The following is a 111664-nucleotide window of genomic DNA, read 5'->3' as shown; positions in this document are numbered from 1 at the left end:
CTTGTTGTCGAGGTTGACGTCGATGTGCTCCCAGATCAGCGCCGGCTTGTAGATGACGTCGTACTTGTCCTTGTGGCGCTTCTCGAAGGCGATGGCCTGGTCGAGCGACAAGCCGAGTTCACCCAGCACATAGTCGACACTGCCCGACTGCAGATTGGCCTCCAGCGCCGCGGTGTTCTCGATGATTCGGACGGTGATGCGCTTGAAATAGGGCTTCTGGCCGGTCCAGGTCGGGTTCTGTTCGAGGACCACCCGGCTGCCCGGCACGATCTCGGTGAGACGGTAGGGGCCGAAGCCGAGCCCAGGGTTGGTCGATTGCGTGTCGTAGGCGGTCTTGTTGCGATACTCGGCCGGGTTGGCGTCGAAGATCGGCTTCTCGATATGAGCCGGGAGGAGCTGCAGGGCGATGCTGTTGTAATCGAAGGTGACGCGGTCGATCGTCATGGTGAAACGACGGTCGTCCTTCACGTCGAGCTTGATGATCCGCTTGTAACCCTCTGAGGAAGCAACCCCTGACAGCGGGTGCTGCCCGACCTCCAGAGTGAAGGCCACGTCCTTGGCCGAGACGGGGGTGCCGTCGCCCCAGCGCATGTCGCGGAGTTCGACGTCGATCTCCATCCCTTTCTTGCCATCGGCAAGATCGATCACCCGGGCCTTGCCGTTCTCGATCGTGGGCAATTCAGTGCAGACTAGGCACACCAGCTTCCAGTCGGCGTCGTAGGCCGTCACCGGCCGCGCCGTCATGTTGGCGATCAGCGACTTGGCCAGCATGGAGCTGATGATCGGGTTCCAGGTCCCCGGCATCTGCGTCATGGCGACGACGAGCTCGTCCTTGGCCTGCGCCATGACGGCGGCAGGAGAGGCGAGGGCGCCAAGCGCCAGGAGGGTCGAGAGGAGGCGGCGGATCATGTCCGCCGCACCGTAGCAAAGTGCCGGCTAGCGGCCCAGCGCGCGCGAGGGCGGGCGGCCGCCATGGCTGGCCGACCACTTCTCCGGCGCCTCGAGGAAGGCGCGGGTCTCGGTCAGGCCCATCTCGTCGAAGTATTTGTGCTTTTCGGCGGCTTCCAGCGCGTCCCACCAGGTGGCTAGCGCATGCAGCTTCACGCCGGCCGCGGCCAGCATCTCGATGCTCTGCGGGAAGATCCCGTAGTGGAAGACCACGAAACAGTCGGTGACCTTGGCCTCGGCCTTCTTCAGCGCCTCGATGAAGACCAGCTTGCTGCCGCCATCGGTCGCGAGGTCCTCGACCAGCAGGACGCGTTTGCCGGGCTTCAGTTCACCCTCGATCTGCGCCATGCGGCCGAAGCCCTTGGGCTGCTTGCGAACGTAGATCATCGGCTTCTTGGAGAGGGCCGCCAGGAAGGCAGCGAACGGGATGCCCGCGGTCTCGCCGCCGGCCACGACGTCGATCTTGTTCCAGCCGATCGCCTTCTCGATCGCCTTGTGGGCGTGGGCCATGATCTTGGCCCGCGCTTCCGGGAAGGAAATGATCTTGCGGCAGTCGATGTAGACCGGGCTCGCGCGGCCCGAGGTGAAGATATACGGGTTCTCCGGCCGGCAATGGATGGCCTCGATCTCCAGCAGGAGACGGGCGGTGTCCCGCGCTTCGGGTGTGCCGCTGGCGCGCGGGTCTGTCGTGCCGCTGGTACGCGCTTCCTTCGGACCGCTGGTACGGCCGGAATTCGCTTTTGTGGTCAACTTCTTAGCGGCCTTGGTTGCAGGCGCGGTTGCAGTCGACTTGACCTTCTTCTTCGTCGCCATGCTGCTCTTTCCCCCACGCCGCTTGCGACAAAATGACGGCCGTGTGTTTAGCGTCCATGCACCCGACCGGCAAGGGCGGCGCGGGCATTCTGGCGACAAGAAGGCGAAAATTTAGTCAGTTTCGGGGTGAAACTTGTGCTTGGTGACTGCAACGGGCAGGCGCCAGCCCCGGTAGATCGACATCAGTCGGAGGAAAAGGCAGATGCCGGCACCCGCCAGCGCGGTCGGGAACATGGGCCAGCCGGCCCAGAACCCCACGGAGATCGTGCCCGCACCCGCCAGGGCGGCCACGGCGTAGAGTTCGGAACGCAGGACCGTCGGAACCTGAAGGGTGAGGAGGTCTCGCGCCACGCCGCCGCCGATGCAGGTCACCGTGCCAAGCATGGCCGCCATCAGGGGGCTGAGCCCGTAGAGCAAGGCCTTCTCGGTGCCGGTGACGGCAAACAGGCAGAGGCCGGCGGCGTCGAACAGGAGAACCGGCGTGCGCAGCCGGTCGATTACGTCCGATGCGAAGAACCCCAGCACCCCGGCCGCGGCCGTCGCCGCGAGATAGCGCCAGTCCACGATGGCCGCGGGCGGTACGGCCCCGATCAGGAGGTCGCGCGCCAGGCCGCCGGCGACCCCGGCCAGCCAGGCGAGGACCAGTACCCCGAACAGATCCAGCTGCTTGCGCACCCCGCGTGTGGCGCCGCTGATGGCGAACACGAAGGTAGCGACCAGGTCCATTGCGTCGAAGAGCATGCCGGGACTCTACAGCGATTGCTGTCCGCCGCCGAGATGCCACAGTGGTACATGGAACCAGCATGACCGAATCGACCGTCCCACCGCGCGGCTTTCGCCGCTTCGTCCACGCCCGCACGCGGCTGCTGATCGCGCTGGCTGCGGGCCTCGCGTTGTTCCTGCTTCTGCCGCAGGACATGAGAATTGAGACGAGGGGGCTGCTGGGCTGGGATCTCATGGCCCTGTCCTACATCGTCATGACGCTCAGCATGATCGCCAGGTCCACGGTGGAAACCTGCTACGCGCGGGCGGCCTACTATGACGAAGGTGACTGGGTAATCCTTCTGGTGGTGATCGTGAGCGCCAGCGCGAGCTTCGCCACGATCTTCTCGGAACTCGCGGTGCTCAAGACGCCGCACGGCACGCTGTGGCATGCGCTCGTGCTCACCGGTGTAACCGTGGCCCTTTCCTGGACGTTCACGCATCTCGTGTTCACCCTGCACTACGCCAATATTTACTACCGTCCCGACAACGATGGCCCGGGGGGGCTTGAGTTTCCGGGCGATCGCCCACCCGATTATGGCGACTTTCTCTACTATTCGTTCGTGATCGGCTGCGCGGCGCAGACCGGCGATGTCGGCACGGTATCGCCTGCGATGCGGCGTATCACGCTGGTCCACGGCATCGTTTCCTTCGTATTCAATACGGCGATCCTCGCCCTCACCATCAACGTCGGAGCGAGCCTTGTGTCATGAGCACGAAACGATCTGATATCGGCACCGGGAGGGACCTGCTGGCCTTGGCCCTGCTGGTGGGCATCTGCCTCGCCATTGGCGGGCTCGGTGGCGCCGTGACGGCCTCCAGCGTGACGGAGTGGTATCCCACGCTCACCAAGCCGTCGTTCAATCCACCGAACTGGATCTTCGGTCCGGTCTGGACGACGCTCTACGTGATGATGGGCATTGCGGCCTGGCGAGTCTGGCGCGCGGCCGATCGGGACACCGCCCGGGGCCCGCTGGCCCTGTTCGCGCTCCAGCTCGCGGTCAACCTGGGCTGGAGCATCGCCTTCTTCGGGCTTCGCGACCCCGGGCTCGCCGTTGTGGTGATCCTCGTGCTCGACCTGCTGGTGGTCGCGACGGCGCTCATGTTCCGGCGAATCGACGGTCTCGCGGCGTTGCTCCTGGTGCCCTACCTGGCCTGGATCGCCTTCGCGACGGTGCTGAACGTGGCAGTCTGGCGCCTGAACTAGTGCTCGGGCGGATGATCGGCGGGCTTGTCGTGCTTGCTGATGTCGCCCCCGTCGTCGGACTTCAGCTCCATGAACACGAGCGATGAGGCGATCGTCATGACGCCCAGGATCAGGAAGGCCCGCTGGACGCCGTAGATCATCGCGCCGGCATGGGAGTGCATCTCCGCCGGCACGAACATCGCGGCGATCAGGGACGCGCCGGCGACGCCGAAGCTGATGGAGAGCTGCTGGCCGGTGGCGGCAATCGTGCTGGCGCCGCTGGTCTGCGGTCCGGAAACGTCGGCATAAACCAGCGTGTTCATGCTGGTGTATTGCATCGAGGTGAACAGGCCGAGGACGAAGGCCTGCAGGACGATGCGCCAGATCGGGGTTTCGGCGCTCACGGTCGCGAAGGACATGATGAGCATGCCGACGACGATCGTGTTGAAGACCAGCACGTTGCGATAGCCGAAGCGTGCCAGGATCGCCGGCATGAAGCTCTTGAGCCCGATCGAGGCAATGGCCTGCGGCAGCACAAGCAGGCCCGACTGGATCGGTGAGAAGCCGAGTCCGATCTGGTAAAGCAGCGGGAACAGGAAGGGGATGCCGCCGAGGCCCAGTCGGGTGAAGAAGCCGCCGTTCACGGCCGCGCGGAAGGTGCGGATCCTGAACAGGCCGAGATTGAGCAGCGGGAATTCCGTCAGCATCGCGCGGATACCGTAGCCCGCCAGCATCGTGGCCGAGACGGCCAGAAGGACGACGATCTCCCTGCCAGAGAGCGTGTTGTCGCCGAACACCTCGAGCACATAGGAGAGAAGGGCGATGCCCCCGCCGAACAGGACCAGCCCCAGCACGTCGAGCGAATGGGTCTTCTGCTCGCGATAGTCGGGCAGGTAGCGGCCGACGAAGTAGAGGCCGACCAGTCCCACCGGGATGTTGACGAAGAAGACGACGCTCCAGTGAAGCCAGTGGACGATTGCGCCACCCGCCACGGGACCGATCATGGGGCCGATCAGGCTGGGAATGGCGACGAAACTCATGGCCCTGACCAGATCGGCCTTGCCGTAGGTACGGGCGAGGGTCATGCGTCCGACCGGCATCATCATGGCGCCGCCCACACCCTGGAGCACGCGGCAGGCCACCAGCATCTCGATGCTCGTCGCCAGGCCGCAGAGCAGCGATCCGATGCAGAAGACCGCAATCGCCGCCACGAAGACGCGCCGCGTTCCGAACCGGTCGGCCATCCAGCCGCTCACCGGAATGAAGACCGCGAGGCTCAGCGTATAACTCGCCAGTACCGATTTCACATTGAGCGGCGTCACATCCATCGCGTGGGCGATGGCTGGCACGGCGGTGTTCAGGATCGTCGTGTCGAGCGACTGCATGAAGAACGCCACGGCGACCAGCCAAGGCAGCAGCCGCTTGATGTTGACGTCGGGCGAGGGGGATGCGGGCGTGCTCATGCTCAATTCGTCCGCAGTCTGGCCCCGGACCGGCTGAGGACGCAATGCACCGATTCGTATAGGGTTCGGCAGGAGGCGTATATGTACCGGATCATCGTTTCAGGAATCGTTCTGCTGTGGGCGACGGGCGTCGGCGCGCAGCCTCAAACGGCGAACCCCGCATCGGTGAACTGCACGCAGCAGGGCGGTACGCTGACGATCGAGCGCCGGCCCGACGGCGGCGAGTTCGGGGTTTGCGTCTTCACCGACAACTACCAGTGCGAGGAATGGGCGCTGCTCAGGGGCGAGTGCCCGAAGACAGGCCTGCGGGTGACCGGCTTCGCCACACCCGCGGGACGGTACTGTGCCATTACGGGTGGGCGCTATTCGGTCACGTCTCCTCCCAGCATGATGCCGGAACGCGGAACCTGTGCTCTTGTGAACGGCAGGGTCTGTGAGGCCGAGGCCTACTACGGCGGCACCTGTCCCGGGCGGTAGAGCGGCCGGCAGGCGCAACGCGGGCGCTGCAGCGACAGTTGGGGTTCGTGATGCGCATTCAGGTCATTCACTGCCATCCGCTCGAAGACAGCTTCAACCACGCGCTTTTCGAGGCGATCGTCGAGACGCTGAAGCAGAACGGCCATGACGTCATCGCAACCGACCTTTATCGCGAGGGCTTTCAACCGGCGATGACGGAAGCGGAGCGCCGGACTTACATGGGGAACGGGTATGACGACTCAGCCGTCGCCCGGTATGTCGAGACCCTGACCAGCGTCGAAGGCGTGGTCTTCTGCTTTCCGCACTGGTGGTACTCGATGCCCGCCATGCTGAAGGGCTATGTCGATCGTGTCTGGGGACCTGGCACCGCCTTCGTCTACGATCCCAAGGACAACCACCTCGAACCGAATCTCCGAAACGTCAGGTTGCTGGGCGTCGTCACGACTTTCGGTTCGCCCTGGTGGATGGTCCGGCTGTTTGCCGGAGATCCGGGGCGAAAGGTGTTCATGCGTGGGCTGAAACAAATGTGCGCCAGGCGCGTGGCGACGTTCTGGCTGGCTCACTACGACATGGATCATTCGACCCAGGAATCGCGCAGGTCCTATCTCGACAAAGTAAAGGCGCGGCTCACGCGAATCCGGTGAGGCCGCGCCCTTTCACGCCTGTCGCGAAGGCTAGCGGGTCGGGGTCGAGTAGGTGGTGGTGGTGGTCGTCGGGGTATAGGGGTCGGACGAGACAGTCGTTGTGCGCTGGGTCGTCGTCTGGGCCGGAACCTCGACGACGCGTTCGCTGCGGACCGAGCATCCCGCGACGACCGCGCCGACCAGCGTAACGAGAACGATTGACTTGATCATGGGGCGCTCCTTTTCCTGCAATTGATGCAGCGCAACGGGAGCGTCGCCAGCGGGTTGCGTCCGCCCGAAATGGATCGCTGTGCGGTGGTGCTGCGTTGCAGATGGGCCACACTCGCCGCTAGGGTGTGGCATGGCTTCCGATCCCAGTCCCGATTACGACGCAATCATCGTCGGCGCCGGCATGTCCGGCCTTTTCCAGCTTTACCGCCTTCGCGAGCTCGGCCTGAAAGTCCGAGTATTCGAGTCTGGAACGGGGGTGGGCGGTACCTGGTACTGGAACCGGTATCCCGGCGCGCGCTTCGATTCGGAGAGCTACTCCTACGGCTATTCCTTCTCGAAGGAATTGCTGGAGGAGTGGGACTGGACCGAGCATTTTTCGCCCCAGCCCGAGACGCTGCGCTACCTGAACCATGTCGCCGACAAGTTCGACCTGCGGCGCGACATCCAGTTCCGCAGCAAGGTGATGGCGGCCCACTGGCACGAGGGAACGCGGAACTGGCAGGTCACGCTCGAGGATGGCAGCCGCCATACCGCCCGTTTCCTGATCACGGCCATTGGTCCCCTGTCGGCCTTCACGATGCCGCGCATCGAGGGCATCGACAGCTTCGCGGGCCAGAGCTGCCACACCGCGCGCTGGCCGCATGAGCCGGTGAGCTTCGAGGGCAAGCGCGTGGCCGTGATCGGCACCGGCGCGACCGGCGTTCAGACCATCCAGGAAGTCGCCAAGACGGCGAAGTCCCTCACCGTGTTCCAGCGCACACCGAACTGGTGTGCGCCACTCCACAACAGCAAGATCGACGCCGCCGAGATGGCGCGCATCCGGGCCGACTATCCGGAGATCTTCCGGCGGTGCCAGGAGACCTTCGCTTGCTTCCTGCACACCGCCGATCCGCGCGGTACCTTTGAGGTGACGCCCGAGGAGCGCGAGGCCTTCTTCGAGAAGCTCTACGGCGAGCCCGGATTCGGCATCTGGGTGGGCAACTTCAACGACATCCTGACGAACAAGGAGGCCAATGCGCTGATCTCCGACTTCGTCGCCCGCAAGATCAGGAGCCGGGTGAAGGACCCCAAGGTCGCCGAGAAGCTCATTCCCAGGAACCACGGATTCGGCACTCGCCGCGTGCCGCTCGAGACCCGTTACTATGAGGTCTACAACCAGCCCAACGTCGAACTGGTCGATCTCACCGAGACGCTGATCGAACGCGTGATTCCTGCCGGCATTCGCACCAGCGCGCGCGACTACGAGTTCGACATGATCATCTATGCCACCGGCTTCGACGCGCTGACCGGTGCCTTCGACCGCATCGACATCCGCGGAGTCGGCGGCCGGAAGCTCAAGGACAAGTGGGCGGAGGGAGCGGAGACCTTCGTCGGTATGTCGGTCGAGGGCTTTCCCAACATGCTGATGCTGCTGGGGCCGCACACGGCGCTGGGCAATATTCCGCGCAGCATCGAATACAACGTCGAATGGGTGACCGACCTGCTGCGCTTCATGCGCGACCGCGGCCTGACCCGCATCGACGCCCGGACCGAAGGGGTGAAGGCCTGGATGAAAACGGTGCACGAGGCGTCGGTCGGCCTGTTGTCGAACGACGTCAATTCGTGGTTCACCGGCGTCAACACCAACGTCGAGGGCAAGCAGACGAGGCGCATCTCCCGCTACAGCGGCAGCGCCCCGGCCTATCGCGCCCGCTGCGACGAGGTGGCCGCACAGGGCTACCGCGAGATGGATCTGGGATAGTCAGCGCCCGAACCAGCCGGCGACGGTGCCTCTCACCCTCGGAGAGGTGAAGGGCAGTGCCAGCCAGGCCAAAAGCAGGAACTCCATGTGCATGTCCGGACGGAAGAACGGGATCATGCCAAGGCCGATGAGCGCCATGACGAGATGACGGTGGATTCGGCGCGCCGGCATCCAGGGCGCAAGCGCCCGATTCACGCGTTCAAGTTGTTCCTTGTCCATGGCCGCACGAGACTCAAACGTTCCTCGAAGCGATCGGAAATGTGACGAGCCGATCGCCTGATGGCAAGGCCGCACCACGGTGCAGATGCGTCGGCTTGCCCCTCCTTCACTGGGACACTGAGTTCACGGTTCGAAAACATACATAAGTAGTGTAAAAGGTAGCGAATACGGGCTGAATGGAACGTGAGCTAAAGAAGGATTGAGATCGTGAACGCTGTTCGCACACTCGCATTGGCGTTGACGCTTGCCCTTGGGCTGGGCGTTGCGGCACAGGCTCAGACAGCAGCCCCGCCGCCCGCTGGCCTCTCGCAGGAGCAATTCAATTCGCTGGTCGATGCGATCAGCAATTCCGTTTCGGAAAAGCTGAAGGCTGAAGGCGCGCATACGCCGGCTCCCGCCGCGGCGCCCGCAGCGACCCCAGCCAAGTCGAAGGCGCCGCCGCCGCCCAAGATCGTTCGCGTCGAACCCACGACGGGGCCCGATCCGTTTGCCGCCTTCATCGAGGGTGCGGGCAAGGTGGTCAACGCGCTGCCCACGCTGGGCGCGGAACTCGCGCGCATCACAAGCCTTCTCGACCAGCAGACGGCCGGCGGGCGAGGGGCATCGACCTTCCTGCTGCTTCTCTGCGCGGTGGGCGTAGCCGCCGTTGCGGCCGAGGCCATCCTGCGGCTCCTGCTTCACCGGTTCAGGGCACGGCTGGCGGCAAACGCCGGGCCCGAATACGGCGTGCGGTCGATCGCTCACCTGCTGGGTCTCGCCCTACTGGACGGGTTGGGCGTGCTGGCCGTCTGGCTGATCTGCAATGCGGCAACCGGCGCCTGGTTCACCGGGACCACGGGACAGGACAGGCTTGCCGCCGCCGTGCTGGCAGGCATCTTCTCCTGGAGGCTTTACCTACTGCTGTTCCGCGTCATCCTGCAGCCCGAGCTGCCGACCGCGCGCCTGTGCGCGGCCGACGATCACGAGGCGAAGACCATGTACCTGCGGATCTCCGTGGTGATGCTGGTCATCGTGCTGATGCGCATCCTGGGCCAGATCCTGGTCGCCATGCGCACCCCGGCAGAGGCCATCGCCGCTTTCCAGGTCATCGGTGGTTTCCTCTATCTGGCGACGTTCCTGTGGCTCGCATACCGGTCCCGAGTCGCCGCGCGGCAGTGGTTCGGCGGCCTGGGAGAGCTTGCGCCGGTGATCGGCGGGCTGGGCCGCAGGTGGATTCCCATCGCTCCGCTGTTCTTCATCGCCCTCGGTGTGACGCTCATTTACGGCGCCGTGTCCGGGTCGCTGCATGTCGGCTCGGCGATGGTCCTGACGCTGAACCTGGTCGTCGGCGTTCTGATCTTCGAAACGCTGATGCAGGCCTTCGTCCGTCGTCTCGATTCCCAGCTGGCCGGCAGCACGCCGGCCAGTACCACGCCCAAGCTGCCGGACGTCGTGGCGCGCTGCATCCGCGTGGCGGTACTGATCGCTGTGTTTGTGATGATCGCCGAGAGCTGGGTCGTGCAGGTGCTGCACCTCGTGAACGACAGCGAGTGGGAGCAGCTCACCAAGTCCTCCCGCACCGCCGGGGTCACACTGTTCGTGGCCTTCGTCGCCTGGGAACTCTTCAAGTACATGACGGAACCCTACATGGGCACGAGGACCAAGGATCCCGCGCAGGCCATCGCGGACGGCGATGCGGCGGCGGGCCCGGCCTCGCGGCTCAGCACAATGATGCCGCTGATACGGCGCACGGCGGCCGTGCTGATCATCCTGATCGCCGTGATGGTCGCGCTGCAGGATTTCGGCATCAACATCACGCCGCTGATCGCCGGCGCGTCGGTGTTCGGCATCGCCATCTCCTTCGGCAGCCAGACGCTGGTGAAGGACATCGTGTCGGGCCTGTTCTACCTCTCGGACGATGCCTTCCGGGTGGGCGAATACATCGATTGCGGCAAGGCCAAGGGCACGGTCGAGGGCTTCACCCTGCGGTCGATCAAGCTGCGTCACCAGAACGGCCAGGTGCACACGATCCCGTTCGGTCAGCTCGGCCAGATCACGAACTTCAGTCGTGACTGGATCACCACGAAGTTCAATCTGCGCTTTGCCCGCGACACCGACATCGAGAAGCTGCGCAAGGCCTCGAAGAAGATCGGCGCCGAGATGATGGAAATGCCGGCCATCGCCGACCAGGTCCTGGCGCCGTTCAAGATGCAGGGTGTTGCCGACATCGTCGACAACGCCATCGTGGTGCGGTTCAAATTCACGGCCAAGCCGGGCAATCCGGCGGCCATCCAGCGCGAGGCCATGAAGCGCATGTTCAGCACCTTCCCGGCGCTCGGTTTCGAGTTCGCGACCGGGGGGGCCGCCGTCGTCGTCCATACTGGCCCGGCGTCCAACGATCCGGGAGCGGAGGGGCTGCCCCCGGTGGCGGCGAATCTGCCGGCTGCGGCCGCAGGCTGACCGGGCGATAAATCCGGCACCGGTCCTGATAATCGCGAGCCGTCGCCCCATATGAGAAGGGGCGGCTGCGCAGCGTCCGCGAAGTCGTGCGCCAAGGGGTATGATGTCCACGCGCACGACGCTCACGTCCGTCACGTTCAACCGTCCGTTCAGGCTCTCGGCCGTGGATGAGCTGCAGCCGGCTGGCACCTATCGCCTCGTGACCGAGGAGGAGCCGATCGAGGGGCTGAGCTTCGGGGCCTATCTGCGCACGGCGACCATGCTCCACCTTCCGGCGGCGCCGGCTCCCGGCCAGACCCGTCAGGTCGTCCCCGTCGACCCCGACGAACTCGCGGCGTTGCTGGCGGCCGACAAGGATGAGGTTGCCTTGGGAGTGTAACTGCACAGCGGTTGCAATGGGCCGTCTGATCGGGCAAATGCCCGCTCCCGACATTCTGAAGAGGGCTCCTATGGCGACTGAAGCAGCGCGTTCCGAATCCGTGCGTGACCCCCGCAGCCTGCGGCCGATTCCCCGGTTCATCTTCGCGTCGAGATGGCTTCAGCTCCCGCTCTATCTCGGCCTGATCGTGGCGCAGGTCGTCTACGTCTTCCTGTTCCTGAAGGAGCTCCTGCACCTCGTCGTCGAGAGTCCCAGCGTGTCCGAACTGCAGGCCATGCTGATCGTGCTGGGCCTGATCGATGTGGTCATGATCTCCAACCTGCTGATCATGGTGATCGTGGGCGGTTACGAGACTTTCGTGTCGCGCATGGAATTGAACCGCCATCCCGACCAGCCGGAATGGCTGAGCCACGTCAATGCGAGCGTCCTCAAGATCAAGCTGGCGATGGCGATCATCGGCATCTCGTCGATCCACCTGCTCAGGACCTTCATCGAGGCCGGCAGCCTCGGAAAGCCCAACGCCACCTACACCGAGGCCGCCATCATGTGGCAGGCGATCATCCACGCCCTATTCATCCTGTCGGCCGTGGGCATTGCCATCGTCGACCGCATCTCCCAGCCACCTGCCCGCCATCACTGACGGCCGGCGGTGGTGAGCCGGATATCCTCCCGCCGACTGGGCGGCGGCGGGAGGAGCTCCCCGACTACTGCGCCGCGCCGCCCGCCCAGGGCGACATGATCTCGTTCATGCCGGTGAGTTCTCCCGTCTTGGGATCGCGAACGATGCAGGACGGATTGGCGAAGCCCAGCGGCGAGACCGGATTGTCGACTTCGACCATCGGCAGCTTGGCGGCGATCGCCTTCTTCACCTCGTCCGGCAGGTCGCGGTTCACCCGGATCGGGCCGACGCCCGAAATGTCGACCCGCGGCTGATGAAAGGCCGCCTCGACGTCCATCCCGCGGTCGATCATCATCAGGGAGAGCTGGGAAACGGCCGGTACAATGCGCCGGCCGCCCGATGCGCCGATGCAGAACCACGGCTGGCCGTCCTTGACCACGACGACCGGGCAGATGTTGCAAAGCGGCTTCTTGCCCGGAGCGATCGAGTTGGGGCGGTTGGGCTCGGGATCGAACCACAGCATGCCGTTGTTCATGGTGATGCCGGTCTTGGGCAGCATCACGCAGGAGCCGAACAGGCTCATCAGCGTCTGGGTCAACGCCACCATGTTGCCTTCGGAATCGGCGGCACAGAAATGCGTGGTGCAGGTATCGGTCGGCTTGTCGCCGAGCGTCTTCAGCCGCTCGTCGTAGGCCTTGTGCATGCCCTCGGCGATGGCGGCGAAGAACTCGGCGCCGGGTGCGCCCTTACCCCTGGTCGCGGCGCCCGCGAGTTCGATGGCGCGGCGCAGCGTCGGACCGGCCGTGAGGCCGCCCGCGACGTTGATGGTGACGCCATTGTGCTCGAAGGCGAGGGGATCGACGATCTTCGCCTCGTAGCTCGCGAGATCGTCATAGGAAATGGCCGAGCCGCCGGCCTGCAGATCGGCGGCGATGTCGCGCGCCAGGCTGCCTTCGTAGTATTCACGCGGGCCGCCCTCCGCGAGGCGCCGCATCGTCTCGCCGAGATTGCCGAGCTTGATGTAGCGGCGGGTACCGGCCCAGTCGCTGGCCGGCACGCGGCCGTCGTCGCACAGGTAATTGGCCTTGGAGGCGGGGAACTTCTCGAGATGCTTGGCGCCGTTGGCGATCATCACCTGCATGTACCAGTCGAGTTCCATGCCGCGCTGGGCGATCTCGACGCCGGGCTGCAGGACGTCCTTCCAGGCAACCGTGCCGAAGCGCTCCAGCGCCTTGGCCAGACCCGCGACCATGCCGGGCACGGCGATCGAGTGGTAGCCGACTTCATTCCGCTGCTCGAGGATGTCGGGCCAGGCGAACGGATTGGCGGGACCCGGGCCCACGATCTTGTAGACGGACGGATCGAGCTTCTTCGCCGAGACGGGACCGTAGTCGACCGTCCACGCCCGCTGCTCCTTGGCGCTCCAGATCGTCATGAAGCCGACGCCGCCGATGCCGCTCATCCAGGGCTCGAGGGCGCCGATGGCCATGCCGGTGGCGACCGCTGCATCGATGGCGTTACCGCCCTTGCGCAAGATCGAAGCGCCGACCTCGGCAGCCTTGGCGTTCTGGGCGACGACGACGCCCTTGCCGCGAACCGCATGCTTTGTGAATTTCAGTTGCCGTGTCAGCGACTCGCTCATCAATGCTCCTCAAATGAAGGAAGGACTGTAGCGGGGCCCCTTTTCGCCACAAAGCCCGTTAAATTGCAGGGCGGACAAGCAGAAAGATCGTGGGCGTGGCTGAACTGAACCAGATTGATCTGCAGGCGCTCACCAGAGGCGACAAGCGTACGTGGGATGCGTTCGTCCTTGCCGCCGCCCCGCTGATCAATGCCGTCGTGCGCCGGACCCTGAACTCTCACCGGGTGGGGGAGGACGACGTCATGGACGCCGCCCAGGATGTCTTCGTGCGATTGTGCGCACAGGATTTCAGGCTGTTGAAAACCTACGATCCAAGCCGGGCCGGCCTGCCGACCTGGCTGTCGGTAGTCTCCCGGTCGTGCGCCATCGATCACCTGCGGCGGCGCCGGCAGGCCACCGAGCCGATCGACGAGGTGCCGGAGGCTTTTCTCGGCGTCGAGGATCGCCATGTCGAGAAGCTGAAGATACCCGAGGGCCTGCTGACCGCCCGGCAAGTCCTGATCCTGAAGTACCTCTATGACGAGGAGCGGGACGTCGTGGAGGTCGCACAATTACTGTCCGTCGATGCCCAGACCATTCGCAGCACCCACCACAAGGCCCTTCAGAGGCTGCGTGCGCATTTCCGGGAGGAAGATCCCGGCAATGGGGGATGAAGGGCGATGTTTGGGCGTAGTATGAGCAGGAGCGAACGATGAGTACCCAGCAAACCCCGATGAGCGACAAGGAGCTGTGGCGGAGCCTCGCCAGCCAGCCGGCCGTCGTGCCTGCGGCGGTGAGCGAGATGGACATCGCCGCCTGGCTGGAAGGGCGCCTTTCCGAAGCGGCGGCTGCCCCGATCGAGATGGCTGTCGCGGCTGAACCGGCGCTGCGTCGCGCCGCGCTCGACCTTGCCGATATCCTGGGCAAGCCGCTGCCGGCCGCCCCGGAGCGGATGGTCGTGCGGGCGCGCGCACTGGTCGATTTCGAGGCGGAGCGGAGCGCGTCGGGCGGCGGCCTCTTCGGGAGATGGTTCTCGGGGCAGGGGCTCTTTCCCGGCCCGCGTCATGCGCTCCAGCAGGGCGTGATGGCCGCGGCTGCGCTGGTCATCGCGACCGGCGGCTTCATGGTCGGCGGTGGCCTGGGCGAATCGCTCGCGCAGCAGCGCGATGGCTCTTCCGCGACCGACTCGGCTTACGCGAAGACGATGGCCTCGAACGAGGTCAGCGAGTTCTTCGCGGGCGACGGCATCTGACATGAATTCGCGTCTGATTCAGGCCCTGCTGGCGCTTTCGCTGCTGCTGAACACCTTCGTCCTGGTGGGCTTCGTCTACCGGAGCTGGATCGCACCGCCTCTCGAGATGCACCCGCCGCTACCGCCGCGCGGCGGACCTGGGCAGCCCGGACAGCCCGGTGGTCCCCGCTTCAATCCGGTCGAAACAGTCGTGCGCGACCTCGGTCTCGACGGCGAACAGCGCCAGAGGATGAAGGATCTTTTCGATCGCTACGCCAGCGAGCGCCGCGAGCGGCTGCAGGAGATCCAGCGCGTCCGCGAGCAGACCGGCGTCGAATTGGGACGTACTCCCGTGAACATGTCCAGGATCGATGGTCTCATCGATCAGGTCAGCCATTTGCGCGCCGAGCAGCAGAAGGAAACGCTGCGCACGCTGTTGGAGCTTCAGCCGTCCCTGCGGCCCGAGCAACGCGAACGCCTGCAGGCCCTTCTGGTCGATCGGGTCGTTCCGCCACCGCTGCCCCCCCGTCCACCGGCGGAAGGCCCGCCGAGACCGCCGCAATAGGAGGGCTGTGATGAGTGCACGCCTGGGCCGTCGCAGCTTCGTGGGAGGCGGCGTCGCACTGTCGGCCGGACTTGCGTCGGGCCTATGGTCTGCCGGTCGGGCGCGCGCAGCTTCGGCCATGGGGTTCGACGAGGCGCGGCACCTCCTGTGCCGCACCTCGTTTGGAGTCACGCCGGCAGAGATCCATGCGCTCGAAGCGCTCGATTACACGGCCGCGGTCGATCGGCTGCTCGCCAGTGCCCGCCGCGAGGCGGTGACGCCCGCCCCCGAGTGGATCGGCATGGGCCCGGCGGAACTCCAGCGCCGTCAGCGCGCGGCCGAGGCTGAGCGAAAACAGCGCGTCGACGGCAAGAAACCGGAAGAAGTGGTGTTGCCGGTTCGAGAGCAGGGCCGCCAGCTGAAGAACTGGTGGGTCGAGGAGATGATCGTGACCGATCAGCCCCTCGTCGAGCGCATGACCCTTTTCTGGCACGGCCACTTCACTTCCTCGCTGGCGAAGGTGCGCTATCCATCGGCCCTGTTCCGCCAGAACGCACTGTTTCGGCGGGAAGCGCTCGGCAACTATGCGACCCTGCTCAAGGCCGTGGCACGCGATCCGGCGATGCTGATCTATCTCGACGGCAGGGGATCGGTGGCGCGCCAGCCGAACGAAAATTTCGCCCGCGAGCTGCTCGAGCTGTTCACCCTGGGCGAGGGGCACTACGGCGAAGCCGACATCAAGGCGGCGGCGCACGCCTTCACCGGCTGGAGCGTCGACCGTGAGTCGGGGCGGTTCGTCGAGCATCCCGGCCAGCACGACGACGGACAGAAGATGTTTCTCGGCAAGACCGGAAGGTTCGGCGGCGACGATATCCTGACGATCCTGCTCGCCCATCCGCGCACCGCCGAAATGATCGTCGACAAGCTGTGGCGCGAGTTCGTCTCCCTGAAGCCGGATCCCGCCGAGGTCGCCCGACTCGCGGTGGCGTTCCGCCAGAGTGGCTACGAGATCCGGCCGCTGATGCGGGCGATCTTCCTCTCGGCCGCCTTCCGCGATCCCGTCAATCGAGGCGCGCTCATCAAGTCTCCGGTCGATCTGATCGTCGGCACGGTCCACGTGCTCGGTCTGCCGGTGCCGGAGAAGACCGGTCTCGTGCGCATGCTGCAGGGGCTGGGACAGGTTCCGTTCGATCCGCCGAACGTCAAGGGCTGGGCCGGCGGCGAGAATTGGATCTCGACCTATACGCTGCTGCTGCGCCAGCAATTTCTGCGGCGCATGATCGAGGCGACGACGGTGGCGTTGATGGATGGCGGCATGAGGGTGGCCGACCGTCCCAATCGCCGGGCCGACCGCCGCGAACAGCTTCCGGCCAACGACGCGACGATGCGGGTGATGGAACCGACCCGTCCGGTCGAAGGTCGCAGCCTGCGCAATGCCGGCAACGAGGTGCGGCTCGGGGCCACCCTTGCCGGCGCGGACGGGGCTCTGCTGCTGCGTACGCTGCTGCCGCGCCAACCCGTCGATGGTGTCGATGCCGGCGGGACGGCGGGCGCGATCGCGTCGGCGGCGCTGCTCGACACGGCCTACCAGCTGAAGTGAGGAGGGGCGATGGGCCGTGTTCTCCTGCTGGTCGAACTGAAGGGCGGCAATGACGGGCTGAACACGCTCGTGCCCTATGCCGATCCGAAATACCGCGATCTACGAGCGGGCATCGGTGTGCCTCGCGAGAGGGTCGTGCAGCTCGACGAAAGGGTCGGCTTGCATGAAAAGCTCACGCCCCTGATCGAGTCGTGGAAGGCGGGCGACCTCGCGATCCTGCAGGGCGTCGGCTATCCCTATCCCAACCGTTCGCACTTTCGCTCGATCGAGATCTGGGACACTGCCTCGGCCTCGTCGCAGACGCTGAGCGAAGGCTGGGTCGCCCAGGCCTTCAACGGCGCGCGACTGGCCAGGGGCGTCGGCGTCGACTGCATCGTGGCCGACACCAATGCGCTCCCCGGCACGGGCCCGTCCTTGCGTACCATCGTGATGCAGGACGCCGAGAACTTCCTGCGCCAGGCCAACGCCATCGGGGCCGCATCTGCGAAGGCCGATGGCGGCAACCCCGCGCTCCATCACCTGCTGGCGGTACGGCAGGAGATCAATGCCGCGGCGGCCGGCCTGCGCGACCGGTTGCGCGACGCGCCGGCGCCAGCCCAAGCCTATGGGCAGGAGTATCAGCTGGGCCACCAGCTCGACCTCGCGACGAGGATCCTCGCCGCCAGGGTGCCGGTGGTGGCCATCAAGGTCGCGCTGGGTGGCTTCGATACGCATGCCAACCAGGTCCCGACACACGAACGCCTGTTGGCCTTCCTTGCCGCTAACCTCGCGGTCCTGCGCAGGAACCTGATTGCGGCCGACATCTGGAAGGACGTGGTCGTGATGACCTATTCGGAGTTCGGCCGTCGTGCCCGGCAGAACGCCAGCGGCGGCACCGATCATGGCACGGCGGCGCCGCAGTTCGTCATGGGCGGTGCCGTGAAGGGAGGCCTGCACGGTGTCTATCCCTCGCTGTCCGATCTCCAGGATGGCGATCTCAGGCACACGGTCGACTTCCGCAACGTCTTCGCCACGCTGGCCCAGGGGTGCTGGGGCCAGCCATGCGATTTCGGACTCCGCCAGCCGCAGAGGCTGGGCTTCCTCGGCTAGTGCAGCGTCGCGGTTCTCCGCCCCAGGAGTTCGTCACGCACCGAGCCGCGGTCGGCCTCGATCCGGATGTACCAGATCAGCAGGGCGGCGATGATCTTGATGACGACCGGAACGGCGATATAGACGACGATCAATGCCGTCCCGCTGTACAGTCCCTCGGACGGATTGAACCCCAGAAGCGCTGCCACCGGCAGCGAGCCGGCCGCGCCGATGGCCGTCGCAAGCTTGGTCGAGAGCGCCCACAGCCCGAAATAGGCGCCGGTGTCGCCCTTGGTATCCTTGCCCTCGTCGGAGTTGATAATGTCGGCCAGGACCGACGGCGGCAGGCCGTAGTCGGCTCCGATGCCCAGTCCGGTGATGATGGCGATGGGCATGAACCAGACGAAGTCGCCGGCCCCGAGGAAGACGCCGAACGACATTGCCACCGCCGTCAGGACCATGGCGATGAACCAGGCGGCCGTCTTGCTGAAGCGGCGTGACAACAGCATCCAGAGCGGCACGCTGGCGGCTGCGGCGCCGAAATAGACCAGCAGGATGATGCCCGCCTGCAGCTTGTTCCCCTTCAGCACATGCTCGACGTAGAAGAGCATCACGGAGACCGCGACGCCCAGCGCCGCGCCATTGACGATGAAGACCAGCAGCAGGCGGCGGAAGAGCCTGTTCTTCAGCGGCGCGAAGAACGGGATCAATGTCTTGATGGTAGAGCTTCGCTCCATGTTTCGGGTCGGTCGGGCCAGCGACGGCATCAGGCCGATCAACCAGTCGCGGAAATATCGGACATGGATCTCCGGATTCTCACGCACGACCGGCGGATGGACCGAAGGGGGTGACCAGAGCAGGGTCGGCAGGGAGAACAGCACGGCGATGGGGATGAAGATCAGCCCCATGTAGACGTAGCCCGCGTGCTCGCCCATCTGGGCGGTGAAGTAGGTGGGGAGCACGACCGCGAGGGTCATGCCGATCAGGCCGAAGACCTCGCGGCCGACCGTGACCCTGGTTCGCTCATTGTAGTCGTCGGTCAACTCCGCCCCGTGCGCGTGATAGCTGATCGACACGCCGGCATAGCCGAGATGGACCACGAGGAGCGCGACGAACAGCCAGGTCGCCAGCCACACGGGCTGAGTGAACAGGGACTGCGGCGGATGGAACAGCATGTAGAAGCCACCGACCAGCAGCGGCAGCATCAGGCCGACGAAGGTGAGGCGCCCGCGCGGGCCGCGATGGGTGAACTTGTCGCTGATCAGGCCGATCACCGGATCCTGGATGGCGTCGATCACGCGCGTCGTGATGAAGATCAGGCCCATGATGCCAAGCGGCACCTTGAGCACCTCGCCATAGAAATGGCTGACGTTCAGAACTACCGGCAGGGCCGCCATGTTGAGCGGGAGCTGATTGGTCGAGTATGCGACGAGGCGGTCGAAACGCAGCCTTATGGACGTCGTCGAGCCGAGGCCGGACTTGGGCACATGCACGCTGATTTTGCCTTCCTGTTCGGCTCACCTTTGACCGGCGGCCTTTTGATTGCCGACAGTTATATATGCCTGAAGTGTGCCTGCAAAACGTCCGTGCGGCGCGTGGAGAAGCCTGCGGCACAATAGGCAAGGTAATACCGCCACATGCGGCGGAAACGCTCGTCGAAGCCCATGCGGCCGACCTGGTCGGCCACCCCGTCGAAGCGGCCCAGCCAGGTTTCCAGGGTTCGCGCATAGTCCAGTCCGAAACTGTAGAGTTCGGCGACCTTGAGGCCGGCCTGTCGGCACTGCTCGCGCAGGCTGGCGGGTGACAGGAGCATGCCGCCCGGGAAGACGTAGGTCTGGATGAAATCCGGGTGCTTGCGGTAGCGTTCGAAGAAATCGTCGGCGATGACGATCGCCTGCACGATCGCCGAGCCGCCCGGCACCACGTGCCGCTTGAGCGTGGCAAAGTAGTCCGGCCAGAAGCGTTCGCCCACGGCCTCGATCATCTCGATCGACACGATATGGTCGTAGCGGCCCTGGATATCGCGATAGTCGCGGAATTGCAGGTCGACCCTGTCGGCAAGCCCGGCCCGCTCCAGGCGCGCGCGCGCATAGTCGAGCTGCTCCTTCGAGATTGTTATGCCCGTGACCCGCATGCCGCGCCGGGCGGCGACTTCGGCAAAGCCGCCCCAACCGCATCCGATCTCCAGGATGCTGTCGCCCTGGCGAGCGCCGAGCTGGGTCAGGATACGTTCGTACTTGGCGATCTGGGCGGCCTCGAGCGGCTTCTCCGCTTCGCCCTCGTACAGGGCGGAGGAGTAGGTCATCGAGGGGTCGAGCCACAGGCCGTAGAACTCGTTGCCCAGATCGTAATGGGCGTGGATGTTCTTCTTCGATCCCTCGCGCGTGTTCTCATGTCGCCGGTGCAGGAACTTGAGCACCAGCCCATGAAGGAAATTCGTCCGTGTGATCTTGCCCAGCGCCTGCTCATTGGCGAGCAGGAGGGTGATCAGGGCCGGGAGGTCAGGCGACTCGCAGAAGCCCTCCATGTAGGCTTCGGCGAATCCCATGTCGCCGTCGAGCAGGACCCGGCGAAAGAAGCGCCAGTCCCGAACGTCGATCTCGGCATGGGGCGATGCGTCGGGCCTTCCGAAGACGCGCGCCTTGCCGTCGGGCAGTCGCACGGTCAGGCGACCGATGGACAGACGTTCCAGGGATTTGAGGATAAACCGGGCGGCGAGGGGCATGCGGTCCCAAGTGCAAGTCAGCGGGTCACGAGCTCCGACGGCGGTGCGGGCTTAGTGTAAAATCTCGCCCGCTTCCGCCACAGATGCAAGGCCTGCCAGTGGATCCGAACCACGACGCCCAGCGTCATGGTCGGGTTGGCGAGGAAGCGCCGCAGGATGCCGCGGTCGTCCAACGCTTCGCGCCGCCCGCCCACCGACGTGGCGAGCATCAGGCCCTGATCGTCATGGTAGTTCACGTCGACATGCGCGCGCTCGTCGTCCAAGCGAAAGCGGAAGCGATAGCCTCCCTCGATCGGCAGGAACGGGGAGACGTGGAATACCTTGCGGCCATCGAGCCACTGGTGGGGCTCGATGGGCGTCCGGTCGTCGTGATGGACCAGATAACAATGGCTCTCGCCGAAGGTGTTATTGACCTCGCACAGCACGGCCCTGAGGGCGCCCGTCCGGTCGCGGCAGAACCAGAAGCTCACGGGATTGAACACGTAGCCCAGCATGCGGGGCATGGTCATCAGCACGACCTCGCCGTCGCAGATATCCGCCACGCCCTGCTGGCGCAGGATGTCCGTCAACCAGAGCCTGAGGTCCGACCCATCCCGCGCGCCATGATCGGCGCGGCGGAAGGAGACGGCGCCGCGGCGGTCGAGCTTCAGCCAGCGGCCGGCCGCACTCTCCAGCGTGTCGAGGCCGAGGCAGAGATAGCCCACCTTGTAGCGGAACGCGTTCTCGCGCGGCCGGAGCCTCCGATGGACGACGGTGGCGTCGACGATCGAGTGAGCGGAGGTGTGGCTCACTGTGTCTCGGCCGCAGTGCGGGCCGCCACGGGAATTGGCAGCGGCGGGATCGCGGGCCGGTCGGCCACGACGCGCGGCGGGTCGCCGATCCGGCGATGTTCGTCGGGACGCGGCCACGGGCGGTGCACGCCGAGCTGTTCGGCGACATCGAGGCCGGCCGCCAGGGCGTCCTCGTGGAAACCATAGCCGCAGTAGCTGCCGCAGAAATAGGTGTCGCGTACGCCCTGGATGCCATGCAGGTCGCGTTGCGCCCGGATGGCCTTCGCGTCGTACATGGGATGCTCGAACGAGAAGCGGGCGTGCGCCGCGGCCGGTGTGGGCGTGCGGCCGGGATTCACAGAGACGAAGAGTGGCGAACTGTCGGGCAGATTCTGCAGGCGGTTCATCCAGTAGGTCACGCTGACGGTGGTGTCGCGGCTGCGACTGTCGGCAACATAATTCCAGCTTGCCCACGCAGTGCGGCGCTTCGGCATCAGACTCTCGTCGCCATGCAGCCAGACCTCGTTGGTCGAGTAGGCGAAGCGACCCAGCAGATCGCGCTCGCGCTCGTCGGCATCGGTGAGAAGCGAGAGTGCCTGGTCGGCGTGGCAGGCGAGCACGACCCGGTCGAAGCGATCCCAGTGGCCACCTGCGTCACGTACATCGACGCCTTCAGCGGTGCGCCGGACCGCGCTGGCCGGCGTCGCCAGCCGTGCACGGGCGCGCAGCGGCGCCGCGATCCGCTCGACGTAGGAGCGGCTGCCGCCGCTCACGGTACGCCACTGCAGCTGCGGCCCGATCGTCAGGAGGCCATGATTGTTGAAGAAGCGTGCGAACGTCTGTGCGGGATAGTCGAGCATGCGTCCGGGCGGCGTCGACCAGATGCAGGCCGCCATCGGCACGAGATAGCGGTCGCGAAAAGCAGAGCTGAAGCCGGCCTGGTCGATGAAATCGCCAATGGTGAAATCGAGGTCTTCCGCTTTGTCGAGAAGCTGCGGCGCCATGCGGTTGAAGCGCAGGATGTCGTGCGTCATGCGCAGGAACGAAGGGCGGGCGAGATTGCTGCGCTGGGCGAAGTAGCCGGCGAAGGAGCTGGCATACTCGAAGCCGCCATCGTCCAGGCTGACGGCGAACGACATGTCCGACGGTTCGGTCCGCACGCCGAGATGGTCGAACAGAGCGACGAGATTGGGGTAGTTGCGGTCGTTGAAGACGATGAAGCCGACATCCACGGGACGGCGCCCCTGCTTCGTCGGTGCTTCGACCGTGCAGGAGTGGCCGCCGAAACGGTCCTCGCGCTCGTAGACGACCACGTCGTGGCGGCGGCTGAGAAGCCAGGCGGCTCCGAGACCGGACACGCCGGCGCCGATGACGGCGATTTTCATTTTTCGCAAGCTCCCCTGGGTACTTCTACGCTGATTTCTTGAGGATTTGGAAGGCGGCCAGCGCCCGATCCCGGGCGGCGCCATGCTCGACGATCCGCGCCGGATAGACCTCGGCCGGCACGGCCGCCGTCCATGGGCGGTGGATCGCATCGTTGGGCAGGTGCGCGAGCTCGGGCACCCAGCGCCGCACATAGTCTCCCTCGGGATCGAACTTCTCGCCCTGAAGGACCGGGTTGAACACACGGAAGTAGGGAGCCGCATCGGCACCGCAGCCGGCGACCCATTGCCAGCCGGTGGCATTGTTCGCGAGGTCGGCATCGACCAGCGTGTCCCAGAACCAGCGCTCGCCCTGGCGCCAGTCGATCATCAGGTCCTTGGTCAGGAAGGATGCCACGATCATGCGGACGCGGTTGTGCATCCAGCCGGTCGTCCACAGTTCGCGCATCCCGGCATCGACGATGGGATAGCCAGTCCGTCCGCGTTGCCAGAGGCCGAGCGTGGCTTCCGGATCGGCCCACGGGAAGGCGTCGAATTCGCGCCGGAAGTTTCGCTCAGCCAGATCGCCGTTGTGGAAGATCAGGTGGTAGGCGAACTCGCGCCAGCCGACTTCCGACAGGAATTTCTCCGTGGCAGCCGAGGCGCCGCAGGTCATCGCGGCGTGCCAGATCTGGCGCGGTGAAATCTCGCCGAAGGCGAGATGGGGAGACAGGCGGGACGTGCCCTCGACCGCCGGGCGGTCGCGCGCTTCGCGATAGTCCGCGAGCGCCTGGTCGAGGAAATTCGTGAGACGCTTCTGGGCGCCGTTCTCGCCCGGCGTCCAGGCGGCGCGGATTCCGCCGACCCAATCGGGCGCGGTGGGCAGCAGGCGCCATGAAGCGAGCGGTTCGCCGGCCGGCCAGGCCTTGGGCGCCGGGAGGCTCTTCGGGGAGGGCAGCGAGGCCGCGGGTGCCGGCTGCGCGCGGCAGGCGCGCCAGAAGGGCGTGAAAACCTTGAAGTTGGCGCCGCTCTGCGTCGTGACCTCCCATGGCTCGCAGAGCAGGTTGGCCTTGAAGCTTTCGGCTGTGATGCCCCGGTCGGATAGCGATTTTTTCAGGCGCGCATCGCGGTCGCGCGAGGCCTGGTCGTAAACGCGATTCCAGAACACCGCTTCGGCCCCGCATTCGGCTGCGAGTTCGGCGATGACCTTCTCGGCCGGGCCCCGGCACAGGACCAGGCGCGATCCGAGCCCGCGCAGGGACGCGTCGAGGGCGTGGAGGCTGTAGTGGAGCCACCAGCGCGAAGCGCCACCGAGCCGCCGCAGCCCCTTGGTTTCCTCGTCCAGCACGAACACCGGTATGACCGCGCGCCCGGCCCCCAGCGCCTTGATGAGCGCGGGATTATCCGAGAGGCGAAGGTCGCTGCGGAACCAGACGATCGAAACCGACATGTGCAGCATACGCACATGGCGAACGAACGGATGATGGGATGCGTCTAGGTCAGGAGCGGGGGCAGTTGGGCGCCGGCCGCATTTCCAGGCTTTGCAGGTCCGCGGTGACGGTCAGCATGCCAGTATCGACGGTGAGCCGATCGAGCACGCCATTCTCGAAGACCTGCGCCGTCACCGAAAACAGCGGCCGCTGGGCCTGGTCGCGACCGCGTGTGAAGGTCATGGAAACTGGCCAGGACTTGCCCTTCGGCGTGGCGACGGGCTTGTCCGTCAGCCGCGATGCCCGGAGTCGGCCGTCGTCCAGCTGGGTCACGTCGATCAGGAACCCGTCTCCCATCACTTCGGGGTCGAACATCAAGGCGGGAAACGAGGCGGCATTGGCACGGAGCCGCTCGGTGAGGTGGTCGATCGCCGCGACCGGCATCAAGGTGGCGAAGGGCAGGAGGACCAGGGACGGCTGAGATCCTGCTGTCGCGATCTCGGCCCGCAACTCGCCCTTTGCGCGCTCGACGCGACCCTTGGTTTCGCGCGTGTTGCCATTCTGAATTTGCGTGGTCCGGTATCGGAAATTGTTGCCGCTGCGCGGCTCCTCGGCATCGAGCTTCGACGACAGGCTCATTTTCCACGAGGCGGTCAGCGCGATCTCGGTGGCGATGTCGCGCTTGAGGTGCCAGCCCGCACAATCCTGCGAAAGATCATGCACTGCGGTGCCGATGCGAGGCGCATTGGCGGCGGCTCCCAGTCGCAGCACATACTCGGCGCGATGCGGCTGCATCTGCGCGAAGGCCAACTGCGGTCCACACACGACAGCAGCGACGACGAAACACACAAGGCGATGCATCGCGGCACCTTGCGCATGCGCCCGCATCAGGTCAATCGTGCTTCACATGAAATTACGAGAGATCGTGGCAGCATTCTGGCAGCGCTCCACCCCGCCACGCCTATCCGGACTCTCGCTGGCGCTTCCTCGATGACGGGGCTGGAGTTCATCTGCGCGGGCGAGCGCCTGGAGGCGCTGCCGATGGGCGCCCTGCACTGGCCGGCCGAGCGATTGCTCGCCGTCGCCGACCTGCATCTGGAGAAGGGCTCGTCCTACGCCGTCAATGCCCGCAAGCTGCTGCCGCGCTACGACACGAAGCAGACGCTCGCCCTGCTTTCGACGCTGATCGAAGCCGTGCAGCCCCGAACAATCGTCTGCCTGGGCGACTCCTTCCATGACCGTGCGGCCGTCGACCGCCTTCCTGACGCCGAGCGCAGCGAAATCGAGCGGCTGACCGCCGCAACACGCTTCGTGTGGATTGCCGGCAACCACGACCCGGCGCCGCCCCCCGCGGGCTGGGGAGAGATCGCCGAAGAGATAAATGCGGGACCGCTGATTTTCCGGCACGAGGCGCTGTTCGGTCCCGCCGATGGCGAGGTGTCCGGGCACTACCATCCCGTGGCGGCCCTCACCGTGCGCGGCCGTGGCCTGCGTCGGCGTTGCTTCCTGACCGACGGGAGGCGCCTCATCCTGCCGGCGTTCGGTGCCTATGCCGGCGGTCTCAACGCGCTCGACCCCGCCATCGCGCAACTCTTTCCCGACGACTACGATGCGCTGGTGGTTGGCCGGGAGGCGGTGCGCCGCCTGTCGTGGCGGCAGCTCCGACCCGACCCGTCCTTCAGATAGGCGTCCCTACTTGGGCAACTCGTATTTCAGCGTCACTTCGCCCAGTCCCTCGATCCTACCGGTGGCGGTGCTGCCCGGCGGCACGAACTGACAGGCGACCATGCTGCCCGAGGAGACGATCATGCCCTTCCTCAGGCGCTTGCCGTGATCGCCGAGCTTGTTCGCGAGCCACGCCAGCGCGTTGTAGCAGTGACCCAGCACATCGCCCGAATGGCCCTCCCGCACGACCTTGCCGTCGAAGGAGACCGAGCCGTTCAAATTGCCGAGATCGAGCTTCGCCCAATCCTTGTTGGGCTTTGCGAGCAGCGAGCCGCCGTTCCAGCCGGCATCCATGATCAGCGGATTGACCGCGAGGCGGCTGTAGTCGGCGCCCCGATCCTCGATCAGTTCGAACCCGGCGCGCGCTTCGCCGACATACTGAGCGATCGAATCCCGGTCGTAGGGCTTGGCCTTGGGCGCCGGCACGTCGGCGTTGAGGATCAGGATGATCTCGAGTTCGGCGCCCAGTCGCGTCCAGCGATCGGCGCGGACGGTTGCCTTGTGCTCGAACACGCGTTTCTTGCGGATCGGTCCGTAGGCCGGCCCCTTCAGCCCGGTCTGCGCCAGGATCTGCGGCGAGGTCAGCGCGATCTTGTAGCCGACGAGCGGCCCCTGCTTGACGACCTGCTTCTTGAGGAAGGCGTCCTGGACCTTGTAGGCGAGGCGTTCGTCGTCCGTCGCGAACCGTTCCGGCCACCATCCGACCACGGCGCGCGCTCTGTCGACCTGATGCAGCCACGTGGCGGCCTTGGCGATGCTGAACGTCATTGGCGGCTCCCCCTTGCTTGATTTCTTCATCCTCGCATAGTGCCATCATGGCGACGAAAACGTTGCAGAAATTCGGACCCGTTCGCAGTGGCGCCGTCGTGGGCGTGGTGCTGGCTGGTGGCGAGGGGCGGCGCATGGGGCCGGGCGTTCTGAAGCCGCTGCGCGTGCTCGCCGGCCGGCCCATGGTGGCGCATGTCGTGGAACGCCTGCGACCGCAGGTCATGGATCTCGTGATCGTGGCCAACGATCCGGCGCCTGAATTCCGCGGGCTGGGCGTGCAGGTGATCGCCGATCCGCCCGATGTCCAGGAGATGGCGCAGCGCGAGGGACGGCGGCTCGGTCCTCTGGCTGGCATACTCGCGGGCATGGAATGGGCCCGCCAGCACCACCCGCATTCCGGCTGGATCCTGACGGCACCCGCCGACGTGCCGTTCCTGCCGCTCGATCTCACCGTCCGGCTGTGCGGCCTGATGCACGTGCCGGAGCCCGACGTCCTGATGGTGCGTCATGGCAAGCGTCGCGAGCACACGCTCGCCATCTGGTCGGTGAAGCTCGCTGCCGATCTGCGCCGCGCGATCCTCGAGGAGGGGATGCGGCGGGTCGAGACCTTCGCCCAGCGCTATGCCTTCGAAGAACTCGTCTGGCCGGGCAATGCCGCGCCGTTCCTGAACGTCAACACGCCGGTCGAACTCAGCGCGGCGATGCGTCGTCTGGAGCGAGCTCGATGACGTTCCCGTCGATGACGACCTTGCCGGCATTCTCGAAATTGACGGTGATGCGATGGCCGATCATCGACTGGATCTGGCCCACGCCCCAGTCCGGTCGAGCGGGATGACGTACGAAGTCGCCGGGGCTCAGCAGTCCATTGCCGGGCTGTTCGAACAAGTTTTCGTTACTCCGCCTCTGTGGGTACGATGGTGGCTGCCTGACGCCCCGCCGCCTTAATCTGCAGTATAGACTGGGTCGTCATGTCATGGAGGACACAATGAACAGCACTCGCGCAGCCATTGCCTCGGCTCTCGCCGCCGCCCTCGTGCTGCCCGCGGCCACCAGCCAGGCGCAGGGCAACATGGAGAAATGCTACGGCATCGCCAAGGCCGGCAAGAACGACTGCCAGACGGCGAAGTCGTCCTGCGCCGGCACGTCCAAGGCGGACGCGCAGCCCGACGCCTGGGTCTCAGTGCCGAAGGGCGCCTGCGAGAAGATCATCGGCGGCAAGCTGACGCCCAGCTGAGCATGAATCCGGTTGCCGGCATCGGGCTGCGGTCGCCGCATCTGGCGGAGACCGTGCGCGACCGGCCGGCGACCGGCTTTCTCGAGATCCACGCCGAGAACTATCTCGCGAACTCTCCGGCGCTTGGGACCGTCGAGGGGCTGCGCGAGGACTATGAAGTCTCGGTCCATGCGGTCGGCCTGTCGCTCGGTTCGGTCGACGGGCTGGACGAGGCGCATCTCGATCGCGTCGCGGGGCTGGTTCGCCGTCTCGCGCCCGTGCTGGTCTCCGACCATCTGTCCTGGAGCGTCGCGGGCGGCCGCTATTTTAACGATCTGCTGCCGTTGCCCTACACCGAAGAGGCGCTCGACGTCGTCGTGCGCAATGTCGGCCGGCTGCAGGACCGGCTCGGGCGGCAGGTGCTTGTCGAGAACCCGTCCTGCTACCTGGCGTTCGCACACTCGACTTTGTCCGAGCCGGACTTCCTGGCCGAACTGGCGCGCCGCAGCGGTTGCGGGTTGCTGCTGGACGCCAACAACATCGTGGTCACGGCGCACAATCTGCGGCTCGATCCCCGCGCCTGGCTCGACGGACTGCCGGCATCGGCGATCTGTGAATATCATTTGGCCGGTCATGCGGTGAACGATGCGGACGGCGAGCAGATCCTGATCGACGATCATGGCAGCCGGGTCGGCGAGGGCGTTTGGGCCCTGTTCGACGAAATCGTGCGCCGCTACGGCCCGCGCCCCACTCTGGTCGAATGGGACACCGATCTTCCGGCTCTCGACGTGCTGCTCGACGAGGCGCGGCGGGCAGGGCGAGCGCTCGACGGTGCGGTAGAGCCTGATGCTCGGGCTGCGTGATCTGCAGGCGGCGTTCGCGGCCTACCTGAAAGGCGAGGACCGTTCCGACCTCGCCGACGCCGTCATGGGCGATACAATTTCCGCCTCGGCGCGTCTCCGTGTCCATCGCCATCACGTGGGGCAGAGCCTGGCGGAGGCGCTCGCGGCGACGTTCCCGACGGTGCGCGCCCTCGTCGGCGAAGCGTTCTTCCGGACCATGGCGCTGGAATTCGTCATGGAGAACCTGCCGGTGCAACCGGTGCTCGCGGAGTATGGCGAGGGCTTCCCGGCATTCGTTTCGGGCTACGGGCCGGCTGCCGCGCTGGCCTACCTGGCCGACATGGCCCGGCTGGACTGGGCCTTGAACCTGGCGTTCCACGCGCCGCTGGAGGCTCGGCTGGCCGCTCCCGACCTTGCCGGGCGGTCCGCTGAACAGCTGTTCGAACTGAAAGTGTCTCTGGCGGCCGGTTCGACACTGGTCCGCTCGCCTTGGCCGATCGATCGAATCTGGCACGCGGCGCAGCCCGGTGCGACCCTCGGGACCGTTTCGCTCGAGGAGGGGCCGGCCTCGGTCGTGGTCCTGCGTCGGCCGGACGATGCTGCGTTCGCGAGCCTCACCCGGTCGGAAGCGGCGTTCCTGGAGGCGCTCGGTGGAGGCGCCAGCCTGGGCGAAGCGTCGGAAGCTGCGTTAGCCGTCGAACCTGCCTTCGATGCAGCCAAAACCTTAGCGAGACTGCTGGCTTTGCAGGCATTTGCTGCGTTGCAGCATTGACGGTGGCGCGGGGGCTTAAAAGGCTCGAAATTGGGGGATTATTACAACCGCTGTAATTGTTGCGCTGCACGGCTGAATCAGCGCGCGGCGCCGAAACGATCTTGCTCCGGAAGGGCCCATCCCTATACTCCGCGCGCTTCGAAAAGGGTTCACCTTCCCCTGGTGGACTATCGTGGCTTCGAGTGGAGTTGCCGACGATGTCGATTACGTTGCCGCAGAATTATCGGCCGACAGAACGTGAAGCTTTCATGAATCCGATGCAGCAGGAGTACTTCCGGCAGAAGTTGCTGAAGTGGAAGGGCGAGCTGATCGAGGAATCCAACCAGACACTCCAGAACATGCAGGAAGAGAGTCTGGCGCAGCCCGATCTCGCCGATCGCGCGACCGCCGAGACCGACCGCTCGCTGGAGTTGCGGACGCGGGATCGTTTCCGCAAGCTGATCTCCAAGATCGATCAGGCGATGAAGTCGATCGAGGAAGGCACTTATGGATACTGCGAGGAGACCGGCGAGCCGATCTCGCTGAAGCGTCTCGAGGCGCGACCGATCGCGACCCTGTCGGTCGAGGCGCAGGAGCGCCACGAACGCATGGAGCGCACCCGCCGCGACGAAGGCAACGACTAAGCAACTAAAAAGGCCCGCATGAAGCGGGCCTTTTCTTTCTCGCGTGTGTCGACCTGGGGCTCAGGCCCTGGCTTCGTCCTGCATGGCCTGGCGGTTGAGCGCGCGGCCTGCCTGACCGCCGCCGGGCTTGCCGTCGCGCCAGGCGAAGGCGCCGTTGCAGATCACCGTGTCGATGCCCCTGGCCGGCGAGATCGGCTTCTCGAACGTGGCGGTGTCGATCACCGTCGCCGGATCGAAGATGCAGAGATCGGCGTAGAAGCCAGGCTTGACCTCGCCGCGCTTGGCCAGGTGGAAGCGCTGCGCCGAATACGACGTCATGCGACGCACCGCGTCCTCCAGCGGGAACAGCCCGAGGTCGCGCGAGTAGTGGCCGAGCACGCGCGGGAAGGTACCCCACAGGCGCGGATGCGGATGGGCGTCGAACGGGATGCCGTCCGAGCCGATCATGGCGCCGGGATGGGACATCGCGGCCTGCACGTCCTTCTCGTCCATCATGAAGTAGATGGCGCCTGCCGGCTGGATGCGGTCGGCCGCTTCCTTCATCGAGCAGCCCATCTCCTCGGCGATCTCCTTGAGGTCGCGACCGCTGAGACCCGGGACCTTGTCGGACCAGGTGATCAGCACCTTGTCGGCGCGCTCCAGCATATCGCTGCGCAGGATGGTCGAACCCGCGACGTAAGGGTAAACGTCGAAGGCGATCTGCTGCTTCTTCATCGCCTCGTTGAAGTGCGGCAGCGTCTCCTTCATGCGGCCGAAGTTGGAGCGGCCCGAGCACTTGTGGTGAGAGACGATGATCTCGGCGCCGACGCGGCGGCCGATCTCGAACGTCTCGTCCATCGCCTTCAGGATATGATCGCCCTCGTCGCGCATGTGGGCGGTGTAGACACCGTCCCAGCGGCCGAGCGGGGTGGCAACGTCGACCACTTCGTCGGTCGAGGCGTGGCTGGACACGGCATAGAACAGGCCGCTCGACATGCCGATCGCGCCCTGCTCGAGGCTCTGGTCGAGCAGTTCGCGCATCTGCTTGATCTCGGGCGCGGTCGCAACGCGGTTGAGGTCGTCGCCCATCGAGTTGATGCGCAGCGTTCCATGGCCGATCAGGAAGGCGCCGTTGATGGCCGGCTTGGCCGCATCGACCTTGCCCGCGAACTCGGCGAAGTCCTTGGAGAGGTTCTCCTTCTTCTTGATGATCAGCGACATCCAGTGGCCGACATCGGGCCGGACATACGGCGCGGCGGAGACGCCGCAATTGCCGCACACCACGGTCGTGACGCCCTGGCTGGCCTTCATTGCCATGGTGGGATTGTCGATCAGCGCGGTGTCGTCGTGCGTGTGCACGTCGATGAAGCCCGGCGCCACGACCTTGCCCGCGGCGTCGATCTCGTTGTCGCCCCGGAGCGTGCCCGGCGCCTCGACCGCTGCGATGCGGTCGCCCTTTACCGCCACGTCGGCGGCGAACAGCTTCTTGCCTGTACCGTCGGCCACCTGGCCGTTGCGGATGACGATGTCGTAAGTGGCCATCTGAAAAACTCCTGGAGAAAACTCTTCACCTCCCCCGTCTCACGGGGGAGGCCGGGAGGGGGGGGAGAGCAACGCGGGAACCTTGGGCCGAGGAAAGATCACGCGGGTGGCTGTCCCCCGCCGGCCCTCCGGGCCACCTCCCTCGTATAACGGGGGAGGTGGCTGTCGTCGGAGCGGCGTGACTCTACGCTTCGTTGCGGCCGAGCCGCATGTCGAGGTCGAACGGATACAGCGGCCGCTTGACCCGCTCGTACTTGAAGAGCTTGAGGTCGGAGGCGGTGCAGCCGTCGCCGTCGCACATCACGATGTGCTTGGCGATCGGCTCGAAACCGGCGCGGAAATGCTGGCGCGACTTGATCAGCACGTACTTCTTGCGGCGTGGATCGATGCCGCAATGGGTGAAGACGCCGAGGTCGTAGGGCTCGGCACGCTTCTCCGACACGACGATCTGCATCTTGCCGGTGTCGAGCACGGCGGTGCGTCCCATGCGCACCGTGGTGCCGGTCGCCATCGGGCCGGTGACGGTGAACTGGCCGTCGGTGATGGCCTTGACCTTGCCGGTGACCTTGAGCGGCTTGCCCTTCAGTCCCATGGCCGGCATGTCGATCTTGCCGCCCAGCTCGAGAGTCACTTCGGCGCCGACGCCGGCCTTGATCATCTGTTCGACGCAGGCCGGATCGCAGATCGGGCCCGCGACCGCGTCCTCGAGCTCCTGCTTCATCGCCTCTTCGATGACGCTCATCACGTCCTGGGTGCCGCCCGAGGCGGTGTTGTCGCCATGGTCGGCCATGACGACCGGATAGTCGGTGTAGCCCTTGGCGCGCCCGACCTGGACCGAGAGCGGCTCCGGATGGAACAGGAAGCCCTCGCGCTTCTCCCAGGCCGTATCGAGGATGCGGTTGAGCAGGATCTCGCCTTCCGCGGTCCGCTTGTCGCATACGATGACGGAGGAGAGGGCGAGATGGGGGATGTCGGCCTGCGGGAAGCCGCCGAACACCGAGGCGTTCAGGACCTCGCCAGTGTCTTCGGCCTGGTTGGCCATGCCCATCAGGGTCTTCATCGGCTCGCGCGAGGGGGTATGGACGAGCGAGCTGCTCATGATCGGGCGGCTGCCCCAGACCATCCTGGGTTCAATCTCGCCTGCCAGCATCCTCATCAGGGTGCGGCCCGACCGGCGGGCCGTGTCGGCCATGTCGATATGCGGGTAGGTCCGGTAGCCGGTCATGATCGTGGCGCCGTTGACCATGGCGTCGGTCATCTGGGTGTGGAAATCGAGCGCGACGGCGATCGGTACGTCGGGCGCGATCTTGCGGATTCGGTTCAGCAGCTCGCCCTCGCCGTCATCGTAGTGCTCGGCGACCATGGCGCCGTGCAGGGCGAGGAGGACCGCGTCGCAACCCTTCTTGATCTCGTCCACGATGGCCGTGGTCATCTGCTCGTATGCTGCTTTGGTGACCAGGCCCGACGGATGGGCAGAGGCGGCCATCGGGACCGTGAACTCGGCGCCGGCCTTGCGCGCCACCTCGATGAAGCCGCCCAGGGAAGTGTTGGTGCCCTCGGCCTCCCGGATCGCAGCTGGTCCGCTCAGCGAGCCGGCCCGGGCGAAGGACTCGATCGGGGTGGGCAGGGGCGAGAACGTATTGGTCTCGTGCATCATCATGGCGACTACGAACTTCTTGGCCAACAACCCCTCCACTCGAGCTTAAGTATTTGAACACCTTACATAATCCGCATACCTAGCGTGTTTGCCGAAGCAATGCGCCCCGTGCAAAGCTGCATCGCACTATTCTTGTGCGTTGCAAAAACGCCACACCCCTGACCCTACATCAACGGAAGCTAAATATGTGAATTCAGGGCTCTTTTTCGCGCTTGCATTCTCTTCGCAGGTGCACCATTCTTTGTGGGCAGCAAACGCTACCTCGGTAGCCGCATTGTTTGCTGTATGCCCGTCTTGGGCGTTTCCTCCCTAAACTCGGGCCGCGCTAGTCGCGGCCCTTTTTTTTGCCCGGTCGGTTTTTGCGCGTTCGGCTGGAGCGGGTGATTTACTCGGCGGCGAGCGGGCGCGGCGGCGGCAGCGTTTCCCGGGCCTGCTGGGCCATCGTCTCCAGCAGGCCGGTCATCAGCTGGGCGACGACCCCGGCCACCGGAAGCCTCTCGTGCCGCGCCTCATCCATGTAGAGCGACCGGTTGATCTCGATCTGAAGGGTATGCCGGGCGAGGGCAGGCCTTCCATAGCGCTGGGTCGTGAAGCCTCCCGCATAGGGCTGGTTGCGCAGAACGCGCAGGCCTCGTGCGCGGAACCATCGCTCCGCGGCCGCGGTGAATTCAGGCGCGCAGGCCTCGCCGTGATTGTCTCCCAGCACGATGTCGACCCGCTGGTCCCGGTCTCGCGTTCCGAGGCTGGAGGCGGAGGAGGGCATGGAATGGGCATCGATCAACAGGGCGCCGCCGAAACTGCTGTAGGTGTTCTCGACCAGCAGGGAGAGGGTCTGGTGATAGGGGCGCCAGCAGGTCTCGAGCCTGTGCTCGATCGTCTCGGCGGGTACCCGGCCGCGGTAGATGGCTTCGCCGCTGGCGGCAACCCGCGGAATCATCCCGAGGCCGGCGGCAACCCGCGTGGTGCGATGGTTGAGCGGCCGCGGCAGGGGGCCTTCGAACATGCCGGGATCGAGTTCGTAGGGTTCGCGGTTGGCATCGACGTAGGAGCGGGGAAAGCGCGCGGCCAGGAAGGGCATGCCGAGCGAGGGCGCGGCGGCGAACAGCTCGTCCACAAACGCGTCTTCCGCCCGGCGGAGCGCGGACAGCGAAACCGCCGCCTGTTCGAGGAAGGAGGCGGGGTAGATCGATCCGCTATGCGGAGAGGCGACGACCACCGGCACGGTCTGTTGCCCCGGCAGGCGACAATCCAGGGCCTCGTGATCGGTCAGGACCGGGGCGAAATCCATTCTGTGGTCATAGCCCGCGAATTCGGTCGCGTCACGCTTCGCGCTCTTGCCAATCCGTTTGCGGCAATGTAGACGACCGGCCTCCGTGCTCCGGGGCGGTTTCGAAACCCCGGCGGCACAGGCGATGGGCGCGTAGCTCAGCGGTAGAGCACTGTCTTGACATGGCAGTGGCCACAGGTTCGATCCCTGTCGCGCCCACCATCGCCTTTCCACGGGGGCCCTGCGCCCCGCGCGGCGAGTTCTCTCACTGGATAAAGCATCCGCGGTCCCGCCGGGAATTCCGGCGACTCCCGATCTGCCGCGAGCGTAACCCGGCCTGCAGACCTCCGCCCTCTCGCCTCCAACCGGACGACAAGTCGCTGTGGGAGGCGTGGCTCGGCGCACACGCTTCCGCGGAGTGGCGCCGCGCCCTCGCGACGTCGGATCTCCCTGGCCGCCATTCATCTTTGCAAGGCGGCCGCTCGCTGCCCGATCGGTCAGGAACGGGCAGCCGGCAAAGACGCGAAATGCCTACAGCGCCTTGGCGAGGGTGAGCCGGAACGCCAGTGGTTCAACCGGATGGAACTGGCGGTCCGCGACACCGCCGGCCGGTTCGCCGGAGAGACGCGATGGGTAATAATAGTCGATCTGGCTCGCCTGCGTATTGAGCAGGTTGTAGGCGTCGAGGTTGAGCTTGAAGCCAGACTCGAAAATGTATCCGAAGCGCCCGTTGAGCGTGGTGGTGAAGTTCGACCAGACGCTGCCGTCGCTGAGCAGCGGCCGCGGTCCGAGGCTGCGCAGGCGAAGTGCGCCGAACCAGCCTGTGTCGCTGCCGAGGGTCATGCCCGCCGAGCCGACGAAGTCCGGCGCGCCGGGGATCAGGTCGCCTTCGGGGGACCAGTCGGTAAAGCGGGCACGCGTGAAGGCGAGATCGAGGTCGAAGCTCGCCCACGCGGTGGGGCGATAGCTGTTGGTCCACTCGACGCCGATGCGTCGGCTCGGCCGGCTGGCGATCGTCGTTCCCGAGTCGCCGACGAACAGCAACTCGGAGTTGAAGTCGAGCATGAACAGCGCGAGCGAGGTATCGAAGCCCTTGAGCGCCTGGCTGCGCACGCCGATCTCGGCGCCCTTCGACTGGACGAGCAGGGGCAGGGCGCCGATCGGCTGGGTCGGATCCCCGGGATTGACGGTGATGGTGGCGCCGCGCGCGTCGTTGCTGTGGTAGCCGAATCCGCCGTTTAGGTAGAACTCGGTGCGCTCGAAGGGGCCGAACACGATGCCGGCCTTGGGGCTGGCGAGGAATGCCGAGGTGTTGCCGGAGTTCAGCGGCTGCGTCGTGCTGTCGACCGAGGCCATGAACAGGTCGGCGCGGACGCCGAGCGTCAGTTTCAGCCAGTCGGTCCACTGCGTGGTGTTGCGCGCGTAGAGGCCGACGCTGGTCTCGCTCACCTGGTCGTAGCGCACCGTGTTGAAGGCGGTACGCTGGAATGTGTTGAACAGACCGACGCCGATGTCGTCATAGCGTACTTGGGTGCCGACCATCGTCTCCGAGCGGAACCCGGCGAGGTCGTGGCGTAACAAGTGGCTGGCGTTGAAACCGAGGATCTTGCGCTTGTCGGACTGCTGGAACTGGTCGCCGAGGTTCGGGTCGTCGAGGAAGTAGGTGAAATTGTTGTAGAGGTTCAGCGTCGTGTAGATGCCGTAGGCTTCGACGAGGGTGGCGCCGGCGTCGCCGCTGCGGCTCCAGCGCATCGAAAGGGAATAGCGCTGCGTGTCGCCGCCGTCGGTCTGATCGACCGCTCCCCAGCGTGACAGGCTGCCGTCGAAGACCGCTCGGTTGGGGATCTGGTTGGTGGCGTGCCACGAGTTGGTGTAGGCGAGCGCCGTGATGGCGAGGCCGTTGTCGGGCGTGCCCTCGCTGTAGCGGAGGAAGCCGTTGAACTTGCGCAGCGCGTCGGAGGCCTGCCAGGGCCCGTCGTAGAACACCAGTTCGCCAGCCGCGGTGATCGAGCCGGCGCCGACGGCCACCGTCCCGGCGGTCAGCCCGCGCCAGTAGCCAAAGCTGCCACCGGTCACGAGGGCGATGTTGCTTTCGAGCCGGTCGGCGTAGGAGAGCCGCAGCGAGCCGGCGGACGCGAAGTCGCTTTCTTCTGCCCAGTAGGGGCCCTTCTTGACCACCATCTTCTCGAGCAGCTCCGGGATCAGGAAGTTGACGTCGGCATATCCCTGGCCGTGACCGTGCGTGCGCATGTTCAAGGGCATGCCGTCCAGCCAGATCGCGAGATCGGTGCCGTGGTCGAGGTTCATCCCGCGGAGGAAGAACTGGTTGGCCTTTCCCTCGCCGCTGTGCTGCGAAACGATCAGGCCGGGCGCCGCTTCCAGGACCTCGCCCGTTCGCGCGATGGGGCGCGTATTGAGGGTTTCGCCGGAGATTCGCTTTTCGCTCGCGGCGTCCGTCGGCTCGGCCTCGAGCGCGCGGGGCGCAACGACGGTGACCGCGGGCAGGACGGTCGACGCACCGGTCCCCGGGCCGAACGGGTCGGTCTGTGCGACCGAGGGAGCGGGCGTTAGAACGATCAAGGCAACGAACAAGCGACGGCACCGCGTCATAAGACGGTCCTCCAGGGTGACACACACGACTGCGCGTCACCGACCGGTGAACCGTTCCGCCGGAAACTCCCGTCCGCGGAAAAGCGACGCTATCGCCGGCTGGTCTTCTGGCTTGCGGGTCTTTGCTTCTGCCTGCCTTCCCGGACCCAAGGGTCCAGTGGCCATTTAGACAGTCGCTCGCCGCTTACAGCTGCGGGTACAGCCGCCGATTGATCCTTCGCAGGACGTCACGGCGTTCCCAATTAACCTCGGTTAGGAGGACCGGAGATCGGCAAAGAATAGGCAGGCCCCGGCCCGAGTCAACAAAATCACCGGGCGCAGAAGCGCGCCCGTTTGCGATTTCAATCATGCCGCCGTGCGATGGCATGGAAGAAGGAACCCGACACCGAGCCGCGCCGCGCGCCGCCTTCCTTTGCCGTTGCCCCGGCGGCATCGCGGCAGTCCACCAGCGCCGGGTCGGTCGCGGAGAGAACGGTGGCGTAATGGAACTCATGCCCGAGAATCTCCGTGCCGGCTCTTCCGAGGCTGCTGTCGGCCAGCAGGCGGGCCTGGCGGTAGCCGAGATGGAGGCGACGCTTCGAGAAGGACGTCTCGAGCCCGAGCAGCCCCACCATCGCGTGGCGGTGGCCCTCGGCATCCTCGAGTCCCTGACCCAACACCATGTAGCCGCCGCATTCGCCATGGATCGACACGGCGCGGGCGGCGGCACGACGTAGCCCCTCCCCGAAATGCGCCGCGTGCGACAACCGGGCGGCATGCAGTTCGGGGTAGCCGCCCGGCAGCCAGATCGCATCCGCATCGGCCGGCGGCGCTTCGTCGGCGAGCGGCGAGAACGGAATGATCTCGGCGCCGCGCGTGCGCCAGTTCGCCAGCATATGAGGGTAGGTGAACGAAAACGCGCTGTCGCGTGCGAGCCCGATCCGCTGGCCCGGCGGATCGATCAGTCCGACCGCCGTGCCGCTGGCGCGCGACGGTCGGGCGGCCTGCAGGACGGCGTCGAGGTCGATGGTGTCGCCGATCACCGCGGCGAAGTCGTCGAGGCGCGCGTCGAGGTCCGTCGTCTCCGACGCCTGCACCAGGCCGAGATGGCGTTCGGGCAGAGTCAGCCGGGCGTCGCGCGGTATCGCCCCGAGCAGCGGGAGGCCAATACGAGCCAGGGCAGGGCGGATCAGCGACAGGTGCCGCGGGCTCGATACGCGATTGAGGATCACGCCGGCGACCTGCACGTCCTCGCGGTAGCGTGCGCATCCCGCGGCGATGGCGGCGGCGGTCTCGGTCTGGCCGGTGACGTCGAGCACCAGGATCACCGGCCAGCCGACGGCAGCGGCGACGTCGGCGGTGGCGCCCCGCCCGCCTGTGCCGTCGAACAGGCCCATGACGCCCTCTGCCACGGCGATGTCCGCCGGGTGGCCGGCGGCCAGCGCCGCCAGCGTCGGCGGGCTCATGGCCCAATGGTCGAGATTGTAGGAGGGGCGACCGGCGGCGACGCCATGGAAGGCGGGATCTATGTAGTCCGGTCCGCACTTGTAGGGTTGGACGGCATGGCCGCGCCGGACCAGGGCCCGCATGAGCCCGAGCGCGATCGTCGTCTTGCCGGCGCCCGAGCGCGTTGCTGCGACGACGACGCCCGGCGTCACGGCCAGTCCACCAGATAGGTGCGCAGGCGGCTGCGCAGGCCGGCGATGGTGCCGATCACCACGATGGTCGGGGACGCCACGCCGTTGAGGGTCGCGTCCTCGACCAAGCGCGCAAGCGTCGTCTCGACGACCCTCGCGTCGGGTTTGCTGGCCGACTGGATGAAGGCAGCCGGCGTGTCGGCCGCCAGGCCGCCGCGCTGGAGGGCGATCGCCACGTCGGGAAGCTGCAACAGCGGCATGTAGAGCAGGATCGGCTGGCCCAGTCGGCCGAGCGCTTCCCAGTCCGCCCTGGAGCTGCCGTCCTCGGCACGATGGCCGGCCGCCAGCACGACTGCCGGGTTGGTTTCCCGTGTGGTCGCGGGAATTCCCGCCAGGGCGGTGGCGGTGAGGCCGGAGGTCAGGCCGGGGATGATGCGGAAGTACACGCCGGCGTCGGCCAGCGCGATCGCTTCGTCCCAGCCGCGGCCGAACACGAACGGGTCGCCGCCCTTCAGCCGCAGGACACGGTGACCGAGACTCGCCTGTTCGACCAGGATCGCGTTGATGTCGCGCTGGCGGGGGGATGGCTGGCCGCCGCGCTTGCCGACCGGTATCAGGCTGGCGCGCGACGAGGCCAGAGCCAAAACCCGCTTGTCGACCAGCGCGTCGTGTACGATGACCTCGGCCTGCGACAGGGCATGCAGGGCCAGCAGCGTCAGCAGGCGCGGGTCGCCGGGGCCCGCGCCGGCGAGCCAGACTTCCCCGCGTGGAAACTCGGGAAACTCGGGAAAGGTATTAGGCAGCGAAAACATGGGCGGCACGGTCGACATGGGCGATCAGGAGCGGGAACGTCCTCTGCGACGCGGCTGGACGACGGGCGCGTGTGCCACGGCGGCGACGCGCGCGGCGTACGAGGCCTTGGTGACGGGCCGCTTCCCGGACCCCGTGGAAATTGCGCTTCCCTCCGGGAGCAGGGTGGCGTTCACCCTCGCCAACAGCGAACTTCTGCCGGAAGGCGTCGCCCGCGCCGGGGTCGTGAAGGATGCAGGCGACGACCCGGACGTGACGCATGGCGCGCTGGTGCGCTCGACGGTGTCGCGCGGTCCCGCAGGGTCGGGCGTCGTCTTCCGGGCGGGAGAGGGCGTCGGCACGGTCACCAAGCCCGGCCTGCCGATCCCGCCGGGCGAGCCCGCCATCAATCCGGTGCCGCGCGAGATGATGCGGCAGGCGATCCGCGAGGTCGTCGAACGCTTCGGCGGCAGCGGCGATGTTGTGGTCGAGATCTCGATTCCGGGTGGACAGGACCTGGCCGCGAAGACGATGAACGGCCGCCTCGGCATCGTCGGCGGCCTGTCGATCCTGGGGACGACGGGAATCGTCGTGCCGTTTTCCTGCGCGGCCTGGATCCACTCGATCCACCGCGCCATCGACGTCGCGGTCGCGACGGGCGTCGATCACGTCGCCGGGGCGACCGGCTCGACTTCGGAGGGCGCGGTGCAGCGGCTGCATGGGCTGCCGGAAGGCGCCCTGATCGAGATGGGCGACTTCGTCGGCGGCATGCTGAAGTATCTGCGCCGGCACCCCGTGCGGCGCGTCACCATCGCCGGCGGCTTCGCGAAGATGACGAAGCTCGGCCAGGGACTGCTCGATCTCCATTCCGGAAAGGGGCAGGTCGACAGGGCCTGGCTGGCCAACCTGCTGCGCGAGGCGAATGCGCCCGCCGACCTCGTCGAACGGTGTCGGGAGGCCAACTCCGCGCTGCAGGTCCTTCAGGAAGCCGAGCGCCGCGGCGTCGCCGTCGGCGCGCTGGTGGCGCGCGCCGCCCGCAAGACCGCGCAGGACGTGCTCGAGGGCAGCGAGATCGAGATCGACACGGTCGTGTTCGACCGCGAGGGGCGACTGGTCGGCGAAGCTCATGACGATCGCCGGAACCGTCGCTGATAGTCGGCGTCGTAGAGAGCGCTGTTCCTGAAATCGCGCGCGCCCAGCACCCGGCCGACCAGGATCAGCGCGGTGCGCTCGATCGGCCGGGCCGACACCTCGGCGACGATCGTCGCCAGGGTCGCGCGAATCACCTGTTCGTCCGGCCAGGTGGCGCGGTAGACGACCGCGACCGGGCATTCGGCGCCATAGAAGGGCGTCAGGTCGGACACCACGCGGTCCAGCACGTGGATCGACAGGTGGATCGCCAGCGTCGCTCCGGTGGCCGCGTAGGCCTTCAAATCCTCGCCCTCGGGCATGGCCGAGGCGCGCCCCGACGTGCGGGTCAGGATCACGGTCTGCGCCACCTCGGGCAGCGTCAGCTCCTGACGCAACGACGCCGCAGCCGCGGCGAACGCGGGCACGCCGGGCGTTACGGTGAAGGGGATGCCTTCGGCATCGAGCCGGCGGGCCTGCTCGCCCAGCGCGCTCCAGATCGACAGATCGCCGGAGTGCAGCCGCGCCACGTCATCGCCGTTCTCGGTCGCCCGGCGGCACTCGGCGACGATCTCGTCGAGCGACAAGGGCGCGGTATCGACGACGCGCGCGCCCGGTGGGCAGTGGTCGAGCAGGGCTTTCGGCACCAGCGATCCGGCGTAGAGGCACACCGGGCAACGCGCGATCAGGTCGCGCCCGCGCACGGTGATCAGGTCGGCGGCCCCGGGGCCGGCGCCGATGAAATGGACAGTCATTCGGTATCTCCAACCGCAATGGCACAGGTCGCGCGCGCCGTGGCGACGCGGGCGCCCAGGAGGCGCGCATTGGCGCCGGCGGCGCATAAGGCTGCCGCCTCGGCGATCGACGGCACGCCTTTGGCCTCGAGCGCGCGCGCCGAGCGCGTCAGCACCCGGTTGGCAGCATGGCCAAGGTCGCCGGACGACACGCCGATCAGCGTCAGACCAAGGCGCCGCGCTGCCTCGACATAGACGGCCGTGCCCGCCTTTTCGCGTTCTGTCGCCAGGATCTCCAGCGAAGAGGCGGCCACGGAGAAGCAGCAGAGAGCGAGATGCACCGCTTCCTCGATCTCGTCTGCACTGACGGCGCGCCGGCTTCCGACACCTGCCGCGATCATGGCTTCCTCGCCCTCCATTGCACGATGGGCGACATCGGGCGCCAGACGAAAACCTTGCCCATGCCGGCGGCGCCGGCGCGCGCGATGTCGAGCCGGACGATCTCGCCGCCGTGACGGCCGAAAAGGTCGATGAGCCGCGCCTGGCTTGCGAGCGACACGGAATTGGCGACGAGACGGCCGCCGGGCCGGAGCGAGGCCCAGGCCGCCTCGAATGTCGCCGGGTCGGCGACACCGCCGCCCAGGAAGACGGCGTCGGGTACCGCGAGCCCGCGCAGCGCCTCCGGCGCGCGCCCCTGCACGATCTCGAGATCGGGGGTTCCGAGCCGCGCCGCGTTCCGGGCGGCGCGCGCCGCGCGCTCGGGCGCCGCCTCGATGCCGATGGCCTTCATCGACGGATGGCGCAGCAGCCACTCAATGGCGACCGAGCCGGCTCCCAGGCCGACATCCCAGAGAAGTTCGCCCTGGCGTGGCGCGAGCGCAGCCAGCGTCACGGCGCGGACCTCGCGCTTGGTCAACTGGCCGTCGCTCTCGAACTGGTCGTCTTCAAGGCCCGGCGACAGGGCGACGATCTGTGCCTCCGGCGACGCGACGATCTCGAGGGCGATCGTGTTCAGCGCATCGACGCCGTCGAGATCGAAGCCCTCGGCCGTCGCCCGCCGGATGCGCTCCGCTGGGCCGCCGAGCCGTTCCAGCACCGTCAGGGTCGTGCGTCCCAGGCCGCGCTCGGTCAGCAATCGCGCCAGCGCGGCCGGCGTCTCGCCGTCCCATGCCAGCGCCAGCAGGCGGGCGCCGGGCTGGAGATAGCGCACGATGCCGGCGAGCGGCCGGCCGTGCAGGCTGACCGTCGAGACTGCCTGGAGCGACCAGCCCAGCCGCGCGGCGGACAGGCTGAAAGCCGAAGCCGCGGGCAGGCAGAGCATCTCATCGGGCGTAAAGCGCCGCATCAGCATGTCGCCCACGCCGAAATGGAAGGGATCGCCGCTGGCGAGCACGACCACCGGGCGGCCGCGATGCCCCTCGATCTCGATCAGCGCCTCGGCGATCGGGCTGGGCCATGGCACCTGCCGTCCGGTCGACAGGCCCTCGGCCAGCGCGAGGTGACGGCGGCCGCCCAGCACCAGCTCGGCATCCGCGATCAGGCGTCGCGCCACCGGCGACAGGCCGTCGACCCCGTCCTCGCCGACGCCGATGATGGACAGCCAACGGCCGGTCATGCAGTCTGGCCGCTCAGCCATGCGTATTCTCGTTCTCGGCGGCACGACGGAGGCGTCGACCCTGGCGCGGCTCCTCGCGGGAGACGTGCGCTTCAAGGCGACGCTTTCGCTGGCCGGCCGGACGAACTCGCCCCGGCCTCAGCCGATCGCGACCCGCATAGGCGGGTTCGGCGGTGTCCCGGGGCTGGCGGCCTGGCTGGCGGCCGAGCGAGTCGACGCCGTGATCGATGCCACTCATCCTTACGCCGCGCAGATCTCCGCCAACGCGACCGAGGCCTGTCGGCAGGTCGGCATCCCGCTGGTCTCGGTGGTGCGTCCATGCTGGCAGCCGGTGGCGGGGGACGACTGGCATGAGGTGGCGAGCGCGGACGCGGCCGCTCTGGCGATCGGCGTGATGCCACGCCGCGTCTTCCTCGGGGTCGGCCGCCAGGAACTGCATCGCTTTGCCATCGCGCCCCAGCACCACTATGTGGCGCGGGTCATCGATCTTCCGGCCGGCGAGAGGATGCCGCCCGACATGCGCCTCATCCAGGCGCGCGGGCCGTTCGAGCGCGAGGCCGAGCGCGCGCTGCTCGCGGACAGTCGGATCGAGGTGGTCGTGACCAAGAACTCCGGTGGGACGGCAACCTTCGCGAAGGTCGAGGCCGCGCGCGACCTCGGCCTGCCCGTCATCATGGTGAGGCGACCGGGCAAACCGGCGAGTCATGTCGTCAGCAATCCCGAGGAGGCCTTGCGCTGGCTGGCCGAGGTACGCTCGCCTTCGCGGCGCGGCGTGTAGATCCAGCGTCCAACGCGCCGCGTCGTGCTCGCGCCGACGATGACCAGTGTGCGCATGTCGGCCTTGCCCGGGTCCACGTTCCCGAGCGTCGCCTCGATCACGCGGCAGTCCGGCGTGCCGGCAGCCCGAACGAACAGCACCGGGGTGGAGAGGGGCTTGCGCGCGGACAGCACGCGCAGCGCCTCTCCCAGCTGGTGCGGCCGCGCCCGCGAGGCGGGATTGTAGAGAGCGATCACGAAGTCGCCTTCGGCTGCCGCCACCAGCCGCCGCTCGATGGTCGTCCACGACTTGAGATTGTCCGAGAGGGAGATGGCGCAGAAGTCGCCGCCCAGCGGCGCGCCGACCGCCGCCGCCGCCGCGAGCATCGCCGTCACGCCCGGCTCCACGCGGATATCGAGCGAGGCCCAGCACGGGTCGCCTTTCTCGATGGCTTCGAACACCGCTGCGGCCATGGCGAAGACACCGGGGTCGCCTCCCGAGACGACCGCTACGTCGCGGCCCTGCGCGGCAAGGTCGAGCGCGAGCCGGGCGCGATCCAGTTCGACCCTGTTGTCGGAGGCGTGCCGCGTCTGGTCGCCCTGTCCGGGCGGAATGCGGTCCAGGTAGGGGCCGTAGCCGACGAGGTCGGTCGCGCGCGCAATCGCCCTCGTCGTCGCGGGCGTCATGAGGTCGGGCGCGCCGGGTCCGGTCCCGACGATCACCAGGGAGCCGCGCGGGCGGGCCGTCAAATCTGCCTCCCGTTGCCGGGAATAAGGACCATGCCGAAATACGGTCCGCGCTGGTCGGTGCACTGTGAAAGCGGCTGGATGCGTTCGCCCGGCATCGTGCCACGCTCGACATAGACCGCGCGCGACATCACGCCCGCACTTTCAACGGCGCGGCGCACCTTCGCCAGGTTGCGGCCCACCTTCATGATGACGGCCGCGTCGGTGGCCTTGAGCCGCGCCGTGAGATCGGCTTCGGGCAGAGTCCCCGGCAACACGGTGAGCGTGTCGTCTCCCCAGGTGATCGGGGTGCCCGCGCGCGTCCAGCAGCCGGACATGCCGGTGACTCCCGGTACGACCTCCACGGGAAAGAGCGGCGCCAGGCGGCGCCACATGTGCATGAAAGAGCCGTAGAAGAAGGGATCTCCCTCGGCCAGCAGGCCGACCGAGGCACCGGCTTTCAGCAGGCCGGCCAGCCTTTCCTGGCTGTCGCGGTAGAAGGCGCCGATCTGCTGCTGGTAAGGAAGCCCGTCCGCCGGCAGTTCCTCGGTCACCGGGTATTCGAGGCGGAGTTCGGTGCGGTCCGCCGGCACCAGCGGATCGACGATGCGCCGTGCGTTGCCCTGTTGTCCGCGCTTGGCAAAGAAGGCCACGACGTCGACCGACCGAACGAGCCCGACAGCCCGCAGCGTGAGCAGGCGAACGTCGCCCGGGCCGACGCCGATGCCGTAAAGCGTACCGGGGGTTGCAGACCCGGCCAGGGAATCGAGCAGGCTCATTCGACCTCGCTGGCCAGGGCGTTGACCGCGGCGACGGCCATGGCGCTGCCGCCTTTGCGCCCCTTAACGATCAGGAAGGGAACGCGACCGTCAGCGGCCAGCTCGTCCTTCGACTCGGCCGCGCCCACGAAGCCGACCGGCAGGCCGATGATCGCGGCCGGCGCCGGCGCACCCTCGTCGAGCAGCTCGAGCAGGCGAAACAGCGCGGTCGGCGCGTTGCCGATCGCCACCACGGCGCCGGCGAGCCGGTCGCGCCACACCTCGAGCGCGGCCGCCGTGCGCGTGTTGGCCAGCCGCTTCGCGAGGTCGGGCACGCCGGGATCGCCCAGCGTACAAACCACCTCGTTCGCTGCCGGCAGCCGCGCCCGGGTGATGCCATTCGCGACCATGCGCGAATCGCACAGGATCGGAGCCCCGGCCAGCAGCGCCGCCCGCGCCCGCTCCGCGAAGGTCGGCGACATCACGATGTCGCGCGCCACCTCGGTCATGCCGCAGGCATGGATGATGCGCACGGCGACCCGTTCCTCGAGCCGCGAGAAGCGCGACAGCTCCGACTCGGACCGGATGATGGCGAAGGATCGGCGATAGATTTCATCGCCGTCCCGGATGTAGTCGCGGGGGCTCATAATTCGTCGGGAGTCATCGTGTAGAGCACGGGGTCGTGCGGGGTTCCGTTCCTTACCACGCCGTAGCGACCGTCCATGCCGACCAGCACCAGGTCTGCGGCGGTCGATCGGGCGCAGCCCTTGGCGCATCCCGAGAGGTGGACGGTGCCGGCGAATCCCTTGTCCGCGAGACGTCGCGCGTCGCGGCGCGTATCGACCGTGCTGGAGCGGCAGGCGGGCGCCCCCGGGCAGGCGTCGATCCGCAACAGCGGATCGTCCGGATCGACGATCAGCCCCAGTGCGGCCGCGTCGGCCATCGGGCCGTCGATATACAGCGAGCGCCACGGGGCGAGCCTGACTTCGGACGATCCAGCGGTCTCCGCGAGGTCGGCGACGCCGCAGAGCTGGTCCCAGGTCAGCCGGCCGAACGGCACCGCCATGCCGGGCGGTGGGCGCCGACAGTCGGGCGGCACGGTCAGCGGCGCAAGGGCCGGGCGTCGGCCGATGGCGAGCCCGAGGGCGGTCTCGACGGCTTGCGACCGGTCCACGATGCCGAGCCAGGAGCGGCCGGCGCGCACAGCGACGCCGTCAGCCAAAAGGCAGAGGGCGACGTCGCTTCTCTGATCGAGAAGGGTGGGGAACGCGCCGTCGTCGACCAGCCAAGCGAATTTCGGAGGTAGACCCTTCAATCCGGTGTTTGCGACGATGGCCTCGGTGAGCCGAGTGGCCAGCGTTCGCGCGGCAGTCCCCGCGAACGGGCCAACCATCACGTTCCGCAGGGCCTCGGCCTCGGGGTCGCGGTCGAGCAGGCCGGCCCGGTCCAGCGCCTCCTGCAGTGGGGCAAGTGTTGCCGGCGAGACGCCTCGCAGTTGCAGGTTGGCCCGCCGCGTCAGATCGATCAGGCCGTTACCATGGCGCCGTGCGCCATCGGCGATGGCTCTCGCCTGCGCCGGCGTCAGCGCGCTGTTCCAGGGTCTGACCCTGACGATCAGGCCATCGCCGCTTTCCATCGGCCGCAGCGCGCCCGGGCACCATCCCTTGACGGCAAACGTCATAATGCACTCAAGGAGTTACGGCGCGTGACCCAGAGGCCGCGCGCCTGCGCGTCCCGCAGGCGTTCGACGATGGCGTCGGCACCGGCCGGGTTGCAGGTCCTGATGGCCGTAAACACCGCCTCGTCGGCAATCAAGGCGGCGTATGTCGCATCGAACAGCGAGGCCGGCACCGCGTCGGCAGTGGCCGCGAAGGCGTAGAGGGAATCGACGGCCTGGGCCATCTCCGCGACACCGGCGTGGCCGTGGGCGAGCATGCCCGATATCCACCGCGGGTTCGTGAGCCTACCGCGGACGATGCGGGAAATTTCCTCCGACAGGCGTCGGACCGCGGGCGCTTCCGGCTGGCTCGTGTCGAGATGGTAGAGTTCGGGATCGTTCCCGAGTTGCGCGGCAGCGGCGGCGAAGCCGCCCGCGAAATCGGCAACCCCGTCGCCGTCGAGCACGTCGCGCTCGCGGTCATCCTGGGGGTGGACCAGCGCATCGGCCTCCGAAACCAACCGACGAAAGGTTTCGGGTGCGGCACGGCCTGCGTCACTGCCACCGTAGGCGTGGGTGGCACCCGACAGATAGGCGTCGCCGAGATCGGCGCGTGTTTGCCATGCCCCGTCCAGCGCGAGCGCGCTCGCCCGCGCGCCGTAGCTGCCGGGAGCACCGCCGAAGATGCGTGCGAGGTCCTCGCCTTGGCGCGCCGCTTCGGCGATCGGGTTGTCGGCGGCCTCCTCGTCCAGCGCGGCGACGCGGCGAACCGCAAGGTCGAACAGCGTGATCTGGCTCTCGAAGATGTCGCGGAACAGGCCCGAGATGCGGAGCGTCACGTCGATGCGCGGTCGTTGCAGGACGGCCAGCGGCAGGATCTCCAGGCCGGTGACCCGGCTCGAGCCGTCGTTCCAGACCGGGCGTACGCCGAGATAGCTGAAGGCCTGTGCGAGGTCGTCGCCACCGGTGCGCAGGGACGCCGAGGCCCACAGGTCGATGACCAGAGCGCGCGGGTAGTCGCCGTGATCCTGAAGGTAGCGTCGCACCACCTCGTCCGCGGCGCGCTTGCCGATGGCGAGGGCGGTTCGGCTCGGGATGGCGCGGGGATCGATGGAGCTCAGGTTCCGCCCCGTGGGCAGCACGTCGGGACGGCCGCGGGAAGGCGCACCCGCCGGGCCCGGGGCGACCCGCCGGCCATCCAGGGCCGCCATCAAGCCTTGGCGCTCACCGATCGCGCACGCCTCGTAGTCGGGGTCGGATACCCGACCGAAGACGTGCAGCGCGTCGCGCACGAACAGGTTCTTGATGTCGCACAACTGGGCGTCCAGCTTGGCGACGGCTTCACGATTTTGTTCGCCCCTCGTGAGACCGCACTCCTCGGCGAGGCCGGAACTCCAGGCGCGCTCGACGATCTCGGCCTCGAGGTATTGTTGCCGCCGGCGATCGAGCCCGTCGGCGGCAGCGTACTCCTCGATGATGCCCTCCATGGCTGCGAGAGCGCCGTGCAGTCCGGCCGTGCTGAGGGGCGGATTGAGGTGACCTATGGTCACGGCCGACAACCGGCGCTTGGCCTGCATCGCCTCGCCGGGGTTGTTGACGATGAAGGGGTAGATCACGGGCACGGGTCCGAGTACCCGCTCCGGCCAGCACTCCGCCGAGAGAGCGATGGCCTTTCCGGGCAACCACTCCAGCGTGCCGTGCGTGCCCAGATGGACCAGCGCGTGGATCTTCTCGTCCTCGCGCAGCCAGCGATAGGTCTCGACATAGGCGGCCGTCGGTTCCGCGCCGACATCATGGTATCCCGAGCCGCGATCGGGCTGCAGAAGTACGACGATCTTGCCGCAACGAAGGTGAGGCCGGGAGCCGTTCAGCAGCGCGACGACGTCTTCCTCACGGCAGGCCTGTCGGCCGGTGTCGAAGCCGGCATCGCGCAGGAGGGCGAGGATTTCGAGCGTGCTCTGGACGGTATCCAGCCCGACGGCGTAGCCGGCGCGGCCGCCGCGCGCGGGATAATTCGACAGCACCACGGCCACGCGCCGCCCGAAGCGGGGCGTCGTCGCCAGAGCGACCCAGTTGGCCGCCAGCTGCGCGACATAGTCGACGCGGTCGGGCAGCGGGGCATGCCGCACACTGGCGTGCTCCAGGCGCGGGTCCGCGGGCTGCTCCTCCTTGAAGGAAATCGCCCGGGTCAGCAGCCGGCCGTCCAGTTCCGGCAGCACGACGTTCATGGCCATGTCGCCGGGGGAAAGGCCGCGCGGCGAATCGCGCCACGACCTCTCGTCGCTTCCGGCCAGCACCACCTGGAGGACGGGGACGTCGGCCCGGTCGAGGATCGTGGTGTCGTCCTCCCGCATCGCGGAGAACGCCGTCGTATTGAGGATGATCGACGGCTTGTGGCGCTCGATCACGGCGGCCAGCGGCGCCTCGACTTCCGGGTCCTTGAGGCTGCTGACGGCGACCGCCACGGGGGCGAGGCCCCGGGCTTCGAGCGCGGCCGCGAGGGCGTCGATGGGCGCCGTGTCGGCCGCCACGAGGTTGGCCCGGTAGTAGGCGAGGAGGGCACTCGGCCGGCCGTCGGGCGGTTGCGCGGTCACGGTGAGCGGGTCGACCGCGACCGGGGGCAGGCAGGAGACGGACCGGCCAAGCAGGGCGGCGACATGGCGCAAGGCCTGGCGCATGTTGTCGGGTCCGCCGGCCTGGAAGTAGCGGTCGAGCAGGGCGAGCGACGCACGCGGCATCGTCGAGGCCGAGGCGAGACGTGCGTCGGGCCGGCCGTCCCCCGGCAGTGCCGCGAACAGCACGCCGTGATCGCGCGCGACGTCGGCCAGCCGCTCGACCCCGTACCGCCAGTAATCGAGCCCGCCCAGGCAACGCAGGATGACGACGCGGGCGCGGGCGACGACATTGTCGACGTAGAGATCGATCGACAGGGGATGACGCAGCCTTTTCAGGCTGGCGAGACGAAGGTCCGGCAGCAGGTCGGCGTCGAGCGGCCAGGCCGCCGCCAGCGCCGACAGGTCGCTGTCCGAGAAGGAGAGCACCACGACCTCGGCCGGTGAGTGACCGAGGTCGACCGCCTGGTCGGCCTCGTCGAGCCCCGCCAGCTGTGTCGCGAGCACATGCATGGGCTAGCCCAGCAGGTCGGCTCGGACCGCGGTCTGGTCGATTCCCTTCTCGGCGATCACGACGAGTCGGCCGCGCCGATCCTCGCCCGGCTTCCAGGCACGGTCGAAGTGATGCTGGATCCGGCCGCCGACCCCCTGCACGAGCAGGCGCATCGGCTTGCCTCGCACCTCGGCGAAGCCCTTCACGCGCAGCACGTCGTGCCGCTCGGCCGTTCGGGCAATGCGCGCCGCGAGGTCTGCACCGGAGTCAGTGGATGGGATCTCGACCACGAAGGTCTCGAAATCCTCGTGGTCGTGGTCTTCCTCGTCGTCGTGGTGCGACCGCCGGTTTTCGACGTCGGCCTCGGCCCTGGCACCCAGGCCGAGCAGCACGGAGATCGGCACCTTGCCGTTCTCGGCCTCGACGACCTTCACGGCTGGCGACAGCGTCTGGCCGATGCGGTCATTCACCTGCTGGAGCTCGGTGGCCGAGATCAGGTCGGCCTTGTTCAGGATCACGAGGTCGGCGCACAGGATCTGGTCCTCAAAGACTTCCTCGAGCGGGTTGTCGTGATCCAGCGAAGGGTCCTCCGCCCGCTGACGGGCGAGCGCTTCAGGGTCGTCGGCGAACCGGCCGGCGGCGACCGCCGACCCGTCCACGACGGCGACGACGCCGTCTACGGTCACGCGCGAGGCGATCGCCGGCCAGTTGAAGGCCTGGACCAGCGGCTTGGGCAGGGCCAGCCCCGACGTCTCGATCACGATATGCTCCGGCGGTAGCGGCCGATCGAGCAGGCCGGTCAGTGCCGGGATGAAGTCGTCGGCGACGGTGCAGCAGATGCAGCCGTTGGCCAGTTCGACGATCGAGTCCTCCGTACAGCTCTCGATGCCGCAGTTCTTCAGGATCTCCCCATCGATCCCGACGTCGCCGAACTCGTTCACCACGACGGCGAGGCGGCGGCCGTCGGCGTTCTCCAGCACGTGGCGAACCAGCGTCGTCTTCCCCGCGCCGAGGAAGCCGGTGACGATCGTGCAAGGCACCTTGGCGAGGCTGGTCATGGACGCTTTCCTTCGAAGTTCGTGGGCGGGATCCGCGCGACGACGCCCTTGCGGAAGGAGGGGGGCCGGTCGCGCAGCGGGACGATCCCGTTGGGAGCTGTGACGAGTTTCAGCGCGGCATCCAGGGTCTCGTCCACATGGGCGTCTGCATCGATGTTGCCGATCACGTAGCCCCATTTGTCCTCGCCGGAGAGGGCGATGGTGCAAGGCTGATCGCACACGGCGAGGCATTCGACGCGGCACACCGCGACCTTGTCGCCCACCGATTGCGCGGCAACGCGGCTTTCCAGCGCGCTCGCAAGGGATTCGCCGGGACGGACCGGCTCCTGGCCTTCCTCGGCACCCGGCTGGCGGCAGGAAACGCAGACGAAAATCTTCACCATTTCTCGATCCAGTGCACGCCGGTCAGTGGTCGGGGCTTGGCGTTGATCTCGGCCAGAGGTAGCCGATCATCGCGCCAGCGCTGGCCCAGAGAACGGCCTGGACGACCAGCGAGAGGGCTGCGAAGCGGGCCGCGAGTTCGGCTGGCACCTTGCTTTCGAAGACATGTGCGTGCGGCGGACCGATCAGGTGAGGCAGGACGAGCAGGGCGAGCGCGCCGACGAACACGAGCGGCCGATCGAAGCGCGCCAGCAGCCAGAGCGCGAGAGCCGTCGCAACCGCGGTCGCGGCCCACCATGCCTGCCGGCCGACGAGGTCGCCCGCCGCGCTGCCCGGCAGTTCCGGGGCGAGGCCCGCCGCCGGGGCGAGGCCTGCCGCGATGAAGCCCGCCATCGCCCAGACGACGGCGGTGCGGCGATCGATGGCGACGCCACCCATCAGCATGGCGGCCAGCAGCAGGAAGGATACGGCGACCGCGGTGGCGATCGTTGCGATCGCGGTAAAGGCGAAGCGTTCGAGGCCTTCCTTTGGCTTCCAGCCATCGCCATGCTCATGCGGACCGTCATGGCCATCATGAGCATGCCCGTCGTGCCCATGTCCGTCGTTGGTGCGTGCCGTCGCGGCGGCCTGGCCGCTAGTGCCGGCGGCCGCTTCGTAAGTCTCCGCCTTGAGGATCAACGGAGTGGTTACCACCTGCTGTAACAGGGCAACCAACAACCCAGCAAAAAGCCCGGCCAGAAGGCCGACCCTTAGAACCCGCGCAACCATGATCTGCGCTTAGTGGCAGGGAAAGCTCAGGCCGTGGCGAACGTCGTGCGCGGCATTGTGAATGACTTCCGGCTGCGCGAAGCCGGTGAGGAAGAGCAATCCCAAGCCCAGGACCAGGGCCACCATCGCGGCTTTCAGGACTTCGGCGCGCTCCAGATTCCCAGAGCCGATCGCAACTGCTGTCGTCATTCGTCCTCCTAGGCTGCCCCTCCGGCAGCAGACACAATTCGTGGCGGCAGGTATCCTGGCTCACATACGTGGGCCCCGAACCGCCTTCCCAGCACGAGTGCCAGTGGCTTATTGGTTGGGGCTGCATGCTCACAGTTGCGGGGGCAGCTCCGGATTGGCCGACGAGGCGTCACCGGTATTCCCTCTGGGCGCTTGTCACGGCGCACCACCACGGGCATCTGATAGCCCCGGCGTTCCGCCGGTGTCAAACGCGCTGAGGGGACTGAGGCCGTGGCGAACGAAGTGGACGAAATCTCGCGTCACAAGGCGAAGATGGCCAACCGCAAGGCCATCCAGGACGCCGAGGTGGCCGGAAAGACCCTCGAGAAGGGCCTGCTCATCGTGCACACGGGCAAGGGCAAGGGTAAGTCCACGGCGGCCTTTGGGTTGCTGCTCCGGGCGCTTGGCCGCGGTTTCCGGTGTGGCGTCGTGCAGTTCGGCAAGGGAGCCTGGCAGTCCGGCGAACGCAGCGCGGTCGAGCGCTTCGGCGATCAGGTCGAGTGGCACACGCTGGGCGAAGGGTTCACCTGGGAGACGCAGGACAGGGCGCGTGACGTGGCCGCGGCCGAGAAGGCCTGGGCCGCGACGGAACGGCTGATGGCCGACACAGCGATTCGCATGATTGTCCTCGACGAGCTCAACATTGCCTTGCGCTACGACCATCTCGACAAGTCGAAGGTGGTCGCGGCTCTGAGGGCGCGACGTCCCGACCAGCACATCGTCGTTACCGGGCGCAATGCGCCGGCCGAACTCATCGAGGCCGCCGACCTGGTGACCGAGATGACGCTCGTGAAGCATCACTTCTCGGCCGGCGTGAAGGCCCAGGAAGGGATCGAGTTTTGACGCTCGCCCTGATGATCCAGGGCACGGGCTCGGACGTCGGCAAGTCGATGATCGTGGCGGGACTGGCGCGGGTCTTCGCCCGGCGCGGGCTGCGCGTGAATCCCTTCAAACCCCAGAACATGTCCAACAACGCCGCCGTTACGGCGGATGGCGGCGAGATCGGGCGCGCCCAGGCGCTGCAGGCGCGCGCCGCCGGAGTCCCGCTCAGCGTGCACATGAACCCCGTCCTGTTGAAACCCCAGAGCGATATCGGCTCCCAGGTCGTGGTTCAGGGCAAGTCGGTCGGTACATACAAGGCGCGCGAGTATCAGGCCCTGAAGCCCCGGCTGATGAAGGCGGTGCTCAAGAGCTTCTTGGTGCTCGCCGCCCGGTCCGACCTCATCCTGGTGGAAGGGGCGGGTTCGGCGGCGGAGGTGAACCTGCGCGGCAACGACATTGCGAACATGGGCTTCGCGCAGGCGGCGGGCGTGCCGGTCGTCCTGTTGGGCGACATCGATCGTGGCGGCGTGATCGCCAGCCTCGTCGGGACCAAGGTCGTCATCGATGCGGCCGATGCGGCGCGGATCGTCGGCTTCATCGTCAATCGTTTTCGCGGCGACCCGAGCCTCTTCGCGGAGGGGATGGCGACCATCGCCCGACACACCGGCTGGAAGTCGCTCGGCCTCGTTCCGTACTTTCCGCTCGCCGGCCGGCTGCCGGCCGAGGATGCCCTCGGCCTGCCAACGCGCGGCGCCGGCGGACGCGTGAAGATCTTCGTGCTGGCCTACCCGCACCTCTCGAACTTCGACGACTTCGACCCGCTGCAGCAGGAGCCTGGCGTCGACCTTGTCTTCCTCAGGCCGCATGAGGCGATCCCCGGCGACGCCGCCCTGGTGATCCTGCCCGGATCGAAATCGACGATCGCCGATCTCGGCGTGCTCAGGGAGGCCGGCTGGGATATCGACCTGATGGCGCACCTGCGGCGCGGCGGGCACGTGCTCGGCATCTGCGGCGGCTACCAGATGCTGGGACGCAGCATCGGCGATCCCTCGGGCATCGAGGGGCCACCGGCGACCGTCCCGGGTCTGGGCTTGCTGGAGATCGAGACGATACTCGAGGGCGACAAGGTGCTGGTCGAGACCGAGGGTCACAGCCACGACGGCCACGTTCCCTTCAAGGGCTACGAGATGCATGTCGGGCGGACGATCGGTGCGCCTTCGCCGCTGCTGGTCCTGTCATCCGGACAGGTCGACGGTGCCGTCGATCGCACCGGCCGGGTGTCCGGGTGCTACATTCATGGTCTGCTGGCCGACGATCGGATGCGCCGTCACTGGCTGGAGCGCATCGGGGCAGAGGCCTCCGATCTCCGGTACGAACCGGAGGTCGAGTCGACGCTAGATCGGCTGGCCGACCACCTCGAGGCGCACGTCGATTGCGACGGGTTGCTCGCGATGGCGCGGACGCCGGCAATCACTCCAGGGTGAGGACGAAGAGCAGCACGAGTGCTGCCGCCTGGATCGCGCAAGCCATGCGGTAGAGGCGCAGCGCCCGCCTTATGTCGGCCGCGCCCAGTTCGCTGCGACCGTCGCCGATCCAGTGTCCCGGCTCGACATCGCCTTCGTAGGATCGGGGTCCGGCGAGCCGGTATCCCAGGGCGCCGGCCATGGCCGACTCGGGCCAGCCGGCGTTCGGCGACTCATGGAGGCGAGCGTCCCGCCTCACGGTACGCCAGGCACCGGCCGGTGAGGCGGCCGGGAGCAGGGCGGCCGCCAGGACGAGCCACAGGGCGGCCAGACGGGAGGCCGGCAGGTTCACGAGGTCATCGAGCCGCGCGGCAGCCCATCCGAAGGCGTGATGGCGATCGGACTTGTGGCCAATCATGCTGTCGGCCGTGTTGATCGCCTTGTAGGCGATGGCGCCGGGAAGACCGGCAGCGGCCATCCAGAACAGCGGCGCGACCACACCGTCGGAGAAGTTCTCTGCAAGGCTTTCGATCGCGGCGCGACTGACGCCTGCTTCGGACAGGTCACGCGTATCTCGTCCGACGATCATCGACACCGCGTGCCGCCCGGCCTCGATGCCGCTCGTCTCGAGAGCCCGGACGACGGCGACGACATGGCTGTCGAGGCTGCGCTGCGCCAGCAGGCTCGAACCCAGGATGCCGCACACCAAGGCGGGCAGGAACGCCTGCAGCAGGAAGCCGGTCGAGAGCGAGACCGCGAGAAGCAGAAGGACGGTCGCGACGCCGCGAATCCGGCGCGCCTCGAAGTCCTGCCGTTCGTCGTTCCAGTTCGTGTCGCACCAGGCGATCAGGCGCCCCAGCCAGGTGACGGGATGTCCGATCGCGCGGTAGAGGCCGTCGGGATAGGAGACCAGCGCTTCAAGGGCGATGGCGACGAGGGCGATCCCGGGAGACATCGGCCGACCTCGTACTACGTCACCACGAGCTCTGCCACTTCGATCAAGGGGTGCGCAGGGCGTCCTGCAACGGCTGCCACTGTTGCTCTCCGGCGGGAATGCCGAGGCGGACCAGGTGCGGCGACCAAGGAAACGTGCGCGACCAGACATGCCGCGTCGCCAGCTTCTCCTGGGCGGCGCCGGCGGCCGGTGTCTCGAACAGCCGGAACAGTGAGGTGCCTCCCGCCAGCTTCCAGCCGGAGTTGGCGGCGAGTGAGTCCAGTCGCTGCGCATCCCGGGCCAGTCGGGTGCGCGTCGCCTCTGCCCAGCGTACGTCGCGAAGCGCGATCGCTCCGATCGCCATCGCCGGTCCCGACACGGCCCACGGGCCGGCGAGTTCCGCGAGGTCCCGAACCAGGTCGGCGGGGCCAAGGGCGAATCCAAGCCGCACGCCCGCGAGTCCGTAGAACTTTCCGAACGACCGCAGCACGACGAGCCGCCCTTGGCCGGCCCGGGGAGCAAGCGACATCGATGGCGTCGGATCGGCGAAGCTCTCGTCGACGACAAGGAGGCCGACCTCGTTCGACAACGCCGCGAGATCGTCCGGCGAATGGACGCGCCCATCGGGATTGTTGGGATTCACGACGACGGCGAGGTCGGCGCCGCGCAACGCTTCGAGCTGTCGTTCCTCGCGGACCTGCCAACCCTGGGTCCTGAGTGCGGCCGCGTGTTCGTTATAGGTAGGGCCCAGGACCGAGGCCTTGCCGGTCGGACCGAGACGCGGAACGAGTTGGATCGCCGCCTGCGCGCCGGCGAGCGGCACCATGGGGGCATCGCTGCCGTACGCTTCCCGGGCGGCGGCGACGAGTTCGTCCCGTGCCCCGCGGGTAGGAAGGCACTGCCACGCGGACGGGGGCACGTGCGGCACGGGATAGGGCATCTGGTTGATGCCCGTCGAGAGGTCGATCCACTCGTCCTCTTTGCCGCCGAAGCGGGCGGCTGCGGCCCCGATATCGCCGCCGTGATCGCGGGTTGCACTTGCTTGCATTGATGGATTGGTCGCCAGGAGAGGAGGAGAGTTCCTGTAGCACGAGATCGGCCGAAATCCTGAGCCTCCGCCCGAAGTCGGGCGAGGTATTGAAGCCCCTTGATCGGAACCGGTGTCCAAGGCACCAGTAGGGAATGGCTGGAGTTCCGATGTCCGATTTCTTTTCGCTTTATTCCCATGAGTTCGTGCGCGTGGCCTGCTGCGTGCCGCGCACCCGCGTGGCCGATGCGGCCTACAATCTGGCCGAGACGCTGAAACTCGCGGCGCAGGGCGACGCGGCGCGGGCGGCCGTCATGGTCTTTCCCGAACTCGGGCTTTCTTCGTATGCCATCGAGGACCTGCTGCTGCAGGACGCGCTGCTCGACGAGGTCGAGCGGTCGATCGCCAGGGTCGTCGAGGCATCGCGCGATCTCTTCCCCGTCCTGATCGTCGGGGCGCCGCTGCGCGTGACGAACCGGCTCTACAACACGGCGGTCGTGATCCATCGTGGCAAGGTGCTGGGCGTGGTGCCCAAGACCTTCCTGCCGAACTATCGCGAGTTCTACGAGAAGCGCCATTTCATCTCGGGCGCCAACGTCATCTGCCAGGAACTCGAGCTGGCCGGGCAGACCGTGCCCTTCGGCACCGACCTGCTGTTCAAGGCGACCGGCATCGATCTCACCTTCCATGTCGAGATCTGCGAGGACGTATGGGTCCCGATCCCGCCCTCGAGCCACGCGGCGCTGGCCGGGGCGGAGCTCCTGGTCAACCTGTCGGCCAGCAACATCACCATCGGCAAGGCCGAGGCGCGACGGCTTCTGTGCGGCAGCCAGTCGATGCGCGCGGTCGCTGCCTATGCCTACTCGGCGTCGGGACCGGGCGAGTCGACGACCGACCTCGCCTGGGACGGCCACGCGGCGATCTATGAAGTGGGCGACCAGCTGGTCGAGTCGTCGCGCTTCGAGAGGGAGTCGACGATGATCAAGGCCGACGTCGATGTCGGTCGCATCCGCCAGGAGCGGCTGCGCTACAACGGCTTCGCCGACTGCGCGCTGCAGGAGAAGGGAAGGGTCGAGCGCTTCCGGCAGGTCCTGTTCGCCTTCGATCCACCGAAGGAACCGGTCGTCCTCGACCGCGCCATCGAGCGCTTCCCCTATGTGCCGTCCGATCCCGCCAAGCTGCGCGACAATTGCTACGAGGCCTACAACATCCAGGTCCAGGGGCTGGCGCAGCGCCTGCAGTCGAGCCGGACGGAGAATGCCGTGATCGGCGTCTCGGGCGGCCTCGATTCGACGCACGCGCTTATCGTCGCCTGCCGCGCGATGGACCAGCTCGGGCTCAGCCGCAAGAACGTCCTTGCTTATACGATGCCGGGCTTCGGCACCTCCGACAAGACGTACACCAATGCCTGGCGGCTGATGAAGGCGCTCGGCGTTACCGCGTCGGAGATCGACATCAAGCCGGCCGCGACGCAGATGCTGGCCGACATCGGTCATCCCTTCGGCAGGGGCGAGAAGGTCTACGACGTGACCTTCGAGAACGTGCAGGCGGGCCTGCGCACCGACTATCTGTTCCGCCTGGCCAACCAGCAGCGCGGCATGGTGGTCGGCACCGGCGATCTGTCCGAGCTTGGCCTGGGCTGGTGCACCTACGGGGTGGGCGATCACATGTCCCACTACAATCCCAACGGCTCGGTCTCCAAGACGCTGATCCAGCATCTCATCCGCTTCGTCGCCGCCTCGGGCGACGTAAGCAAGGAGACAGCCGAGATTCTGCACGACATCCTCAACACCGAGATCTCGCCCGAGCTGATTCCGGCCGGCGACAAGGGTGTGGTGCAGGCCACCGAGAGCTTCGTCGGACCCTACGCACTGCAGGACTTCAATCTCTTCTACCTCACGCGGCTCGGCTACCGACCGTCGAAGATCGCCTTCCTCGCCTGGAACGCCTGGCACGACATCGAGAAGGGCGCCTGGCCGGCCAATCTGCCGGAAGGAACGCGGCGTGCGTACACGCTGGAGGAGATCCGCAGCTGGCTCGCGCTGTTCCTGCGCCGCTTCTTCACCAACCAGTTCAAGCGCTCCGCCGTGCCCAACGGACCGAAGATCTCTTCCGGCGGATCACTGTCGCCGCGCGGCGACTGGCGGGCGCCGTCCGACGGCAGCCCCGACGTCTGGCTCGAGGAGATGAAGGCGATCCCCGGGACCGGCAAAAAATAGCGGTCGCGATTTCACGCGGCGGGCCGGCTGTCGTTTGCGCGCTGCGGCCAAAATGCTACTGAAACTCGAAGCAAGCGCGTAGGAGGATTCGATGCCGCTCGAGATCAAGAAGACGGTCCAGCAGATGGTCGACGAGGCCAACAGCCAGATCGAGACGCTGTCGCTGGCCGACGCGATGAAAATGCACGGCCAGCCGGACGTGACCTTCATCGACATCCGCGATCCACGCGAACTGTGGCGCGACGGAACTATCCCCGGCGCCATCAACGTAACGCGTGGCATGCTCGAAATGTGGATCGATCCGCACAGCCCCTACGCCAAGGATTACTTCCAGACCGGCAACAAGTTCGTGTTCTTCTGCGCCGGGGCCTGGCGCTCGGCCCTGTCGACCAAGACGGCCCAGGACATGGGCCTCACCCCGGTCGCCCATTTCGAAGGCGGCTTCGGCGCCTGGAAGAAGGCCGGCGGTCCGGTGGAGACGGTCGAGCCCAAGAAGTAGGCCGGCCGTGAGCGCCGACCAGCCTGTCGTTCCGCAGCCGGTCATCGACGACATTCCGGAGTTCACGTCGATCCCGGCCTATGTCGCGCGGCATGCGCGAAGCCATCCGGACAAGCCGGCGGTGAAGTGCGACGGGACGGTGCGAAGCTGGCAGGCGTTCGACGGACGCATCAACCGGATCGCCCGGCGGCTGTCGGAAATGGGACTGGGCCGCGGCGACAAGATCGCGATCCTGGCCGCCAACTCGATCGAGTATCTCGAGACCTTCATGGGCGGCCTGCGGGCCGGGGTCTGCGTCGTGCCGCTCTCGACGATGGCCGCTGCCGATGCGCTCGAGAAGATGCTCGACGATTGCGACGCCAAGGTCCTGTTCCTGTCCGACCAGTACCGCGCTCTGGTCGAACCCTATGAGGGACGCCTGGGCAAGCTGGTGGCCGGCGGCCGCATCGCCTACGATTTCGCGCGGCCGGGCTGGCAGGATTTCGAGGCCTGGGTGGCGCCGGCGAGCGACGCGCCGTTCGAGACCGCGATCGGGCCGCTGGACGACTTCAACATCATCTACAGTTCCGGCACGACCGGCCTGCCCAAGGGCATCCTTCATTCGCACGCGCTGCGCAGCCAGCTTCCGGTGCGCTTCCCGGCGTTCGACTACGGGCCGGACACGATCTCGCTGGTTTCGACGCCGCTCTATTCCAACACCACGCTGGTTGCGCTGCTGGCCACCGTCGGCGTCGGCGGCACGTCGATCCTCATGCGCAAGTCCGACGTGGTGAAGTTCCTCGAACTGGCCCAGGCGGAGCGGGCCACGCATGCCATGCTGGTGCCCGTTCAGTACCAGCGTATCCTGGCCCATCCCGATTTCGGCAGGTACGACCTCGGTTCCTTCAAGGCCAAGCTCTCGACCAGCGCGCCACTGCGCGCCCAGGTGAAGGCCGACTGCCTCGCGCGCTGGCCCGGCCGATTGATCGAGATCTACGGCCTGACCGAGGGCGGCGGGAGCTGCATGCTCGAAGCCAACCTGCATCCCGACAAGCTCCACACGGTCGGCAAGCCGGGCTTTGGCGTCGAGCTCAAGATCCTCGACGAGCAGGGCCGGGAGCTGCCGCAGGGCGAGGTCGGTGAGATCGCCGGTCGCGCCGAGATGATGATGAAGGGCTACTACAAGCAGGACGACAAGACCCGCGAGCTTTTCTGGCACGACGCCGACGGCAGGCTGTTCTTCAGGTCGGGCGACATGGGCAAGCTCGACGAGGACGGGTTCCTGATCCTGCTCGATCGCAAGAAGGACATGATCATCTCGGGCGGCTTCAACGTCTACGCCGCCGACATCGAGGTTCTCCTGCTGAAGCATCCCGACGTCATCGACGTCGCCGTGATCGGGGTGCCGAGCGATCAGTGGGGCGAATCGCCGATGGCCTTGTGCGTGCGCGGCGCCGGTGCGACGGTTGGCGAGGAGGCGGTGCGCGATTGGGCGAACGGGCAGCTCAGCAAGACGCAGCGCCTGGTCGCCGTCGAGTTCCGCGACTCGCTTCCGCGCAGCACCATAGGCAAGATCATGAAGCGCGAACTCCGCGCGCCCTACTGGGAAGGTCGGACGGCCAAGATCTGACGGCCAAGATTCGAGGATTAGCATGAGCGAACCGACACTCCGTTCCACCCATCTCTTCACGCTGACTCTTCAGGTCGATCCCACCGTCGTCGATGTCGGCGAGACCCCCTATGGCCGCCGTCGTATTGCGACCGTGACCGGCGGCACGTTCGAGGGTGAGGAATTGCGCGGCACCGTCCTGCCGGCGCCGGCCGGCGACTGGTTGCTGCAGCGGCGCGACGGGATCCTGCAACTCGACGTGCGGCTCACGCTCAAAACCGACGACGGGCACCTCGTCTATATGAGCTATCGCGGCATGCGGCATGGCCCGGCCTGGGTGATCGAGCAGCTCAACAAGGGCGAGAAGGTCGACCCCAGCCAGTACTATTTCCGTGCCACGCCCTGGTTCGAGACGGCGTCGGAAAAGTATCGCTTCCTCAACCGCATCGTCTGCGTCTCGACCGGACGACGCGACCCCGCCGGGCCGGTCTACGAGGTCTTCCAAATTCTGTGAGGGGCAGCGCCCAGGCACACGGACCGACATCAGCGCTCGCGCTCCAGCCTGTTCGCCCAAGCCGCTGCCGGCCAACGGCCCGACTCTGCCGCTCCGTCCCGACGCGCCCTCAGCAAAGAAAGATGTATCGTAGGACCGGTGTTCTCCAGACCAGGGACCAAAGGCGACCCTTTGCCCTTTCGTAGGCATCGGCTTCTCGATGCGACAGGACATCGACGCCTTGCCGCCGCAGTCTGCGTACGACGGCGCTTTGCCATGCGCGCTGCTCCTGGGTGCCTGCATTCTGCGGCAGCCGGGCGACGCCACGTATATGGCTGTAGGCTTCGAGAGACCAACCATCCGGTTCGCCAGGCTTGGCATAGAAGCTCACCGTATAGCCGCTGGTCTGGGCACTCGGCAGAACGCGGCACTGACAAACGACGGGCAGAGTATCGCGTCGGTCGGACGGTCCTGGCGAGACCACGGCCATCAGCGCGCCCGCCCGAAGCGATACGAGAGGGGTGCTGTCCGTGCGCACTCTGCGTGCTCCGGCTTTCCGGGGGCTGTGAATCGATACATGTGGCTTCCTGAAACTTCGAATCGAGTGATCGACCGGATTGAACGGGCGATGGCACAAGCGACGGATACAGTCGCGAAGAATGGGAGGAAACGCAGCTCCTGCACTGTTTCGATGTGCTGCTGCGGTGCCAGCTGAAAGGTCCAGCAACAACAATCTTCCGTTTCCGGATGCACAATTTGACGGCCAGCCGGCTTCATCGCGTCCCGAGGAAAGACATGGTGTTACTCGTGTGTTTCCAGGTATTTCCGGCGCGACGGAGAAACGAGCCGAAACAATTCCCGGCGCATTCGTCTTAGACAGAGGCAGGGCAGCTTCCGATAGTGGCCGGCAACCTCAAGCGAGGACCCTAATGAGCTGGCGCTCCTACGTTTCCCGTCTCCTCGCGCTCGCGCTCGCCCTCGCCCTTGTGTCTCTTGCTGTCGCGTCGTTTGTTGCAAAGTCAGACCAATATCAGCGGCGTCTCGATCGGCGTGCCGGGCACTTGGTCGATCGGGCCCTCTATCACCCTGCCGATCTTCAATGCCGGCAAGCTGGGCTACCAGAAGGACGCCGCGATCGCTCAAGCCAACCAGGCGGCCGGAGCCTACCGCGCCTCCGTGCTGGCGGCTCTGCAGGACGTGGAGAACGCGTTTGCGAACTATCGGGCCGACCGGCAGAAGGTCGTCACCCTGCACGTACCTGGAGCTGAATGGGCGTGACGCGCGTGGGATTGGAGAGTCGGACCGTCCGGCGATTTTTTTCTCACCGAATTCGGATTTCAGAGAGTACCCCGATCTTTTGTCTCGTGGCGACGTTCGGGTGCTGCATCTCATTCGTGATCCGCGCGACGTTCTGATTTCCGCCATGCACTATCACTCGAAGGCCGCCGAAACGTGGCTACATGAGCCGGTGCCAGGCTACGACAACCGCACGTATCAACAACAGCTCAATGAGCTGAAGACATCATTCGAGCGATATGTCTTCGAAATGGAGAATTCCACAAACAGCACCATAAGGGACATGGTGCAGTGGCAGTACGATCGCCCCAACTGTGTCGAAGTTCGCTATGAAGAGCTGAGGCAGGGCGGGCAGATGCAACGCTGGTCGAGAATAGTAGCCGCTCTGGGATTCGAAGAGTCAGAACAGGCAATTTGCCGTCAAATGTTCTGGAATAACAGCCTCTTTGGCAACTTGATGTTGTACCGCTCAAAACATGTTCGATGTGGGGATGTCGCGCAATGGAGCCGCGAGTTCACGCCCGATTTGGCAAGTGCATTCCTCGAAAGGTTTCCGACCGTCCTGCAGGACTTGCGCTATGAGACCAGCAATGACTGGGTGGATAATTTGCTGCCACGAAGGGCAGGGCGATTGCAGTCGGTCGTGAAACGGGTCTCCACTAGGCTCACACGCTGATAACGGGCTGTTCGGTCATTGCCCCGGACATGCGCCGAGGAACATGCCCGAGGGACCAAAGCCGTCCATACCGCGTTTCGACATCTGGCGAAGATGCCTCGTCTCAAACGCCTGCGCCGGAAACGCAGCCGATCGCGATCTTTTCGAGCACGGGCAGGATGTATTCGCGGAACTTGGCGGGGTTCTCGCTCATCGGGAAGTGGCCGAGTTCTTTCATGACCTGGACCTGCGCGCCGCGAATTTGCGACGCCGTGCGTAGCGTGTCCTGGGTTGTGCAGGAGAAGTCGTACTCGCCGGTTAGCAGGTAGAGGGGGCAGACCTTGGTGTCGATCGACTTCACCTTCTCGCGCAGATCGCCGTCGACCCGATAGAAATAGAGATCGCCCTTGAAGATGCCGGGGCCGCCCTGCATGTACATCCACAGCGTCTCGTGTCGGCTGACCGGCGGGCTTTGCGGCGCGATCAGGCCCGAGATCAGCGCGGCGCAGACTTCGCCGCCATGAACGTCGGGACGGTGCAGCCAGGCGGTGTCGTACCAGGGCTGCTGGAAATCGGCGGCTTCGAGCGCGACGAGGGCACGGAACTCGGCGGCGTGTTCGATCGCGAGGTTGAGCACGATGCGGCCCCCGATCGAGCAGCCCATGACGGCCGGCTTATCGAGCTCCAGGGCCTGACAGAAGGCTCGGATCGCGGCGGTGTAGGAGGCCGTGGTCAGCCGGTATTCTGTCGTTTCCCAGCCGTCGGGCGGCGTCGACTTGCCGTGCCAGGGCATGTCGAACGCGATCACGCGGAAGCGGCGCGTGATCTCGGGATCGGCGAGGAGATGACGGAACTGGCGACCGTCGGCGCCCGCCGTGTGCAGGCAGACGAGGGGGATACCGCTGCCGGCTTCCTCGAAGTAGAGGCGATGCGGCGTGCCCTCGATGTCGAGCCGGACGTAGCGGCCGACCATGGGGTCGAGAACGGGTGGCATGTCAGGGGGCCTCCGCCAGTCGGCGTGGCAGGGCCAGCAGGTCCTTGAAAACCTGCAGGTTCTGCAGCAACGGTCGCAGGTCGCCTTCCAATGAAGCGGCGCCGCGCTTGGTCAGCGCGAACAGATCGTGCCAGCCCGGCTCGGGCATTCGCTGCCAGTGATGCCGCCACGCTTCGTCACTGCCGCGGACGGTGAAGGCGGTGGATCGCATCAGGCGCGGTCCGCGATCGAAGGCGGCGAGGGTGCCGTCCCTGAAGGTCAGGTGGAAGGGCTCGCGGCCGATGTCGATCCTGCACTCGACGTTCAGCCATCGGCCGCGCCGCAGCAGGTCGGCATCTTCAGACAGGAGCTCGGGCAGCTTCGCAAAACAATCTGCAGGGATCATTCCTGCAGTATGTACTCGATCGTAGACCCGTCGGAAGCCTTGAATGAGGCCTTCACCCAGCGGCCGCGATCGTCGAACCACTGATCCATCTCGACATCGCCGGTATAGGAATAGCGAGTCGCCTCGAGGGTGCCGTTGGCCGTCTTGATGGTCTCGCGACCCCTAGGCGTGATCTGGACCTTCGCGAGCGCGCCGTTCTGGCTGTTGAGCATCGCCGACTGTTTGACCTGGTTCAGGTTCCAGTGGGTCGACGGAAGCGTGCCTGCCGGGAGTGTTTCCTGCCGGGCGCCGCCCTGCTGAAAGCCGACATCGTTGGCTGACAATTTCGGTGCGCTGCCGCCGTCGCGCACGACCGCAACGCCAGCGGCATCTTGCTTGGCCTTCACGCCATACTTGGTGCCGTTGTCGTCCGTCTGGGTCGAGATCGATTCGAACGTGTTGCCGTTCCAGACCTCCTGACCGCGGTGCATGTAGCGATACATCGTCAGGCCGAGCGCCTTGACCGAGAAGTCTATCGAAGTCGTCACGACACGCTTGTCGCCGCTCTGCTGGAAGGTGAGCGTGTGCGTGCCGATCCGCTCGCCGTTGCGGAAAGCGGCAAAAACGTGACTTTGGCCATACGGCAGGTCTTGCGCGGCCAGCGCGCCTGCCGAGCTGCAGAAGCCCGCCGTCATCAACACAAGCAGTAGACGTCGCATCATGGGTCAGCTCCTGAGCCATTATACGCCCGGAGAGGCCCTTGGATCAGCCCCCCTCAGACGACCCGGTCGGTCCTCAACTTCGCAATGTCGTCAGCGCCATAGCCGAGTTCCTGCAAAATCTGGTCCGTGTGTTCGCCGAGAGTAGGTGCGCGGCGGCGGATGGTGAGGGGGGTGCGCGAGAGCTTCACGGGCTCCTGCAGGACCGGTACGCCCATCTTGGCTCCCGGATAGTCCATCGAGTGGAAGAAGCCGGCCTCTTTCACGTGCTTGTCGTCGAGCGTCTGCTGCGGCGTGTAGACCGGGCCGGCCGGAATGCGGCTGGCTTCGAGCGCCGCCAGTGTTTCGGCGACCGTGCGGCTGTCGCACCATTTCTGCATGATCGCCGACAGGGCCTCGCCGTTGTCGCCGCGCGCGAGGTCGTCCTTGAAGCGCGGATCGGCCGCCAGGCTCTCGTCGCCCATCAGCTTGCACCAGCGCACGAACAGCGGCTGGCCGATCGTCATGGCGTAGATCCAGCCGTCCTTGCACTTGAAGGTGTCGGACGGGCCCGCCGTGAAGCCGCGATTGAGGGTGGCGATGCGGTTGAGGTCCAGCATCGCCTGCTCGATCAGGTGGCCGTTGGTGATGTTGATGGCGGTGCGCAGCAGGGCCGTCTCGACCTTCTGGCCCTTGCCGCTCTTGGCGCGATCCATCAGGGCCGCCAGAACGCCCACGGTATTGAGCAGCGCGGTGCCGAAATCGACGAAGGGAGCGTTCATGCGGGTCGGTGTCTCGCCGTCGCCCGAGAGGTGCATGGCGCCGGACATCGCCTGGCCGATCGTGTCGAAGCCGACGCGCGTCTTGTAGGGGCCTTCCGAGCCGAAGGTCGATGTCGTGGCGAGGATGATGCGCGGGTTGATGGCCGAGATGGTCTCGTAGTCGATGCCCATCTTCTGCAGGTCTTCGTAGGGCAGGTTGGCGATCACCACGTCGGAAGCCGCGACCAGCTTCTTCACGATCTCGCGGCCCTCGGGCTTCATCGGATTGAGGGTGAGGCCGAGCTTGTTGCGGCCCATCTGGAGGAACATGGCGCCTTCGCCGCCCTCGACGACCGGGGTCACCCAGCGATCCTCGCTGCCCTCAAGCTTCTCGACCCGGATCACTTCGGCGCCGAGATCGGCCAGCATCGTGCCGCAGAACGGACCAGCGATGTAGCGGCCGAAATCGAGTACGCGGATGCCTTCAAGAACGCCTGACATATCCCTCTGCCTCCCTTGCGCCAGCCTCGACAGGGCTGGCTGCGACGGAGCATTAGCAGAGGTCGGGGAGAGGTTCTATTCGAAGACCGCGTCTGTCGCGGCGCCGGCTAGTCGAAGAAGGTGTTGGGCTTCAGGAAGATCGCGAGCATGAGGCAGCCTTCGTCGGTCCAGGCATCGTGGCGGCTGCCGGCGCGTCGCCAGACATAGTTGCCGGCGCGGCACACGCCGGCGTGGTCGGCAAACGATCCCTCGAGCACGTAAGTCTGCTCGATGGCGACATGCTGGTGTGCCGGCAGGCGGGCGCCCGGGGCCCAGCGCATCAGCACGGTCGAGAGTCCGGTTTCCTTCTGCTCCATCAGGATCTTCCATTCGACGCCGGCGAAGCGCGTCGGCTGCCACGGCACGCTGCCGACGTCGACATAGGTTGAATCCGGGACGATGCCGGCCAGTGTCTCGACGTTCATGCGGCGACCTCTCGCTGGGCAGTGACGGGGACGCGGACGCTAACGCTGACACTGACCATCAAAATGCAAAGGGCCCCGAAGCGCAAGCCTGGGGCCCTTTTCAGAGTATTGGAGGAGGGGGTCAGCCCTCTTCTTCGACGAAGGCTTCTTTTCTCGCCTTCTTGAAGCTGGGCAAGGCCATCAGGAGCAGCAGGACCGCCGTCGTGATGAGCAGGCCCAGGCTGATCGGGCGTTCGAGGAAGACCATTGGATCGCCACGCGAAAGAAGCATGGCGCGCCGGAAGTATTCCTCCATCTGCGGCCCCAGCACGAGGCCCAGAAGGAACGGAGCGCCTTCGCAGCCCAGCTTGACGAAGACGTAGCCCAGGATGCCGAAGATCGCGACCTGCATGACGTGGAACGTACTGTTCTGCAGACTGTAGGCGCCGATGCAGCAGAAGAGCAGGATGGCCGGTGCCAGGAAGCGGTACGGCACGGTCAGCAGCTTCACCCAGATGCCGATCATCGGCAGGTTGATGATGACCAGCATCGCGTTGCCGATCCACATCGAGGCGATCATGCCCCAGAACAGGTCGGGCTTCTTGGTCATGACCTCGGGGCCCGGCTGGATGCCCTGGATGATCATGGCGCCCACCATCAGCGCCATGACGGCGTTGGAGGGGATGCCCAGCGTCAGCATCGGGATGAACGAGGTCTGGGCGGCGGCGTTGTTGGCCGCCTCGGGAGAGGCGACACCCTCGACCGCACCCTTGCCGAACTGGCCGGGGTTCTTCGACAGCTTCTTCTCGAGCGTGTAGGCCGAGAAGGCGCCCAGCGTCGGACCGCCGCCGGGCAGAACGCCGAGCGCCGCGCCCAGGAAGGTGCCACGAAGTGCGGCTGGGATGGCGCGCCTGACTTCTTCCATGGTCGGCCACAGCGACGTGACCTTGATGGTGCCGCCGGTTCGGGTGAGGTGTCGTTCGAGGTTCACGACGATCTCGGCGATGCCGAACAGGCCCATGGCGATCGGCGCGAAGTCGATGCCGTCGCTCAGCTCCGGAATGTCGAAGGTGAAGCGCTGGGCGCCGGTGTTCACGTCGGTGCCGACCAGTCCGAACAGCAGGCCCAGGAAGATCATGGCGATCGCCTTGACCACCGAGCCGCTGGCCAGGATGACCGCGGCGACGAGGCCGAGGGCCATCAGGGAGCAGTAGTCGGCCGGGCCGAATTTCTGCGCCATGCGCGTCAGCGGCTCCGCGAACAGCACGATGATGATGGTGCCGACCGTGCCGGCAAAGAACGAGCCGACCGCGGAGATCGACAGCGCTGCACCGGCACGGCCGTTGCGGGCCATTTGGTAGCCGTCGAGGCAGGTCACGACCGAGGAAGCTTCACCCGGCAGGTTCACGAGGATCGACGTCGTCGAACCGCCATAGGCCGCGCCATAGTAGATGCCGGCCAGCATGATCAGCGAGGCCGTGGGCGGGAGGTGGAAGGTGATCGGCAGCAGCATGGCGATGGTCGCCACCGGGCCGATACCGGGCAGAACGCCGATCAGGGTGCCGAGGAGGCAGCCCAGCAGTGCGTAGGTCAGGTTCTGGAAGGAAAGGGCGACGCTGAAACCCAGCGCGAGATTGTCGAGCAGATCCATCTCACCAGACTCCGCGCAGGATGTAGATGTTCATGCCCAGCCCGACCTTGAAGACGAGCGTGCACAGGACGGAGAGGACGACGATATTGCCGATCACCTCGGTGAGCTTGAATTCCTCGCCGGCGAGGGAGGCAATCATGATGAGCACGACCAGGGCGGGGATCAGGCCTGCGCGCTCGAACAGCAGCGCGAAACAGACGATGCCGAGGGTCACCAGCGTGATCGGCTTCCACTTCGGCCGTTCGACCGGCTCACTGCCGCTCACCACGGCGATGATGCAAACCAGCGCGCCCAGTCCGAGAAGCGTCAGTGAGAGCATCCGCGGCACGTAGCCCGGGCCCATGCGAACGGGCGTGCCGATCGCCAGTTTTTGCCCGAAATAGAGGGCCACAAGTCCGAAGCCAATGAACATCAGCCCGGACAAGAAGTCCTTGCTTAGGAATCGATTCAACGATGCCTCCCCAGAACGCGTAGTTTTCGATGTGCTGTTGGGCCCAAACCCCTGGACCGCCAGCAGCTAAACACAATTCGGCCGCTTTGCCCAAGTGCCAAGTGCAATACAAGTGCTAAGTGCACTACCTAAGCAGCAGACGGACTGCGATTATGGCCAGGCAAAGCGCGAACAAGCGCCGCAACAGGGACACGGGGACCCTTGCGGACCATCGCGCGGCGATCGGCGCGACAAAGAGCGCAGGCAGGGAGAGGGCCGCAACGCAAAACATCGCCACATCGCCTAGCGCATCGGCGGGGCGACCCGGCACATTCAGATCCATATGCAGAAAGACGAGCGTCGCGGGCACGGCGATCAGCAGATTGAACAGGGCGCCGGCCCCGATCGCGCGTTTGATGGAAAATGAGAACAGCGTCAGGACCGGTGTGCTCAATGTGCCGCCACCGACACCGACGGCGGCCGCCAGGCCCCCGACGAGGGCGGGGGAGAGGTGAGAGAGGGGACCTCGGGGCTCGCTATGCCCAATAATGAGGCGGTCGCCTGCCGCCATCTTGAGGGCGAGTGCCGCCGCCACCACCGCAAACAGGGTGGTCAGGACCTTCGTGGGTGCGAGGGGGCTCAAGGCAAGACCGACGATGGCGCCGACCATCAAGGCCGGCAGCCAGGTCCGGACCAGTTCGCGGTCGACCGTTCCGGCGCGCCAGTGGGCTGCGGCAGCAGTGATCGAGGCAATGAGAATGCTCGCCTGGGCCGTCCCCACGGCGAGGGGCACCGCTTGCGTTTCCGCGACACCCTGAAATTCGAATATTTCCAGCAGGATCGGGACCGCTACGATGCCGCCGCCGACCCCCAGGAGCCCCGCCAGCAAGCCGATGAGGATGCCCGTCCCCAGGAGCGCCGCCCAGGCGGCCGGCGGGTAGGCCGCAAACAGATATTCCACGCGTCAATGTCCCCGTTGGTCGATATTGCATGCGCACCGGCGGGCGAGCAAACTCCCGGCCAATATGAACGGTCGTTCAGGAGGTTTTCGGGTGTCACGGCGAGGGGACGACTATATCGGCACGATGGCGGTGCAGGAAAAGCATCGGTTCGACGAGCAGTCGCTCGGCCGTTTCATGTCCGCCGATGTGGAGGGATTCACGCCTCCGGTGCGGGTCGAGCAGTTCAAGGGAGGCCAGTCCAACCCGACCTATCGGCTGACCGATGGCGCCGGCCGCCGCTACGTGCTGCGCCGCAAGCCGCCGGGCAAGCTCCTGCCGTCCGCTCACGCGGTCGACCGGGAATTCCGGGTGATTTCGGCCCTCAATCGCACCGACGTGCCGACCCCGCGGGCCTATGCGCTCAGCGACGACGAGAGCGTCGTGGGCACGCCCTTCTATATAATGGAATACTGCGACGGCCGCGTGCTGTGGGACCCGCTGCTGCCGGACGTGCCGAAGGACGGCCGCCGGAACATCTACCGCGCCAAGTTCGAGGCGCTGGCCCGCCTCCACAGGGTCGACTACGCCGCCCTCGGACTCGCCGATTTCGGCCGCCCCGGCAGTTACGTGGCCCGCCAGATCTCGCGCTGGGGAAAACAGTACAAGGCTTCGGAGACCGAGAAGATCGAGTCGATGGACCGGCTGTTCGACTGGCTGCCGGCCAACCTGCCCACGAACGACGAAACGGTGCTGGTCCATGGCGACTATCGCCTCGACAACATGATCTTCCACGCCATCGAGCCGCGCGTGCTGGGCATCATCGACTGGGAGATCTCGACGCTCGGCGACCCGCTGGCCGAGCTTTCCTATCTCTGCATGCTGTGGCGCACGCCCAAGGACTGGGGCGGTCTGCTGGGACACGATCTCGACGAACTCGGCCTTCCGACGGAGGCCGAGATGGTGGACTACTACAGCACCCTGTCGAAGCGCTCCGTCCCGGAGCCCAAGCTCTGGGAGTTCTACATGGCCTACAATCTGTTTCGCGTGTCCTGCATCCGGCAGGGCGTCTATGCCCGGTCGCTCGACGGCACGGCGGCCAACATGCGTGCCGCCGATTCGGGCAAGCTGGTGAAGCCCGCAGCCGATCTCGCCTGGGAGATCGTGAGCAACATGTCTGGAGCCTCACGATGAGCAAGCGCAAGACGATCCTCGCCGACGACGAGCCAGCGGAAGTCATTGCGGAACGCGAAGCGCGGCCGCCGGTCGAGGCGATCCGTGCCGCGGCCTTCGCCCAGTTCGCCGAGCGCGGTTACCCGGTCGTGACGGTGCGCGACATCATGAAGGCCTGCGGCTTGACGCAGGGGGCGCTCTACAATCACTTCAAGTCGAAGGACGAGCTGCTGCACGACATCATCGCCTCGACCCAGGGCGAGCTGGAGCGGCAGTGCCAGCAGGCGGTGGCCGGCGCGGGCGGTGATCCGCGCGCCGAACTTGCGGCCTTCGTGCGGGTCTATGTCATCCGGCATTGCCGGCTGCGCATCGAAGCGCTGGTCGCCAACCGCGAAATCGGCTGGCTGGATTCGGCGCGCGTGGCCGACATCCGGCGCAGCCGGCGCGCAATTCGCGACATCGTGGTGACGGTTCTCAGGCATGGCGTCGAAAAGGGCGTGTTCGATCCCCCGCGCGTCGACGGAAAGCACGATCTCAAGGCGATGGCCATGGCGCTGCTCGACCAGTGCACCCATGTCTCGATGTGGTACGGTCCAGGGGGCGATCTCTCCGAGGAGCAGATGGCGAAACTCTACACCGACATGGCCTTGCGCATGGTCGGCGCCGCACCGCAGACCGCTTAAGAAGATCTGGAGCCGCAGAGTATGGTGATTCGCGTCGCAGCCCTGTTTGCGTTGCTGGCCTCCCTGATCGGCTGCACGCCGGACTCCGACGCGGCGCCGCCGTCCGGCCGCAACACGGCGATGGCGGCGGTGCCCGGCGACGTGCCGGCGGTGCGCTGGCATGCGGTGCTGATTGCCGGCGACAACAACAGCCCGTCCTTCGACAACGGCATCGACGCGCTGCGCGACAAGCTGTCGGCGCGCGGTGTTCGGGACATCCGCCTGCTCACCTCAGATCCCGGGCGCAATCCGTCGGCCGAGGTCGCCAGCGCGGCGAACGTCTCCAACGCGCTGCGCAATGCGGGGGGCGCAGGGGCCTGCCTCGCCTTCATCACCAGCCATGGAAATGAAACAGGCGTCGTGCTGCGGCAGGCCAACGGCGTCATCCGGCCCGCCACGCTCGACAATGCCCTCGACGCGGGCTGCGGCACGCTGCCGACGGTCGTCGTCGTCTCGGCCTGCCACAGCGGGGTCTTCCTGACCTCTTCCATGCGCCAGCCCAACCGGGTGGTGCTGACGGCCGCCGCGGCCGATCGCGTGAGCTTCGGCTGCGGCGCGGGCGACCGCTTCACCTATTACGACCAGTGCCTGCTGGAGCAGTTCGATTCAGCCTCGACCTGGAGCCAGCTCGCCCAGGCCACGCGGAGCTGCGTGCAGAACCTCGAGAAGAGCATGGGCATCCGTACGCCGTCGCAGCCGCAGATCTTCGTCGGATCCGCTGTCGCGAACCTCAGGCTGCCGGGCCGCTAGATTCGCTCCAGCGCCATGTCGCGCAGGCGGGCGCGCTGGATCTTGAAGCCGTTGGGTGAGGGCGTCTTCGGGAAATCGTCGAGCGCGAAGACGCGCATCGGCACCTTGTAATTGGCGAGGCCGTGCTTGCAATGCGCGATGGCGGCGGCCTCGTCGAGCGACGTGCCGGGCGCGAGGATCACAAAGGCGACCGCCCGCACGCCGTCCGCGCGCGGCACCGCGATGGCCTGGCAGCCGGCGATACCGGGCAGCTTCTGCAGATGGGTCTCGATTTCGAGGGGGTTCACGAGGAAGCCCGAGAGGCGCAGCACGTCGCCCATGCGGCTGAGGAAGGTGAAGCCGCCGCTTCCGTCGAGTTCGGCGAGGTCGCCGGTGCGGACATAGCCGTCGGCGGTCACGGTCTCGGCGGTGGCTTTGTCGTTACCGTAATAGCCGACCATCAGCGACGGGCCGGCACATTCGAGGGCGCCGGGTTGGCCAACGCCCAGCAATTCGCCGGTCTCCGGATCGCGGACGCGGACATGGCCGAGCGGCGAAACGGGAACGCCGCCACCCTTCTTGCGGCGCGCGACCTCGGCGTCGATCGGCTGCAGGGAATAGAGCGCCTGCACCTCGCTCATTCCGTAGAGGCCGCAAAGCCGCAGACCGCGCCGTTCTGCGGTTTCCGCGATGTCGTCCAACGACGCGTTGAAGGCGGCATAGCCTGCCCACCTCACCGAGGGGAAGGGATGGTCGCCGGGTACTGCATCGAGCAGGCGGGCAAACATGTCGTCGCTGCCGAACAAAGTCGTGGGACGATGGCGTTCGATCAGGCGGGCGATCTCGTCGATCTCGGAGGAATCGACCAGCACGCACGGCCGGCCGGCCGCAAGCGTCGCCATCGTCTGGTCGAAGCCGTAGACGCCGCACAACGGCAGGATCGACAGGGACAGGGTGTCGGGTGCGGTGAGGCCGAAGGCGCGCGCGACCTGCTGGGCGTGGCTGGCGATCGCACCCTGGCGGTGCAGCACGAACTTGGGCGCGCTCGTGGTCCCCGAGGTCGTGAAGATATTGCAGAGCGCGCTGGCCTTCGCATTGTTCAGGCCGAGTCGCGGTCGCGAGAGCAGTCGCTCGAAAGGCACGCGCCGCAGACGCTCGATGGCGGGCGGGATCGAGGCGGGCTCGTCGCCCACTGTGACGACGGCCGCGAGCCTGTCGAGAGCCGCGGGCTCGACATCAGCCAGGATCGAGAGGAAGTCGATCCGACGGAAGCCCGGCGCGCAGGCCAGCACCTTGGCGCCGGACCGACCGACGATGTCGGTGACTTCGACCGCGCGATAGCGCGTATTGACCGCGACGGCGATGGCGCCCAGCCGGATGCACGCAAGATAGAGGATCGGATAGGCCGGCACGTTGGGCAACCACAGGGCCACCCGATCGCCGGGGCCTATGCCCAGGTCGGCAAGGCCCTGGGCGGCGCGTCGCGCGCTCTCCGCGAGCTCCAGGAAGGAAATCGTGCGATCACCGTGCAGCAAGGCCGGTGCGTCGGGAGTCTGCACTGCGATGTCAGCGACGAGCGTCCAGACATCGGCGGCGGGTTGGGCGAGAGGCATGCGCGCGGAGACTACCCGAAGACCGTTTCATCACAAGCGGGTCACCTTGACCCGGCACGCCGCTTGCCTAACGCTCGCCATTGGGGATTGGGAGTCGTGATGTTCCGTCGAAGCCTTTTTGCCGCGCCGCTCGTGCTGGCTGCCGCGTCGGCGCGCGCCCAGCAATGGGTGCCGAAACAGCCGATCAAGATCGTCGTCGGCTACGCGCCCGGCGGCACCGCCGATATGGCCGCCCGCATCGCGGCGGAGACCATCCAGCGCCAGCATGGCTACACGGTGATCGTCGACAACAAGACCGGCGCCGGCGGCTTCATCGCGTTGAAGGCCGTGGCCCAGGCGCCGGCCGATGGCTACACGGTGGGCATCGGCATCATGGGGCAGCTCGCGGTCGGCCCCGTCGTCCCGGGATCGCAGATTCCGCTCGATCTCGACAAGGAGCTGACGCCGATCTGCAATCTCGTCGGCGTGCCGATGGCCCTGATCGTGCGCGTCGATGCTCCTTTCAAGACCATCCCGGAGTTCGTTGCCTACGCGAAGGCCAATCCCGGCAAGGTGAGCTATGCCTCGACCGGTCTCGGCTCCACCAATCAGCTCGGCGCGGAGTTCCTCGCGGCCGAAGCGGGCGGCCTGAAGCTGATCCATGTTCCGTATCGCGGCGGTGCGCCCGCCATTGCCGACGTGGCCGCGGGAAACGTGGACGTGTTCTTCGGCAATGTTTCGGAACTGATCGGCCAGGCGCGCGGCGGCAAGGTGCGGGTGCTTGCGCTCGCGGCGACGAAGCCCACGCCGCTCGCGCCCGAACTGCCGCTGCTCACCAAGGACATTCCGGCGCTCGACATCAACAACTGGTTTGGCCTGATGGGGCCGGCGGCCCTGCCGGCCGACATCAAGGCGGCGCTTGCCAAGCTGTTCATCGACGCGATCTCGGACCCCAAGAATACCGAAACGCTGGCTAAGCAGGGACTTGAGCCGATCGGTCAGGGACCCGAAGCTTTCGCCGCCTATATCGCCAAAGACCGCGAGCGTTGGGCGAGGGTCGCCAAGCAAGGCAATGTAAGAGCTGAATAGCAAAGGAAGAGTAATGAGTGCGCCGCTTTCCCTCGGGATCGACATCGGGGGAACTTTCACCGACCTCGTCATTCATGATCCGCGCACCGGGCGCGCCGTTATCTGGAAGGAAAGCACGACACCGGACGATCCCGCCCGAGGGGCGCTCGAAGGCACGCGGCGTGTCCTGGAGAAGGCGGGCGCCCGGCCGCAGGAGATCGGCCGCGTGGTTCATGCCACGACGTTGTTCACCAACGCGCTGATCGAGCGCAAGGGCGCGAAGACCGGCCTGCTCACGACGGCGGGCTTCGGCGACGTGCTGGAGATCGCGCGCGAGCGCAAATACGAGCTCTACGATCTCTTCATCGAGATGCCGAAGCCCCTGGTGCCGAGGCCGTGGCGTCGCGAGGTGAAGGAACGGTTGGGGCCGGACGGTTCGATTGAGATCGCGCTCGATGTCGAGGCGGCGCTGGCGGAAGTGGCGGATCTGGTGGAGCAGGGTGTGGAAAGTCTCGCCATCTGCTTCCTGCATTCCTATGCCAATGCCGCGCACGAACGCGCGATCGGCGCGGCCGTGGCCGAGCGCTTCCAGAATCTGTCGATCTCGCTGTCGTCCGACATTGCGCCGGAGATCCGCGAGTATCTGCGCGCCAGCACGACGGTGGCCAACGCCTACGTACGGCCGCTGGCCGAGATCTATCTCGAACGGCTCGAGCAGGCGCTGCGGGACGAGGGTATTCCGGGCGGCCTGTTCCTCATGCTGTCCAATGGCGGCCTCACCCATGTCAGCGAGGCCAAGCGGGCGCCGGTGCAGCTGCTGGAGAGCGGGCCCGCGGCCGGCGCGCTGGCAGGCGCCTGGTTCGGCCGTAATGCCGGGCTGGAGCGCGTGTTGGCCTTCGACATGGGCGGGACGACCGCCAAGCTCGCGCTGGTCGATGATGGCGAGCCGCTGGTCGCCTGGGGCTTCGAGGCGGCGCGCGAGAAGCGCTTCCTGCGCGGCTCGGGCCTGCCGATGCAGATCGCCACGGTCGAGCTGATCGAGATCGGCGCCGGCGGCGGCTCGATCGCCCACAAGAGCGATCTCGGCACCTTGAACGTCGGGCCCGAGAGCAGCGGTGCGCAACCGGGACCGGCCTGTTATGGCCGCGGTGGCACCGAGGCGACCGTGACGGACGCCGACCTGACCCTTGGCTATCTCAACGCCGACTTCTTCCTGGGCGGCGCCATGAAGATCGACGCGGTGGCGACGAATGCCGCCTTCGGAAAGCTGGCCGGCGCCTTGGGCGTCGAGCCGGGCCGCGCGGCCTTCGGCGTGCACGACGTGGTGAACGAGAACATGGCCGGCGCGGCGCGTGTCGCGATCGCCGAGCGCGGCCGTGTGCCCTCCGAGTACGCACTGCTCGCGACCGGCGGCGCAGGGCCCGTCCATGCCTGGCACGTCGCGCGCAAGCTCGGCGTCAGCCGCGTCGTATGTCCGCCGGGTGCCGGCGCGGGCAGCACCATCGGCATGCTGATGGCGCCGGCCCGCGTCGATCGCGTGGCCAGCTTCACGACCGCGCTGGCGGACGCCGATCTCGCCGCCGCGGATCGCCTCTTCGCCGATCTCGAGAAGGAGGCGCTGGACGTGCTGCACCTGACCGGCGCCGACGTCGAGAACCGAACCGTTCGGCGCCTCGCCGACATGCGCTACATCGGGCAGGGCAGCGAGATCACCGTCGTGCTGCCGCAGCTCCTCGCCGAGGCCGAGGTGAAGACCTCTTTCGAAGCCGCCTACAAGGCGCTGTTTGCACGGACTCCGCCGGGCGCGGCGATCCAGTTCGTGGCCCTGCGCCTCTCGGTCAGCGCGCCGATGCCCGGCACCGGCGGCAAGCTCGAACTGCCGCGACACGCTTCGGCGAACGCGCTCAAGGGCACACGGCCCGTGTTCTTCCCCGACGAAGGCAAGACGCTTCCGACGCGCGTCTGGGACCGCTACGCCCTCGAACCCGGCGTCAGCATCGACGGGCCCGCGGTCTTCGAGGAGAACGAGAGCACCTTCATCGTCGGTCCCAACTCCAAGGCCCGGCTTCTGGCCGACGGCTCCATCCTGGCGGAGGCAAACTGATGTCGCGCACCTTCGATGCCATCGAACTTGAACTGCTCTGGCGCCGGCTGATCTCGCTAGTCGACGAGGCGGCGGCAGCGATGGTCCGCACCTCGTTCTCGACGCTGGTGCGCGAGAGTTACGACTTCTCCTGCGTCGTGACCGATGCGTCCGGCCAGTCGCTGGTGCAGGCGAGCGAGAGCATCCCGAGCTTCATCGGCACCCTGCCCGAGACCGTGAAGCACTTCCTGCGTCACTTTCCGGAAGACCAGCTCGCGCCGGGCGACGTGCTGATCACCAACGACATCTGGCTTGGCACCGGCCATCTGCCGGACGTGACCCTGGCCAAGCCGATCTTCCGCAACGGCAAGCTGATCGCCTTCAGTGCCACCACGGCGCATGTGCCCGATATCGGCGGCAAGATCAGGAGCCCCGAGCCGCGCGAGGTCTTCGAGGAGGGGCTGCAGATCCCGCCGATGAAGATGATGGCGGCGGGCAAGACCGACGAGACGCTGGTGGCGCTGATCCGCAAGAACGTGCGCACGCCGGACCAGACGATGGGCGATCTCTACGCCCAGATCGTGGCGCTCGACCTGATGGAAGATCGCCTGCTCGTGCTGATGGAGAATTACGGCCTGCCCGATCTCACCGATCTGGCGCGCGAGATCCAGGGGCGCTGCGAGGCGGCGATGCGGACGGCGATCCGCGAACTGCCGGACGGCACCTATCGCAGCGAGCTCAAGACCGACGGCATCATGGACAAGCCCATCAACATCAAGATGGCGCTCACCATCAAGGGCGACGAGATCCTGATCGATTTCGCCGGCACCGACGCCCAGGTCGACCGGGCGATCAACTGTGCCATGTGCTACACCAATGCGATGTGCATGTATGGGGTGAAGGTCTGCACCAACTCCAACCTGCCGAACAATGAAGGCGCGTGGCGGCCGATCACGCTCACCGCGCCGCCGGGCTGCATCGTCAACCCGCAATTCCCGGCGCCGGGCGGCTCGCGCATGCTGATCGGCCACTACATCCCGATGCTGGTGTTCGGCTGCCTGGGCCAGATCGTGCCGGAGCGGGTGATGGCGGCCTGCGGTTCGCCGATGTGGGGCATGAACCAGTCGGGTGTGCGGGAAGGCGGCAAGCCCTACGCCAATATGTTCTTCTACAACGGCGGCATGGGCGGCAACACGCAGGGCGACGGCGTCACCTGTCTCTCGTGGCCGTCGAACGTCAGCTCGACCTCGATCGAGATCAGCGAACACATCGCGCCGTTGCGCTTCCATCACAAGAAGCTGCGCCCCGACTCGGGCGGCGCCGGCCGTCATCGCGGCGGGCTGGGGCAGGAGATCCTGATCGAGAGCCGCAGCGAGACGCCGATCGCGGTTTCCTTCCTGGCCGAGCGCACGATCTTTGCGGCCTTCGGCATCGAGGGCGGCAAGGACGGGGCGCCGGGCGAGCTGCGCATCAACGGCGAGAAGACCGATCCCAAGAAGCAGTATGTCCTGAACAAGGGCGATACGGTCTCGCTGGGCACGCCCGGCGGCGGCGGTCATGGCGATCCCAAGCTGCGCTCCGCGGCGGCACTCGCCGCCGACGTGGCGGCGGGCTACGTCACGGCGGTGTCGGACTATCAGGGCGACGACTGAGCGAGCCGGATCGGGGAAATTCATGGCGTCGCGGGCGGCGGGCGGGATAACGTGCGCGCCGCTTCGACGATTTGAGGAAACGCCATGAAGATCGCCTATTCCGCCGCCAGCCCCTATGTCCGCAAAGTTCTGGCCTGCGCCATCGCGCGCGGGCTCAACGACAAGATCGAGCGCTGGAAGGTCGGAACGACCGATCCGGCGCTGCTGCCGGTCAATCCGCTGTCCAAGGTCCCGAGCCTGATCACCGACGACGGAATGTCGCTCTACGACAGTCCGGTGATCTGCGAATATCTCGACAGTCTCGGCAGCGCGCCCAAGCTGTTTCCCGCGCCCGGTCCCGCGCGCTGGAAGGCGCTCACCCAGCAGGCGCTGGGCGATGGCATCCTCGACGCCACCCAGCCGCGTCGCCGCGAGATCGCGCTGCCGCAGGACGAGGGCCGCCAGAGCTACATCGCCCTGCAGCAGGGCAAGGTCACGCGCTCGCTCGACCTGCTGGAGAAGGAGGCCGATTCGCTGGGAGACCTGACGACGATCGGCGAGATCGCGATCGGCTGTGCGCTCGGTTATCTCGACTTCCGCTACGCCAACGAACCGTGGCGTCCGGGCCATCCCAAGCTCGCCGCCTGGTACGACAGGGTCGTGAAGCTTCCGCCTCTTGCCGAGACGATGCCAGTGGGTTGAGACTGTCGCTCGTTGGTGCTCCTCAAGGCAACTGAAGGGAGATCGATGAGCGATATCGACACCAAGCCGCAGGCGGTGGAGCGGACCAAGACCAAACAGCCGCCGCTCTACAAGGTGATCCTGTTGAACGACGACTACACGCCGCGCGAGTTCGTGGTCGTCGTTCTGAAGGCCGTGTTTCGCATGACCGAGGAACAGTCCTACGTCGTGATGATGACGGCCCATCAGCGCGGCGCCTGCGTCGTGGCCACCTACACGCGCGACATCGCCGAATCCAAGGCGAGCGAAGCCAACGACATGGCCCGCGGTGCGGGCCATCCCCTGGAGTTCAGCACCGAGCCTGAGGAGTGAGGTGCCGACGCGGGTCCAGCCCCTTTTTGCAAGCCTTTGCGATCATTGGAGAATCCGGCGAATCAGGCGAAAATGGCCTGAGAAACTTCGGTGGAGAATCAATGGGTTGACGGGAGCGGCTGCGGTCCGTATTTTCCGCCCGCTTTCGGAATTCACCCCGGCCCGGCCGGGGCTTTTTGTTGAGTTAGGGCCATGAAGATCCGTCATTCTCTCAAGTCGGTGAAGCTCCGTCACAAGGACTGCCGCATCGTGCGCCGCAAGGGCCGTGTTTACGTGATCAACAAGACCAATCCGCGCTTCAAGGCCCGCCAGGGCTGAAGACGGCGTCAGCGTCTTAGCGAAAAAGCGGCGGGAGCTTCGGCTTCCGCCGCTTTTTCATTTGGCGTATGAGCGAAGCATGGAGATGCCGCCGCTCGATCCCGCCATTCTCGCCCGCCGGTCGGAGATCGTCGCCGCGCTGCGCGCCATCGTTCCGGGCGAGGGCGTCATCGACGATCTCGACGGCATGCGCCCCTTCGAATGCGATGCGCTGTCGGCCTATCGCCAGATGCCGCTGGTCGTGGTGCTGCCCGAGACCGTGGCCCAGGTCGCCGCCATCCTGCGCTACTGCCAGGACAACAAGGTGAAGGTCGTGCCGCGCGGCGGCGGCACCTCGCTGTCGGGCGGTTCGATGCCGGTGGGCGACGCGATCTTGCTGGCCATGGGCAAGTTCAACCGCGTGCTGGAGATCGACTACGCCAACCGCTGCGCCCGCGTGCAGCCGGGCGTCACCAACCTCGGCGTCACCAAGGCGGTCGAGCACGAGGGCTTCTACTACGCCCCGGACCCCAGTTCGCAGATCGCCTGCTCGATCGGCGGCAACGTCGCGGAGAATTCCGGCGGCGTGCACTGCCTGAAGTACGGGCTCACGACCAACAATCTGCTCGGCATCGAAATGGTGCTGATGAACGGCGAAGTCGTCCGGCTGGGCGGCAAGCATCTCGATTCCGGCGGCTACGACCTGCTCGGCCTGATGACAGGCTCGGAAGGCTTGCTGGGTGTCGTCACCGAGGTGACGGTGCGGCTGCTGCGCAAGCCTTCGACCGCGCGCGCCGTGCTGCTGGGCTTCCCGACCGAGGCGGGGGCGGCCGACTGCGTCGCCGCCGTCATCGCCTCGGGCATCATCCCCGGCGGCATGGAGATGATGGACAAGGACGCGACCAAGTGCGCCGAGGCCTATGTCGGGGCGGGCTATCCGCTCGATGCCGAGGGGCTGTTGATCGTCGAGCTCGACGGGCCGCCGGTCGAGGTCGACTACCTGGTCGAACGGGTCGCCGAGATCGCCAGGGGCCGCGGCGCCACGACCATCCGGGTCAGCAACGACGAGCAGGAGCGGGTGCTGTTCTGGGCCGGTCGCAAGGCCGCGTTCCCCGCCGTCGGCCAGATTTCGCCGGATTACATGTGCCTCGACGGCTCGGTGCCGCGCGGCAAGCTGGTCGAGGTGCTGGCCGAGATGCGCCGCCTGTCGAAGCAGTATGGTCTGCGGGTCGTGAACGTCTTCCATGCCGGCGACGGCAACCTCCATCCGCTGATCCTGTTCGACGCCAACGATCCCGACGAGCTGCGCCGCTGCGAGGAGCTGGGCGCCGACATCCTGCGGCTCTGCGTGCGGGTCGGCGGCGTGCTGACCGGCGAGCATGGCGTCGGCATCGAGAAGCGCGACCTGATGGGCGTGCAGTTCACCGAGATCGATCTCGATCAGCAGATGCGCGTGAAGTGCGCCTTCGATCCCGACCACCTGCTCAATCCCGGCAAGGTGTTCCCCAAGCTGCGCCGCTGCGCCGAACTCGGCCGCCTGGTCGTGACGCAGAACAACCTCCCGTTCCCCGACATTCCCCGGTTTTAAGAGTGTTGAACACAACATTCATCGGAGCGCGCAACTCCGGTTGCGCTCATGCTCATGAAAGAATGCGCAACTGGAGTTGCGCGCTCCTATGACAATCACGATCAAGCCACGCTCGGCTGAAGAGCTGCGGCAGGCGGTGGAGTGGGCGCTGGGCGAGGGCGTGACGCTCGACGTCCGCGGCGAGGGCAGCAAGCTTGCGCTCGGCAAGCCGCTGCGCTGCGACCAGGTGCTGGATCTGTCGGGCCTTTCCGGTATCGTCGACTATGCGCCGGAAGAGCTGGTCGTCACGTTGCGCGCCGGCACGCCGATGCGCGAGGTCGAGGCGTTGCTCGCCCAGCGCAACCAGATGCTGGCCTTCGAGCCGCCCGATCTCGGCCCGCTGCTCGGCGGCGAGCCGGGGCGGGGAACCCTGGTCGGCGCGGTCATGGGCAATCTCGCGGGCTCGCGCCGCCTCTCGGCCGGCGCGGCGCGCGACCATCTGCTGGGCTTCAGCGGCGTCAACGGACGCGGCGAGGCTTTCAAGTCGGGTGGCCGCGTGATGAAGAACGTCACCGGCTACGATCTCTCCAAGATCCTCGCGGGTTCGTGGGGCACGCTGGCCGTCCTCGACGAAGTCTCGGTCAAGGTGCTGCCGGCGCCGGACCAGACCGCCACGTTGATTCTGCTGGGTCTCGACGATGGGGCAGCGGTTCGCGCGATGTGCGCGGCGATGGGCAGCCCGCACGAGGTCTCAGGCGCGGCACACCTGCCGGGCAAAACGGCGCTTCGTCTCGAGGGCGTGGCGCCCTCGGTCGAGGCACGGCTCAAGGGCTTGCGCGGACTGATGGCCGACTCCGGTGCGAAGATGGAAGAACTCGGCACGCTGGAGAGCCGGGCCTTCTGGCGCGAGGTGCGCGATGTCGTGCCGTTGAACGCCGCACCCGATGCCGTGGTCTGGAAGATCTCCTGCCCGCCGACCGAAGGCCCCCCCATCCTGGCGCGCATCGAGGCGCAGCGGCCTGGCGCGCAAGCTTTCTACGACTGGTCGGGAGGACTGATCTGGCTGGCGCTGCCGCCCTCGGTCGACGCCGACCACGCGATCGTTCGCGGCGCGCTGGGCGCGACCGGTGGCCACGCGACCTTGATCCGCGCGCCCGAAGCCGTCCGCGCGGCCGTGCCGGTCTTCCAGCCGCAATCCGCCGCGCTCGTGGCACTCACGGCGCGGGTGAAGGAAAGCTTCGACCCCAAGGGGCTCTTCAATCCAGGCCGGATGGGCTGACGTGCAAACCAACTTCACCCTGGCTCAGCTTGCCGATCCCGAGAATGCGCGCAGCGAGCACATCCTGCGCAAGTGCGTGCATTGCGGCTTTTGCACCGCCACCTGCCCGACCTTCGTGTTGCTGGGCGACGAGCGCGACAGTCCGCGCGGGCGCATCTATCTCATCAAGGCGATGCTGGAGGGCGACCGCGCGCCCACGATGCAGGAGGTCCGGCACGTCGATCGCTGCCTGTCGTGTCTCTCCTGCATGACGACCTGCCCGTCGGGCGTGAACTACATGCATCTGGTCGATCATGGCCGGCATCGCATCGAGGAGACCTATACGCGGGCCCCGGCCGATCGCTTCATGCGCGGACTGCTTGCGTGGCTGATGCCGCGGCCGACGGCCTTCCGCTGGGCCATGGTGCTGGGCCGTCTCGCCAAGCCGCTGGCGCCGCTGTTGCCGGCGACCAGCACCGATCCGGGCGGCGCCACCTTCCTGCGCCGGCTGCGCGCCATGCTCGATGCCGTGCCGATGCGCTTGAGCGGGCCCTCGCCGGTGGACCGGCCGCAGACCTTCCCGGCGAAGGGCCTGCGCCGCAGGCGCGTGGCGCTGATGCCGGGCTGCGGCCAGCAGGTGCTGGCGCCGGAGGTCAACGAGGCCACCGTGCGGCTGCTGACACGCCACGACATTGAGGTGGTGAACGTCGCGGGCTCGGGCTGCTGCGGCTCCTCCGTCCTCCATGTCGGACGCAACGAGCAGGCGGTCGCTCTGGCCAAGGCCAACATCACCGCCTGGCTGCGAGAGATCGACGGGGCGGGCCTGGACGCCATCGTGATCAACGCCTCGGGCTGCGGCACGACGGTCAAGGACTACGGCAACATGCTGGCCGACGAGCAGGAATGGCACGAGAAGGCGCTGCAGGTCGCCAAGCTCGCCAAGGATGTCAGCGAGGTCATCCTCGATATCGGTCTCGTGAACGTCGAGCCCAAGGGATTGACCGTGGCCTATCATTCGGCCTGCTCGATGCAGCACGGCCAGAAGGTGATCGAACAGCCCAAGCGGCTGCTGCGCGATGCCGGCTTCGTCGTGAAGGACGTGCCCGAGGGGCATCTCTGCTGCGGCTGGGCCGGCACCTACCAGGTGCTGCAGCCCGAACTGTCGCGACGCCTGCGCGACCGCAAGGTGGCGAATATCGAGAGCGTGAAGCCCGACGTGATCGCGGCCGGCAACTTCGGCTGCATCGGCAACATCGCCGCGGGCACCGGCATACCCATCGCCCACACGGTCGAACTGCTCGACTGGGCCACCGGCGGCCCGAAGCCGGCCGCGCTCGACTGACCGCGCCGAGGAGGGAGGCATGAACGCTCTTCGCGCTTGCCTTGCCGCCCTTCTCGGACTGATGCTGGGCGTCAACGCGATGGCGCAGAACGCCGGGAGCGGCTCCATGCTCGATACCCTGTTCATCAAGCTGCGCGATGCCACCGATCCGTCGGCGATCCGCACCCTGGAAGCCGCGATCTGGGAACAGTGGGTGATGGTTCCGGACATGAGCCAGCGCGCCCTGATGATGCAGGGCATTGCCGAGATGCAGCAGCAGGAACTGAAGACCTCGATCGAGACCTTCACGCGCCTGATCGACGTCGCGCCGGATCTGTCGGAGGCCTGGAACAAGCGTGCGACGGCGCACTGGCTGATGGGCAACTTTACGGCCTCGCTGGCCGATATCTGCGAGACGGTGAAGCGCGAGCCGCGCCATTTCGGCGCCTATTCCGGTCTCGGTATGATCCGCGCGGAAATGGGCGAGACCGAGCGCGCTATCGCGGCCTTCGAGCTGGCCCGCACATGGAACCCGCATATCGCGGGAATCGACGACGAGATCGCGCGCCTGAAGGAATTGGGCGGGGATAAGGGCTCCGATGCCGACCCGCTGGGTTGCAGCCGGCCCACGACGTAGGCAAAAGTCCTTCACATTCGAATTCGGGAGTCATTCATGGCCACGTTGTATGTCGGCGGTCGTCTTTTCGACGGCGAGAAGGTGCAGGACGGGCAGGCGGTGCTGGAAGAGGGCGGCCGCATCAAGCGCGTCGCGCCGGCGGGCGAGTTCAAGGGCTTTGCCGGCGAGCGGGTCGACACGTCGGGCGCCACGCTCATTCCCGGCATCATCGACTGCCACGTACATTCGCTGTCGGGCGCCGAGGGCAATCCCGGCGCCGTTCAGGATCGCCTGAGTGCCGCCCAGCTGACCGTGCGCGGCATGGAGTTCATGCGCCAGAGCCTGGAAGGCGGCGTGACCGCCGTGCGCGACTGCGGCGGCAAGGACTATATCGAGTTCGCGATCCGCGACGCCTACAACGCCGGCCGCTTCCTGGGCCCCACCATGCGCTGCGCCGGCCGCATGATCTGCATGACCGGCGGCCACGGCAATCGCGTCGGCCGCGTTGCCGACGGTGTCGACGAGGTGGTGAAGGCGGTGCGCGAACAGGTCCATGCCGGCTCCGACCTGGTGAAGATCATGGCCACGGGCGGCGTGATGACCGCCGGCGTCAATCCCGAGGACGCCCACTACAGCGCCGAGGAAATGAAGGCCGGCATTTCGGAGGCGCATCGCTTCCACAAATGCTGCGCAAGCCATGCCCAGGGTGCGCTCGGCATCCTGAACGCGGTGCGCGGCGGCATCGATTCCATCGAGCACGGCATCTTCATGGACGAAGAATGCTGCCGCGAGATGAAGGAGCGCGGTGTCTGGCTGGTGCCGACGCTGGCGGCGGTGAAGAACATCCTCAAGGGCTATGACGAGGGCGACCGCTCGATCCCCGACTATGTGATCGACAAGAGCCGCCGCGTCTTCGATCGTCATATCGCGGCGACCAAGATGTACTACGCGGCCGGCGGCCGCATCGCGATGGGCACCGACGCCGGGACGCCGCACAACCGCCATGGCGAGAATGCACGCGAGCTCGAGTTCATGTGCGACATCGGCATCTCGAGCCGCGATTCGCTGTTCTTCGCGACCGCGAGTGCCGCCGACCTGATGCGGCTCGCCGATCACGGCCGCATCAAGGAAGGCAACGTCGCGGACTTCGTGCTGTGCGACGGCGACGCGCTGGCCGACATCAAGCGCGCCGCCCGCAAGGAGAACCACCGCATGGTGGTGAAGCGTGGCATCGTCGCCCGCGACAACCGCGCGGCCTTCTCCCAGGAAGCTGCCCGCGTCGCGGCGGAATAACGGGCAGAGCAGGGCGATCCCGGAGCCTTCGTGGAAGAAATCTTCCTCATCCTCGTCGGGATCGCCTGGGCGCTCGGCACCCCGCTGATCGCCATCATCGCGCTGGTCCGCACGTCAGGTCTTCGCGCGCAGAACGATCGCCTCGCCTCGGATTTGGCGTCGCTGCGTCGTGAGCTCGCGGCGGCAGGCCGGCAATCGGTTCCGCCGCCTCTCGGAGTAGCCTCGCCTGAGGTCACTCCTCACGAGGCAACGCCCGTCGAGGCCTCCGTGCCACCGCCGCCGGCGCCGCCTTTCGTGCCGGAGCCGGAACCGCCGATTGCACCGCCGCCCGTCGAACCCGAAGCGATCGTCATCGGCGCCGACCTGCCGGCATCCCCGGCCTCTCCCGCGACTCCGCCCTCGATCCCGGCCATCGAGCCGGTGCGGGGCGGGTGGGAGCAGCGGCTCGGGGCCCGGGCCTTCCTCTGGGTCGGCGCCATCACCCTGGCATTGTCGGCCGTCTTCCTCGTCCGCTACTCGATCGAGGAGGGCTACCTCTCTCCCGAGGTGCGCGTCATCCTCGCGGCCCTGTTCGGCTTCGCGTTGATTGCCGGCGCCGAGCGGATGCGTCCGCGCGACGATCGCGTCTCGCAGGCACTGGCGGCCGCGGGCGTGGCGGCGCTCTACGGCTCGCTTCTGTCAGCCGTCGCGCTCTACGACATGATCTCCAAGGTCGCGGCGGGCGGCGGTGCGGCGGCCCTGACGGCCTTTGCGATCACCCTCTCGCTGCGCCACGGCATCCTCGTCGCGGCGCTGGCCTTCGTCGGCGGCTTCCTCAGTCCCGCGATCATTGGCAGCGAGCAGCCCAACACGCCGGTCCTGTTCGGCTATCTGCTGGCCATTGCCGCGGGCACGCTCACGGTCATCCGGATCCGCGGCTGGTGGGTGCTGGGCTGGGGCGTCCTTGCGGGTTCGGCGCTGTGGACCTGCATCTGGATGCTGGCCGATCCCGACCTGCCCGAACTGCACTGGGTGGGCCTTTTCCTGGTGGCGCTCGCGGGGCTCTTCGTCTGGGCATCGTGGCGGCGCCTGCAGGAGAGCGAGAACCCGGCAAAGGACGTGCTGGCGCTGGTCTGGGCCGCGCTCGCGGTCACCGGTGGCCTGCTGGTGCTGGCCATCGCACAGGATCGCGGCGTGCAGACGGCCGGCTGGCTGGCCTTGGCGGTGCACGGCATCGGCATCTTTGCCTTCTCGCGCTGGGCGCCGCGTTTCCAGTTCACCGCCGGCCTCGCGCCGGCCCTGTCGTTGGCGGCGCTGGCGCTGTGGTGGTGGACGGGGAGCGGGGTGGCGGCCGACTGGAACGATGGCCGCTTCGGTTGGCTCGTGACGATGTTCGGAGGCCTGTACGCCGGTGCGGCCTTCGCCCTGCTGTGGAACGCCGCGCGGCCGGGATTCTGGGCCGCCCTCTCGGTATCGGCGGCGCTCTCGCACTTCCTGTTCGCCTGGTATGTGCTGCGCGGCACCGCGACCGGTGGTGTTCCGTGGGGCCTGATCAGCGTGGGCCTCGCCGCACCCTTCCTCGTGGGCGCCGAGCGGCTCACCCGCTGGCGCGGGACGATGCCGGGGGCCACCGAAGCCCTGGGCTTCCTGGCCGCCGGCGTGACCTTCTTCATCGGCGCCGCGATTCCGCTCGAGCTCAATCGCGAATGGATCACCGTCGCCTACGCGGTCGAGCTGGCCGCGGTCGCCGCGATCTCCGCCCAGCTCGGCCTGGTGACGCTGCGTCGGCTCTGCTGGCCGCTGCTCGCCGTCGTGGTCGTGCGCTTCGTCGTCAATCCGGAGATCCTGACCTATCCGGTCGGGCTGACGCCGATCCTCAACTGGATGCTGTGGGGTTACGGCATCTCGATCGCCGTGCTGGTCGTGGCGCTGCGCTTCCTGCGGCCGACTGGCGATGTCCAGCTCGTTCGCGCGGTGGAGGCGGCGGCCGCCTTGCTCACCTTCGTCCTGCTGACGCTCGAGGTCCGTAGCGTCTTCCAGCCGACGACGATGATGATGCCGGATGCGAGCTTCATGGAGCGCGCCTTCTACGTGCTGGTCTGGGGCGCCTTCGCGCTGGCGGCGCTGTGGAAGGCGCGGCTCGACGGTGATCTCGTCGCCCTGTGGGCGTGGCGGCTGAGCGGCGGGGCGGCTGTCGCGGTCGCCCTGATCGTGCAGGTGCTGGTCGCCAATCCGGTGTTCGAGCCGGCGGATGTCGGCCGGCTGCCGATCCTCAACGGGTTACTGCTGGCCTATGCGGTACCGGCGGCGATGGCGGCCCTGGCGCGTCGCTGGATCGATGTCGAGCCCGACCGGCGGGTCGATCTCCTGGTCGAGGCGGCGGCCTCGATCCTGGCCTTCGTCTATGTCTCGTTCGAGGTGCGCCACTTCTTCGATCCGGGCTTCGAGCGGGGCGGCTTCGACGCCCACGGTCTGGAACTCTATGCCTACTCGATCGTCTGGCTGCTGTTCGGCGTTGCCCTGCTGGCGCTGGGTTTCCTGCGGCAGGCTGCGGCGCTGCGGCATGCCGGCATGGTGCTGGTCTGCATCGTGGTCGCCAAGGTCTTCCTGATCGACATGGCGGGGCTGCAGGGGCTGCTGCGGGTCTTCTCGTTCCTCGGCCTGGGCGCGGCGCTGATCGGTCTCGGTTACGCCTATCGGCGCTTCGGCTTCGACAGCAAATAGCCGGGGCATTCTTTGCCGAACCCTGCCTGTCGCTCGACGATCTTCTGTGAGCGGCGAGGCGCTCGACGGTCAGGAGCGGGAAGCGTTCGTCCGGTCGGCTGCCGGGTTGACGCGACGCCTCACGCGCATGCGTGGCCGGACGGCCGAAGTGGAGATTGCATCGCTGGGGACTGTCGAGCGATCGATGGGCAAGGCGCGCGTGTCGTCGACTGGCCCCGAAGGATTAGAGGCCCGACGCCAGCCGGATGCGCGCCCTGATCAGACCGGGATCGTCAGGGAGCTGACTGACCTCGGCGGCAATGAGTGAGGCTTTGCCCACCGGAGCCGCCTTCGCGCGACCCGTCGAAGCATCGACGACGACGGCCAAGGTCAGCAGGGCGGCCGCGATCACCAGCAGATCGACCCAGGAGAAACGCATTCTGCGATACTGAAGCGGGACGGCGATGGCCCGGGGCTTTTTGTGGCCGTTGTTCATGATGGCCTCGTGGGGTGTTATCGGCTGGGCTGGAAAGGTTGCTTATGATTTCCCTTTCCGTCCGGGCCGCGACCGGACTGCGGCGATACCAAGAACGATTGTGTCAACCGTGTCCGATGGTGGCGCCAGCGACCGCGGCGAAGGTCAGGATCGAAGCGGCGATCACCAGGAAGTCGATCCAGGTCAACGACAGGCGGCGACGCTTCACGGCCGGTCTCCGGTCCTGCTGACGGGCACAGGCGGCGCCGAAACACCGGACGCGCGGCTCTGGGCGAGCACGCCGCCCGCGAAGATCACGATGCAGACGAGGATCAGAAGCGCATCGATCGTGGCGAAATTTCGGCGAGCCATGGAACCTCTCGTTGTGTCGTCACGAGAGCATACGGGCACTCGTTCGCGATCATCCCTCGCCCCAAATCGTGCGTGGATCGTGCGTCGCGAAAGTGTTCAGACGTAGGCGATACGGAGGATGTTGGTGGCGCCCGGCGTGCCGAACGGGACACCCGCCGTCACCACCAGCCGCTCGCCTTCCTTGGCCATTCCCTGTTGGCGGGCCACGCGGACGGCGCGCTGCACCATGTCGCCGAAATTGTGCGCGTCCTCGGTCCGCACCGGATGGACGCCCCAGGTGAGCGTCATGCGGCGCGCCGTGTCGAGGTTCGGCGTCAGGCAGAGAATGTGAACGTCGGGCCGCTCGCGCGCCGCGCGCAACGTGGTCGAGCCGGTATTGGTGTAGGTGACGATGGCGGCCGCCGACAGCGTGTGCGCGCATTGACGGGCGGCGGCACTGATCGCGTCTGCCGTGGTGGCTTCGGGCTCGTGCCGGCTCGCATCCATCAGGCGGCGATAGAGCGGATCGGCTTCGACGCTCTTCAGGATGCGATCCATCATCGTGACCGCCTCGACCGGGTAACTGCCCGAAGCGGATTCGGCCGACAGCATGACGGCGTCGGTGCCGTCATAGACGGCCGTGGCCACATCGGACACTTCGGCGCGCGTCGGGGTCGGCGCGTTGATCATCGACTCCAGCATCTGCGTCGCCACGATGGTCGGCCGGCCGGCGACGCGGCAGGCGGCAAGGATGCGCTTCTGCAGCGGCGGTACGGCTTCCGGCGGCATTTCCACGCCGAGGTCGCCGCGGGCGACCATGATGCCGTCGCTCTGCTCGATGATCTCGTCGAGATGTTCGAGCGCCTGCGGCTTTTCCAGCTTCGCCATCACCGCGGCGCGACCGGCCACCATCTTCTTCAGTTCGGCGATGTCGTTGGCATGCTGCACGAAGGAGAGCGCGATCCAGTCGACACCGATCGACAGGCCGAACGCGAGGTCCTTGTGATCCTTCGGTGTCATCGGCGACATCGGCAGGACGAGGTTGGGCAGGTTGACGCCCTTGCGGTCGCTGAGGGTGCCGGCGACCTCGACTTCGGTGTCGATTGTCTCGGCGTCGTGGGACACGATGCGCAGCCGCACCTTGCCGTCGTCGATCAGCAGGATGCCGCCGGGTTTGGCGGCCTTGAAGATCTCCGGGTGAAGGAGGGGGACGCGTTCGGCGGTGCCGGGCTCGGCATTCATGTCGAAGCGCACCCGCTGGCCCTTCTTCAGAATCATCGGCCCCTGGGCGAAAGTGCCGAGGCGCAGCTTGGGACCCTGAAGATCCAGCAGGATGGCGATCGGGTGCTTGAATTCCTTCTCGAGCGCACGAAGCTGTTCGACCCGCTGGCGATGATCCTCGTGCTGGCCGTGGCTGAAGTTCAGGCGGAAGACGTCGGCGCCGGCCTCGAACAGGGTCCGCAGGCGCTCCGTGGTCGACGAGGCGGGGCCGAGCGTGGCGACGATCTTGGTGAATCGATTGCGGCGCATGGGGACAGTCTACTTCGAGGGCGACGACACTTTGAAGTCACCCGCCGCTTCGTAGACCTTTACGACAGCGGCGTCATCCAGCTTGCCCCAACCGGCGCCCGCCGCTGCGATGAAGAGCTGATGGGCGGCGGCGGCAAGCGGCAACGGCAAGCGCAGCTCGTGGCCCGTATCGAGCACCAGGCCGAGATCCTTCACGAAGATCTCGACCGCCGACAGCGGCGAATAGTCGTCGTCGAGCATGTGCGGCACCCTGTTGCCGAACATCCAGGAATTGCCGGCGCTGGCCGAGATCACTTCATAGACCGCGCGGGTATCGGCGCCGGCCTTGGCCGCGAGTGCCATCGCCTCGGCGGCCGTGGCGATGTGCACGCCGGCCAGGAGCTGGTTCACCGTCTTCACCAGCGAGCCGATGCCCGCCTTGTCGCCGAGGCGAAACACTGTCGCAGAGGTCGCGGACAGGATGGACTCCGCGGCAGCGAAGGCGCCGGCATTGCCGGAGGACATGAAAGTGAGTTCGCCGGATTCCGCCCGTGCCCGCCCGCCGGACATCGGCGCATCGAGCAGCTCGTGCCCGGTCGCCGCGAGACGCTCGTCGAGCTTGCGGATGAAGGCCGCCGGGCAGGTGGCACATTGCATGACGAGGCCGCCCTTGCGCAGCGTGGCGACCGCACCGCCCTCGCCATAGAGCACCGCTTCGACCTGCTGGGCGTTGACGACGGCGACGACGACCACATCGGCGGTCTTCGCGGCGTCGGCGGGTGTTGCTTCCGTCGTGCCACCCGCGGCCACGAAGGCCTCGCGCGCCGCGGCGCTGGGATCGACGCCGATCACCTTGTGGCCGTGCTTCAGCAGGTTCTTCGCCATGCCGAGGCCCATGGAGCCCAGGCCCACGAAAGCGATGACGGGAGTGTTCTTGTCGGTCATGGATCAGGCCTTGATGCCGTACTTGGCCGCCCAGCCGAGGCCGGCGCCGGTCGTGGTCTTCGGCTTGTATTCGAGGCCGACATAACCGTCGTAGCCCAGCCGATCGAGCACATCGAGCAGGTAGAGGTGGTTGACCTCGCCGATGTCGGGCTCGTTGCGGTCGGGGTTGCCCGCGATCTGCACGTGCGAGGTGATCGGGAACAGCCGCTCCATCCGCTTCCGCAGATCGCCCTCGGTGACCTGCAGGTGATAGAGGTCGAGCTGCAGGCGAAGATGCGGCGCACCGACTTCGTCGATGATCGCCTTCACCTGGTCGGTCGTGTTGGTGAAGTAGCCGGGAATGTCGCGATGATTGATTGGCTCCAGCACGATGGTGATGTCCATCTTGGCGGTGCGGTCGCAGATCTTCTTGAGGTTCGCGATGAAGGTGCGGTGCATCGCCTTCACGTCGGCGCCAGGGGCGATCATGCCGGACATGACGTGCAGCGTCCGGCATTCGAGGACCTTGGCATAGTCCAGCGCCTTGTCGATGGCGGCGGCGAACTCGGCCTCGCGGCCCGGCAAGGCCGCCAGGCCGCGCTCGCCCTTGCTGGCGTCGCCCGGCGGCAGGTTGAACAGCGCCTGGGTGAGCCTGTGCTTCTTCAGCTCGGCGGCGATCTCGGCGGCCGGTGCTTCGTAGGGAAACAGGATCTCGACGGCCTTGAAGCCATGCGCCGCGGCGGCGCCGAAGCGCTGCAGGAACGGCACTTCCTGGTAGATCCACGAGAGATTGGCGGCGAGCTTGGGCATTCTTCTTGTCCGATCAGGAAGGATAGGCTTCTTCGACGTCGCGCACCTGGGCATCCGAGAGCGTGCGCAGCTTGAAGCCCTGCAGCAGCAGGTGAAGCTTGGCCGTTTCCTCCAGCTCCTCGATCGAGGCGGAGGCAGCCGACAGCGAGCTTCCCGCGACGACCGGGCCATGATTGGCCAGCAGCACGGCGCGATGGCCCTTGGCATAGTCGCGAATGGCGTCGGCGAGCTTGGGATCGCCCGGCTTGTAGTAGGGGACCAGCGGCAGCTTGCCGACCCGCATCACGAAGTAGGGCGTGATCGGCGGCAGGGTGGTCTCGGCATTGTGGTGGCACGACGGATCGAGGCAGGAGATCGCCACGGCATGCGTGCAATGGAGATGCACGATGGCGCCGTCCTTGGGCCGCACGTCGTAGACCGAGCGATGCAGCAGCGCTTCCTTGGTCGGCGGATCGCCGGCGACGTGCTTGCCCGAGAGATCGATCTTGGAGAGCTGGCCGGGCTCGAGTTCGCCCAGCGACGAATTGGTCGGCGTCATCAGCCAGCCGTCCGCGATCCGCGCGCTGATGTTGCCGGAGGTGCCGGGGCACAGGCCGCGCGCGGCGAGCTTGGCGCCCAGCGCGCAGATCTGCTCGCGCATCTTGGTTTCTGCGGTGCTCATAGTCTGTCGAATGCCTTCGTAAAGAAATCGGGCGCGCCGAAATTGCCGGACTTCAGCGCGAGCAGGAGCGGTTTGGCGCCCACGGATGCCGTCCACGGCACGCCGGGATCGATCTCCGGTCCGATGCGCAGCGCGGTGACGTCGAGCGCGCCCACGACGGCGCCCGAGGTCTCGCCACCCGCGACGACCAGCCGCCCCACGCCGGCGCTGACGAGACCGCGCGCCAGCGCCGCCATCGTCTTCTCGATCGCCTGGCTCGATTTCTCGATGCCGTATTTTGCCTGCAGCGCCTTCACGGCCTCGGGCGTGTCGCTGGCCGACAGCAGGATCGGGCCGTTACCAAGTTTGCCCTTGGCCCAGGCCAGCGCCTTGCCGGCCACGTCTTCGCCGCGGCAGATCGCGTCGGTATCGAGCGCCAGATGAGCGCCCTTGAAAGCCTTGATCTGGCCGAGCGTGGCGGCGGAGCAGGAGCCGGCAAGCACCGCTGCGGCTCCCTCGATGGTGGGCAGCGTGTCGGCGCCGGAGCGGTGGGCCATCAGCCCGCGTCGGCGATAGGCCGCCGGGAGGCCGAGCGCAACACCGGAGCCGCCCGTGACGAGCGTATCGTCGCCGATCGCTTCGCCGATGATGCCGAGGTCGGTATCGGCCACGGCATCGACCACGACATGTCGCACGCCCTCGGCGGCGAGCTTGTCGAGCGCTTCGCGCAGGACGGCCGAGCCGGACTGGACCTGCTTCAAAGCGACGAGGCCGACCTTGTGCGGCGTCTGTCGCGCCAGCACGCGCACCAGGCTGGCATCCGTCATCGGCGTCAGCGGATGGTGCTTCATGTGCGAGTCCGAGAGCAGCACGTCGCCCACGAACAGGTGTCCGAAGAAGATCGTGCGGCCGTTCACCGGAAAGGCGGGACAATAGATCGCCTGCTTCGCTTTCAGCGCATCGAGCAACGCATCGCCCACCGGGCCGATGTTGCCGGCGTCGGTCGAATCGAAGGTCGAGCAGTATTTGAAGAAGAAGCGCACGCAGCCGGCGGCCTGCAAAGCCTTCAGCGCGTCGAGCGATTGCGCGACCGCATCGGCCGCCGGGATCGAGCGCGTCTTCAGCGCGACGACGACGGCATCGACGTCGTCGGGAATGGTGCCCTTCGCCGGCACGCCGATTGTCTGGATCGTGCGCATGCCGCCTTTGACGAGCATGCCCGCGATGTCCGTTGCGCCGGTGAAGTCGTCGGCGATCACTCCAAGAATGGCCATGCCCGACCCTAGGCGATCACGGTTGCGCGCATCCAGAACTTTCGGCGCCGGGAGCGCCGTCGGGTCTCGTCCTCGCCGTCGTAGTGATGCAACGTCGGTGCAGCATCGAAGCTGTCGCTGATGTCGAGCGCGTTGACGTTGACGATGCCGATGGTGCCATCCGCCTCGGGCATCACGGCGCCGACATAGGTGCCGCAACGGGCACAAAGCAGGTAATCGGTGATGCCGAGGCCGAAGCGGTAGCGCGACAGGGCATTTGGTGCGCTGCGAAATTCCACGCTTCCGGTCGGATCTCCCATGGTGCGGGCGCCGTGACGGCGGCAGAAGCTGCAGCCGCAGCGTCCGACCCGCATCTCCTCGGGCTTCTTGTCGGAGGTGAGCGTGATCGCGATCGCGCCGCAGTGGCAGGAGCCGGGATAGCTCGTCATGGCGCGATCAGGGTGACCCTGAAGTCGTTGACGTTGGTTCGCGTCGGGCCGGTGATCAGGCCATCGCCCAGCAGCTCGAAGAAGCCGTGCCCGTCATTGTCGTCGAGCATGGCCTGCGGGTCGCGGCCCTGGGCGCGCGCCCGGGCGAGCGTATCGGGCGTGAACACCGCGCCGGCAACATCCTCGGCGCCGTCGACGCCGTCGGTATCGGCCGACAGGCCCCAGATGCCAGCCGCGCCGTCGGCGGCGATGGCCTCGGCCAGCAGATATTCGACGTTGCGGCCGCCACGGCCCGTGCCGCGCACCGTAACGGTGGTCTCGCCACCCGAGAGGATGGCCACCGGCTTGCCGCCGCGCCTCGCGATCTCGAGGGCCTGGCGCGCGTGCGCGGCGCCGAGTTCACGGGCCTCGCCCTCGAGATTGTCGCCCAGCATGACGACCTCGACGCCATGCTCTTTGGCGACAGCGGCGGCGGCCTCGAGCGAGCGCTTGGGCGTGGCCACCATGATCGTCTCGACATTGGCGAGGCGCGGGTCGCCGGGTTTCGGCGTCTCCTCGATGCGACCGGCGGCGCCTTCCTGAAGATGCCTGAGCACGGCCGATGGAGGATCGATGCGATACTTCGCGAGCACGGCGAGCGCGTCGGCGAAGGTCGTCCTGTCGGCGACGGTAGGACCAGAGCCGATGACGCCGGGGTCATCGTTCGGCACGTCGGAGATCAGCCACGACAGAACGCGCGCGGGCTGGGCGGCGATCGCAAGCCGGCCGCCCTTGATCGCCGAGAGGTGTTTTCGCACCGTGTTCATCTCGACGATGTTGGCGCCCGACTTCAGCAGCGCGCGATTGACCTCCTGCTTGTCGTTCAGGGTGAGGCCCGGCGCCGGCAGGGCGAGCAGGGCCGAGGCGCCGCCCGAGATCAGGCACAGCAGGAGATCGTCGGCGCTCAGCCCCTGGACGCGCTGGTAGATGCGGCCGGCGGCCTCGCGGCCTTTGTCGTCGGGAACGGGATGCGCGGCCTCGACGATCTCGATGCGCTTGCAGGTCTCGCCATAGCCGTAGCGCGTCACCACCAGCCCTTCGAGCGGATGGGGCCACTGGTCCTCGACGGCGCGGGCCATGGCGGCACTGGCCTTGCCGGCACCAATCACGATGGTCCGGCCCTTGGGTGGCTGCAGTCTCTCGATGTAGGGCGCAAGGCAGGTGGCGGGACGTGCGGCGGCAAGGGCGGCATCGAAGAGGGCGCGCAGCAGGGCGCGGGCGTCGGCATCTTTCATTTGCGCGATCTTCGCACTATAGGGGCGCGATGCAACCGTTGCTCCGGCCGGGCGATCCGCCGCCGTTCTCCGTCTTCAACGAACAGGGTCAGGCGCCGCTGTTGCTGCTCTGCGATCATGCCAGCAAGGCGGTGCCGCAGGCGCTGGGCGATCTCGGGATTCCCGGGAGCGAGCTGGCGCGGCACATCGGCTGGGACATCGGCGGGCTCGACGCGGCGATCGAACTGGCGAAGGCGCTCGATGCGCCCCTGGTCGCCTCCGGCTACTCGCGGCTGGTGATCGACTGCAACCGCTGGCCGGGCGGCGAGGGCTCGACGCCGGAGATCAGCGACGAGACGGTGATTCCGGCCAACAAGGACCTGACCAAAGAACAGGTCGACGCCCGTGCCGAGGCCTGCTTCTGGCCCTACCATCGCGAGGTCGACCGGCTGCTCGACGCCATGACCGAAGGCGGACGCACGGTCTGCCTGCTGGTGATGCACAGTTTCACCCCGGTGATGAAGGGCTTTGTCCGCCCCTGGCATGTCGGTGTGCTGTGGAACGACGATCCGCGCCTGCCCGAGCCGCTGCTGGAAGAGCTGCGCCGCGATCCTTCGCTGGTGGTGGGCGACAACGAACCCTATTCGGCGCGCGCGTCCTACGAATACACGCTGACCGCCCATGCCCGGTCGCGGGCGCTGCCGCATTGTTCGCTGGAAGTCCGGCAGGATCTCATGAGCACGCCGGACGATGCACGCGCCTGGGGCAGCCGGCTGGCGCCGCCGATCTCGGCCGCCGTCGCAAAGGCCCTCACGCAGACCGCGGCGGCGTCTGGCTAAGCGCGAGGATCGACCCTATATCGGCACGACGATATCGGCCTGCACCCCCAAGGAGGCGAGCATGGATGACAAGACCCGCACGGAACTCGAAGCCGCCGCCTTCCGGCGTCTGGTGTCGCACCTCCAGGAGCGGACCGACGTCCAGAACATCGACCTGATGAACCTGGCCGGCTTCTGCCGCAACTGCCTGTCGCGCTGGTATCGCGAGGAGGCCGGCAAGCAGGGCATCGAGATCGCCGATCCGAAGGCCCGCGAGATCGTCTACGGCATGCCCTATGACGAGTGGAAGGCCAAGCATCAGAAGGATGCGTCGGCCGACCAGAAGAAGGCCTTCGACAAGGCCCACAAGCACGACTGAAAGGACTAGCCGGGCCAGCTGTCGATCGCTTCGGCGAAGCGCGACAGTTCCTCGAGAAGCCGCTTCTGCCCGTCGTCGCCGAGCTTCTGCAGCCGGCTGCGCTGTACGTCGAAGACGCGGGGGATGGCTTCGTTGATGACGGCTTCGCCCGAGGCCGTGAGCTGGACCCGCAGCGTCCGGCGGTCGCTCGGCTCGGCGAGACGGGCGATCAGGTTCTGGGATTCCAGCTTGTTCAACCGGCTCGTGAGGCCGGCGCCGCTGAGCAGCAGCGACTGCACGAGCTGCTTGGGCGTCAGGCAGTAGGGTGTGCCGGAGCGCCTCAGCGCGGTCAGCACGTCGAACGTGCCGCGGGTCAGGCCGAACGGAACCAACGCTTCCTCGATGAAGGCGGTGCACTGGATCTGGATGCGCGCAATCAGCCCGTAGATCTGCACCGGGCTGGTGTCGATGTCGGGCCGCTCGGTGCGCCACTGCGAGAAGATGGCGTCCACCTGATCGCGCGCGGCGCGGGCGCCGGCCGTCGGGCGCCGGCCCGGACGCTGCGGCTTCGCCTCCGGCGTTTCCGGGGTGCCTTCGATGTCCGGCTTGCCGCTGCGCATTTTTCCTCCGTCGAAACCCGTCATGGCACGCGCGGGTTCAGGGCGTCCAGTTGACGACCCGGCGCTCGATCCATTCGATGCCATGGAAGAGAGCGATGCTGAGCAGGGTCAGCAGGGCGATGGCGGCGAAGGCGAGAGGGGTCTGCGACTGCGACGTCGAGATCAGGATGAGGTAGCCCAGCCCTTCCTGCGCGGCCACGAACTCGCCGATCACCGAGCCGATGACGGCGAAGGTCACCGCCACCTTGCAGCCGGTGAAGAAGTGCGGCAGCGCCACGGGAATTCTAAGACGCCGGAAGATCATGTGCTGGGACGCGCCCAGCGACCGCATGAGGTCGAGCATGGTGCGCGGGGCGGCTTCCAGTCCCGCGATCAGGTTGACCAGGATCGGGAAGAAGCAGACGAGGACCACGATCACGATCTTCGGCCATTCCGAAAGACCGAGCCATAGGATGATCAGAGGAGCCACGGCGACCTTTGGCACCGACTGGAGGCCGAGCAGGATCGGATAGAGGAGCCGGCGGGCAGTCGCATTCAGGGCGATCAGCACGGCCAGCGGCAGCGACAGCGCGATGGCGAGCAGGAAGCCCACCATCGTCTCACGCAAGGTCACGAGACTGTTGAGGCCGAGTTCGGGCGCCCATTGCAGCGCCGTCCTTCCGATCTCGCTGGGGGCCGGCAGGATCCAGGCGGGAATCGCGAAGACGCGGACGGACACTTCCCAGGCAACGAGCAGCACCAGGTAGACGGCAGGAATCGTGGCGCGGCCGGCCAGGCGCGAGGAGGGGGACGCACTCATGGGTCAGGTCCGGCGGTCGAAGATGATGTCGCGGATCTGCTGTTTGAGCTCCTGGAAGCGCGGCAGCCGCGGCGTGTCGGCATTGCGCGGGCGCGGCAGATCGATCTCGAAGTCGGCGCGGATACGGCCCGGACGCGGCGACATCACCAGCACGCGGTCGCTGAGCAGGATGGCCTCCTCGATGTCGTGCGTGATCAGGAAGGCGGTGCGTCCGAGATCCTGCCAGAGGCCGGACAGTTCGAGCGAAAGCTCCTCGCGCGTGAGCGCATCGAGTGCGCCGAAAGGTTCGTCGAGCAGCAGCAGGCGCGGATCGGCCAGCAGCGCCCGGCAGAGCGCCGCGCGCTGGCGCATGCCGCCGGACAGCATCTGTGGCCGGTGATTGGCGAAGGCAGCGAGGCCCGTCATCTCGAGCAGCCGCAAGGCGCGCTCCCGCGCCGCCGCCTTGGGCAGCGCGAGCACCTCGGCCGGGAGCAGCACGTTCTCCAGCACCGTGTTCCAGGGGAACAGCACATGCTCCTGGAACACGATGCCCACCTCGTGAGACGGCGCGTCGAGCGGCGTGCCGTAGCGCGTCATGGTGCCCGTGTCGGGCATTTCGAGGCCGGCAACCAGCCGCAACAGGGTCGACTTGCCGCAACCGGAAGGGCCGACCACGGCCACGAAGCTGCCGGTCGGGATACGCAGATCGATCGGGCCGAGCGCATGGACCGACGTTCCCGCCGCGCCGGGGTAGTGCTTGCTCACACCCCGCAGATCGATGGCCGCCACATCCGCCGCCGGCGGAGGGGCGGCCGCCAGGCCACCGGCGGCCGCGATCATTCGACGAAGCCCGGAGCGTAGAGCTGCGCCGGCTGGACGGGAGACTTCAGGGTGAAGTTGGCCGACATGACGTCGATGGTTCCCGCGATGCTCTTCGGGTTGATGCTGCCCAGCGGTTGACCGGGGACGGTGGCGAGCTCACCGACGAGCTTGGTCTCGCCTTCGATGATCGCGGGCGCCAGTTCCTTCTGGTACTTGGCCATGATGGCGGCCGCCTCGGACGGGTTGGCGAAGGCATCCTTCATGCCCTTGATCGTTGCCTTGACGAAGGCGCGCACGAGTTCGGGCTGCTTGGCGATCGTCTCTTCAGACGCGATCAGTCCGTTGCCGTAAAAGTCCAGTCCGGAGTCCTTGTAGGCGATGCGGACCGTTTCCTTGGGCGCGATCGCGGCTGCGATCAGCGGTTCTCCCACCGAGAACTGGCCGATCGCGTCGACCCGCCCGTTGGCGAGCAGCGAGGGCAGGGCGGAGCCTTCCGCGACGACCCATTTCACCTTGTTGGCGTCGATGCCGGCCGCCTTGGCGAAGGCCGGGAACAGCAGGCGGACCGAGCTCGACGCGGTGTCGGCGATGGTCTTGCCTTCGAGATCCTTGGGAGAGGCGATGCCGGCGCCCTTCACGCCGAAGATCGCCTGCGGCGGCCGGGCGTAGACGATCGAGACCAGCTTCACCGGCACGCCGTCATTGCCGCGGGCCAGTACCAGCGAGCCCGCGTCGGCAAAGCCGATGGTCGCGAGGCCGGCGGCCACCTTCTTGATCGCATCGGCCGAGCCCTGGCCGCGCAGGAACGTCACGTCGAGGCCCGCTTCCTTGTAGTAGCCCTTCTCGCGCGCGACGTAGAAATAGGCGTGCCGTCCGTTGAAGCCGAAATCGGTAATGAAGTTCACATCGGCCGCGCGGGCCGGCGCCACGCTGGCCCCGGCCATGCCGGCGACAAGGCCGATTGCGGCGGCGAGATGTCCAAACAGTTTCATAGATCACACCCTGGGTTCGAACTGGGATGGCCCCCGGCAGGCTGCGGCGCCCTCGCCGCACTGAGCGTCCCGATGCCTCTGCATATTTCATTCCATATCGAATGAAAAGCCAGGAGTGATTTCCAATTGGGCTGTTTTGCGACTGCTCAACTCTTGATCAAAATGGCCACCAAAATGCTGAACTTGTGGCATATGTCGGTCTGTAGATGAGGCGCTCTTTTCGGACGCAACTGCATTGGCGCCTCTATTCATTCGATAGCGAATGATTTAGGAAGGGGCTTCGAAGGTCGTGATCGAGGTGGGCGGATGGATCGGCAGACGCGAATCGCAGTGGTCGGCGGCGGGTTGGCGGGGCTGACAGTGGCGGCACTCTTGCAGCGCGACGGATACCCCGTTGCCGTCTACGAGCAGACGCCGAATTTCTCGAGGATCGGCGCCGGCATCATCCTCGGGGCCAACGTCGCCAAGGTCCTCCGATCGCTTGGTCTCGAGCGCTGCTTCACCGAAACCGGCATTCGGCCGGATGCCTTCGTCAGCAGGGCATGGGACAGCGGCGAGACGCTGTACGAACTGGTCTTCGACGCGGCCTGCGAGGCTCGCTTCGACGGTCCCTTCGTGAACATTCACCGCGCCGACCTGCATCGCATTCTGCAGACGCCGCTCGCCCCGGGAACGATTCGGTTCGGGCACCGGCTTGCGGGTCTTGACGAGACAGCGGCCGGAATCAGGCTGGACTTCGACAACGGCGCCAGCGCCGAAGTCGATATCGTGATCGGTGCCGATGGCATTCGTTCGCGCGTGCGCGACGAGATCCTGGGCAAGGAAGAGCCGCGCTTCATCGGACGCATCGCGCCGCGCGCCGTCTTTCCCGCCGAGCGTCTCGGCGACCTCGGGATCCGCGATTGCACCAAATGGTGGGGACCGGATCGCCACGTGCTGGTCTATTACATGACGGCGCGACGGGACGAGGTCTATGTCATGGCCGCCATTCCGGCCGATCGCTGGGACGGCGACGGCTCGCCGATCCCCGGCACGCGCGACGATTTCGTCTCGGCGCTGGAGGGTTTCCATCCCGAGCTGCTGCGGGCGGCCGAGGCGGCGACGGACGTGTCCGTCTGGCCAATCATGGACCGGCCGCGCAATGACACGTGGCACAAGGGCCGCGTCGTGCTGATGGGCGACGCCTGCCACGCCGTGCGGCCGTTCATGGCGGCCGGCGGCTCGATGGCCATCGAGGACGCCGCCATCCTCCATCGCTGCATCGTCGAGGCCTCCGACACGGGGGCGGCCTTCCGGCGTTATGCCGCCAACCGGATTCCACGGGTCGCTGAAGTGCAGCGGATCTCGATCGCCAATACCTGGATGCACGGGCCGACGGAGGTCGACTGGTTCTTCGCCTACGATCCCAGCACGGCCCCGCTCGACGTCGCCCCTTGATCCCGGAGCCGCCAATGTCCGCATTCGATCCCGCTGCCGCCAGCGACATCCGCCCCGACGCGATGAAGGTCCGCGATCTCGTTGGCTATGGCGAGCGACCGCCCCATCCGCACTGGCCGGGCAACGCCCGGATCGCCGTCAACTTCAACCTCAACGTCGAGGGCGGCGGCGAATCGACGTTGGCCAATGGCGACGCGGTATCGGAAGGGATGCTGAACGACATCGGCGTGGACACCAAGGCCGGGCGCAGGGTGCCACTGGTCGAATCGGTATTCGAGTATGGCAGCCGGCGCGGCGCCTGGCGGCTGTTGGACATTTTCGCGAGATTCTCGGTGCCGGTCAGCGTCCTGGGCGTTGCCCGCGCGCTCGAACAGAATCCGCTGCTCGCCCGGGCCTGCGTCGAGCGCGGCCACGAGATGGTCAGCCACGGCTATCGCTGGATCGACTATGGCGAGGTCGACGAGGCGACCGAGCGCCAGCATATCGGTCAGGCGGTCGAGATCCTGTCGCGTCTCACCGGAAGCCGGCCGCTCGGCTGGATGACCGGCCGTCCCGGCGAGAACACGCGGCGGCTGGTGGCCGAGGAGGGCGGCTTTCTCTACGATCGGGACTCGCTCGCCGACGAACTGCCCTATTGGGTCGAAACCGCGCATGGCCCGCATCTGGTGATCCCGTATTCCTACGAAGCCAACGACAATCGCTTCGACGCGAATTCCGGCTTCTCGACCGGCCAGGACTTCTTCGAGTACATGCGCGACGCCTTCGATTTCCTCTACGAGGAGGGAGCGGCCGGGGCTCCGAAGCTGCTGTCGATCGGGCTCCACGATCGGCTGATCGGACGGCCGGGCCGCGCGGGCGGTCTCGTCAAGTTCCTGCAGCATGCGACTTCCCGCGAAGGGGTCTGGTTCTGCCGGGGGCTCGACGTCGCGCGGCACTGGCAAACACACTTTCCGGCCCGTGCATAGAACGCCCCTGGCCGGGCCACAGTCCCCGTTATCCCCACGTTTCAGGGCATCGATGTAATTGAGTGGACATGGTGGTCGCTTCTATGGTCTTGCCGGTCGGACCATGGAGTAGTTGGACATGCCGGACGGAAGCTCGATTTCCAAGAAGACCAAAGCTGGCCCGATCTCGGCCGAGCGCCTGAAGAGCTTCATCGAGCGCATCGAAAAGCTCGAGGAAGAGCGCAAGGCCATCGGCGGCGACATCAAGGACGTGTATTCCGAGGCCAAGGGCGTCGGCTACGACGTGAAGACCATGCGCAAGATCGTGTCGCTTCGCTCCATGGACGCCGCCGATCGCGCGGAAGCCGAGACGCTTCTCGACGTCTACAAGCACGCTCTCGGAATGGTCTGACGCTCCGGACAGCAACGGAAATTTGATTTCGCGCGCCAGGGCGAGGCGGTAGGGTCCCCGACGGCAGAATGCTCCGGTTACAGGAGCGGGCCGAGGAGGAACTCCCATGCGAAACACGTTCATTGCGGGCGTTTGCGTCGCGTTGAGTCTTGGCGCCGTTCAGGCGCATGCACAGATCGCCGTTTCCTCGAATGATCACAAGATCACCCAGGAAAACGGCATCAACAAGAACGTCACCAACCCGCCGCCCGACACCGTCACCATCCTGGATCTCGGCGCCCTGCCGGTGAAGGTCGTGGGCACCGTGTCGAACGTGCCGGGCAGCGTGGTCGGGCCACCGCTTTCGGTGGCGATCACGCCGGACGAGTCGATTGCGCTGGTCGCCTCCTCGTCGAAGCTCGATCCGGCCGATCCGACCAAGCTTGTCCCCGACGATCGCGTGACCGTCGTCGATCTCAAGGACCGGAAGATTCTCGGTACGCTGACTACCGGCCCGGGCGCTGCCGGCATCTCGATCACCCGGGACGGCAAGCGCGCCTTTGTCGCCAATCGCATGGCCGGATCGATCTCGATCCTCTCGATCGACGGCAAGGACGTGAAGCTGGTCAAGACCGTGCCGCTGATGGACGCCAAGACGCTGCTCAGCCACATGGCTGTGTCGCCGGACGGTGCGACCGGCGTGGTGACCCGCAATGGCGACGCCAAGGTCGAGCTGATGAAGCTGGGCGGCGACACCGTCAGCTCGTCTTCGGTGCTCGATGTGGCACCGCGACCCTATGCCGTTTCGGTGACGCCCGACAGCAAGACCGCCGTCGTGGCAAGCCTCGGCGATCCCAAGGGCAACGGCATCCTCACCGTGATCGACCTCGCCAGCGGCAAGATCGTGGGGACCGCCGACATCGGTCATGAGAATCTCGAGGGCATGATCATGTCGAGCGACGGGCGCTGGATCGCCGGAGTGGCGCATGCCGGCTCGACGCGGCCCAAGGATGCACCGCAATACAAGCCCAACGGGATGCTCGTGCTCTACAAGCTCGACGGCGCGGGGCTGACCAAGACCGGCGAGGCACAGATCGGCGGCTGGTCCCAGGGAGCGTCCTTTTCGCGCGATGGCTCCGTCATCGTCGTTCAGAACATGAACGAGAAGAACCTGCAGGTGTTCAAGAACGACAACGGCAAGGTCACCGACACCGGTCAGAAGATCGATGTCGGCGGCGGTGCCGCGGCCGTCAGGAGTTCGACCGACCGATGATCCAGCGGCGTATCGTACTCAAACTCCCGCTCGCCGCCCTTGCGGCGGGCGGGGTGCCCGCGGCGCAGGCCCAGACCTTCCCGTCGCAGCCGGTTCATATCGTCGTGCCGTTTCCGCCGGGCGGCGGCACCGATTCGCTCGCGCGGGCGGTCCAGGAACCCATGCAGAAGGCGCTGGGGGGCACCGTGATCGTCGACAACAAGGGCGGAGGCGGGGGCAGCATCGCCCACGAATTCGTGGCCAAGCAGCCGGCGGATGGCCACTGGATGGTGGTCAGCGCCAACAACCTGCCTCTGTACCCGCACATCGTGGCCAAGCTCGGCTTCGACGCGAAGACGGCCTTCGTGCCGATCGGCTTCATCGCCAAGCAGGAATCCGTGCTCGTCGGCAGCCACGATGCACCATGGCCCGATCTCAAGGCGATCATTGCTGCGGCGAAGGCGGCACCGGGCTCGGTGCAGTACGGCACGGCGGGTCTCACCACCCCGATGCACCTGTCGACCGAGCAGTTCGCCATGCTGAACGGCATCAAGCTGACGCACGTGCCGTTCCGCGGGACCGGCCCGTTGGTGACCGACCTGCTGGGCGGCCACATCAAGCTCGGCATGTCGAGCATCACCAGCGTTGCCCAACAGATCGCCTCCGGGAAGCTCAAGCCCTATGCGATGGCCTCGCTGGAACGCTCGTCGGTCGCCCCGACCATCCCGACCTTCAAGGAGCTGGGCGCCGGCGATGTCGACGGCACGATCGTCTACACGCTGCTGGCGCCCGCGGGGACACCGCCGGCGGTCATCGCGCGGCTGAACGAGGCGCTGAATGCCGCCGTGTCGACGCCCGAGCAGAAGGAAGACCTCGCCAAACGCGGCTTCGTCGCCATGGGCGGCACGCCGCAGCAGCTCGCCGACTGGCTGAAGGTCCAGGAGCCGATCTGGGTCCCGGTACTGCAGGCGGCGGGGATCAAACCGGAGTAGCGGGGCGCCGAATCCTGGCGGATAAACGAAACAAACGAAATAAACGAAATAAATGAAACGGATGTCGCACCCCCTCCCGAATCTGGACGGGTGGCGGCGTCGACCGGCTGCTGCGGTCGCCGCTGCTCGCGGAAAAATCCATTGTTAACAGCCGCTTAGAACCAGATGTTCATCGGCAGGCCGTAGCGGTCACGCTCTTGCCCCGGTCCCAGGCGCGTCGCCGTACCTTGGGCGATCAGCAGGGCCGTGCGGCAGACGGCCATGGCGTCTAGCACGTCGTCGCGTGCCGCACCGGGGAGCGACCGCGGCTCCCACGGGAAGCCGTGGCGTGCGAGCAGATCGAGGCGCTCGGCAAAGCCTTCGGGCCGGCGCTTCTTGCTGAGCACCGGCTTGCCCGCGTTCATGCGCGCAAAGGCCAGCTCGGGATGGGCTTCGTGGACGATGGGGCGCAAGGCCTCGTCGCCGCGCATCAGGGCGTCGACCTCGCGCATCTTCGGGAAGAGATGGAATGTCTGCCGGGTCAGCCCGACGCCCAGTGTCTTGCTGAGGGCATTGGCCTCGGCATGCGTGGTGCAGTCGAGGGCGGGCCGGCAGGGCGTGGGAAAGACCGAGCTGGCCTTGCCGGGCAGGAGAGCCCGGGCTTCGCGCTCGCAGGCACGGCCCGGTCGCGGTGTGTCCACAAGGCCGATCGGCATGTCGACGGCCAGAATGGAAAGACCCTCGCAGGCCTCCGCGAGGGTCTTCACGACGCTTATGTCCAGGTCGCCGTCAGGCGCGCGCCGGCAGACGACCCAGCCGGTGCGGCAACCGTCGGCGCCGGCGACGATCAACCGAGGCTTACCAGCTGGCCATCTGGGTCTTGAGGTTGCCGTCGAGCACGGCCAGGAACTCCTCGGTGGTCAGATAGGCCTGGTTCATGCCGATCAGGAGGGCGAGATCCTTGGTCATCTTGCCGCTCTCCACGGCTTCGACGCAGACCTTCTCGAGCGCCTCGGCGAACTTCACCACGTCGGGCGTGTCGTCGAACGTGCCGCGGTACTTCAACGCCTGCGTCCAGGCGAAGATCGAGGCGATCGGGTTGGTCGAGGTCGGCTTGCCCTGCTGATGCTCGCGGTAGTGGCGCGTCACCGTGCCATGGGCGGCCTCGGCCTCGACGGTCTTGCCGTCCGGGGTCAGTAGCACCGACGTCATGAGGCCGAGCGAGCCGAAGCCCTGGGCCACCGTGTCGGACTGGACGTCGCCATCGTAGTTCTTGCAGGCCCAGACGAATTCGCCATGCCACTTGAGGGCGGAGGCCACCATGTCGTCGATCAGCCGGTGCTGGTAATAGATGTTCTTCGCCTTGAACTTGTCGGCGAATTCCGTGTCGAAGACTTCCTGGAAGAGGTCCTTGAAGCGTCCGTCATAGCGCTTGAGGATCGTGTTCTTGGTCGACAGGAAGACAGGCCAGCCGCGCATCAGGCCATAATTGAAAGAGCTGCGCGCGAAGCCGATGATCGACTCGTCGAGATTGTACATCGTCATGGCGACGCCGCCGGCCGGGAAGTCGAACACGTTGTGCTCGATCACCTTGCCGTCCTCGCCCTCGAAGCGGACAGTGAGCTTGCCCTTGCCAGGCACGACGAAATCGGTGGCGCGATACTGGTCGCCGAACGCGTGGCGGCCGATGACGATCGGATGCGTCCAGCCCGGCACGAGGCGGGGGACGTTCTTGCAGACGATCGGCTCGCGGAAGATGGTGCCGCCGATGATGTTGCGGATGGTGCCGTTGGGGGAGCGCCACATCTCCTTGAGATCGAATTCCTTCACGCGCGCTTCGTCCGGCGTGATGGTCGCGCACTTCACCGCGACGCCGTACTTCTTCGTCGCCTCGGCCGACTCGACGGTCACCTTGTCGGCGGTCCGGTCGCGATTCTCGATCCCCAGGTCGTAATACTTCAGGTCGATGTCGAGATAGGGAAGGATCAGCTTTTCCTTGATGAACGCCCAGATGATTCGGGTCATCTCGTCGCCGTCCATCTCGACGACCGGGTTCTTCACCTTGATCTTCGACATCTTCCGGACCTCACAATTGCCGTAACGCACAATTTAGAAAGCCGCCCCGGTTCCCCGGGGCGGCTTCACCTGACGCCGCCTCAGAGGGCAGCGAGAGCTTCGTTCAACGTTTTGCTCGGCCGCATGCCGGCAGACGTCTTCTTCTGGTCGGGCAGGTAATAGCCGCCGGTATCCACCGGCTTGCCCTGCGCGGCGATCAGCTCGGCGTCGATCTTGGCCTCGTTCTCTTCCAGGACCTTCGCCAGCGGCTTGAAGCGGGCCGACAGGGCGGTGCTGTTGTCGCGGCGCGCCAGCGCCTCTGCCCAGTACTTGGCCAGATAGAAATGGCTGCCGCGATTGTCGAGCTGACCGACCTTGCGGGCGGGCGAGCGGTTGTCCTCGAGGATCTTGGCGTTGGCTTCGTCGAGCGTCTCGGCCAACACCTTGACGTCCTCGTTGCCGGTCGTCTGCGCGAGGTGCTCCAGCGAGGCGCCCAGTGCCAGGAACTCGCCCAGCGAATCCCAGCGCAGGTAGCCTTCGTGCTGGAACTGCTCGACGTGCTTGGGGGCCGAGCCGCCGGCGCCGGTTTCAAACAGTCCGCCGCCGTTCAGCAGAGGCACAATCGACAGCATCTTGGCCGACGTGCCCAGTTCCATGATCGGGAACAGGTCGGTCAGGTAGTCGCGCAGTACGTTGCCGGTGACGGAGATCGTGTCCAGCCCCTGGCGGATGCGCTCGAGCGAGAACTTGGTGGCCTCGACCGGCGCCATGATGCGGATGTCCAGGCCCTTGGTGTCCTCGTTTTTGAGGTACTTCTCGACCTTTGCGATCAACTGCGCATCGTGGGCGCGCTTGGCGTCAAGCCAGAACACCGCCGGGGTGTTGGTGAGACGCGCGCGGCGCACGGCGAGCTTGACCCAGTCCTGGATCGGCTCGTCCTTCACCTGGCACATGCGGAAGACGTCGCCGGCCTCCACCTTCTGTTCCATCAGGACGGCGCCGTCCTCGGCCACCACGCGCACCGTGCCGGCCGAGGCGATCTCGAAGGTCTTGTCGTGCGAGCCGTACTCCTCGGCCTGCTGCGCCATCAAGCCGACATTCGGCACCGAACCCATCGTCTTGGGGTCGAAGGCGCCGTGCGCCTTGCAGTCGTCGATGACGGCCTGGAACAGGGTCGAGTAGCAACGATCGGGAATCGCCGCGATCGTGTCGTGCAGCTGACCGTCGGCGCCCCACATCTTTCCCGACTCGCGGATCATCGCCGGCATCGAGGCGTCGATGATCACGTCGCTCGGGACGTGGAGGTTGGTGATGCCCTTGTCGGAGTTCACCATCGCGAGGCCGGGGCGCTTGGCATACTCGGCCTGGATGTCGGCCTTGATTGCGGCCTTCTCGGCGTCCGGCAGCGTCTCGATGCGGGTGAGCAGGTCGCCCAGGCCGTTGTCGGGATCGATGCCGAGCTTCTTGAAGGTCTCGCCGTACTTGGCGAACACGTCGGCGAAGAACACGGAAACGCAATGGCCGAACAGGATGGGATCGGAGATCTTCATCATGGTCGTCTTGAGGTGCAGCGAGAACAGCACGCCGTCCTTCTTCGCCGCCTCGATCGCAGAAGCGTAGAAGGCGCGCAACGCCTTGGCGTTCATCACCGAGCAGTCGATAATCTCACCGGCCTTGAGCGGAATCTTGGGCTTCAGCACCGTGGTCGCGCCGTCGGCGGCGACCAGCTCGATGCGGGCGCTGGTCGGGCTCGCGATGGTGGTCGCGACCTCGGAACCGTAGAAGTCGTTGGCCGCCATGTGGAGGACGCGGGTCTTCGAATCCTTGCTCCAGGCGCCCATCTTGTGCGGGTGCTTGCGGGCGTACTGCTTCACGGCGCCGGCGGCGCGGCGGTCGGAATTGCCCTCGCGCAGCACCGGGTTGACGGCGCTGCCCAGCACCTTGCCGTAGCGGGCGCGGATTTCCTTGTCGGCCGGCGTGGCGTCGCTGTCGGGATAGTTCGGGACGTCGTAGCCCTTGCTCTGCAACTCCTTGATCGCGGCCTTCAGCTGCGGGATCGAGGCGGAGATGTTGGGCAGCTTGATGATGTTGGCTTCCGGCTTCAGCGTCAGCTTGCCGAGTTCGGCCAGCTCATCAGGGATCTTCTGCTCGGGCTTCAGCTTCTCGGGGAAGTTGGCGATGATGCGGCCGGTGAGGGAGATGTCCTTGAGCTTCATCTTCACGCCCGCCGTCGCCACGAACGCCTCGACGATCGGCAGCAGGGAAAACGTCGCGAGCCCAGGGGCCTCATCGACCTTCGTCCAGACGATTTCGAGATCTGACATACCTGCACCTCCGTACGCCGCTTTTCGGTTCGGCTGGGTTGATGAATTGCTGAATTAGGCCTGTCTTGTTGCACCGCCGTGAGGGGCCTGCAAGACGGCTGACCGGCGCTCTCGCGGGCGATTTACCGTCAGACGCGGTCCAGACGCTTTTCGACGCCGGTCGGCGGCGGCATTGCCGCTATCGCCGGCAGGACGTCCTTCAACTCGCTCACGAAGGCGACGTGGTCGAGATGCGTTCGTTCGGCGAAACCGCCCTCCACGACACCGCGCAGCAGGGCTGCCAGAGGTTGCCAGTAGCCACCCTGGTCGATGATCACGATCGGCTTGGTGTGAAGGCCCAGGGTCCGCCAGGACAGGACCTCGAAGAACTCCTCCAGGGTCCCGATGCCGCCCGGCAGGACCACGAAGCCATCGGAGCGCTCGAACATCTGCAGCTTGCGTTCGTGCATGGTCTCCACGACCACCGTCTCGGTCAGCGCCGGATGGCCCGCTTCGCGCTGCAGAAGGAAATTCGGGATGATTCCGATCGCCCGGCCGCCATTGTCGAGTGCGGCATTGGCAACCAGCCCCATCAGGCCCACGCCGCCGCCGCCATAGACCAGGGTTATGCCCTCCGCGGCCAGGAGCCTGCCCAGGCCGATGGCGGTGTCGCGGGTGGCGGGATCGGCTCCGAAGCGGGCGCCGCAGAAGACACAAAGGGAGGAGGGGGTGAATTCGGGCACGAAAGCTGCTTTTCTGGGACGAACCAGCGCGTTTCAGCGCCGGGGTGACATGGTATCATTTCGCAAAGAGTGGTCGCGAACGCCATGG

The 111664-nt window shown here is 66.7% G+C and carries 112 protein-coding genes, 1 tRNA gene and 2 riboswitches (1 of these 115 only partly in view); of the genes, 52 read left to right on the top strand and 61 right to left on the bottom strand.

All coding sequences use genetic code 11. The annotated features are described in order from the left end of the window. From ACP15H_RS11620 to ACP15H_RS11610, 3 genes are all read right to left on the bottom strand, one after another. Positions 1–909, bottom strand: the 5' portion of a protein-coding gene (locus ACP15H_RS11620) for a peptide ABC transporter substrate-binding protein (RefSeq protein ID WP_425066340.1). Its footprint begins 750 nt before the window's first position; the window shows 909 of its 1659 coding nt (coding positions 1–909); the start codon lies at positions 907–909; its stop codon lies off the left edge, out of view. Between the two features lie 27 nt (positions 910–936). Then, a complete protein-coding gene (locus ACP15H_RS11615; protein WP_425066339.1) occupies positions 937–1761 on the bottom strand; it encodes an orotate phosphoribosyltransferase in 825 nt (274 codons plus the stop codon). Positions 1762–1872: 111 nt separating this feature from the next. Next, positions 1873–2502 (bottom strand): trimeric intracellular cation channel family protein, encoded by a 630-nt coding sequence (locus tag ACP15H_RS11610; protein ID WP_425066338.1) that lies wholly within the window; start codon positions 2500–2502, stop codon positions 1873–1875. Positions 2503–2564: 62 nt separating this feature from the next. Here ACP15H_RS11610 and ACP15H_RS11605 point away from each other — a divergent pair, with 62 nt between their 5' ends. Beyond that, positions 2565–3236: a DUF1345 domain-containing protein gene (locus ACP15H_RS11605; protein WP_425066337.1), complete on the top strand. Its 672-nt coding sequence runs from the start codon at positions 2565–2567 to the stop codon at positions 3234–3236. Continuing rightward, entirely contained in the window at positions 3233–3730 is a 498-nt protein-coding gene (locus tag ACP15H_RS11600) for a TspO/MBR family protein (protein WP_425066336.1), read from the top strand. Before ACP15H_RS11605 ends, ACP15H_RS11600 begins: the two co-directional genes overlap by 4 nt. Here the strand turns inward: ACP15H_RS11600 and ACP15H_RS11595 are convergent. Continuing rightward, the gene (locus ACP15H_RS11595) at positions 3727–5172 is read right to left on the bottom strand and encodes a DHA2 family efflux MFS transporter permease subunit (protein ID WP_425066335.1); all 1446 of its coding nucleotides are present in this window, start codon (positions 5170–5172) and stop codon (positions 3727–3729) included. The two genes, ACP15H_RS11600 and ACP15H_RS11595, sit on opposite strands and share 4 nt — an antisense overlap. 81 nt (positions 5173–5253) lie before the next feature. On the opposite strand from ACP15H_RS11595, the gene ACP15H_RS11590 reads away from it, so the two are divergent. Together ACP15H_RS11590 and ACP15H_RS11585 are read left to right on the top strand one after the other, a co-directional pair. After that, positions 5254–5649: a DUF333 domain-containing protein gene (locus tag ACP15H_RS11590; protein WP_425066334.1), complete on the top strand. Its 396-nt coding sequence runs from the start codon at positions 5254–5256 to the stop codon at positions 5647–5649. Positions 5650–5699: 50 nt separating this feature from the next. Beyond that, on the top strand, positions 5700–6293 hold the full coding sequence (locus ACP15H_RS11585) for an NAD(P)H-dependent oxidoreductase (protein WP_425069890.1): 594 nt from the start codon (positions 5700–5702) through the stop codon (positions 6291–6293). A 30-nt stretch (positions 6294–6323) separates the two neighbouring features. Here ACP15H_RS11585 and ACP15H_RS11580 read toward each other — a convergent pair whose 3' ends face one another. After that, entirely contained in the window at positions 6324–6503 is a 180-nt protein-coding gene (locus ACP15H_RS11580) for a hypothetical protein (RefSeq protein WP_425066333.1), read from the bottom strand. Between the two features lie 130 nt (positions 6504–6633). Here ACP15H_RS11580 and ACP15H_RS11575 point away from each other — a divergent pair, with 130 nt between their 5' ends. Next, a complete protein-coding gene (locus tag ACP15H_RS11575; RefSeq protein WP_425066332.1) occupies positions 6634–8244 on the top strand; it encodes a flavin-containing monooxygenase in 1611 nt (536 codons plus the stop codon). Here ACP15H_RS11575 and ACP15H_RS11570 read toward each other — a convergent pair whose 3' ends face one another. Beyond that, positions 8245–8463: a hypothetical protein gene (locus tag ACP15H_RS11570; protein WP_425066331.1), complete on the bottom strand. Its 219-nt coding sequence runs from the start codon at positions 8461–8463 to the stop codon at positions 8245–8247. Between the two features lie 207 nt (positions 8464–8670). Here ACP15H_RS11570 and ACP15H_RS11565 point away from each other — a divergent pair, with 207 nt between their 5' ends. The 3 genes from ACP15H_RS11565 to ACP15H_RS11555 all read left to right on the top strand — a co-directional run bounded on the left by ACP15H_RS11565 (position 8671) and on the right by ACP15H_RS11555 (position 11921). After that, the gene (locus tag ACP15H_RS11565) at positions 8671–10902 is read left to right on the top strand and encodes a mechanosensitive ion channel family protein (protein WP_425066330.1); all 2232 of its coding nucleotides are present in this window, start codon (positions 8671–8673) and stop codon (positions 10900–10902) included. A gap of 103 nt (positions 10903–11005) precedes the next feature. Next, positions 11006–11281, top strand: coding sequence for a hypothetical protein (locus ACP15H_RS11560; protein WP_425066329.1), 276 nt, complete (start codon positions 11006–11008; stop codon positions 11279–11281). Between the two features lie 70 nt (positions 11282–11351). Next, positions 11352–11921 carry a TIGR00645 family protein gene (locus ACP15H_RS11555; RefSeq protein WP_425066328.1) on the top strand — a complete coding sequence of 190 codons (570 nt, stop codon included), beginning with the start codon at positions 11352–11354 and terminating at the stop codon, positions 11919–11921. Positions 11922–11985: 64 nt separating this feature from the next. On the opposite strand, the gene ACP15H_RS11550 is transcribed toward ACP15H_RS11555, so the two are convergent. Beyond that, positions 11986–13542 carry a gamma-glutamyltransferase family protein gene (locus ACP15H_RS11550; protein ID WP_425066327.1) on the bottom strand — a complete coding sequence of 519 codons (1557 nt, stop codon included), beginning with the start codon at positions 13540–13542 and terminating at the stop codon, positions 11986–11988. Positions 13543–13637: 95 nt separating this feature from the next. Here ACP15H_RS11550 and ACP15H_RS11545 point away from each other — a divergent pair, with 95 nt between their 5' ends. Genes ACP15H_RS11545 through ACP15H_RS11525 form a run of 5 tightly spaced genes read left to right on the top strand, consistent with a single transcriptional unit; the run spans position 13638 to position 17985 of the window. Next, positions 13638–14195: an RNA polymerase sigma factor gene (locus ACP15H_RS11545; protein WP_425066326.1), complete on the top strand. Its 558-nt coding sequence runs from the start codon at positions 13638–13640 to the stop codon at positions 14193–14195. Between the two features lie 38 nt (positions 14196–14233). Further along, a complete protein-coding gene (locus ACP15H_RS11540; protein ID WP_425066325.1) occupies positions 14234–14773 on the top strand; it encodes a hypothetical protein in 540 nt (179 codons plus the stop codon). A 1-nt stretch (position 14774) separates the two neighbouring features. Next, a complete protein-coding gene (locus ACP15H_RS11535) occupies positions 14775–15317 on the top strand; it encodes a Spy/CpxP family protein refolding chaperone (RefSeq protein WP_425066324.1) in 543 nt (180 codons plus the stop codon). Positions 15318–15327: 10 nt separating this feature from the next. Next, positions 15328–16896, top strand: a complete 1569-nt coding sequence (locus ACP15H_RS11530) for a DUF1800 domain-containing protein (RefSeq protein WP_425066323.1) — start codon at positions 15328–15330, stop codon at positions 16894–16896. Between the two features lie 9 nt (positions 16897–16905). Then, the gene (locus ACP15H_RS11525) at positions 16906–17985 is read left to right on the top strand and encodes a DUF1501 domain-containing protein (RefSeq protein WP_425066322.1); all 1080 of its coding nucleotides are present in this window, start codon (positions 16906–16908) and stop codon (positions 17983–17985) included. Here the strand turns inward: ACP15H_RS11525 and ACP15H_RS11520 are convergent. The 6 genes from ACP15H_RS11520 to ACP15H_RS11495 form a co-directional block, all read right to left on the bottom strand. Next, positions 17982–19451 carry an MFS transporter gene (locus ACP15H_RS11520; protein ID WP_425066321.1) on the bottom strand — a complete coding sequence of 490 codons (1470 nt, stop codon included), beginning with the start codon at positions 19449–19451 and terminating at the stop codon, positions 17982–17984. The genes ACP15H_RS11525 and ACP15H_RS11520 overlap by 4 nt on opposite strands. A gap of 65 nt (positions 19452–19516) precedes the next feature. Next, positions 19517–20689 carry a class I SAM-dependent methyltransferase gene (locus ACP15H_RS11515; RefSeq protein WP_425066320.1) on the bottom strand — a complete coding sequence of 391 codons (1173 nt, stop codon included), beginning with the start codon at positions 20687–20689 and terminating at the stop codon, positions 19517–19519. 17 nt (positions 20690–20706) lie between these two features. Then, the gene (locus ACP15H_RS11510) at positions 20707–21480 is read right to left on the bottom strand and encodes a DUF1365 domain-containing protein (protein WP_425066319.1); all 774 of its coding nucleotides are present in this window, start codon (positions 21478–21480) and stop codon (positions 20707–20709) included. After that, positions 21477–22844, bottom strand: coding sequence for an NAD(P)/FAD-dependent oxidoreductase (locus tag ACP15H_RS11505; RefSeq protein ID WP_425066318.1), 1368 nt, complete (start codon positions 22842–22844; stop codon positions 21477–21479). The genes ACP15H_RS11510 and ACP15H_RS11505 overlap by 4 nt, the downstream gene beginning before the upstream one ends. Positions 22845–22869: 25 nt before the next feature. Next, positions 22870–24270, bottom strand: a complete 1401-nt coding sequence (locus ACP15H_RS11500; protein WP_425066317.1) for a cryptochrome/photolyase family protein — start codon at positions 24268–24270, stop codon at positions 22870–22872. A 49-nt stretch (positions 24271–24319) separates the two neighbouring features. After that, entirely contained in the window at positions 24320–25045 is a 726-nt protein-coding gene (locus tag ACP15H_RS11495) for an EipB family protein (RefSeq protein ID WP_425066316.1), read from the bottom strand. Here ACP15H_RS11495 and pdeM point away from each other — a divergent pair. Beyond that, positions 25034–25936 (top strand): ligase-associated DNA damage response endonuclease PdeM, encoded by a 903-nt coding sequence (gene pdeM / locus ACP15H_RS11490; protein ID WP_425066315.1) that lies wholly within the window; start codon positions 25034–25036, stop codon positions 25934–25936. The two genes, ACP15H_RS11495 and pdeM, sit on opposite strands and share 12 nt — an antisense overlap. 6 nt (positions 25937–25942) lie before the next feature. On the opposite strand, the gene ACP15H_RS11485 is transcribed toward pdeM, so the two are convergent. After that, positions 25943–26743, bottom strand: coding sequence for a 2-keto-4-pentenoate hydratase (locus ACP15H_RS11485; protein ID WP_425066314.1), 801 nt, complete (start codon positions 26741–26743; stop codon positions 25943–25945). A 47-nt stretch (positions 26744–26790) separates the two neighbouring features. On the opposite strand from ACP15H_RS11485, the gene mobA reads away from it, so the two are divergent. Continuing rightward, on the top strand, positions 26791–27471 hold the full coding sequence (gene mobA / locus ACP15H_RS11480; RefSeq protein WP_425066313.1) for a molybdenum cofactor guanylyltransferase MobA: 681 nt from the start codon (positions 26791–26793) through the stop codon (positions 27469–27471). Here mobA and ACP15H_RS11475 read toward each other — a convergent pair. Continuing rightward, positions 27434–27628, bottom strand: coding sequence for a DUF3553 domain-containing protein (locus tag ACP15H_RS11475; protein ID WP_425066312.1), 195 nt, complete (start codon positions 27626–27628; stop codon positions 27434–27436). The genes mobA and ACP15H_RS11475 overlap by 38 nt on opposite strands. A 100-nt stretch (positions 27629–27728) precedes the next feature. On the opposite strand from ACP15H_RS11475, the gene ACP15H_RS11470 reads away from it, so the two are divergent. From ACP15H_RS11470 to dksA, 4 genes are all read left to right on the top strand, one after another. Further along, a complete protein-coding gene (locus tag ACP15H_RS11470; protein WP_425066311.1) occupies positions 27729–27977 on the top strand; it encodes a DUF2282 domain-containing protein in 249 nt (82 codons plus the stop codon). 2 nt (positions 27978–27979) lie between these two features. Next, positions 27980–28819: a DUF692 domain-containing protein gene (locus tag ACP15H_RS11465; RefSeq protein ID WP_425066310.1), complete on the top strand. Its 840-nt coding sequence runs from the start codon at positions 27980–27982 to the stop codon at positions 28817–28819. Further along, a complete protein-coding gene (locus tag ACP15H_RS11460) occupies positions 28803–29570 on the top strand; it encodes a putative DNA-binding domain-containing protein (RefSeq protein ID WP_425066309.1) in 768 nt (255 codons plus the stop codon). The genes ACP15H_RS11465 and ACP15H_RS11460 overlap by 17 nt, the downstream gene beginning before the upstream one ends. 197 nt (positions 29571–29767) lie before the next feature. After that, a complete protein-coding gene (dksA, locus tag ACP15H_RS11455; RefSeq protein WP_425066308.1) occupies positions 29768–30193 on the top strand; it encodes an RNA polymerase-binding protein DksA in 426 nt (141 codons plus the stop codon). 60 nt (positions 30194–30253) lie between these two features. Here dksA and ACP15H_RS11450 read toward each other — a convergent pair whose 3' ends face one another. From ACP15H_RS11450 to ACP15H_RS11440, 3 genes are all read right to left on the bottom strand, one after another. Beyond that, on the bottom strand, positions 30254–31714 hold the full coding sequence (locus ACP15H_RS11450) for an N-acyl-D-amino-acid deacylase family protein (protein WP_425066307.1): 1461 nt from the start codon (positions 31712–31714) through the stop codon (positions 30254–30256). Between the two features lie 184 nt (positions 31715–31898). Next, a complete protein-coding gene (locus ACP15H_RS11445) occupies positions 31899–33398 on the bottom strand; it encodes a M81 family metallopeptidase (protein ID WP_425066306.1) in 1500 nt (499 codons plus the stop codon). 358 nt (positions 33399–33756) lie between these two features. Next, the gene (locus ACP15H_RS11440) at positions 33757–34659 is read right to left on the bottom strand and encodes an N-formylglutamate amidohydrolase (protein WP_425066305.1); all 903 of its coding nucleotides are present in this window, start codon (positions 34657–34659) and stop codon (positions 33757–33759) included. A gap of 126 nt (positions 34660–34785) precedes the next feature. Here ACP15H_RS11440 and ACP15H_RS11435 point away from each other — a divergent pair. Beyond that, positions 34786–34860: transfer RNA gene (locus ACP15H_RS11435), tRNA-Val, on the top strand. A gap of 309 nt (positions 34861–35169) precedes the next feature. Here the strand turns inward: ACP15H_RS11435 and ACP15H_RS11430 are convergent. The 3 genes from ACP15H_RS11430 to cobA all read right to left on the bottom strand — a co-directional run bounded on the left by ACP15H_RS11430 (position 35170) and on the right by cobA (position 39676). Then, the gene (locus ACP15H_RS11430; RefSeq protein ID WP_425066304.1) at positions 35170–37230 is read right to left on the bottom strand and encodes a TonB-dependent receptor; all 2061 of its coding nucleotides are present in this window, start codon (positions 37228–37230) and stop codon (positions 35170–35172) included. Positions 37231–37328: 98 nt separating this feature from the next. Further along, a riboswitch (cobalamin riboswitch) is annotated at positions 37329–37529 on the bottom strand. 60 nt (positions 37530–37589) lie between these two features. After that, on the bottom strand, positions 37590–38891 hold the full coding sequence (locus ACP15H_RS11425) for a cobyrinate a,c-diamide synthase (RefSeq protein ID WP_425069889.1): 1302 nt from the start codon (positions 38889–38891) through the stop codon (positions 37590–37592). Beyond that, complete coding sequence (gene cobA, locus ACP15H_RS11420) at positions 38882–39676, bottom strand: uroporphyrinogen-III C-methyltransferase (RefSeq protein ID WP_425066303.1); 795 nt, start codon at positions 39674–39676, stop codon at positions 38882–38884. The genes ACP15H_RS11425 and cobA overlap by 10 nt, the downstream gene beginning before the upstream one ends. Here cobA and ACP15H_RS11415 point away from each other — a divergent pair. Beyond that, positions 39675–40805, top strand: a complete 1131-nt coding sequence (locus tag ACP15H_RS11415; RefSeq protein WP_425066302.1) for a cobalt-precorrin-5B (C(1))-methyltransferase — start codon at positions 39675–39677, stop codon at positions 40803–40805. The genes cobA and ACP15H_RS11415 overlap by 2 nt on opposite strands. On the opposite strand, the gene cobM is transcribed toward ACP15H_RS11415, so the two are convergent. From cobM to cbiE, 3 genes are read right to left on the bottom strand one after another with little or no spacing between them, the layout of a single operon-like run. Continuing rightward, the gene (gene cobM, locus ACP15H_RS11410) at positions 40778–41536 is read right to left on the bottom strand and encodes a precorrin-4 C(11)-methyltransferase (protein ID WP_425066301.1); all 759 of its coding nucleotides are present in this window, start codon (positions 41534–41536) and stop codon (positions 40778–40780) included. The genes ACP15H_RS11415 and cobM overlap by 28 nt on opposite strands. Continuing rightward, on the bottom strand, positions 41533–41916 hold the full coding sequence (locus ACP15H_RS11405; protein WP_425066300.1) for a cobalamin biosynthesis protein: 384 nt from the start codon (positions 41914–41916) through the stop codon (positions 41533–41535). Before ACP15H_RS11405 ends, cobM begins: the two co-directional genes overlap by 4 nt. Further along, positions 41913–43151 carry a precorrin-6y C5,15-methyltransferase (decarboxylating) subunit CbiE gene (gene cbiE / locus ACP15H_RS11400; RefSeq protein ID WP_425066299.1) on the bottom strand — a complete coding sequence of 413 codons (1239 nt, stop codon included), beginning with the start codon at positions 43149–43151 and terminating at the stop codon, positions 41913–41915. The genes ACP15H_RS11405 and cbiE overlap by 4 nt, the downstream gene beginning before the upstream one ends. Between cbiE and ACP15H_RS11395 the strand changes: the two genes are divergently transcribed. Then, positions 43150–43908, top strand: coding sequence for a cobalt-precorrin-6A reductase (locus ACP15H_RS11395; RefSeq protein WP_425066298.1), 759 nt, complete (start codon positions 43150–43152; stop codon positions 43906–43908). The genes cbiE and ACP15H_RS11395 overlap by 2 nt on opposite strands. Here ACP15H_RS11395 and cobJ read toward each other — a convergent pair. From cobJ to ACP15H_RS11350, 9 genes are read right to left on the bottom strand one after another with little or no spacing between them, the layout of a single operon-like run. Beyond that, positions 43833–44636: a precorrin-3B C(17)-methyltransferase gene (cobJ, locus tag ACP15H_RS11390; RefSeq protein ID WP_425066297.1), complete on the bottom strand. Its 804-nt coding sequence runs from the start codon at positions 44634–44636 to the stop codon at positions 43833–43835. The genes ACP15H_RS11395 and cobJ overlap by 76 nt on opposite strands. Beyond that, positions 44633–45391, bottom strand: a complete 759-nt coding sequence (locus ACP15H_RS11385; RefSeq protein ID WP_425066296.1) for a precorrin-2 C(20)-methyltransferase — start codon at positions 45389–45391, stop codon at positions 44633–44635. The genes cobJ and ACP15H_RS11385 overlap by 4 nt, the downstream gene beginning before the upstream one ends. Continuing rightward, positions 45388–46017: a precorrin-8X methylmutase gene (locus ACP15H_RS11380; protein ID WP_425066295.1), complete on the bottom strand. Its 630-nt coding sequence runs from the start codon at positions 46015–46017 to the stop codon at positions 45388–45390. The genes ACP15H_RS11385 and ACP15H_RS11380 overlap by 4 nt, the downstream gene beginning before the upstream one ends. Beyond that, positions 46014–47051 carry a precorrin-3B synthase gene (locus ACP15H_RS11375; RefSeq protein WP_425066294.1) on the bottom strand — a complete coding sequence of 346 codons (1038 nt, stop codon included), beginning with the start codon at positions 47049–47051 and terminating at the stop codon, positions 46014–46016. The genes ACP15H_RS11380 and ACP15H_RS11375 overlap by 4 nt, the downstream gene beginning before the upstream one ends. Further along, the gene (locus tag ACP15H_RS11370) at positions 47048–50152 is read right to left on the bottom strand and encodes a cobaltochelatase subunit CobN (protein WP_425066293.1); all 3105 of its coding nucleotides are present in this window, start codon (positions 50150–50152) and stop codon (positions 47048–47050) included. The genes ACP15H_RS11375 and ACP15H_RS11370 overlap by 4 nt, the downstream gene beginning before the upstream one ends. Before the next feature lie 3 nt (positions 50153–50155). Then, positions 50156–51190: a cobalamin biosynthesis protein CobW gene (cobW, locus tag ACP15H_RS11365; RefSeq protein WP_425066292.1), complete on the bottom strand. Its 1035-nt coding sequence runs from the start codon at positions 51188–51190 to the stop codon at positions 50156–50158. Further along, positions 51187–51573 carry a DUF1636 family protein gene (locus tag ACP15H_RS11360; RefSeq protein ID WP_425066291.1) on the bottom strand — a complete coding sequence of 129 codons (387 nt, stop codon included), beginning with the start codon at positions 51571–51573 and terminating at the stop codon, positions 51187–51189. The genes cobW and ACP15H_RS11360 overlap by 4 nt, the downstream gene beginning before the upstream one ends. A gap of 22 nt (positions 51574–51595) precedes the next feature. Continuing rightward, on the bottom strand, positions 51596–52339 hold the full coding sequence (locus ACP15H_RS11355; RefSeq protein WP_425066290.1) for a CbtA family protein: 744 nt from the start codon (positions 52337–52339) through the stop codon (positions 51596–51598). Between the two features lie 9 nt (positions 52340–52348). Next, positions 52349–52528 carry a CbtB domain-containing protein gene (locus ACP15H_RS11350; RefSeq protein ID WP_425066289.1) on the bottom strand — a complete coding sequence of 60 codons (180 nt, stop codon included), beginning with the start codon at positions 52526–52528 and terminating at the stop codon, positions 52349–52351. A 28-nt stretch (positions 52529–52556) separates the two neighbouring features. After that, positions 52557–52753, bottom strand: a riboswitch (cobalamin riboswitch). A gap of 45 nt (positions 52754–52798) precedes the next feature. Between ACP15H_RS11350 and cobO the strand changes: the two genes are divergently transcribed. Together cobO and ACP15H_RS11340 are read left to right on the top strand one after the other, a co-directional pair. Then, a complete protein-coding gene (gene cobO / locus ACP15H_RS11345; RefSeq protein ID WP_425066288.1) occupies positions 52799–53410 on the top strand; it encodes a cob(I)yrinic acid a,c-diamide adenosyltransferase in 612 nt (203 codons plus the stop codon). 11 nt (positions 53411–53421) lie between these two features. Beyond that, positions 53422–54873, top strand: a complete 1452-nt coding sequence (locus ACP15H_RS11340) for a cobyric acid synthase (protein ID WP_425069888.1) — start codon at positions 53422–53424, stop codon at positions 54871–54873. On the opposite strand, the gene cbiB is transcribed toward ACP15H_RS11340, so the two are convergent. Both cbiB and cobD read right to left on the bottom strand, forming a co-directional pair. After that, positions 54860–55807 carry an adenosylcobinamide-phosphate synthase CbiB gene (gene cbiB / locus ACP15H_RS11335; protein ID WP_425066287.1) on the bottom strand — a complete coding sequence of 316 codons (948 nt, stop codon included), beginning with the start codon at positions 55805–55807 and terminating at the stop codon, positions 54860–54862. The genes ACP15H_RS11340 and cbiB overlap by 14 nt on opposite strands. Positions 55808–55850: 43 nt before the next feature. Beyond that, positions 55851–56834, bottom strand: coding sequence for a threonine-phosphate decarboxylase CobD (cobD, locus tag ACP15H_RS11330; protein ID WP_425066286.1), 984 nt, complete (start codon positions 56832–56834; stop codon positions 55851–55853). A gap of 149 nt (positions 56835–56983) precedes the next feature. Between cobD and ACP15H_RS11325 the strand changes: the two genes are divergently transcribed. The 6 genes from ACP15H_RS11325 to ACP15H_RS11300 all read left to right on the top strand — a co-directional run bounded on the left by ACP15H_RS11325 (position 56984) and on the right by ACP15H_RS11300 (position 63584). Then, positions 56984–59032 (top strand): NAD(+) synthase, encoded by a 2049-nt coding sequence (locus ACP15H_RS11325; protein ID WP_425066285.1) that lies wholly within the window; start codon positions 56984–56986, stop codon positions 59030–59032. Positions 59033–59123: 91 nt separating this feature from the next. After that, positions 59124–59531, top strand: a complete 408-nt coding sequence (locus ACP15H_RS11320; RefSeq protein WP_422014905.1) for a rhodanese-like domain-containing protein — start codon at positions 59124–59126, stop codon at positions 59529–59531. 7 nt (positions 59532–59538) lie between these two features. Then, positions 59539–61140 (top strand): class I adenylate-forming enzyme family protein, encoded by a 1602-nt coding sequence (locus ACP15H_RS11315; RefSeq protein WP_425066284.1) that lies wholly within the window; start codon positions 59539–59541, stop codon positions 61138–61140. Positions 61141–61162: 22 nt separating this feature from the next. Beyond that, positions 61163–61633 carry a DUF3237 domain-containing protein gene (locus ACP15H_RS11310; RefSeq protein WP_425066283.1) on the top strand — a complete coding sequence of 157 codons (471 nt, stop codon included), beginning with the start codon at positions 61163–61165 and terminating at the stop codon, positions 61631–61633. 990 nt (positions 61634–62623) lie between these two features. Next, positions 62624–62890, top strand: coding sequence for a TolC family protein (locus tag ACP15H_RS11305; RefSeq protein ID WP_425066282.1), 267 nt, complete (start codon positions 62624–62626; stop codon positions 62888–62890). Then, on the top strand, positions 62823–63584 hold the full coding sequence (locus ACP15H_RS11300; RefSeq protein WP_425066281.1) for a sulfotransferase domain-containing protein: 762 nt from the start codon (positions 62823–62825) through the stop codon (positions 63582–63584). The genes ACP15H_RS11305 and ACP15H_RS11300 overlap by 68 nt, the downstream gene beginning before the upstream one ends. A gap of 103 nt (positions 63585–63687) precedes the next feature. Here ACP15H_RS11300 and ACP15H_RS11295 read toward each other — a convergent pair whose 3' ends face one another. The 8 genes from ACP15H_RS11295 to ACP15H_RS11260 all read right to left on the bottom strand — a co-directional run bounded on the left by ACP15H_RS11295 (position 63688) and on the right by ACP15H_RS11260 (position 70366). Further along, positions 63688–64557, bottom strand: coding sequence for an alpha/beta fold hydrolase (locus ACP15H_RS11295; RefSeq protein WP_425066280.1), 870 nt, complete (start codon positions 64555–64557; stop codon positions 63688–63690). Between the two features lies 1 nt (position 64558). Then, a complete protein-coding gene (locus tag ACP15H_RS11290) occupies positions 64559–64942 on the bottom strand; it encodes a hypothetical protein (protein ID WP_425066279.1) in 384 nt (127 codons plus the stop codon). Continuing rightward, positions 64939–65643 carry a DUF6134 family protein gene (locus ACP15H_RS11285; protein WP_425066278.1) on the bottom strand — a complete coding sequence of 235 codons (705 nt, stop codon included), beginning with the start codon at positions 65641–65643 and terminating at the stop codon, positions 64939–64941. The genes ACP15H_RS11290 and ACP15H_RS11285 overlap by 4 nt, the downstream gene beginning before the upstream one ends. 53 nt (positions 65644–65696) lie before the next feature. Then, positions 65697–66881 carry a CaiB/BaiF CoA transferase family protein gene (locus ACP15H_RS11280; RefSeq protein WP_425066277.1) on the bottom strand — a complete coding sequence of 395 codons (1185 nt, stop codon included), beginning with the start codon at positions 66879–66881 and terminating at the stop codon, positions 65697–65699. Positions 66882–66988: 107 nt separating this feature from the next. After that, positions 66989–67345 carry a cupin domain-containing protein gene (locus tag ACP15H_RS11275; protein WP_425066276.1) on the bottom strand — a complete coding sequence of 119 codons (357 nt, stop codon included), beginning with the start codon at positions 67343–67345 and terminating at the stop codon, positions 66989–66991. 121 nt (positions 67346–67466) lie between these two features. After that, the gene (locus tag ACP15H_RS11270; RefSeq protein WP_425066275.1) at positions 67467–68975 is read right to left on the bottom strand and encodes a tripartite tricarboxylate transporter permease; all 1509 of its coding nucleotides are present in this window, start codon (positions 68973–68975) and stop codon (positions 67467–67469) included. 1 nt (position 68976) lies between these two features. Continuing rightward, positions 68977–69426 carry a tripartite tricarboxylate transporter TctB family protein gene (locus ACP15H_RS11265; protein WP_425066274.1) on the bottom strand — a complete coding sequence of 150 codons (450 nt, stop codon included), beginning with the start codon at positions 69424–69426 and terminating at the stop codon, positions 68977–68979. A 124-nt stretch (positions 69427–69550) separates the two neighbouring features. Continuing rightward, positions 69551–70366 carry a sulfite exporter TauE/SafE family protein gene (locus ACP15H_RS11260; RefSeq protein WP_425066273.1) on the bottom strand — a complete coding sequence of 272 codons (816 nt, stop codon included), beginning with the start codon at positions 70364–70366 and terminating at the stop codon, positions 69551–69553. Between the two features lie 91 nt (positions 70367–70457). Between ACP15H_RS11260 and ACP15H_RS11255 the strand changes: the two genes are divergently transcribed. From ACP15H_RS11255 to ACP15H_RS11245, 3 genes are read left to right on the top strand one after another with little or no spacing between them, the layout of a single operon-like run. Continuing rightward, entirely contained in the window at positions 70458–71537 is a 1080-nt protein-coding gene (locus ACP15H_RS11255; protein WP_425066272.1) for a phosphotransferase family protein, read from the top strand. Further along, entirely contained in the window at positions 71534–72199 is a 666-nt protein-coding gene (locus ACP15H_RS11250; protein WP_425066271.1) for a TetR/AcrR family transcriptional regulator, read from the top strand. The genes ACP15H_RS11255 and ACP15H_RS11250 overlap by 4 nt, the downstream gene beginning before the upstream one ends. Before the next feature lie 21 nt (positions 72200–72220). After that, positions 72221–72988: a C13 family peptidase gene (locus ACP15H_RS11245; RefSeq protein WP_425066270.1), complete on the top strand. Its 768-nt coding sequence runs from the start codon at positions 72221–72223 to the stop codon at positions 72986–72988. Here the strand turns inward: ACP15H_RS11245 and ACP15H_RS11240 are convergent. Further along, positions 72985–74580, bottom strand: coding sequence for an AMP-binding protein (locus tag ACP15H_RS11240; protein WP_425066269.1), 1596 nt, complete (start codon positions 74578–74580; stop codon positions 72985–72987). The genes ACP15H_RS11245 and ACP15H_RS11240 overlap by 4 nt on opposite strands. A 99-nt stretch (positions 74581–74679) precedes the next feature. Here ACP15H_RS11240 and ACP15H_RS11235 point away from each other — a divergent pair, with 99 nt between their 5' ends. From ACP15H_RS11235 to ACP15H_RS11180, 12 genes are all read left to right on the top strand, one after another. After that, positions 74680–75648, top strand: a complete 969-nt coding sequence (locus tag ACP15H_RS11235; RefSeq protein ID WP_425066268.1) for a Bug family tripartite tricarboxylate transporter substrate binding protein — start codon at positions 74680–74682, stop codon at positions 75646–75648. A gap of 13 nt (positions 75649–75661) precedes the next feature. Continuing rightward, positions 75662–77731 (top strand): hydantoinase/oxoprolinase family protein, encoded by a 2070-nt coding sequence (locus ACP15H_RS11230; protein WP_425066267.1) that lies wholly within the window; start codon positions 75662–75664, stop codon positions 77729–77731. Continuing rightward, a complete protein-coding gene (locus ACP15H_RS11225; protein ID WP_425066266.1) occupies positions 77731–79362 on the top strand; it encodes a hydantoinase B/oxoprolinase family protein in 1632 nt (543 codons plus the stop codon). The genes ACP15H_RS11230 and ACP15H_RS11225 overlap by 1 nt, the downstream gene beginning before the upstream one ends. Positions 79363–79446: 84 nt before the next feature. Next, positions 79447–80043, top strand: coding sequence for a glutathione S-transferase family protein (locus ACP15H_RS11220; RefSeq protein ID WP_425066265.1), 597 nt, complete (start codon positions 79447–79449; stop codon positions 80041–80043). 45 nt (positions 80044–80088) lie between these two features. Continuing rightward, entirely contained in the window at positions 80089–80394 is a 306-nt protein-coding gene (gene clpS, locus ACP15H_RS11215; RefSeq protein WP_425066264.1) for an ATP-dependent Clp protease adapter ClpS, read from the top strand. 192 nt (positions 80395–80586) lie between these two features. Further along, on the top strand, positions 80587–80712 hold the full coding sequence (gene ykgO, locus ACP15H_RS11210) for a type B 50S ribosomal protein L36 (RefSeq protein ID WP_068191747.1): 126 nt from the start codon (positions 80587–80589) through the stop codon (positions 80710–80712). Between the two features lie 79 nt (positions 80713–80791). Beyond that, a complete protein-coding gene (locus ACP15H_RS11205) occupies positions 80792–82279 on the top strand; it encodes an FAD-linked oxidase C-terminal domain-containing protein (RefSeq protein ID WP_425066263.1) in 1488 nt (495 codons plus the stop codon). An 88-nt stretch (positions 82280–82367) separates the two neighbouring features. Next, positions 82368–83537, top strand: coding sequence for a glycolate oxidase subunit GlcE (gene glcE, locus ACP15H_RS11200; RefSeq protein ID WP_425066262.1), 1170 nt, complete (start codon positions 82368–82370; stop codon positions 83535–83537). Position 83538: 1 nt separating this feature from the next. Beyond that, positions 83539–84858 (top strand): glycolate oxidase subunit GlcF, encoded by a 1320-nt coding sequence (glcF, locus tag ACP15H_RS11195; RefSeq protein WP_425066261.1) that lies wholly within the window; start codon positions 83539–83541, stop codon positions 84856–84858. Positions 84859–84877: 19 nt separating this feature from the next. Beyond that, entirely contained in the window at positions 84878–85474 is a 597-nt protein-coding gene (locus tag ACP15H_RS11190) for a tetratricopeptide repeat protein (protein WP_425066260.1), read from the top strand. Positions 85475–85510: 36 nt separating this feature from the next. Next, positions 85511–86746, top strand: coding sequence for an amidohydrolase family protein (locus ACP15H_RS11185; protein ID WP_425066259.1), 1236 nt, complete (start codon positions 85511–85513; stop codon positions 86744–86746). Positions 86747–86776: 30 nt separating this feature from the next. Further along, positions 86777–89449: a DUF2339 domain-containing protein gene (locus ACP15H_RS11180; RefSeq protein WP_425066258.1), complete on the top strand. Its 2673-nt coding sequence runs from the start codon at positions 86777–86779 to the stop codon at positions 89447–89449. A 223-nt stretch (positions 89450–89672) separates the two neighbouring features. On the opposite strand, the gene ACP15H_RS11175 is transcribed toward ACP15H_RS11180, so the two are convergent. The 9 genes from ACP15H_RS11175 to ACP15H_RS11135 all read right to left on the bottom strand — a co-directional run bounded on the left by ACP15H_RS11175 (position 89673) and on the right by ACP15H_RS11135 (position 97113). After that, positions 89673–89867 carry a hypothetical protein gene (locus ACP15H_RS11175; protein ID WP_425066257.1) on the bottom strand — a complete coding sequence of 65 codons (195 nt, stop codon included), beginning with the start codon at positions 89865–89867 and terminating at the stop codon, positions 89673–89675. Positions 89868–90128: 261 nt separating this feature from the next. Beyond that, complete coding sequence (locus tag ACP15H_RS11170; RefSeq protein ID WP_425066256.1) at positions 90129–90275, bottom strand: hypothetical protein; 147 nt, start codon at positions 90273–90275, stop codon at positions 90129–90131. 96 nt (positions 90276–90371) lie between these two features. Beyond that, positions 90372–91784 carry a pyruvate kinase gene (pyk, locus tag ACP15H_RS11165; protein WP_425066255.1) on the bottom strand — a complete coding sequence of 471 codons (1413 nt, stop codon included), beginning with the start codon at positions 91782–91784 and terminating at the stop codon, positions 90372–90374. 9 nt (positions 91785–91793) lie between these two features. After that, positions 91794–92708 carry an L-threonate dehydrogenase gene (gene ltnD, locus ACP15H_RS11160; protein ID WP_425066254.1) on the bottom strand — a complete coding sequence of 305 codons (915 nt, stop codon included), beginning with the start codon at positions 92706–92708 and terminating at the stop codon, positions 91794–91796. A 3-nt stretch (positions 92709–92711) separates the two neighbouring features. Beyond that, positions 92712–93497: a 2-oxo-tetronate isomerase gene (gene otnI / locus ACP15H_RS11155; protein ID WP_425066253.1), complete on the bottom strand. Its 786-nt coding sequence runs from the start codon at positions 93495–93497 to the stop codon at positions 92712–92714. Positions 93498–93510: 13 nt separating this feature from the next. Continuing rightward, positions 93511–94158 carry a 3-oxo-tetronate 4-phosphate decarboxylase gene (gene otnC, locus ACP15H_RS11150; RefSeq protein ID WP_425066252.1) on the bottom strand — a complete coding sequence of 216 codons (648 nt, stop codon included), beginning with the start codon at positions 94156–94158 and terminating at the stop codon, positions 93511–93513. Then, on the bottom strand, positions 94155–95411 hold the full coding sequence (gene otnK, locus ACP15H_RS11145) for a 3-oxo-tetronate kinase (protein ID WP_425066251.1): 1257 nt from the start codon (positions 95409–95411) through the stop codon (positions 94155–94157). Before otnK ends, otnC begins: the two co-directional genes overlap by 4 nt. 8 nt (positions 95412–95419) lie before the next feature. Further along, positions 95420–95839 (bottom strand): GFA family protein, encoded by a 420-nt coding sequence (locus ACP15H_RS11140; RefSeq protein ID WP_425066250.1) that lies wholly within the window; start codon positions 95837–95839, stop codon positions 95420–95422. Continuing rightward, positions 95836–97113, bottom strand: a complete 1278-nt coding sequence (locus ACP15H_RS11135; protein WP_425066249.1) for a glycerate kinase type-2 family protein — start codon at positions 97111–97113, stop codon at positions 95836–95838. The genes ACP15H_RS11140 and ACP15H_RS11135 overlap by 4 nt, the downstream gene beginning before the upstream one ends. A 29-nt stretch (positions 97114–97142) precedes the next feature. Between ACP15H_RS11135 and ACP15H_RS11130 the strand changes: the two genes are divergently transcribed. Then, positions 97143–97931, top strand: coding sequence for an N-formylglutamate amidohydrolase (locus ACP15H_RS11130; RefSeq protein WP_425066248.1), 789 nt, complete (start codon positions 97143–97145; stop codon positions 97929–97931). Positions 97932–97992: 61 nt separating this feature from the next. Next, positions 97993–98289: a DUF1244 domain-containing protein gene (locus ACP15H_RS11125; protein WP_425066247.1), complete on the top strand. Its 297-nt coding sequence runs from the start codon at positions 97993–97995 to the stop codon at positions 98287–98289. 5 nt (positions 98290–98294) lie between these two features. On the opposite strand, the gene ACP15H_RS11120 is transcribed toward ACP15H_RS11125, so the two are convergent. Genes ACP15H_RS11120 through ACP15H_RS11105 form a run of 4 tightly spaced genes read right to left on the bottom strand, consistent with a single transcriptional unit; the run spans position 98295 to position 101480 of the window. After that, on the bottom strand, positions 98295–98888 hold the full coding sequence (locus tag ACP15H_RS11120) for a MarR family winged helix-turn-helix transcriptional regulator (protein WP_425066246.1): 594 nt from the start codon (positions 98886–98888) through the stop codon (positions 98295–98297). Between the two features lie 37 nt (positions 98889–98925). Beyond that, on the bottom strand, positions 98926–99687 hold the full coding sequence (locus ACP15H_RS11115) for an ABC transporter permease (RefSeq protein WP_425066245.1): 762 nt from the start codon (positions 99685–99687) through the stop codon (positions 98926–98928). A gap of 3 nt (positions 99688–99690) precedes the next feature. Beyond that, a complete protein-coding gene (locus ACP15H_RS11110; RefSeq protein WP_425066244.1) occupies positions 99691–100506 on the bottom strand; it encodes an ABC transporter ATP-binding protein in 816 nt (271 codons plus the stop codon). Further along, on the bottom strand, positions 100503–101480 hold the full coding sequence (locus tag ACP15H_RS11105) for an ABC transporter substrate-binding protein (RefSeq protein ID WP_425066243.1): 978 nt from the start codon (positions 101478–101480) through the stop codon (positions 100503–100505). Before ACP15H_RS11105 ends, ACP15H_RS11110 begins: the two co-directional genes overlap by 4 nt. 306 nt (positions 101481–101786) lie before the next feature. Between ACP15H_RS11105 and ACP15H_RS11100 the strand changes: the two genes are divergently transcribed. The 5 genes from ACP15H_RS11100 to ACP15H_RS11080 all read left to right on the top strand — a co-directional run bounded on the left by ACP15H_RS11100 (position 101787) and on the right by ACP15H_RS11080 (position 106496). Next, a complete protein-coding gene (locus ACP15H_RS11100; RefSeq protein WP_425066242.1) occupies positions 101787–102917 on the top strand; it encodes an FAD-dependent monooxygenase in 1131 nt (376 codons plus the stop codon). A 14-nt stretch (positions 102918–102931) separates the two neighbouring features. Further along, positions 102932–103882 carry a polysaccharide deacetylase family protein gene (locus ACP15H_RS11095; protein ID WP_425066241.1) on the top strand — a complete coding sequence of 317 codons (951 nt, stop codon included), beginning with the start codon at positions 102932–102934 and terminating at the stop codon, positions 103880–103882. Between the two features lie 118 nt (positions 103883–104000). After that, on the top strand, positions 104001–104273 hold the full coding sequence (locus ACP15H_RS11090) for a DUF2312 domain-containing protein (RefSeq protein WP_425066240.1): 273 nt from the start codon (positions 104001–104003) through the stop codon (positions 104271–104273). A gap of 106 nt (positions 104274–104379) precedes the next feature. Next, complete coding sequence (locus ACP15H_RS11085; RefSeq protein WP_425066239.1) at positions 104380–105525, top strand: YncE family protein; 1146 nt, start codon at positions 104380–104382, stop codon at positions 105523–105525. Continuing rightward, positions 105522–106496: a Bug family tripartite tricarboxylate transporter substrate binding protein gene (locus tag ACP15H_RS11080; RefSeq protein ID WP_425066238.1), complete on the top strand. Its 975-nt coding sequence runs from the start codon at positions 105522–105524 to the stop codon at positions 106494–106496. Before ACP15H_RS11085 ends, ACP15H_RS11080 begins: the two co-directional genes overlap by 4 nt. 155 nt (positions 106497–106651) lie before the next feature. Here ACP15H_RS11080 and ACP15H_RS11075 read toward each other — a convergent pair whose 3' ends face one another. The 4 genes from ACP15H_RS11075 to ACP15H_RS11060 form a co-directional block, all read right to left on the bottom strand. Further along, the gene (locus tag ACP15H_RS11075; RefSeq protein ID WP_425066237.1) at positions 106652–107326 is read right to left on the bottom strand and encodes a DUF429 domain-containing protein; all 675 of its coding nucleotides are present in this window, start codon (positions 107324–107326) and stop codon (positions 106652–106654) included. Between the two features lie 7 nt (positions 107327–107333). Beyond that, on the bottom strand, positions 107334–108551 hold the full coding sequence (locus ACP15H_RS11070; protein ID WP_425066236.1) for an NADP-dependent isocitrate dehydrogenase: 1218 nt from the start codon (positions 108549–108551) through the stop codon (positions 107334–107336). Positions 108552–108631: 80 nt separating this feature from the next. Beyond that, on the bottom strand, positions 108632–110854 hold the full coding sequence (locus ACP15H_RS11065; RefSeq protein ID WP_425066235.1) for an NADP-dependent isocitrate dehydrogenase: 2223 nt from the start codon (positions 110852–110854) through the stop codon (positions 108632–108634). A gap of 128 nt (positions 110855–110982) precedes the next feature. Further along, entirely contained in the window at positions 110983–111576 is a 594-nt protein-coding gene (locus ACP15H_RS11060) for a TIGR00730 family Rossman fold protein (RefSeq protein WP_425066234.1), read from the bottom strand. Positions 111577–111664 lie beyond the last annotated feature (88 nt).

Source organism: Reyranella sp. (genome assembly GCF_965249915.1).
In the GTDB taxonomy this organism is placed as follows: domain Bacteria; phylum Pseudomonadota; class Alphaproteobacteria; order Reyranellales; family Reyranellaceae; genus Reyranella.
Note: the sequence above shows the minus strand (reverse complement) of the source record. Positions and strands in the feature narration are given on the sequence as shown.

Coding starts and splice junctions, on each gene's coding strand:
- ACP15H_RS11090 (WP_425066240.1), top strand. CDS start 104,001: ATGCCGGACGGAAGCTCGATTTCCAAGAAGACCAAAGCTGGCCCGATC.
- ACP15H_RS11295 (WP_425066280.1), bottom strand. CDS start 64,557: ATGCCACCCGTTCTCGACCCCATGGTCGGCCGCTACGTCCGGCTCGAC.
- ACP15H_RS11285 (WP_425066278.1), bottom strand. CDS start 65,643: ATGATGCGACGTCTACTGCTTGTGTTGATGACGGCGGGCTTCTGCAGC.
- ACP15H_RS11575 (WP_425066332.1), top strand. CDS start 6,634: ATGGCTTCCGATCCCAGTCCCGATTACGACGCAATCATCGTCGGCGCC.
- ACP15H_RS11175 (WP_425066257.1), bottom strand. CDS start 89,867: ATGCGTTTCTCCTGGGTCGATCTGCTGGTGATCGCGGCCGCCCTGCTG.
- ACP15H_RS11495 (WP_425066316.1), bottom strand. CDS start 25,045: ATGCAGCCGCATCGCGCCGAGTATGTGCTGCGACTGGGAGCCGCCGCC.
- ACP15H_RS11185 (WP_425066259.1), top strand. CDS start 85,511: ATGGCCACGTTGTATGTCGGCGGTCGTCTTTTCGACGGCGAGAAGGTG.
- otnI (WP_425066253.1), bottom strand. CDS start 93,497: ATGCCCAAGCTCGCCGCCAATCTCTCGTGGATCTACCAGGAAGTGCCG.
- ACP15H_RS11340 (WP_425069888.1), top strand. CDS start 53,422: ATGATCCAGGGCACGGGCTCGGACGTCGGCAAGTCGATGATCGTGGCG.
- ACP15H_RS11595 (WP_425066335.1), bottom strand. CDS start 5,172: ATGAGCACGCCCGCATCCCCCTCGCCCGACGTCAACATCAAGCGGCTG.
- ACP15H_RS11110 (WP_425066244.1), bottom strand. CDS start 100,506: ATGATCGCGGCCGCCGGTGGCCTGGCGGCCGCCCCTCCGCCGGCGGCG.
- ACP15H_RS11450 (WP_425066307.1), bottom strand. CDS start 31,714: ATGGCCACTTACGACATCGTCATCCGCAACGGCCAGGTGGCCGACGGT.
- otnC (WP_425066252.1), bottom strand. CDS start 94,158: ATGAGCACCGCAGAAACCAAGATGCGCGAGCAGATCTGCGCGCTGGGC.
- ACP15H_RS11465 (WP_425066310.1), top strand. CDS start 27,980: ATGAATCCGGTTGCCGGCATCGGGCTGCGGTCGCCGCATCTGGCGGAG.
- ACP15H_RS11590 (WP_425066334.1), top strand. CDS start 5,254: ATGTACCGGATCATCGTTTCAGGAATCGTTCTGCTGTGGGCGACGGGC.
- ACP15H_RS11105 (WP_425066243.1), bottom strand. CDS start 101,480: ATGAAACTGTTTGGACATCTCGCCGCCGCAATCGGCCTTGTCGCCGGC.
- ACP15H_RS11355 (WP_425066290.1), bottom strand. CDS start 52,339: ATGGTTGCGCGGGTTCTAAGGGTCGGCCTTCTGGCCGGGCTTTTTGCT.
- ltnD (WP_425066254.1), bottom strand. CDS start 92,708: ATGACCGACAAGAACACTCCCGTCATCGCTTTCGTGGGCCTGGGCTCC.
- ACP15H_RS11600 (WP_425066336.1), top strand. CDS start 3,233: ATGAGCACGAAACGATCTGATATCGGCACCGGGAGGGACCTGCTGGCC.
- ACP15H_RS11220 (WP_425066265.1), top strand. CDS start 79,447: ATGAAGATCGCCTATTCCGCCGCCAGCCCCTATGTCCGCAAAGTTCTG.
- ACP15H_RS11405 (WP_425066300.1), bottom strand. CDS start 41,916: ATGATCGCGGCAGGTGTCGGAAGCCGGCGCGCCGTCAGTGCAGACGAG.
- ACP15H_RS11250 (WP_425066271.1), top strand. CDS start 71,534: ATGAGCAAGCGCAAGACGATCCTCGCCGACGACGAGCCAGCGGAAGTC.
- ACP15H_RS11375 (WP_425066294.1), bottom strand. CDS start 47,051: ATGACGTTTGCCGTCAAGGGATGGTGCCCGGGCGCGCTGCGGCCGATG.
- ACP15H_RS11115 (WP_425066245.1), bottom strand. CDS start 99,687: ATGAGTGCGTCCCCCTCCTCGCGCCTGGCCGGCCGCGCCACGATTCCT.
- ACP15H_RS11225 (WP_425066266.1), top strand. CDS start 77,731: ATGTCGCGCACCTTCGATGCCATCGAACTTGAACTGCTCTGGCGCCGG.
- mobA (WP_425066313.1), top strand. CDS start 26,791: ATGGCGACGAAAACGTTGCAGAAATTCGGACCCGTTCGCAGTGGCGCC.
- otnK (WP_425066251.1), bottom strand. CDS start 95,411: ATGGCCATTCTTGGAGTGATCGCCGACGACTTCACCGGCGCAACGGAC.
- ACP15H_RS11290 (WP_425066279.1), bottom strand. CDS start 64,942: ATGATCCCTGCAGATTGTTTTGCGAAGCTGCCCGAGCTCCTGTCTGAA.
- ACP15H_RS11240 (WP_425066269.1), bottom strand. CDS start 74,580: ATGCCTCTCGCCCAACCCGCCGCCGATGTCTGGACGCTCGTCGCTGAC.
- ACP15H_RS11100 (WP_425066242.1), top strand. CDS start 101,787: ATGGATCGGCAGACGCGAATCGCAGTGGTCGGCGGCGGGTTGGCGGGG.
- ACP15H_RS11325 (WP_425066285.1), top strand. CDS start 56,984: ATGTCCGATTTCTTTTCGCTTTATTCCCATGAGTTCGTGCGCGTGGCC.
- ACP15H_RS11350 (WP_425066289.1), bottom strand. CDS start 52,528: ATGACGACAGCAGTTGCGATCGGCTCTGGGAATCTGGAGCGCGCCGAA.
- pdeM (WP_425066315.1), top strand. CDS start 25,034: ATGCGGCTGCATCTGCGCGAAGGCCAACTGCGGTCCACACACGACAGC.
- ACP15H_RS11275 (WP_425066276.1), bottom strand. CDS start 67,345: ATGAACGTCGAGACACTGGCCGGCATCGTCCCGGATTCAACCTATGTC.
- ACP15H_RS11065 (WP_425066235.1), bottom strand. CDS start 110,854: ATGTCAGATCTCGAAATCGTCTGGACGAAGGTCGATGAGGCCCCTGGG.
- ACP15H_RS11135 (WP_425066249.1), bottom strand. CDS start 97,113: ATGAAAGATGCCGACGCCCGCGCCCTGCTGCGCGCCCTCTTCGATGCC.
- ACP15H_RS11280 (WP_425066277.1), bottom strand. CDS start 66,881: ATGTCAGGCGTTCTTGAAGGCATCCGCGTACTCGATTTCGGCCGCTAC.
- ACP15H_RS11540 (WP_425066325.1), top strand. CDS start 14,234: ATGAGTACCCAGCAAACCCCGATGAGCGACAAGGAGCTGTGGCGGAGC.
- ACP15H_RS11270 (WP_425066275.1), bottom strand. CDS start 68,975: ATGGATCTGCTCGACAATCTCGCGCTGGGTTTCAGCGTCGCCCTTTCC.
- ACP15H_RS11205 (WP_425066263.1), top strand. CDS start 80,792: ATGGAGATGCCGCCGCTCGATCCCGCCATTCTCGCCCGCCGGTCGGAG.
- ACP15H_RS11320 (WP_422014905.1), top strand. CDS start 59,124: ATGCCGCTCGAGATCAAGAAGACGGTCCAGCAGATGGTCGACGAGGCC.
- ACP15H_RS11140 (WP_425066250.1), bottom strand. CDS start 95,839: ATGACGAGCTATCCCGGCTCCTGCCACTGCGGCGCGATCGCGATCACG.
- ACP15H_RS11310 (WP_425066283.1), top strand. CDS start 61,163: ATGAGCGAACCGACACTCCGTTCCACCCATCTCTTCACGCTGACTCTT.
- ACP15H_RS11120 (WP_425066246.1), bottom strand. CDS start 98,888: ATGCGCAGCGGCAAGCCGGACATCGAAGGCACCCCGGAAACGCCGGAG.
- ACP15H_RS11560 (WP_425066329.1), top strand. CDS start 11,006: ATGTCCACGCGCACGACGCTCACGTCCGTCACGTTCAACCGTCCGTTC.
- ACP15H_RS11125 (WP_425066247.1), top strand. CDS start 97,993: ATGGATGACAAGACCCGCACGGAACTCGAAGCCGCCGCCTTCCGGCGT.
- ACP15H_RS11605 (WP_425066337.1), top strand. CDS start 2,565: ATGACCGAATCGACCGTCCCACCGCGCGGCTTTCGCCGCTTCGTCCAC.
- ACP15H_RS11470 (WP_425066311.1), top strand. CDS start 27,729: ATGAACAGCACTCGCGCAGCCATTGCCTCGGCTCTCGCCGCCGCCCTC.
- ACP15H_RS11190 (WP_425066260.1), top strand. CDS start 84,878: ATGAACGCTCTTCGCGCTTGCCTTGCCGCCCTTCTCGGACTGATGCTG.
- ACP15H_RS11570 (WP_425066331.1), bottom strand. CDS start 8,463: ATGGACAAGGAACAACTTGAACGCGTGAATCGGGCGCTTGCGCCCTGG.
- dksA (WP_425066308.1), top strand. CDS start 29,768: ATGTCGATTACGTTGCCGCAGAATTATCGGCCGACAGAACGTGAAGCT.
- ACP15H_RS11500 (WP_425066317.1), bottom strand. CDS start 24,270: ATGTCGGTTTCGATCGTCTGGTTCCGCAGCGACCTTCGCCTCTCGGAT.
- ACP15H_RS11485 (WP_425066314.1), bottom strand. CDS start 26,743: ATGACGTTCAGCATCGCCAAGGCCGCCACGTGGCTGCATCAGGTCGAC.
- ACP15H_RS11385 (WP_425066296.1), bottom strand. CDS start 45,391: ATGAGCCTGCTCGATTCCCTGGCCGGGTCTGCAACCCCCGGTACGCTT.
- pyk (WP_425066255.1), bottom strand. CDS start 91,784: ATGCGCCGCAATCGATTCACCAAGATCGTCGCCACGCTCGGCCCCGCC.
- ACP15H_RS11070 (WP_425066236.1), bottom strand. CDS start 108,551: ATGTCGAAGATCAAGGTGAAGAACCCGGTCGTCGAGATGGACGGCGAC.
- ACP15H_RS11235 (WP_425066268.1), top strand. CDS start 74,680: ATGTTCCGTCGAAGCCTTTTTGCCGCGCCGCTCGTGCTGGCTGCCGCG.
- ACP15H_RS11530 (WP_425066323.1), top strand. CDS start 15,328: ATGAGTGCACGCCTGGGCCGTCGCAGCTTCGTGGGAGGCGGCGTCGCA.
- ACP15H_RS11555 (WP_425066328.1), top strand. CDS start 11,352: ATGGCGACTGAAGCAGCGCGTTCCGAATCCGTGCGTGACCCCCGCAGC.
- ACP15H_RS11535 (WP_425066324.1), top strand. CDS start 14,775: ATGAATTCGCGTCTGATTCAGGCCCTGCTGGCGCTTTCGCTGCTGCTG.
- ACP15H_RS11505 (WP_425066318.1), bottom strand. CDS start 22,844: ATGAAAATCGCCGTCATCGGCGCCGGCGTGTCCGGTCTCGGAGCCGCC.
- ACP15H_RS11395 (WP_425066298.1), top strand. CDS start 43,150: ATGCGTATTCTCGTTCTCGGCGGCACGACGGAGGCGTCGACCCTGGCG.
- clpS (WP_425066264.1), top strand. CDS start 80,089: ATGAGCGATATCGACACCAAGCCGCAGGCGGTGGAGCGGACCAAGACC.
- ACP15H_RS11380 (WP_425066295.1), bottom strand. CDS start 46,017: ATGAGCCCCCGCGACTACATCCGGGACGGCGATGAAATCTATCGCCGA.
- ACP15H_RS11080 (WP_425066238.1), top strand. CDS start 105,522: ATGATCCAGCGGCGTATCGTACTCAAACTCCCGCTCGCCGCCCTTGCG.
- ACP15H_RS11370 (WP_425066293.1), bottom strand. CDS start 50,152: ATGCATGTGCTCGCGACACAGCTGGCGGGGCTCGACGAGGCCGACCAG.
- ACP15H_RS11440 (WP_425066305.1), bottom strand. CDS start 34,659: ATGGATTTCGCCCCGGTCCTGACCGATCACGAGGCCCTGGATTGTCGC.
- ACP15H_RS11360 (WP_425066291.1), bottom strand. CDS start 51,573: ATGGTGAAGATTTTCGTCTGCGTTTCCTGCCGCCAGCCGGGTGCCGAG.
- ACP15H_RS11130 (WP_425066248.1), top strand. CDS start 97,143: ATGCAACCGTTGCTCCGGCCGGGCGATCCGCCGCCGTTCTCCGTCTTC.
- ACP15H_RS11095 (WP_425066241.1), top strand. CDS start 102,932: ATGTCCGCATTCGATCCCGCTGCCGCCAGCGACATCCGCCCCGACGCG.
- ACP15H_RS11580 (WP_425066333.1), bottom strand. CDS start 6,503: ATGATCAAGTCAATCGTTCTCGTTACGCTGGTCGGCGCGGTCGTCGCG.
- cbiE (WP_425066299.1), bottom strand. CDS start 43,151: ATGGCTGAGCGGCCAGACTGCATGACCGGCCGTTGGCTGTCCATCATC.
- ACP15H_RS11585 (WP_425069890.1), top strand. CDS start 5,700: ATGCGCATTCAGGTCATTCACTGCCATCCGCTCGAAGACAGCTTCAAC.
- ACP15H_RS11615 (WP_425066339.1), bottom strand. CDS start 1,761: ATGGCGACGAAGAAGAAGGTCAAGTCGACTGCAACCGCGCCTGCAACC.
- ACP15H_RS11460 (WP_425066309.1), top strand. CDS start 28,803: ATGCTCGGGCTGCGTGATCTGCAGGCGGCGTTCGCGGCCTACCTGAAA.
- cobW (WP_425066292.1), bottom strand. CDS start 51,190: ATGACCAGCCTCGCCAAGGTGCCTTGCACGATCGTCACCGGCTTCCTC.
- ykgO (WP_068191747.1), top strand. CDS start 80,587: ATGAAGATCCGTCATTCTCTCAAGTCGGTGAAGCTCCGTCACAAGGAC.
- ACP15H_RS11230 (WP_425066267.1), top strand. CDS start 75,662: ATGAGTGCGCCGCTTTCCCTCGGGATCGACATCGGGGGAACTTTCACC.
- ACP15H_RS11170 (WP_425066256.1), bottom strand. CDS start 90,275: ATGGCTCGCCGAAATTTCGCCACGATCGATGCGCTTCTGATCCTCGTC.
- ACP15H_RS11525 (WP_425066322.1), top strand. CDS start 16,906: ATGGGCCGTGTTCTCCTGCTGGTCGAACTGAAGGGCGGCAATGACGGG.
- cbiB (WP_425066287.1), bottom strand. CDS start 55,807: ATGTCTCCCGGGATCGCCCTCGTCGCCATCGCCCTTGAAGCGCTGGTC.
- ACP15H_RS11610 (WP_425066338.1), bottom strand. CDS start 2,502: ATGCTCTTCGACGCAATGGACCTGGTCGCTACCTTCGTGTTCGCCATC.
- cobA (WP_425066303.1), bottom strand. CDS start 39,676: ATGTTTTCGCTGCCTAATACCTTTCCCGAGTTTCCCGAGTTTCCACGC.
- glcE (WP_425066262.1), top strand. CDS start 82,368: ATGACAATCACGATCAAGCCACGCTCGGCTGAAGAGCTGCGGCAGGCG.
- ACP15H_RS11550 (WP_425066327.1), bottom strand. CDS start 13,542: ATGAGCGAGTCGCTGACACGGCAACTGAAATTCACAAAGCATGCGGTT.
- ACP15H_RS11415 (WP_425066302.1), top strand. CDS start 39,675: ATGGGCGGCACGGTCGACATGGGCGATCAGGAGCGGGAACGTCCTCTG.
- ACP15H_RS11515 (WP_425066320.1), bottom strand. CDS start 20,689: ATGCCCCTCGCCGCCCGGTTTATCCTCAAATCCCTGGAACGTCTGTCC.
- ACP15H_RS11085 (WP_425066239.1), top strand. CDS start 104,380: ATGCGAAACACGTTCATTGCGGGCGTTTGCGTCGCGTTGAGTCTTGGC.
- ACP15H_RS11245 (WP_425066270.1), top strand. CDS start 72,221: ATGGTGATTCGCGTCGCAGCCCTGTTTGCGTTGCTGGCCTCCCTGATC.
- cobD (WP_425066286.1), bottom strand. CDS start 56,834: ATGCAAGCAAGTGCAACCCGCGATCACGGCGGCGATATCGGGGCCGCA.
- cobM (WP_425066301.1), bottom strand. CDS start 41,536: ATGACTGTCCATTTCATCGGCGCCGGCCCCGGGGCCGCCGACCTGATC.